This is a genomic window from Pantoea eucrina (genome assembly GCF_001691555.1).
GTDB classification, from domain to species: Bacteria; Pseudomonadota; Gammaproteobacteria; order Enterobacterales; family Enterobacteriaceae; genus Pantoea; species Pantoea borealis.
Genome location: NZ_MAYN01000001.1, coordinates 115,343 through 230,685, shown reverse-complemented (window position 1 = coordinate 230,685; position 115,343 = coordinate 115,343). Strand labels below are relative to the sequence as shown.

Annotated in this window: 92 protein-coding genes (1 of these 92 cut by a window edge); 54 read left to right on the top strand and 38 right to left on the bottom strand. The window is 56.4% G+C overall.

The window, feature by feature from the left end; genetic code table 11:
• Window positions 1-417: the 3' portion of an AraC family transcriptional regulator gene (locus tag BBA90_RS00935; RefSeq protein WP_065647460.1), read on the top strand. Its footprint begins 441 nt before the window's first position; 417 of the gene's 858 nt are visible here — the last part of the coding sequence; its start codon lies beyond the left edge, outside the window; its stop codon occupies window positions 415-417.
• 33 nt (window positions 418-450) lie between these two features.
• Window positions 451-858 (top strand): DUF2000 domain-containing protein, encoded by a 408-nt coding sequence (locus BBA90_RS00930; protein WP_065647459.1) that lies wholly within the window; start codon window positions 451-453, stop codon window positions 856-858.
• 20 nt (window positions 859-878) lie between these two features.
• On the opposite strand, the gene BBA90_RS00925 is transcribed toward BBA90_RS00930, so the two are convergent.
• Window positions 879-1,913, bottom strand: a complete 1,035-nt coding sequence (locus BBA90_RS00925; protein WP_065647458.1) for a LacI family DNA-binding transcriptional regulator — start codon at window positions 1,911-1,913, stop codon at window positions 879-881.
• Between the two features lie 211 nt (window positions 1,914-2,124).
• Between BBA90_RS00925 and BBA90_RS00920 the strand changes: the two genes are divergently transcribed.
• The 4 genes from BBA90_RS00920 (at window position 2,125) to BBA90_RS00905 (ending at window position 7,323) form a co-directional block, all read left to right on the top strand.
• Window positions 2,125-3,153: an ABC transporter substrate-binding protein gene (locus BBA90_RS00920; protein ID WP_065647457.1), complete on the top strand. Its 1,029-nt coding sequence runs from the start codon at window positions 2,125-2,127 to the stop codon at window positions 3,151-3,153.
• Between the two features lie 74 nt (window positions 3,154-3,227).
• Window positions 3,228-5,450, top strand: a complete 2,223-nt coding sequence (locus tag BBA90_RS00915; protein WP_065647456.1) for an ABC transporter permease — start codon at window positions 3,228-3,230, stop codon at window positions 5,448-5,450.
• On the top strand, window positions 5,447-6,508 hold the full coding sequence (locus tag BBA90_RS00910; protein WP_065647455.1) for an ABC transporter ATP-binding protein: 1,062 nt from the start codon (window positions 5,447-5,449) through the stop codon (window positions 6,506-6,508). Before BBA90_RS00915 ends, BBA90_RS00910 begins: the two co-directional genes overlap by 4 nt.
• Window positions 6,509-6,522: 14 nt before the next feature.
• The gene (locus BBA90_RS00905) at window positions 6,523-7,323 is read left to right on the top strand and encodes an inositol monophosphatase family protein (protein ID WP_065647454.1); all 801 of its coding nucleotides are present in this window, start codon (window positions 6,523-6,525) and stop codon (window positions 7,321-7,323) included.
• Window positions 7,324-7,337: 14 nt separating this feature from the next.
• On the opposite strand, the gene BBA90_RS00900 is transcribed toward BBA90_RS00905, so the two are convergent.
• Window positions 7,338-7,976: a LysE family translocator gene (locus BBA90_RS00900; RefSeq protein WP_065647453.1), complete on the bottom strand. Its 639-nt coding sequence runs from the start codon at window positions 7,974-7,976 to the stop codon at window positions 7,338-7,340.
• A gap of 263 nt (window positions 7,977-8,239) precedes the next feature.
• On the opposite strand from BBA90_RS00900, the gene BBA90_RS00895 reads away from it, so the two are divergent.
• Window positions 8,240-9,367 (top strand): lactonase family protein, encoded by a 1,128-nt coding sequence (locus tag BBA90_RS00895; protein ID WP_065647452.1) that lies wholly within the window; start codon window positions 8,240-8,242, stop codon window positions 9,365-9,367.
• Window positions 9,368-9,371: 4 nt separating this feature from the next.
• Here BBA90_RS00895 and BBA90_RS00890 read toward each other — a convergent pair whose 3' ends face one another.
• Window positions 9,372-10,274 (bottom strand): LysR family transcriptional regulator, encoded by a 903-nt coding sequence (locus BBA90_RS00890; protein ID WP_065647451.1) that lies wholly within the window; start codon window positions 10,272-10,274, stop codon window positions 9,372-9,374.
• Window positions 10,275-10,375: 101 nt separating this feature from the next.
• Here BBA90_RS00890 and BBA90_RS00885 point away from each other — a divergent pair, with 101 nt between their 5' ends.
• The 5 genes from BBA90_RS00885 (at window position 10,376) to BBA90_RS00870 (ending at window position 13,940) form a co-directional block, all read left to right on the top strand.
• Window positions 10,376-11,443: an SDR family oxidoreductase gene (locus tag BBA90_RS00885; protein ID WP_065647450.1), complete on the top strand. Its 1,068-nt coding sequence runs from the start codon at window positions 10,376-10,378 to the stop codon at window positions 11,441-11,443.
• A gap of 239 nt (window positions 11,444-11,682) precedes the next feature.
• Entirely contained in the window at window positions 11,683-11,838 is a 156-nt protein-coding gene (locus tag BBA90_RS19225) for a hypothetical protein (RefSeq protein WP_167350646.1), read from the top strand.
• Between the two features lie 317 nt (window positions 11,839-12,155).
• Window positions 12,156-12,707, top strand: coding sequence for a C40 family peptidase (locus tag BBA90_RS00880; protein WP_065647449.1), 552 nt, complete (start codon window positions 12,156-12,158; stop codon window positions 12,705-12,707).
• Between the two features lie 374 nt (window positions 12,708-13,081).
• On the top strand, window positions 13,082-13,297 hold the full coding sequence (locus tag BBA90_RS00875) for a YdgH/BhsA/McbA-like domain containing protein (RefSeq protein ID WP_065647448.1): 216 nt from the start codon (window positions 13,082-13,084) through the stop codon (window positions 13,295-13,297).
• Window positions 13,298-13,727: 430 nt separating this feature from the next.
• Window positions 13,728-13,940: a hypothetical protein gene (locus BBA90_RS00870; RefSeq protein WP_065647654.1), complete on the top strand. Its 213-nt coding sequence runs from the start codon at window positions 13,728-13,730 to the stop codon at window positions 13,938-13,940.
• A gap of 42 nt (window positions 13,941-13,982) precedes the next feature.
• Here BBA90_RS00870 and BBA90_RS00865 read toward each other — a convergent pair whose 3' ends face one another.
• The 3 genes from BBA90_RS00865 to BBA90_RS00855 form a co-directional block, all read right to left on the bottom strand.
• Window positions 13,983-14,261 carry a VF530 family DNA-binding protein gene (locus tag BBA90_RS00865; RefSeq protein WP_065647447.1) on the bottom strand — a complete coding sequence of 93 codons (279 nt, stop codon included), beginning with the start codon at window positions 14,259-14,261 and terminating at the stop codon, window positions 13,983-13,985.
• Window positions 14,262-14,350: 89 nt separating this feature from the next.
• Entirely contained in the window at window positions 14,351-14,878 is a 528-nt protein-coding gene (blc, locus tag BBA90_RS00860) for an outer membrane lipoprotein Blc (protein WP_065647446.1), read from the bottom strand.
• Window positions 14,879-14,992: 114 nt separating this feature from the next.
• Entirely contained in the window at window positions 14,993-15,682 is a 690-nt protein-coding gene (locus BBA90_RS00855; protein WP_065647445.1) for a hypothetical protein, read from the bottom strand.
• A 240-nt stretch (window positions 15,683-15,922) separates the two neighbouring features.
• Between BBA90_RS00855 and BBA90_RS00850 the strand changes: the two genes are divergently transcribed.
• Window positions 15,923-16,768: a substrate-binding domain-containing protein gene (locus BBA90_RS00850; RefSeq protein WP_065647444.1), complete on the top strand. Its 846-nt coding sequence runs from the start codon at window positions 15,923-15,925 to the stop codon at window positions 16,766-16,768.
• Window positions 16,769-16,814: 46 nt separating this feature from the next.
• Here BBA90_RS00850 and BBA90_RS00845 read toward each other — a convergent pair whose 3' ends face one another.
• Window positions 16,815-19,142, bottom strand: a complete 2,328-nt coding sequence (locus tag BBA90_RS00845; RefSeq protein WP_065647443.1) for an FdhF/YdeP family oxidoreductase — start codon at window positions 19,140-19,142, stop codon at window positions 16,815-16,817.
• 217 nt (window positions 19,143-19,359) lie between these two features.
• Between BBA90_RS00845 and BBA90_RS00840 the strand changes: the two genes are divergently transcribed.
• The gene (locus BBA90_RS00840; RefSeq protein WP_065647442.1) at window positions 19,360-20,556 is read left to right on the top strand and encodes an FAD-dependent oxidoreductase; all 1,197 of its coding nucleotides are present in this window, start codon (window positions 19,360-19,362) and stop codon (window positions 20,554-20,556) included.
• A gap of 186 nt (window positions 20,557-20,742) precedes the next feature.
• On the opposite strand, the gene BBA90_RS00835 is transcribed toward BBA90_RS00840, so the two are convergent.
• Together BBA90_RS00835 and BBA90_RS00830 are read right to left on the bottom strand one after the other, a co-directional pair.
• A complete protein-coding gene (locus BBA90_RS00835) occupies window positions 20,743-21,030 on the bottom strand; it encodes a DUF1330 domain-containing protein (protein WP_065647441.1) in 288 nt (95 codons plus the stop codon).
• A 2-nt stretch (window positions 21,031-21,032) separates the two neighbouring features.
• Window positions 21,033-21,710: a GntR family transcriptional regulator gene (locus BBA90_RS00830; protein ID WP_065647440.1), complete on the bottom strand. Its 678-nt coding sequence runs from the start codon at window positions 21,708-21,710 to the stop codon at window positions 21,033-21,035.
• A gap of 532 nt (window positions 21,711-22,242) precedes the next feature.
• On the opposite strand from BBA90_RS00830, the gene BBA90_RS00825 reads away from it, so the two are divergent.
• The 8 genes from BBA90_RS00825 to BBA90_RS00790 all read left to right on the top strand — a co-directional run bounded on the left by BBA90_RS00825 (window position 22,243) and on the right by BBA90_RS00790 (window position 30,442).
• On the top strand, window positions 22,243-22,845 hold the full coding sequence (locus BBA90_RS00825) for an amino acid synthesis family protein (protein ID WP_065647439.1): 603 nt from the start codon (window positions 22,243-22,245) through the stop codon (window positions 22,843-22,845).
• Window positions 22,817-23,644 (top strand): alpha/beta fold hydrolase, encoded by an 828-nt coding sequence (locus tag BBA90_RS18985; RefSeq protein ID WP_065647438.1) that lies wholly within the window; start codon window positions 22,817-22,819, stop codon window positions 23,642-23,644. The genes BBA90_RS00825 and BBA90_RS18985 overlap by 29 nt, the downstream gene beginning before the upstream one ends.
• A 3-nt stretch (window positions 23,645-23,647) precedes the next feature.
• Window positions 23,648-24,589 (top strand): flavin reductase family protein, encoded by a 942-nt coding sequence (locus BBA90_RS18980; RefSeq protein WP_065647437.1) that lies wholly within the window; start codon window positions 23,648-23,650, stop codon window positions 24,587-24,589.
• Window positions 24,586-25,623 carry an LLM class flavin-dependent oxidoreductase gene (locus BBA90_RS00810; RefSeq protein ID WP_065647436.1) on the top strand — a complete coding sequence of 346 codons (1,038 nt, stop codon included), beginning with the start codon at window positions 24,586-24,588 and terminating at the stop codon, window positions 25,621-25,623. The genes BBA90_RS18980 and BBA90_RS00810 overlap by 4 nt, the downstream gene beginning before the upstream one ends.
• Window positions 25,624-25,635: 12 nt before the next feature.
• On the top strand, window positions 25,636-27,102 hold the full coding sequence (locus BBA90_RS00805; protein WP_065647435.1) for an aldehyde dehydrogenase: 1,467 nt from the start codon (window positions 25,636-25,638) through the stop codon (window positions 27,100-27,102).
• Between the two features lie 183 nt (window positions 27,103-27,285).
• Window positions 27,286-28,683, top strand: a complete 1,398-nt coding sequence (locus tag BBA90_RS00800) for a purine-cytosine permease family protein (protein WP_065647434.1) — start codon at window positions 27,286-27,288, stop codon at window positions 28,681-28,683.
• Window positions 28,684-28,904: 221 nt separating this feature from the next.
• Window positions 28,905-29,543: a leucine efflux protein LeuE gene (gene leuE / locus BBA90_RS00795; protein WP_065647653.1), complete on the top strand. Its 639-nt coding sequence runs from the start codon at window positions 28,905-28,907 to the stop codon at window positions 29,541-29,543.
• Window positions 29,544-29,575: 32 nt separating this feature from the next.
• A complete protein-coding gene (locus tag BBA90_RS00790; protein WP_065647652.1) occupies window positions 29,576-30,442 on the top strand; it encodes a DMT family transporter in 867 nt (288 codons plus the stop codon).
• A 4-nt stretch (window positions 30,443-30,446) separates the two neighbouring features.
• Here the strand turns inward: BBA90_RS00790 and BBA90_RS00785 are convergent, their stop codons facing one another.
• Window positions 30,447-31,778 carry an aspartate aminotransferase family protein gene (locus tag BBA90_RS00785; protein WP_065647433.1) on the bottom strand — a complete coding sequence of 444 codons (1,332 nt, stop codon included), beginning with the start codon at window positions 31,776-31,778 and terminating at the stop codon, window positions 30,447-30,449.
• A gap of 98 nt (window positions 31,779-31,876) precedes the next feature.
• Between BBA90_RS00785 and BBA90_RS00780 the strand changes: the two genes are divergently transcribed.
• Window positions 31,877-32,803, top strand: coding sequence for a LysR family transcriptional regulator (locus tag BBA90_RS00780; RefSeq protein ID WP_065647432.1), 927 nt, complete (start codon window positions 31,877-31,879; stop codon window positions 32,801-32,803).
• Window positions 32,804-32,950: 147 nt separating this feature from the next.
• Here the strand turns inward: BBA90_RS00780 and betA are convergent, their stop codons facing one another.
• From betA to betI, 3 genes are read right to left on the bottom strand one after another with little or no spacing between them, the layout of a single operon-like run.
• A complete protein-coding gene (gene betA, locus BBA90_RS00775) occupies window positions 32,951-34,630 on the bottom strand; it encodes a choline dehydrogenase (RefSeq protein WP_065647431.1) in 1,680 nt (559 codons plus the stop codon).
• 24 nt (window positions 34,631-34,654) lie between these two features.
• Window positions 34,655-36,127 (bottom strand): betaine-aldehyde dehydrogenase, encoded by a 1,473-nt coding sequence (gene betB / locus BBA90_RS00770; RefSeq protein ID WP_065647430.1) that lies wholly within the window; start codon window positions 36,125-36,127, stop codon window positions 34,655-34,657.
• A gap of 13 nt (window positions 36,128-36,140) precedes the next feature.
• The gene (gene betI, locus BBA90_RS00765) at window positions 36,141-36,737 is read right to left on the bottom strand and encodes a transcriptional regulator BetI (protein WP_065647429.1); all 597 of its coding nucleotides are present in this window, start codon (window positions 36,735-36,737) and stop codon (window positions 36,141-36,143) included.
• A gap of 246 nt (window positions 36,738-36,983) precedes the next feature.
• Between betI and BBA90_RS00760 the strand changes: the two genes are divergently transcribed.
• Both BBA90_RS00760 and BBA90_RS00755 read left to right on the top strand, forming a co-directional pair.
• On the top strand, window positions 36,984-39,014 hold the full coding sequence (locus BBA90_RS00760; RefSeq protein WP_065647428.1) for a choline transporter: 2,031 nt from the start codon (window positions 36,984-36,986) through the stop codon (window positions 39,012-39,014).
• Window positions 39,015-39,119: 105 nt separating this feature from the next.
• The gene (locus tag BBA90_RS00755; RefSeq protein ID WP_065647427.1) at window positions 39,120-40,097 is read left to right on the top strand and encodes a UV damage endonuclease UvsE; all 978 of its coding nucleotides are present in this window, start codon (window positions 39,120-39,122) and stop codon (window positions 40,095-40,097) included.
• Here BBA90_RS00755 and BBA90_RS00750 read toward each other — a convergent pair.
• The 5 genes from BBA90_RS00750 to ascF all read right to left on the bottom strand — a co-directional run bounded on the left by BBA90_RS00750 (window position 40,084) and on the right by ascF (window position 45,311).
• A complete protein-coding gene (locus BBA90_RS00750; RefSeq protein WP_430914160.1) occupies window positions 40,084-40,554 on the bottom strand; it encodes an OmpA family protein in 471 nt (156 codons plus the stop codon). The two genes, BBA90_RS00755 and BBA90_RS00750, sit on opposite strands and share 14 nt — an antisense overlap.
• A complete protein-coding gene (locus tag BBA90_RS00745) occupies window positions 40,551-41,765 on the bottom strand; it encodes a diguanylate cyclase domain-containing protein (protein ID WP_065647426.1) in 1,215 nt (404 codons plus the stop codon). Before BBA90_RS00745 ends, BBA90_RS00750 begins: the two co-directional genes overlap by 4 nt.
• 1 nt (window position 41,766) lies before the next feature.
• Window positions 41,767-42,321: a YfiR family protein gene (locus BBA90_RS00740; RefSeq protein WP_065647425.1), complete on the bottom strand. Its 555-nt coding sequence runs from the start codon at window positions 42,319-42,321 to the stop codon at window positions 41,767-41,769.
• Between the two features lie 96 nt (window positions 42,322-42,417).
• Window positions 42,418-43,854, bottom strand: a complete 1,437-nt coding sequence (locus BBA90_RS00735) for a 6-phospho-beta-glucosidase (protein ID WP_065647650.1) — start codon at window positions 43,852-43,854, stop codon at window positions 42,418-42,420.
• A 14-nt stretch (window positions 43,855-43,868) separates the two neighbouring features.
• Window positions 43,869-45,311 carry a PTS cellobiose/arbutin/salicin transporter subunit IIBC gene (gene ascF, locus BBA90_RS00730; RefSeq protein ID WP_065647424.1) on the bottom strand — a complete coding sequence of 481 codons (1,443 nt, stop codon included), beginning with the start codon at window positions 45,309-45,311 and terminating at the stop codon, window positions 43,869-43,871.
• A 238-nt stretch (window positions 45,312-45,549) separates the two neighbouring features.
• On the opposite strand from ascF, the gene BBA90_RS00725 reads away from it, so the two are divergent.
• On the top strand, window positions 45,550-46,578 hold the full coding sequence (locus tag BBA90_RS00725; protein WP_065647423.1) for a LacI family DNA-binding transcriptional regulator: 1,029 nt from the start codon (window positions 45,550-45,552) through the stop codon (window positions 46,576-46,578).
• Here the strand turns inward: BBA90_RS00725 and BBA90_RS00720 are convergent.
• On the bottom strand, window positions 46,572-47,246 hold the full coding sequence (locus BBA90_RS00720) for a GntR family transcriptional regulator (protein ID WP_065647422.1): 675 nt from the start codon (window positions 47,244-47,246) through the stop codon (window positions 46,572-46,574). The two genes, BBA90_RS00725 and BBA90_RS00720, sit on opposite strands and share 7 nt — an antisense overlap.
• Before the next feature lie 113 nt (window positions 47,247-47,359).
• Here BBA90_RS00720 and BBA90_RS00715 point away from each other — a divergent pair, with 113 nt between their 5' ends.
• Genes BBA90_RS00715 through BBA90_RS00700 form a run of 4 tightly spaced genes read left to right on the top strand, consistent with a single transcriptional unit; the run spans window position 47,360 to window position 51,356 of the window.
• A complete protein-coding gene (locus BBA90_RS00715; protein ID WP_065647421.1) occupies window positions 47,360-48,040 on the top strand; it encodes a DUF2848 domain-containing protein in 681 nt (226 codons plus the stop codon).
• 14 nt (window positions 48,041-48,054) lie between these two features.
• Window positions 48,055-49,404 (top strand): amidase, encoded by a 1,350-nt coding sequence (locus BBA90_RS00710; RefSeq protein ID WP_065647649.1) that lies wholly within the window; start codon window positions 48,055-48,057, stop codon window positions 49,402-49,404.
• Window positions 49,397-50,032 (top strand): DUF4286 family protein, encoded by a 636-nt coding sequence (locus BBA90_RS00705; RefSeq protein WP_065647420.1) that lies wholly within the window; start codon window positions 49,397-49,399, stop codon window positions 50,030-50,032. The genes BBA90_RS00710 and BBA90_RS00705 overlap by 8 nt, the downstream gene beginning before the upstream one ends.
• Window positions 50,025-51,356, top strand: coding sequence for an MFS transporter (locus BBA90_RS00700; protein ID WP_065647419.1), 1,332 nt, complete (start codon window positions 50,025-50,027; stop codon window positions 51,354-51,356). Before BBA90_RS00705 ends, BBA90_RS00700 begins: the two co-directional genes overlap by 8 nt.
• Here BBA90_RS00700 and BBA90_RS00695 read toward each other — a convergent pair.
• Window positions 51,351-53,921, bottom strand: coding sequence for a bifunctional diguanylate cyclase/phosphodiesterase (locus tag BBA90_RS00695; protein ID WP_240484862.1), 2,571 nt, complete (start codon window positions 53,919-53,921; stop codon window positions 51,351-51,353). The genes BBA90_RS00700 and BBA90_RS00695 overlap by 6 nt on opposite strands.
• A gap of 443 nt (window positions 53,922-54,364) precedes the next feature.
• Between BBA90_RS00695 and BBA90_RS00690 the strand changes: the two genes are divergently transcribed.
• The gene (locus tag BBA90_RS00690) at window positions 54,365-55,435 is read left to right on the top strand and encodes an acyltransferase family protein (protein WP_065647417.1); all 1,071 of its coding nucleotides are present in this window, start codon (window positions 54,365-54,367) and stop codon (window positions 55,433-55,435) included.
• A gap of 33 nt (window positions 55,436-55,468) precedes the next feature.
• On the opposite strand, the gene BBA90_RS00685 is transcribed toward BBA90_RS00690, so the two are convergent.
• Window positions 55,469-56,755: a methyl-accepting chemotaxis protein gene (locus BBA90_RS00685; protein ID WP_065647416.1), complete on the bottom strand. Its 1,287-nt coding sequence runs from the start codon at window positions 56,753-56,755 to the stop codon at window positions 55,469-55,471.
• A gap of 453 nt (window positions 56,756-57,208) precedes the next feature.
• Between BBA90_RS00685 and BBA90_RS00680 the strand changes: the two genes are divergently transcribed.
• The 3 genes from BBA90_RS00680 (at window position 57,209) to yajD (ending at window position 59,366) form a co-directional block, all read left to right on the top strand.
• A complete protein-coding gene (locus tag BBA90_RS00680; protein ID WP_065647648.1) occupies window positions 57,209-58,312 on the top strand; it encodes an NAD(P)H-dependent flavin oxidoreductase in 1,104 nt (367 codons plus the stop codon).
• A 17-nt stretch (window positions 58,313-58,329) separates the two neighbouring features.
• Window positions 58,330-58,926, top strand: a complete 597-nt coding sequence (locus BBA90_RS00675; RefSeq protein WP_065647415.1) for a DUF1349 domain-containing protein — start codon at window positions 58,330-58,332, stop codon at window positions 58,924-58,926.
• Between the two features lie 92 nt (window positions 58,927-59,018).
• Window positions 59,019-59,366 carry an HNH nuclease YajD gene (yajD, locus tag BBA90_RS00670; RefSeq protein ID WP_065647414.1) on the top strand — a complete coding sequence of 116 codons (348 nt, stop codon included), beginning with the start codon at window positions 59,019-59,021 and terminating at the stop codon, window positions 59,364-59,366.
• Between the two features lie 265 nt (window positions 59,367-59,631).
• Here yajD and cspE read toward each other — a convergent pair whose 3' ends face one another.
• The gene (cspE, locus tag BBA90_RS00665) at window positions 59,632-59,844 is read right to left on the bottom strand and encodes a transcription antiterminator/RNA stability regulator CspE (protein WP_065647413.1); all 213 of its coding nucleotides are present in this window, start codon (window positions 59,842-59,844) and stop codon (window positions 59,632-59,634) included.
• Between the two features lie 617 nt (window positions 59,845-60,461).
• Here cspE and BBA90_RS00660 point away from each other — a divergent pair.
• The 5 genes from BBA90_RS00660 to BBA90_RS00640 all read left to right on the top strand — a co-directional run bounded on the left by BBA90_RS00660 (window position 60,462) and on the right by BBA90_RS00640 (window position 69,323).
• Complete coding sequence (locus BBA90_RS00660; RefSeq protein ID WP_065647412.1) at window positions 60,462-62,015, top strand: pyridoxal phosphate-dependent decarboxylase family protein; 1,554 nt, start codon at window positions 60,462-60,464, stop codon at window positions 62,013-62,015.
• Between the two features lie 10 nt (window positions 62,016-62,025).
• Window positions 62,026-63,318, top strand: a complete 1,293-nt coding sequence (locus BBA90_RS00655; protein WP_065647647.1) for a lysine N(6)-hydroxylase/L-ornithine N(5)-oxygenase family protein — start codon at window positions 62,026-62,028, stop codon at window positions 63,316-63,318.
• A gap of 1 nt (window position 63,319) precedes the next feature.
• Window positions 63,320-65,674: a GNAT family N-acetyltransferase gene (locus BBA90_RS00650; protein ID WP_065647411.1), complete on the top strand. Its 2,355-nt coding sequence runs from the start codon at window positions 63,320-63,322 to the stop codon at window positions 65,672-65,674.
• An 84-nt stretch (window positions 65,675-65,758) separates the two neighbouring features.
• Window positions 65,759-66,994: an MFS transporter gene (locus BBA90_RS00645; RefSeq protein ID WP_065647410.1), complete on the top strand. Its 1,236-nt coding sequence runs from the start codon at window positions 65,759-65,761 to the stop codon at window positions 66,992-66,994.
• Window positions 66,995-67,205: 211 nt separating this feature from the next.
• On the top strand, window positions 67,206-69,323 hold the full coding sequence (locus tag BBA90_RS00640; RefSeq protein WP_065647409.1) for a TonB-dependent siderophore receptor: 2,118 nt from the start codon (window positions 67,206-67,208) through the stop codon (window positions 69,321-69,323).
• A 97-nt stretch (window positions 69,324-69,420) separates the two neighbouring features.
• On the opposite strand, the gene BBA90_RS00635 is transcribed toward BBA90_RS00640, so the two are convergent.
• The 3 genes from BBA90_RS00635 to BBA90_RS00625 form a co-directional block, all read right to left on the bottom strand.
• A complete protein-coding gene (locus BBA90_RS00635; RefSeq protein ID WP_065647408.1) occupies window positions 69,421-71,346 on the bottom strand; it encodes a methyl-accepting chemotaxis protein in 1,926 nt (641 codons plus the stop codon).
• Window positions 71,347-71,663: 317 nt separating this feature from the next.
• Window positions 71,664-73,058: a YfcC family protein gene (locus BBA90_RS00630; RefSeq protein WP_065647407.1), complete on the bottom strand. Its 1,395-nt coding sequence runs from the start codon at window positions 73,056-73,058 to the stop codon at window positions 71,664-71,666.
• On the bottom strand, window positions 73,055-74,185 hold the full coding sequence (locus BBA90_RS00625; RefSeq protein ID WP_065647406.1) for a M20 family metallopeptidase: 1,131 nt from the start codon (window positions 74,183-74,185) through the stop codon (window positions 73,055-73,057). Before BBA90_RS00625 ends, BBA90_RS00630 begins: the two co-directional genes overlap by 4 nt.
• Before the next feature lie 118 nt (window positions 74,186-74,303).
• Between BBA90_RS00625 and BBA90_RS00620 the strand changes: the two genes are divergently transcribed.
• Entirely contained in the window at window positions 74,304-75,230 is a 927-nt protein-coding gene (locus BBA90_RS00620) for a LysR family transcriptional regulator (RefSeq protein WP_065647405.1), read from the top strand.
• A gap of 46 nt (window positions 75,231-75,276) precedes the next feature.
• On the opposite strand, the gene mqo is transcribed toward BBA90_RS00620, so the two are convergent.
• From mqo to BBA90_RS00585, 7 genes are all read right to left on the bottom strand, one after another.
• A complete protein-coding gene (gene mqo, locus BBA90_RS00615) occupies window positions 75,277-76,923 on the bottom strand; it encodes a malate dehydrogenase (quinone) (protein WP_065647404.1) in 1,647 nt (548 codons plus the stop codon).
• Between the two features lie 310 nt (window positions 76,924-77,233).
• Window positions 77,234-77,542: a DUF1471 domain-containing protein gene (locus tag BBA90_RS00610; RefSeq protein WP_065647403.1), complete on the bottom strand. Its 309-nt coding sequence runs from the start codon at window positions 77,540-77,542 to the stop codon at window positions 77,234-77,236.
• A 226-nt stretch (window positions 77,543-77,768) separates the two neighbouring features.
• Complete coding sequence (kup, locus tag BBA90_RS00605) at window positions 77,769-79,637, bottom strand: low affinity potassium transporter Kup (RefSeq protein WP_065647402.1); 1,869 nt, start codon at window positions 79,635-79,637, stop codon at window positions 77,769-77,771.
• 306 nt (window positions 79,638-79,943) lie between these two features.
• On the bottom strand, window positions 79,944-86,003 hold the full coding sequence (locus BBA90_RS00600) for an autotransporter outer membrane beta-barrel domain-containing protein (protein WP_065647401.1): 6,060 nt from the start codon (window positions 86,001-86,003) through the stop codon (window positions 79,944-79,946).
• Window positions 86,004-86,561: 558 nt separating this feature from the next.
• Complete coding sequence (locus tag BBA90_RS00595) at window positions 86,562-87,362, bottom strand: MetQ/NlpA family ABC transporter substrate-binding protein (protein WP_065647400.1); 801 nt, start codon at window positions 87,360-87,362, stop codon at window positions 86,562-86,564.
• Between the two features lie 107 nt (window positions 87,363-87,469).
• Window positions 87,470-88,255 (bottom strand): MBL fold metallo-hydrolase, encoded by a 786-nt coding sequence (locus tag BBA90_RS00590; RefSeq protein WP_065647399.1) that lies wholly within the window; start codon window positions 88,253-88,255, stop codon window positions 87,470-87,472.
• Window positions 88,256-88,289: 34 nt separating this feature from the next.
• The gene (locus BBA90_RS00585; protein ID WP_065647398.1) at window positions 88,290-88,622 is read right to left on the bottom strand and encodes a gamma-glutamylcyclotransferase family protein; all 333 of its coding nucleotides are present in this window, start codon (window positions 88,620-88,622) and stop codon (window positions 88,290-88,292) included.
• A 178-nt stretch (window positions 88,623-88,800) separates the two neighbouring features.
• Here BBA90_RS00585 and BBA90_RS00580 point away from each other — a divergent pair, with 178 nt between their 5' ends.
• The 9 genes from BBA90_RS00580 to BBA90_RS00540 all read left to right on the top strand — a co-directional run bounded on the left by BBA90_RS00580 (window position 88,801) and on the right by BBA90_RS00540 (window position 98,138).
• On the top strand, window positions 88,801-89,775 hold the full coding sequence (locus tag BBA90_RS00580; protein ID WP_065647397.1) for an XdhC family protein: 975 nt from the start codon (window positions 88,801-88,803) through the stop codon (window positions 89,773-89,775).
• A gap of 185 nt (window positions 89,776-89,960) precedes the next feature.
• On the top strand, window positions 89,961-90,449 hold the full coding sequence (locus BBA90_RS00575; protein WP_065647396.1) for a (2Fe-2S)-binding protein: 489 nt from the start codon (window positions 89,961-89,963) through the stop codon (window positions 90,447-90,449).
• Window positions 90,446-91,438: an FAD binding domain-containing protein gene (locus tag BBA90_RS00570; protein WP_065647395.1), complete on the top strand. Its 993-nt coding sequence runs from the start codon at window positions 90,446-90,448 to the stop codon at window positions 91,436-91,438. Before BBA90_RS00575 ends, BBA90_RS00570 begins: the two co-directional genes overlap by 4 nt.
• A gap of 13 nt (window positions 91,439-91,451) precedes the next feature.
• Window positions 91,452-93,713 (top strand): xanthine dehydrogenase family protein molybdopterin-binding subunit, encoded by a 2,262-nt coding sequence (locus tag BBA90_RS00565; RefSeq protein WP_065647394.1) that lies wholly within the window; start codon window positions 91,452-91,454, stop codon window positions 93,711-93,713.
• Between the two features lie 53 nt (window positions 93,714-93,766).
• Complete coding sequence (locus tag BBA90_RS00560; RefSeq protein WP_065647646.1) at window positions 93,767-94,189, top strand: thiol-disulfide oxidoreductase DCC family protein; 423 nt, start codon at window positions 93,767-93,769, stop codon at window positions 94,187-94,189.
• Window positions 94,190-94,611: 422 nt separating this feature from the next.
• Entirely contained in the window at window positions 94,612-95,325 is a 714-nt protein-coding gene (locus tag BBA90_RS00555; RefSeq protein ID WP_065647393.1) for a bacteriorhodopsin, read from the top strand.
• Window positions 95,322-96,134: a Brp/Blh family beta-carotene 15,15'-dioxygenase gene (locus BBA90_RS00550; RefSeq protein WP_065647392.1), complete on the top strand. Its 813-nt coding sequence runs from the start codon at window positions 95,322-95,324 to the stop codon at window positions 96,132-96,134. Before BBA90_RS00555 ends, BBA90_RS00550 begins: the two co-directional genes overlap by 4 nt.
• Window positions 96,135-96,505: 371 nt before the next feature.
• Window positions 96,506-97,699 (top strand): formaldehyde dehydrogenase, glutathione-independent, encoded by a 1,194-nt coding sequence (gene fdhA, locus BBA90_RS00545; RefSeq protein ID WP_065647391.1) that lies wholly within the window; start codon window positions 96,506-96,508, stop codon window positions 97,697-97,699.
• Window positions 97,700-97,832: 133 nt separating this feature from the next.
• Window positions 97,833-98,138: a HigA family addiction module antitoxin gene (locus BBA90_RS00540; RefSeq protein ID WP_065647390.1), complete on the top strand. Its 306-nt coding sequence runs from the start codon at window positions 97,833-97,835 to the stop codon at window positions 98,136-98,138.
• A gap of 480 nt (window positions 98,139-98,618) precedes the next feature.
• Here BBA90_RS00540 and BBA90_RS00535 read toward each other — a convergent pair whose 3' ends face one another.
• From BBA90_RS00535 to malT, 3 genes are all read right to left on the bottom strand, one after another.
• The gene (locus BBA90_RS00535; RefSeq protein ID WP_065647389.1) at window positions 98,619-99,350 is read right to left on the bottom strand and encodes a YoaK family protein; all 732 of its coding nucleotides are present in this window, start codon (window positions 99,348-99,350) and stop codon (window positions 98,619-98,621) included.
• 200 nt (window positions 99,351-99,550) lie between these two features.
• The gene (locus tag BBA90_RS00530; RefSeq protein ID WP_065647388.1) at window positions 99,551-100,078 is read right to left on the bottom strand and encodes a phenolic acid decarboxylase; all 528 of its coding nucleotides are present in this window, start codon (window positions 100,076-100,078) and stop codon (window positions 99,551-99,553) included.
• Between the two features lie 79 nt (window positions 100,079-100,157).
• Window positions 100,158-102,860, bottom strand: a complete 2,703-nt coding sequence (gene malT / locus BBA90_RS00525; RefSeq protein ID WP_065647387.1) for an HTH-type transcriptional regulator MalT — start codon at window positions 102,858-102,860, stop codon at window positions 100,158-100,160.
• Between the two features lie 275 nt (window positions 102,861-103,135).
• Between malT and malP the strand changes: the two genes are divergently transcribed.
• Window positions 103,136-105,538: a maltodextrin phosphorylase gene (gene malP, locus BBA90_RS00520; RefSeq protein ID WP_065647386.1), complete on the top strand. Its 2,403-nt coding sequence runs from the start codon at window positions 103,136-103,138 to the stop codon at window positions 105,536-105,538.
• 2 nt (window positions 105,539-105,540) lie between these two features.
• Window positions 105,541-107,601: a 4-alpha-glucanotransferase gene (gene malQ / locus BBA90_RS00515; protein WP_430914159.1), complete on the top strand. Its 2,061-nt coding sequence runs from the start codon at window positions 105,541-105,543 to the stop codon at window positions 107,599-107,601.
• A gap of 88 nt (window positions 107,602-107,689) precedes the next feature.
• On the opposite strand, the gene malM is transcribed toward malQ, so the two are convergent.
• The 3 genes from malM to malK form a co-directional block, all read right to left on the bottom strand.
• Window positions 107,690-108,601 (bottom strand): maltose operon protein MalM, encoded by a 912-nt coding sequence (malM, locus tag BBA90_RS00510; RefSeq protein WP_065647385.1) that lies wholly within the window; start codon window positions 108,599-108,601, stop codon window positions 107,690-107,692.
• 114 nt (window positions 108,602-108,715) lie between these two features.
• The gene (locus BBA90_RS00505; protein WP_065647384.1) at window positions 108,716-110,017 is read right to left on the bottom strand and encodes a maltoporin; all 1,302 of its coding nucleotides are present in this window, start codon (window positions 110,015-110,017) and stop codon (window positions 108,716-108,718) included.
• Between the two features lie 26 nt (window positions 110,018-110,043).
• A complete protein-coding gene (malK, locus tag BBA90_RS00500) occupies window positions 110,044-111,168 on the bottom strand; it encodes a maltose/maltodextrin ABC transporter ATP-binding protein MalK (RefSeq protein ID WP_065647383.1) in 1,125 nt (374 codons plus the stop codon).
• A 361-nt stretch (window positions 111,169-111,529) separates the two neighbouring features.
• Here malK and malE point away from each other — a divergent pair, with 361 nt between their 5' ends.
• From malE to malG, 3 genes are read left to right on the top strand one after another with little or no spacing between them, the layout of a single operon-like run.
• Window positions 111,530-112,720, top strand: a complete 1,191-nt coding sequence (gene malE / locus BBA90_RS00495) for a maltose/maltodextrin ABC transporter substrate-binding protein MalE (RefSeq protein ID WP_065647382.1) — start codon at window positions 111,530-111,532, stop codon at window positions 112,718-112,720.
• 58 nt (window positions 112,721-112,778) lie between these two features.
• Complete coding sequence (malF, locus tag BBA90_RS00490; protein WP_065647381.1) at window positions 112,779-114,311, top strand: maltose ABC transporter permease MalF; 1,533 nt, start codon at window positions 112,779-112,781, stop codon at window positions 114,309-114,311.
• Window positions 114,312-114,320: 9 nt separating this feature from the next.
• Window positions 114,321-115,211 (top strand): maltose ABC transporter permease MalG, encoded by an 891-nt coding sequence (malG, locus tag BBA90_RS00485; protein ID WP_065647380.1) that lies wholly within the window; start codon window positions 114,321-114,323, stop codon window positions 115,209-115,211.
• The last annotated feature ends 132 nt before the right edge of the window (window positions 115,212-115,343 follow it).

The window sequence follows — 115,343 nt, the reverse complement described above, 5'->3', positions numbered from 1 at the left end:
CTGGATCAGCTGATGAACCTTCTGTCCCGGCATCTTGAAGTGCGTCCGGACCGGCCTGAGACGGCGGCACAGCGTCAGATGCTGTTGCTGCGTGATTATCTGCATGATTTTATGGCACAGGATATCGGACTCGACGAACTCTCGCGTCTTGCCGGGCTCGATCGTTTTCGCCTGACGCGCCAGTTTCGGCAGGCATTTGGTCAGTCGCCGCACGCTTATCTGGTGCGCCTGCGGCTGCGTGCAGCGCGTGCGCTGCTGGCGCAGGGCATCGCGCCGGTGGAGGTTGCCGCCCGGACCGGGTTTGCCGATCAGAGCCATCTCGGCCGCTGGTTTCGGCGCGCCTGGCATATGACGCCGGCAACGTATCAGCGCGCGTGCACAAATCTTCTATACGGCGCCCCGCCACGTCAGGAATGATAGCCTTTTCCGTCTGAAAGAGAGCTGTGTTCTATGTCTGATACCAAAATTGCCCTGATCGTACGCGATGATTTAGCCACCTGGCAGCGTCTGAACGTGGTGGCGTTTATCGCGACCGGCCTGGCTGCAGGCGCGCCTGAGATGCTGGGAGAACCCTATATCGATGCGCAGGGGCGTCACTATGGCCGGATCGCCGGACAACCGATGCGCGTGTTTTCCGGCAATCTCTCTGGTCTGCAGCGTGCGCATCGCCAGGGGCTGGAGCGTGAACTGACGCTGATACCCTACGTGGAAGCGATGTTTTCTACCGGAAACGACGCGGCTAACCGCGAGGTGTTTCTGGCAGAAAATGCGGAAGAGATGAATCTGGTTGGCCTTGCGCTGTATGGTCCGAAAAAAGCGGTGGATAAAGCTATTAAAGGGCTGGTGCTGCATGAGTGATCGGCGCGCCTGACACGATATCATCCGCCGCGCACCGAGCCTCGCCAGATCACTTCTGCCTGATAAAGACGCGACGCAGGCGGCTGTTCATCAGCGCCGGATGCGTCGTTCTCGCCCGATTCCGTGGCGCTAAGCCAGGCCACGGCGTCACGGGCAAACTTTTCTACCGGCTGTGCAAAGGTCGTCAGGTTATAGGATGCCCAGCCCGCCTGCGCGATGTTGTCATAACCGAACAGGCAGAGATCGTCCGGCACCCGCAGCCGGAAACGGTGACGCGCTTCATCCATCACACCGCAGGCGATAAGATCGGTCACGCAGAATATTGCATCGGGCCGCTGCGCGCGCGTCAGCAGACGATGCGCCAGAATCTGTCCGCTTTCGTAAGAAGTAGTACCAAACCTCTCTACGGTAACGTGCAGGCCAGCGGCCTCCGCAACGGCCAGAAACGCCGCTTCACGTTTCTGCAGGCTGGGCGTGCCCGCCAGTGAGTTAGCGAATGCAAGGTGGCGGCAGCCCGCACGCTGAAAGGCCATAACGGCGGTTTCAGCAGCACTTTGCGCGTCCAGATGAATGCTGAGCGAGCCTGGCAGCGCTTCATCGCGGTTAATCAGAATGATGCGCTGTCCGTGCCGGTAGCACTGGGCAGTGATGGCACGATCCGGCATGCCTGAAAGGATAATGGATGCGTCGGCGCGAAAATTAATCGCCTGCAGCAGCGCTGCCGACACGCTGTTGTCGGAGCGATCGGTGTTGATCACCATCGCCACTTTGCCCGCCTCCTGCAGAAACTGCGTCAGCCATCTCACCAGCGTAGCGCGATAAGGCGTGGCGATCTCTGAGACGATCAGACAGACAATGCCGCTGCGGTTACGCACCAGACCGCGAGCCAGATGATTCACGTGATAGCCCAGTTCCTCCGCGGCTTTCATCACCCGGGCCCGCGTTGCTGCAGAGACGCTGGCACCCGGGGTAAAAGCACGCGATACCGCCGACCGTGAGACACCTGCCCGCGCTGCCACATCCTGCGCGCTGACAACCGCTTTATCGTTTTGCATTATCACTTCCTCAACTCCCGTCGCTTAATGGAGTCTGCCGCAAATTGCAAAGGTGTGCAAATTATCTCTGAACTCAAATGTTGCAATTTTGTGACACAGGCAGTCAATTGCAGCTTACAGCGTTTGACAGCTTATTTTCTGTCCGTTACTAATTTGCACACACGTGCAAATAATAATGAATCAGCACACCTCTTCCCGACAGGAGACAACTATGCGAATCATCCCCCTGGCCGTTGCGCTTTCACTCTCAGCGGCCGGCCTGCCGCTTACCGCCTCAGCAGCGGGCAACCTGAATATGATCTGTTCAGCAGACGTCGTGGTATGCGAGCAGATGACGCGTATTTTCAGCCAGAGTCATCCCGATATCAAAGTCAGCATGGTGCGGCTGTCAGCCGGAGAGGCTTATGCCCGGCTGCGCAGCGAAGCACGTAACCCGCGTACCGATATCTGGTGGGCCGGCACCGGCGATCCACATATGCAGGCGGCGGCAGAAGGGCTGACGCAGGTCTACAAATCAAAGCTGCTCGATCAGCAGCAGCCGTGGGCGCAGAAACAGGCGGAAAATGCCGGTTATCGCACCGTGGGGATTTATGCGGGCGCGCTGGGCTGGGGATACAACACGAAATTGCTGGCAGAGAAAAAACTGAAAGAACCCACCTGCTGGGCCGACCTGCTTGATCCGGCGTTTAAAGGCGAAATTCAGATCGCCAACCCGAATTCATCCGGCACGGCATACAACACGCTGGCCACGCTGGTGCAGATCATGGGTGAGGATAAGGCCTTTGATTATCTGAAAAAGCTCAATGCCAATATCTCACAATATACCAAGTCGGGTTCGGCACCGGTGAAAGCCGCAGCGCGAGGTGAAGCGACGGTCGGCATTGTGTTTATGCACGATGCAGTCGCCATGCAGGTTGATGGATTCCCGATAAAAACCGTCGCGCCGTGTGAAGGCACCGGCTACGAAATTGGCTCGATGTCAATTGTGAAAGGCGCCCGCAATCTGGCGAATGCCAAAGTCTGGTATGACTGGGCGCTCAGCGCGGAAGCGCAGTCGCATATGAAAGAGGCGAAATCATTCCAGCTGCCCTCTAACCGTAAAGCGGAAATCTCAGAATATGCGCCACGTTTTGAGAACATCAAACTGATCGATTATGACTTCAAAACCTATGGCGATACGGCCAAACGTAAAGCGCTGCTCGGTCGCTGGGATAAAGAGATCGGCTCTGGCGCGCAGTAAATCCACGTCTGCAGACAGACATCCCGGGCTGGTGCCGATTGCATCAGCCCGATCCCTCCCGTTCGAGGTGTTATATGAATTCACATAATCGTCGTCTGACAGGCGCACTGCTATTGGGTGCCGTAGCGCTGACGCTGCTGCCCTGGTACAGCCTGGAAGCGGGTTTTTTTGATACCGGCTGGATCCTGTCGCTCTGGCGCGATGAGGCCAGCGCCCCGGCGCTGTGGCAACTCGGGGCACATCCGTGGCTGGGGGGAGCGCTGGCACTCTGGCTGCTGTGCGGTTTGAGCGGCCTGCTGCCGGGCAGACAGCGCAGCGCGCTGCTGCTGCTTTTCAGCGCACTGGGCGTACTGTTTCTGGTGATTGAGGGCCATGCCATTGGCTACAGCGGCTGGAGCTGGCTGTGGCTGGAGAATCAGTTTGGTACGCTGGAACAGGGGCAGCCTGCAATGGGAGCAGGCGCAATTCTTCTGCTGACCACCTTTCTGCTGCTTTTCGCCTTTGCGCTGGCGGAGCGCGGCGTGCTGAGAGGGGATGCGTTTGTCGTGGCGGCGCTGGTGCTGATCACCGCGCTGGTCAGCGTATTTGTGCTTTATCCGGTGCTGAGTATGTTTGTGGTCTCCGTACAGGACGTTGACGGCAGCTTTCAACCCGATGGCCTGTTAGCTAACCTGCAGGATCCCTCGATCTGGAGCCTCTCCTGTCTGGCAGGCGGTAGCTGCGGGACAGCCTGGCGCACGCTCTGGCTGGCGCTGATGACGGCGACCGGCTCCACGCTGCTGGGCCTCGCTTTTGCGCTCGCCGCCACGCGTACCCCGCTGCCCTGTAAAAAAGCGCTGCGTATGCTGACCATTCTGCCGATCATCACGCCGCCGTTTGTGATCGGACTGGCGCTGATCCTGCTGTTTGGTCGTTCGGGTGTGGTAACGGAACATCTGGCCGCGCTGTTTGGCATAGAGCCCGGGCGCTGGCTCTACGGCCTGACCGGGATCTGGATCGCGCAGGTGCTCTCCTTTACGCCGATCGCCTTTCTGGTGCTGATTGGCGTGGCCGAAGGCGTGAGCCCTTCGCTGGAAGAGGCGTCGCAGACGCTGCGTGCCGATCGCTGGCGCACCTTCAGCCGCGTTTCACTGCCGCTGATGGCGCCAGGCCTGGCAAACGCCTTTCTGATCAGCTTTATCGAGAGCATGGCCGATTTCGGCAACCCGATGGTGCTGGGCGGCAGCCACGGCGTGCTCTCGACAGAAATTTTCTTTTCGGTTGTAGGGGCGCAGAACGATCCGAGCCGGGCGGCGGTGCTGGCGATGATCCTGCTCTGCTTCACGCTGGCTGCCTTTGTGCTGCAGCGTTTGTGGCTGGGCGGTAAAAACTTTGCCACCGTGACCGGCAAAGGGGATGGCGGTCAGCACAGCCAGCTGCCGCCGCTGCTGCGCGGCGGCGTCTATGGGCTGGTGATCCCGTGGGGCCTCTTTACCCTGGTGGTCTACGGCATGATTCTGGTCGGAGGCTTCGTGCAGTCGTGGGGCCTGAACAGTGCGCTGACGGTTGAGCACTATGTGCGTGCTTTCCGCGTCAGCATCAGCGATGGCCATCTGCTGTGGAGCGGGGTGGCGTGGAACTCCTTCTGGACCACGCTGGAAATTGCGCTGATCGCCGCGCCGCTCACCGCTATCGTCGGGCTGCTGACCGCCTGGCTGATTGTCCGCCAGAAGTTCGCCGGCCGGCAGACGTTTGAGTTTCTGCTCATGCTGAGCTTTGCCATTCCCGGTACGGTTATCGGCGTAAGCTATGTCATGGCTTATAACCTGCCGCCGCTGGAGATCACCGGTACGGCCATGATCCTGATCGCCTGTTTTGTCTTCCGTAATATGCCGGTGGGCGTGCGCGGCGGCATTGCCGCCATGAGCCAGCTCGACAAAAGCCTGGATGAAGCATCACTGACGCTGGGCGCCAGCAGCTTCCGCACGCTGCGCAAAGTGGTCCTGCCGCTGCTGAAACCGGCGATCAGCGCCGCGCTGGTCTACGCCTTCGTGCGCGCTATCACCTCCATCAGTGCAGTGATTTTCCTCGTCAGCGCGCAGTACAACATGGCGACGTCCTACATCGTGGGCCTGGTGGAAAACGGGGAGTATGGCGTGGCTATTGCGTACTCCACCGTACTGATCTTTGTCATGCTGCTGATTATCGGCCTGTTCCAGTGGCTGGTGGGTGAGCGCCGGCTGCGCCGTGCAGCGCGCCCGGTGGATGTCGCCGCGCCACCTATTACCCCATCCTTAACGCAGGAGAGTGCTGTATGAGTGCCATCAAAGCAGGTTCCGTTGTATTTGAACACGTCACTAAGCGCTTTGCCGGCTTTAACGCGCTGCCGGATCTCTCGCTCACCGTAGAGCCGGGTACACTGGTGACGCTGCTGGGCCCCTCCGGCTGTGGTAAAACCACCACGCTGCGCCTGCTCGCCGGGCTGGAGCATCCTACCTCCGGGCGGATCCTGATTGGCGGAAAAGATGTTACCCGTCTCCCCGCCAATGAACGTGACGTTGCAATGGTGTTTCAAAGTTACGCGCTGTTCCCCCATATGAGTGCGCTGGACAATATCATGTACGGGCTGCAGTCGTCCGGGATGGCGAAGCGTGAGGCGCAGGATCGCGCGCGTGAGGGTCTGAAGCTGGTGGGACTGGAGAGTCAGGGGCAGCGTCTGCCTTCAGAGCTGTCGGGCGGTCAGCAGCAGCGCATTGCGGTGGCGCGCGCACTGGTACTGGAGCCACAGGTACTGCTGCTGGATGAACCGCTTTCTAACCTGGATGAACGGCTGCGTCGCCGGGTGCGAACCGATATCCGCGATTTACAGCAACGGCTTGGCTTTACAGCGGTTTATGTCACGCACGATCAGGAAGAGGCGCTGGCGGTTTCCGATAAAATCATTGTCATGAAAGAGGGTGACATTGCCCAGCAGGGCGCCCCGGAAACGCTCTACCGCTGTCCGGCCTCAGAATTTATTGCCGATTTTATGGGGGAGGCCAATATCCTGCCGTGTGAAGTTGAGCAGGTAGCGGGCAGTGAGGCACTGATCCGGCTGGGAAACCAGCGCTATCGCGTGCCGGATAATGGCGTACGCGCCGGTACTGCCCGCCTCTCCGTTCGCCCGCAGTTTATTACGCTCAGCTCACACGGCACCGGCGCGCTGGCGGGTGAAGTCACGCACTGCACCTGGCTGGGGGACCATATTGAATATGAAGTGAGCACTGAGCTGGGCGCCTTGTTTATCGTCGATGCACAGATGGAGCAGCAGCTGCCGCTGACTGCACGGGTAGGCGTCGATTTCAAACCACAGGGGCTGGCTCTGATTGCCGGCTGATAAGAGGAAGCGTCATGAGTGAGACATCAAGCAGTGCGCTACAGGCGCGACGGGAGCTGGCTGAACAGGTTGCGCGGGCGGGGGGCGAAAGTGCGCTGGCATGGTTCCGGCAGCGTGAATCGCTAGTGGTGGAAACAAAATATGATCTGCAGGATGTGGTGTCCCGTGCCGATCGTGAAGTTGAGCAGCTGATAGCCGACCAGATCCGCCACCGGTTTCCGCAGGATGGTTTCCTGGGAGAAGAGTATGGCCTGCAGCCCGGCTCATCTGGTTATACCTGGGTGGTGGATCCTATCGATGGCACCAGCCCGTTTCTTAACGGGATGCCTAACTGGTGCGTATCAGTGGCCGTGCTGCATGAGGGAATACCGGTGGTTGGCGTTATTTATGCGCCGGTTTACGAGGAGTGTTATGCCGCCTCTCTCGGCGCAGGCGCAACCCTGAATGGCACGTTACTGCAGGTTGATCCCGCGCGCACCCTGCAAAACCATGTCACCGGTTTTGGTGCCAACAGCCACGTCAGTCCGGAAGAGGTTGGCAGGCTGCTTGCGTCGCTGCTGGCGGCGGGCGGCAACTTTATTCGTATTGGCTCAGGCGCTCTGATGCTGGCATGGGTCGCCGCAGGGCGGGTGGTAGGCTATTTTGAACCCTATATGCACGCCTGGGATTGTCTGGCGGGGTATTGCCTGGTGAAAGAGGCGGGGGGCTGGTATCACCCGTTCAATACCGAAGGCGACCGCCTGCTGAAAGGCGCGCAGGTGCTGGCAGTGGCGCCCGGTGCGGAAACCGAACTCAGGCAGATTGCCGGCGTGTAAAGGGGCAGGCCTGCTCACATCAGGATAAATTCCTGATAGCCTGACCAGATAACGTACACCGCGAAATAGCAGAAAATCAGCGCTGAGGCGAGATAAGAGAGCCTCAGCAGCTTCCCACCCAGCATTTTGCCGCCCAGCGCGCCTGTCAGGCAGATCACACCGCTCCAGAGTAAACCTGCAATAAAGAAGCCGCTCAGGAATTCCGTCGTGGCGCCTGCACTCTGGTTACCCATACGCGCAATCAGCGCGCCGCCAACGCTGGCAAACCAGAGAATGGCGGTTGGCGATGACATCGCCAGTACTACTCCGCGCCGGAATTCCCGTGACAGCGGCTGAGGGGGCGCGGCTTCAGCTGCCGGCATGGCAACAGACTTTATCAGCGCAGCATAAAGCATACGCCCGGCAAACCAGATTAATAACAGGCCACCGCCAATCCATAATGCCCAGCGCACAGGCGCAAATTGCAGCACCATAGCCATACCCGCCAGCGCCAGCAGGGCATAGATCAAATCGCCGATGCAGGTGCCGACACCCAGCCAGAAACCCTGCAGAAAACCGCGCTGCATCGCCAGGGTCAGCATGGCGATATTGGCAAGACCAATATCGAGGCATAAGGAGAGGCTAAGCAAAAATCCATTTGAAAACGGCAACATATATCCGTCCCAGGCAGAGAAAAAGCTATTAAATCATCTCTGGCAGGCAGTGTTAATCGCAGAATCAGATTGTTGACTAACTCCTATAGACGGCTTGCAGGATCGTTGCCAGATTGCCCGTTTCCTGACTACGCTGTATCACACCTCTGGACTGCAGGATAACCATAACGATGCTTATACCGTTGAAATCCGCTACGCCTGGTGCATTGACGCGCCTTTCAGTAGCACTGTCACTGGCTCTTTTTACTTTTGGGGGAAATGTAATGGCACAAAACAGCGAAAATCAAATTGCTCTGGTGGGCACCTGGACCAGCGTGCCTGATGCACCAGCCGCTGAAAAACCGGCACAGCCGAGCGAAGGCCTGTACCGGCTGAAGATGAACAGTGACGGAACGCTTACCCCGCTGGACGTGGTAAAGATGAAGAGTCCTTCATGGCTGGTGAAGTCTGCCGACGGGCGCTTCCTGTATACCACTAACGAAGAGAAGGCGGGCAGCGTAACCGCACTGTCGGTTGCGGCTGATGGCACCGTGAAAGTGATCAACACGATAACCAGCCACGGTGATGAGCCAACACACGCCACGCTCAGCCCCGATGGCCGCTATCTGCTGGTCGCCAACTATTCGGGTGATAAAGGCGGTGCGGGCATTGCCGTACTGCCGGTGAACCAGGATGGGTCGCTGGGTGCGCCGGTGCAGCACTTTCCGTTTGCTGAAGGCAGCGGCGTGGTGGATGAGCGTCAGGAGAGCGGACATGCTCACTCAGTGACTTTTGCGCCGGATGGAAAAACGCTTTATGCCGCTGATCTGGGAGGTGACACGCTTTATGCTTATCGCTACGACGCACATTCAGCCACACCGCTGCAGCCGGATCCGGCACGCGATATGACCTTTTCACCCGGTGCCGGGCCGCGCCATATGGTATTTTCAGCCGATGGTCACTACGCCTGGGTCATTGCAGAAATGGCGGCTGTGATCGAAACCTGGCGGTTTACGGGAGAGAAACCGGAACGCATCGCGAGTACGGACATAGCACCCGATAACGCTACGGCGGATCAGAGAAGCGGCGGCGCAATCATGCTTAGCCCGCAGGGCAAATTTCTGATTGTGTCCAACCGCGGTTCGCACAACCATCTGCTGGTATTCCGGATTGGTCGTGACGGCAAACCGGAAGCGCCTGTACGCTACCCGGCAGGCGGCATTGAACCCCGGGCGATATCTTTCGACGCCACCGGTCGTTATCTGTACGTGACCAATGTCTTCACTAACGCTATTTCGCTGTTTTCTTTCGATGAAGAGAGCGGCGAGCTGGAGGCGAAAGGCGAGGCGGTAAAAATTGCCACGCCCACTGATATCAAATTTGTGACCACTGCACATTCGGATGCACGCTGAGTGGCTAACGGATAGGTAACTGTTCAAGCGCCGTCAGCAGCGCATCAACTTTCGGTAACAGCTGCTTGCGGCGCGGCCAGATCAGTGAAAGCGCAAAGCCGTCTGGCTGCTGCTGCGGCAGAATGATTTCGAGCTCGCCACGCTGCAGTGGCCCGGCGATCAGCCAGGAGGGCATCTGCGCCACGCCGAGTCCGGCGCAGACGGCCTGCACCTGTGCGTCAACATCGCCCAGCGCCATGCGGTGCGGTACATTACGCCAGTAAGCGTGTCCTTCTGCCGTGGTCAGCAGCCAGGGTTTCGTCGTACCATCAACCCGTTCATACATCACCGCCGGATGCAGCAGCAGCTCGCTTTCCGTTGCGGGGTAGCCGTGGCGTGCCAGATAGCCAGGTGCCGCGCAAAATACCATCCGTTCGCGCCCGAGATGACGATAGCCCAGCGACGCAGGGAGATCCGGTGAACCGCCAATGCGTACGGCCAGATCGATCCCCTCCTCAAACAGATCGATAAAACGATCGGAAAACGTCAGGTTTAGCTCTACCTCCGCATGCTGCTGGCAAAAAGCGATCAGCAGCGGCATCACCGCCAGCCGCCCATAGGTGCTGGGCAGGGCCAGTCGCAGGCGTCCGGATGGGATTGTCCGCTGCGCGGCAAGAACCGATTCCGCTTCGGCCAGCTCCTCCATCACCCGCAGACAGGTCTGATAGTAGGCGCTGCCGGCATCGGTTAATTTCAGACTGCGCGTGGTGCGCTCCAGCAGCCGCGAACCGAGACGCGTTTCAAGCCGGGTCACACTTTTACTGATCGCTGAACCGGTCAGATGCAGCCGCTGCGCTGCCGCAGCAAAGCTGCCGCATTCCACGCTGGCAACAAAGGGAACGATATCTTTCAGGCGGTGATCGTGCATCTATTCATGAACTCAATTCAGAAATGAAGTGAATTTTTACCAGAGATAAGAACTGATTTCTCTATTAGGCTGAATATTAATAAACTAACGGGAGAATCATGATGAAAAAACACGCACTCATCGTAGGGATCAGCGGCGTTATCGGACGTGCACTGGCAGAACAGCTGCAGAAAGAGGGCTGGGACGTTACCGGGTTGTCACGCGGACGCGGTGCCGTACCGGACGGTTGTCGTAGCCTCACTGCCGATCTTACTGACAGCGATGCAGTACGCGATGCGCTGGCGCAGGAAAAACCCGATGCGCTGTTTTTCAGCGTCTGGGCACGTCAGGAAAATGAAAAAGAGAATATCCGCGTTAATGGCGGCATGGTACGCAACGTCATTGAGGCGCTGGGCGAACGGCTGCAGGGTGCCCACGTGGCGCTGGTCACCGGCCTTAAGCACTATCTGGGGCCTTTTGAAGCCTACGGTAAAGGTGCCGTGCCGGTTACGCCGTTTCGTGAAGAGCAGGGTCGTCAGCCGGTGGATAACTTCTACTATGCGCAGGAGGATGAGCTGTTTGCCGGTGCCGAAAAATATGACTATCGCTGGAGCGTGCACCGTCCGCACACCATCGTTGGCTTTGCACTCGGTAATGCGATGAATATGGGTCAGACGCTGGCCGTTTATGCCACCCTGTGTCGTGAAAAAGGCTGGCCGTTTGTCTTCCCCGGCTCGCCTGAGCAGTGGAATGGCCTGGTGGATGTGACGGATGCCGGTTTGCTGGCTGAACAGCTGGTCTGGGCGGCTACAGCAGAAGGCGCAGCGAATCAGGACTTCAATGCAGTTAACGGCGACGTTTTCCGCTGGAACTGGATGTGGCCGCAGCTGGCAGCTTATTTTGGTATTGAGCCTGCAGAATTACCGGCTCAGACGTCGCCGCTGGAAGAGAGAATGCAGGAGGCGGCTGAAATCTGGCAGGAGATCGCCGCGCGTTATCAGCTGCGGGAAGCGGATATCAGTAAGCTGGCGTCATGGTGGCATACCGATGCCGATCTTGGTCGTCCGATGGAAGTGTTTACAGACATGAGCAAAAGCCGCAAAGCCGGTTTTACCGGTTATCGTTCGTCCGTTGACTCTTTCATTCAGCTGTTTGATCGTCTTAAAGCGGAAAACATTATCCCGCAGTAAGCGCTCTGGTTCTGCCGCCGCCCCAGGCGAGCGGCAGACGTTACGTGTAAACGCTATTTTTTACCGCTCTGTTTTGAATCTGTAAAACTGATGTACCTGGTCTGTTTTCATCCTGTGAAGTTATGCGCAAAACGCACAAAAGCCTCAAATCAGCGGCAGATTTGTGCGGTCCGTTTATTTATTTTTAGTACCAGATCCTTACAATAACCCGCTGATACATTTCACCAGGTTATTGCGTTATGACAACACTTCTAAAAAACAACAACAGTGATACACAGCAACTTCTTGTCGCTATAGAACAGGCCGTCAGCGAACCCGTTCCGCTGGTGCGCTCCCTGTCCGAGAATTTCTGGCAGCAAATTGAGTCGCTGACTGCTATTGCTGCTGAAGAGTAATCCTCAGGTCCCGGCTGGCTATCAGAGTTAACCGGGACATCTTCTTTATCCCTTCTTATGACTGCCTGAAATTTTTCTTTTCCCTGCTCCTCTTTCCTGAAACAGCAGCTAAAATTAGCTCGTTCAGTACGCGCGACCCACGGCACCTGTCAAAATCGATTTTTATCCTGTTTTTCTGCGTATAAACATGATGTTACCTTTTTGTAAATTAAGGTAAATAACGGGGAGAGAGTGAGGATTTTCCCGCTGCGGGTTTAACTGTACTGCTTTTTTACGGTATAAATCTTTCATCAATAAGCCGGGCGAAATGACAACCCATGACTATCACCGCAAGCCGTACTCTTATCACTACTCTGCTGCTGTTTACACTGGCTGGATGTGCGAAAAAACATCATGAAGCGCCTCCGCCTGACAGTGCTGAAGTTGCGCTTTCTGGTGATAAACAGCCCGATCTGATCCCGGTTATTGCTGCACTGCACGATCAAATGCACTCCTGGCAGGGGACAAAATACCAGTGGGGAGGCACGCAGCTCTCCGGCGTTGACTGCTCAGGCTTTGTCTGGCGTACGCTGAAAGACCGCTTTAACATTCCGATGGAACGCGTGACAACACGAGAACTTATTGCGATGGGCAAGCCGGTGGATCAGGCCCATCTGCAGCCAGGCGATCTGGTGTTTTTCCGCATCAGGCATGAGCTGCACGTAGGCTTTTATGACACTGACCGGCAGTTCCTGCATGCGTCAGTCAGTCAGGGCGTGATGCGTTCGTCACTCAATAATCCTTACTGGAAATCTGTTTATCTGCAGGCGCGCCGGTTGCCGCGCGAACAAAGCTCACAGATCAGTTTCAACTATAAGAAAAAAGTCTGAAGGTAATCTGTCTTTGTGAAGCAGAGAGAACCAGCGCTGAAACGCCAGCCTCCTTAAAGAAAACCGCCTTCAGGCGGTTTTTTTATGCCTGAATTTTATTCAAAAAATATGAACAAAAACGGCAAAATGCTTAGCTTTTAAACTAGCGTCAATACGCTTATTCTCTCTTCATCGCAACAGAGTCCGCATCCGAAGCGTTAAGCCAGTTAGATTTCACACGTCAATCTCAGTGAAATAAACTGTGTGACAGGCTGCGAATTTTGATTAGCATGATCACAATAAACGCATTTATTATCAATATATGTATAGTTTCATTTGTTACTATATCTCTTATCGAAGGCGTGTGCCTTAAAACAGACATTAAGGAAAAAAGTATGAAAACCATGAAAGCTTTCTCAATTGCTGCCGTAACTGCCCTGACGCTGGTATCAGGTGCGAGCTTTGCACAGAGCATCTCTGTCACTTCCGGTACGCTGGACGGTGCAGAAGCTAAAATAGCAGCGCAGGCTCAGGAGCAGGGCGCACAGTATAAAATTACTGAAGCCAATACGAATAACCGTGTGCATATGACGGCTGAACTCTACAAATAATTCAGCGTGATGAGTGTTAAGGCCGCCTGCGGGCGGCTTTGCTGCTTTAATTGTTCAAAAAATGAACAGTTGCTGGCAGCGTACCTGCCATGCGGGCTGCAGAAGGTTATCCACAGGTTTGCGCCTGCTCTTTTCACGCGGAATGTGGATAAACCAGGCGACCCTGCACCGTCGCTTCTGCCAGACCCTGCATATAAATCACTGCACTTCTCTGCATTATCTACCTGGCTATTATCTTTTTTATTTGATGAAACTTTAAATAATATCGAATAAGAACAGCGACACGTCTTTTCGCTAATTTTAACCTTTAGTAACTTATTTCTGGTTACACATTAATAATACCCATCTCAGGCCTTTAATTCGATATTCCGGAATTTCATTACTATATTCAGCATGAATGCAATCTGCATTTATTTTCGGGGATACGAATATGCGTAAAATAGCATTTGCTTTATTCACTGCAGGGGTGTTGTTGTCAGCCACCACGCAGGTTCAGGCTAAAGGCTGTCTGAAAGGGGCTGCGGTAGGGGGTGTGGCAGGGCATCTTAAGCATCACGGCGTAGCCGGTGCGGCAGCAGGATGTGCAGTAGGTCACCACATGGCGAATAAAAAAGAGAAAGAAGCGGATAAACATACGCAGTAACAGATTCACGGCAGGGTGGTATTCAGCCCTGCCTGATAATGCTTAATGATCCTGTTTATTGCCCTGCGTCCACGGATTAAATCCGGCATCAGCGCAATCTTTCTCAGGCTGTTCCGACAACATATCCCGATAGAGTGCTTCAACTTCTGCACGTGCCCAGGGGGTACGCCGCAAAAATTTAAGGCTCGACTTGATACTGGGATCGCTTTTAAAGCAGTTGATATTGATCTGTTTAGCCAGTTCTGCCCAGCCGTAACGCTCCACCAGTGCAGTCACTATCATTTCCAGCGTTACGCCGTGCAGAGGATCATTTGAATGCATGTCAGGTTACGTCTCGCGGGCAAAAAGGGGCGCCAAGGTTACCGTAAACCTGCGGTAACCGCAAACCACCCCGCGGTGAAAAGGGGTTATCAGGATTGATCGACCCAGATGAGTTTATCGGTAGCAAACCCCAGCTCCCTGGCAAGCTTAACGTAATCACGCTTAACCTGTTCCGGGATCTGCGGCTGACGCGACAGGATCCACAAGTAGCCCCGATTCGGGCCGCTGACCAGCGCATACTGATAATCATCATCCAGCGCGATAACGTTGTAACCGCCATAGAAAGGCCCAAAGAACGAGACCTTCAGGGCCGCGACGTCAGAGCGTCCGGTGAAATAAGCTTTACCCTCGCTTTCACTCCAGCTTTTCTTCACCGGATCGTAGCCGCGATTGATCACAACCAGGCCGCCATCACTGCGCTTTTTATAGGTGGCGGTGACGTGATCTTTACCGCGTTCAAAACGGTGATCGAGACGGGCAATTTCATACCACTTACCCAGGTAGCGCTCTGCATCAAAACCGGAGACCGGCTTGACACCTTTTGGCGGGGTAGGCGATTTGCAGGCCACCAGCGTTAATGAAAGCGCGGTGACGGCAACCAGAGGCCAAATCTTCATTGTCACTCCTTACACAACATCATAAAAATCCCATGCTGAGTATAGTTAAGGATTGACGGGACGTCTGGCGTGCGCGGGCGGGTGCAGCTTACCCGCGCATCTGACCTGCCCGACTTATGACGTTTTCTCGTCGTCCGACGGAATTAAAGGTTCATCAATGGCGATCGACTTGCCTGACTTCAGCAGCTGAATATCGAGCATGACGTAAGTCATGGTGGTGATAAACAGAGAAATCACGCTGCCAATGACGCCACTGGTGGTAAAGGTAAAGAAGTTATACATCACCACCCAGGTCACACAGATAAACAGCGCCAGCGCCACGCTGATAGCGGATTGTGAATAATTTGTCGCGCGCGCGCCCATTTCGTTGATTTGCATACTGAGGTTACAGCCTGTGTATTTCTCAAGTATCCAGATGCCCTGGTCCCAGCTGCGCAGACGACGCGCGCTGCCGCGCGTCACAAACAGAAACAGCAGCGAGATAAACAGGCCCGAGAAAGCGATCAGCACCGGCACCGCCTGCAGGGCATAAGCGATACTTTTATGCAGCGAATCCTGCGCCAGACCGGTGAGATCAAGCGTTAACGATGCGCCGAGGACGCCATACAAAAACAGAAACAGCACCAGGTAGAGCGCGTTACGTTTCCAGTCGAGATCGGCTTCATGGTTTTTCTGCTGACGAGCAATAACCAGAGCCTGCTGCAGTCGCTGCGCGTCAGCGGAGCTGGCTGCGATGCTTTCAGGCTCGCTGCCCAGCAGCCGGTGGATAAAAGGCCGATCGGCCTGATCAATAGTCACGTGCATAAACATCCCGCAAACAGAATATAAGTGGCAACAGTGTACCATTTGCCGGCGCAAATTGATTTTAAGGACATCGTTCATCAGCGGCTCACGTTATCCTGTACGGTGGCTGAACCTTCGTCCGGCGCATGAGTATCCATCAGGGCGTACAGCCGGTCATTGGCGATAATGAATTATTCGGGTAACGTGGAATAGAGACTATCACCTTCATCACGCCAGTCAGGACTGGCAGGAGCCTCTTCGATGTCAGTTTCTTCTTCACTGGTTGCGCTGGTTTGCCGCACACCTGAAAATGCGGCAACCGCCTGTCAGCTCAGCGCATTCAGCGCTCAGCTCACCAAACGTGGCCTGGTCAGCATCCTGATTCATGTGCAATCACGCAGTGAACTGCAGCAGGCGCTGCAGAATGCCGCGGCGTTGCCGGTCACGCATCTGCTGTTCCTCTCTTCTGTCTGTGACGATGAACAGAGCCTGGCAGCAGAGATATTGCCTGCGGTTGCGCAGCTTCATGCGGATGCACAGACGCTGGCCAGCGATCGCTACAGCGCAGGCGAAGCGCTCGCGCTGCTACTGCTTTCTCAGGGGCATCAGCGGACGGGCTTTATGCATGCCGGTGAAACGCCGGAGATAGCTCGTCAGCTGGCAGGCGTCAATGCTGGCCTGCAGACGCAGGAAAAAGAGGTGCAGCTTTTGCTGACAGCCGGCCGTGAGCGGCGCGAAGAGGCGTATCAATCGATGATGGCGTATCTGAAGAAAACCCGTGCCGCCGAACGTATCAACGCGCTGGTGTGCAGCAGTGATGAGCTGGCGTTTGGCGCGCTGCAGGCTGTGCGTGATTTTGGTCAGGGCGCACACGTTGCGGTAACGGGATACGGTAACGTGGCTGAAGCGGCGATGTCCACCTGGCATCTTACCCGCTGGGCCCCGCGCAGCGATTTGCGGGTGACAGAAACGTTAAACCGGTTACTGGAGCAGGGCGCTGACAACAACAGCGGCTGGCAGCAGGGTGAACTGGAAGTGCGGCACTCCCATCAGGGGAAATATATTCCCGGCGAAATGTCGCAATGCGGCTGTGCTATACGCCACTGAGTTGCGGCCCCGGATAGCGTGGTAATGCGTATCCGGGGCCATAGCCTTAACGCAGCACGCCGCTGCTGTCAGCCTGTGTGGCAGCGGAAGGCTCAATCACCACCGGGATACTTTTATAGGCGGGAATACCGCTTTGCGTATCGTGGCTGTCGAGTGGCACCATAATATTCGCTTCCGGATAGTAAGCGGCTACCGATCCGGGGGCCATGTCATAAATCACGATTGTCAGGTTCTTCATACGGCGATGGGTGCGGTTACCCTGCGGATCGAGCGCGGTCATATCGACCGTATCCCCGGAGCGCAGCTGCCGGCTCTCCGCTTCATCAGCGGAAATAAACAGCACATCGCGCCGCCCGGTAATGCCCCGATACCGATCGTTTAGCCCGTATAGCGTGGTGTTGTATTGATCGTGACTGCGCAGCGTGGTCAGCACCAGATCGTGACACCTCAGCGAGCGCGGATCCTCATTGATCCCCTGCATCACTTTAAACTGCGCGCGCTTTGACGGCGTCAGCCAGACACGTTCAGACGCCGCATTATGCAGACGGAAACCGCCCGGCTGCATAACGCGCTGGTTAAAGTTCTCAAAAGCAGGAAACACGGCTTCAATGGCATCACGAATGTTGCTGTAGTCGCTGACCATTTTGTCCCAGTTTACGCGGGAGGCCGGCAGCGTCGCTTTGGCCAGTCCGGCAACCAGCGCCGGTTCCGATTTAAGATGCGGAGATGCAGGCTCCAGCGTGCCGCGCGAGGCGTGAACCATTGACATAGAATCTTCCACGGTCACGCTCTGATCGCCCGAAGCCTGGCGATCCCTTTCCGTACGTCCCAGCACCGGCAGCAGGTAGCTGTGCTTAGCCATCAGCAGGTGAGAGCGGTTGAGCTTCGTCGCCATATGAACCACCAGATCAAGCTTGCGCATCGCTTCAAAGGTGATTTGCGGATCGGAGATGGCTTCGGCGAGGTTACCGCCCAGGCACAGCAGCGCTTTTGAGCGCCCGTCGCGAATCGCCTGAATCGCCGCCACCGCGCCGTGCCCGTGCTGCTGCGGGGGCGTGAAGCCAAAGACCTTCTGCAGACTGTCCAGCAGGGTCTGTGAGGGGATCTCTGTGATGCCAACCGTGCGATCGCCCTGAACATTTGAGTGCCCGCGTAGCGGACAAATGCCCGCGCCGCGGCGGCCGATATTGCCGCGCAGCAGCAGCAGGTTCGCAATCTGCTGCACATTCTGCGTGCCGTACTGATGCTGGGTTATACCCATCCCGTAGCAGATAATGGTGTTTTCTGCGGCGGCGTAGAGGTGGGCAATGTTCTGGATCTCAGCGATATCCATACCAGAAACTTTCAGGATATGATCCCAGCTGGTGTCGTCCAGATCGGCTTTCAGCGCCGCAATACCTTCAGTATGTTCACTGATAAAGGTTTCATCCAGAACCGGCGGTTCACCGGCCGCCAGCGCCTTATCGTGCATAGCCAGCAGCGTTTTCATTACGCCTTTAAGCATGGCTGCATCACCGCCAACGCGCACCTTGTAGTAGGTTGAAGCCAGCTGCGTGGACCCCATTGAGAGCATTTCAATCGGACTTTGCGGTGAGGTAAAGCGTTCCAGCCCGCGCTCGCGCAATGGATTGATGGCAACAATCTTCGCGCCGCGTTTTGACACTTCCCGCAGTGTTCCCAGCATACGCGGATGGTTGGTGCCAGGGTTGTGTCCAATGCAGAGCACCAGATCGGCATGATCAAAATCCTCCAGCTCTACTGTACCTTTGCCAACGCCAATCGACTCTGGCAGGCCTACGCTGGTGGGTTCGTGGCACATATTCGAGCAGTCGGGAAAGTTGTTTGTGCCATATTCACGGGCAAACAGCTGCCAGAGAAAGGCCGCTTCATTTGAAGCGCGGCCGGAGGTGTAAAATTCAACGCTATCAGGATCGTCATAACCGCGCAGCAGCGCGCCAATCTCCTGCAGCGCCGTGTCCCATTCAATCGGCTGATAAGTGTCGCTGGCTGCATCATATTTCATGGGATGGGTCAGGCGTCCTTCACCTTCCAGTTCAAAAGCGCTGCGCTCCCAGAGTTCGCTGACGGTATGCGCGGCGAAAAAGGCAGGCGTAGTGCGTTTACTGGTCGCTTCCCAGGAAACCGCTTTGGCACCGTTCTCGCAAAATTCAAATGAGGAGGCGTGACGTGGATCGGGCCAGGCGCAGCCCGGACAATCAAACCCTTCAGGCTGGTTGACCTTGAATAAGGCGATAACATCCTGTTTTACCGCCATCTGATGCCGGATCGCATCTGCTACCGCTTTCAGTGCTCCCCAGCCGCCCGCTGAGCCTCCATAAGGTTTAATGCCGACATCCCGGTTCTGCTCTTTCATGGCTGCTTATCTCGTGTGAAAAATTATCTCTTAAGCCTGGAATAAGCTGCGGCGTCCGCAAGGAAACTATATGAAACACGCTATTTTAATGTTTACAGAATATTGCAGCGCTGCGATTGCTAAAAATGTGTTAAAGCACCTCTGATTATCGTCCTGCGGTAATAATATGCTATATAAATGATAATTATTCTCAGTGAATTGATGCGGAACTGACAGAATGCAAAACGATAAATCTCTCTATGCTGACTGCTGTATTGCAGGCGGTGGCCCGGCAGGATTGATGCTGGGATACCTGCTGGCGCGCGCCGGCGTAAACGTTATTGTTATTGAAAAACATGCGGATTTTCTGCGTGATTTTCGTGGCGACACGATCCATCCTTCCACGCTGGAGATCATGTACCAGCTTGGATTACTGGATGAGCTGTTAACGCTGCCGCATCAGCGCACTGAGAAACTGCAGGCGGAAGTTGGCGGCGAAGAGATCACTATGGCGGACTTTTCCCGCCTGCCGGTGCGCTGCCGTTTTATCGCCTTTATGCCGCAGTGGGATTTTCTCGATTTTCTGGCCCGTAAAGCCCGCGCCTTTGATAATTTTACCCTGCTGCACGATACCGGCTTTGCTGACTTCATCAGAGAGGGAGATCGGATTACTGGCCTGACGACGTTACAGGGTCACACTATTCATGCGCCGCTTGTGGTCGGGGCAGATGGCCGTCATTCGCAGGTTCGTGCTAAAGCGGGATTAACCAGCCAGAATTTTGGCGCGCCGCGTGATGTGCTGTGGTTTTCACTCGCTAAACAGCCCGACGATCCGGCGCTCGGAATGGGTCATAAAGGGCCGAAACAGAATTTTATCGTGATCGATCGCGGTGACTACTGGCAGTGTGGCTATACCATCGAAAAAGGCGAGTTTGAGCGACTGAAAGAGACCGATATCGCAGCGTTTATTACACAGCTTGCTGAGGTTGCGCCGTTCAGTGAAGCGCGTATGCAGGCGCTGACCGGCTGGGAGATGTTTCACCTGCTGTCGATTCGAATCGATCGTCTCGATAGCTGGTGCCGGCCAGGCGTCCTCTGTATCGGTGATGCAGCGCATGCAATGTCGCCTATCGGGGGCGTAGGGGTCAATCTGGCGATTCAGGATGCAGTGGCCACCGCTAATCTGCTGACGCCCGCGCTGCTGAAAGGTGAGGTAAACCTTAAAACGCTGCAGAAAGTCCAGCGGCGGCGTCAGTTTCCCACGGTCGCCACGCAGTTTCTGCAGATCAAGATGAGCAGTAAAAAACGCACGCGCAGCGCGCCATCCAAAGTGCCACAGTTCATCAGCCGCTACCCGTTTCTGCGGCATCTGTTCGGACGCCTTATCGGACTGGGATTTCGCCCGGAACGTCCGCGCCTGGCAGATAAAGGCTGAACGGCAGGCAAAAAAAAGCCCGCGAGGCGGGCAGGCGAACGATAACCGGTAAACTTTCTCGTCAGCAACGCATTGCTGTTTAGCGTCACTATAGTAGCAACGATTACGCAGGCGTACGAATTTTGTTCGATGAGTTAATTTTGCTGAACAGATAAATAATTTAAAGATAACGGTAGCGTTCCTGGTTTAGTCTGCGCTCTGAGTAATAACGATCATCGCTTCAGCAATGTCAGCCCGCGCTGCCCGCGCCTGCTGATATTCTGGCGAATGGTAACACTCAACGGCCGTCTGATAATCGGGAAACGCGATTAATACATGGCGGGCATAGGTTTTACCTTCCAGCGTCAGCGCGTGCTCACTGCGTGCAAGAAAGGTCGCCTGATATTTATCAAAAGCTGCCGGTGCGAGATCCCGGTAACGCTGATAGCGCTCAGCATCATGCACCGTAACGTGAGCTATCCAGTAAGCAGTCATCGCTACTCCTCCGTCGTCAGAATTGTTTTCGCCAGCTGCGCCGCTTCCGTCAGATGCTGAATCACCGCTTCTCTGGCCTGCTGCGGATTGCTGGCTTCAACCGCAGCGTAAATACGCGACATACGTTCAAATCCGGCAACCTGACGCTCAGGACTACGCAGCGTCAGGGCGCGCAGACGGCTGATGCGGCTGTTGAGCCGCTGCACGATTTCCCAGGCGATATGATGCTCTGCAATCGAAAACAGCGTTTCGTAAAACGCCTGCGACGCTTCAACCCGTTCTATATCGTCATGATGTTCAGAAGCGCTGGCAATCCGCATCAGCCGCGTGTGCAGCGCCTGCTTGTCTTCCGCTGTGGCTGTACGGGCGCAATCCTCTGCGGCTGCAGATTCAAGCAGCTGCCGTATGCTGTAGATCTGCTGCGCAACCTCCCAGGTGAGCCGCGCCACGATAGGCCCTTTTTTGGGCAGATTTTCAATCAGGCCTTCCGCTTCCAGATAACGGATCACTTCCCGCACCACGGTACGACTGACACCCAGCTCATCACACAGTGAGCGTTCAACCAGACGATCGCCCGCTTTAAAATAGCCCGAGATGATTGCCTGTCTTACTTTCACCAGCGCCAGTTCCCGGAGAGTCACCGGCGTGTTTTCAATCCTTAAGGAGTGAATCGCAATCATGATCTTCCCTATTGTCCTGCGTTAAGAATCGTTGCGCGCAGCCCTGCGCGCGCTCTTTTTTACTATTAGCACTGTTATGGCAATGAACGCAACGTTGCAGGTAGTGCGGGCAACAGGGCCTGAAGCAACAAAGTAATAAACGGTGCTGCGGTTTATCCTGATGCGGTCGCGCCAGTAATTTGTCATTGCTCACATTTTTATCACCGATCGCTGACGCCTTTCGGTTCTCATCACGCCTTTTCCTGAAACTCCCTACTTATCAGCAACATAAATTTATCCTGTCGTACAGGCCTGCATCAGTTATTTGAGGCCAGTCACACTCCGGCAGCAGTATTGGTATCCGACGCGATGCACCTGAACAGAGAGTCAAAAGATGGCCGGAACCGCAGCTGGCGCACGCTGAAGCGGAAAAAGCAGCTAACCAATGTATGACTGTATGATGGTATACCAACTTTTGACATCCCAAAAGCGCCGATGTTATACCCCTTTCACCAGTAGTAATTAACAAACCGTTAACTTGAAAGGGGATTACATGCATCCGGACATTCGTAAAACCATCGTCACAACTGAAACGCTGTATACCGACGGCGGCAAAGCGGCAGGCACGCCGCTGGTGATGATTGCCGCTGCAGCCGTGGTCAAAAATCCGTGGGCTGGCAGAGGTTTTGTTGAAGATCTGGCACCGGAAATCCGTGAGATGGCGCCGGTATTGGGCGAATTGCTGACCGGACTCATCGTTAAAGAGGCGGGAGGCGGCGATCGCGTGGTCGCCTATGGCAAATGTGCCGTTACCGGACTGAACGGCGAGCTGGAGCACGCCTCAGCGCTGATTCATACGCTGCATTTTGGTAATCACTACCGTTCTGCAGTGCAGGGCAAAACCTATCTGGCATTCAATAATACGCGCGGCCCGGCCAACACGCCGATTCTGGTTCCGATGATGGGAACAGAAGATGAGGGCTCGCGCGAACACTATCTGACCATGCAGTTCAATATTAACGATGCGCCATTCAGTGACGAGATCGTGATTGCGCTGGGCGCTGCGCTGGGCGGACGGCCGCATCACCGTATCGGTAACCGTTATCTTGATCTTAAAGAGCTTGGCCATGATCAGAAAAATCCAGCGGCTGTCTGAGGCGTTATCACAGGTCAGCTATCTCGAAGCGGGAACAGGCACCCCCCTGGTACTGATTCACGGCGTGGGCATGAATGCTGAAGCCTGGTTTCCCCAGATAGCGGTACTGAGCCGCCATTTCCGGGTGATCGCAGTGGATATGCCCGGACATGGCGAGAGCACGGGCTTCGGGCATCATGCGACGCTGACCGATTATGTCGACTGGCTGGCGGCCTTTCTCGCCACCCAGCCAGAACAACGCTTCGCTGTTGCCGGGCACTCAATGGGCGCTCTGATTACCGCCGGACTGGCGATTGATTATCCGCACTATGTCAGCCGGGCAATCGTGATGAGCGGCGTATTCAGGCGCTCAGCTGCTGCCCGGGCGGCGGTACTGCAGCGCGCTCACGAGCTGGCAAGCGGCAACGTACAGCTGGATGCGCCACTGGAGCGCTGGTTCAGCGCTACCCCTCAGGAGCAGCCGCTGCGACACAAAGTCGGTGAGTGGCTGCAGCAGGTCAGCCCGGCAGGCTATGCGCGTGCCTATCAGGCTTTCGCTGAGGGCGACTCGCTGTATGCCGATCGCTGGGCAGAGATGCGCTGTCCGGTGCTGGTAATGACGGGGGAACTCGACGCCAACTCCAGCCCGGACATGACCCGACAGATGGCCAGCGCCGCGCCTTACGGTGAGGCGGTGGTTATCGATAACGCCAGACACATGTTGAATCTGACCGATGCTGAACGGGTAACACGGGAGATGCTCTCTTTCCTCGAGCCGGTTGCAGCCCACGTCACGTCACAAGAGCCTATTCAGGAGTAACTTATGGACGCAGATAAACGCAGACAGTTGCGTGACGCCTTTGGTGCCTTTATGACGGGCGTAACCGTAGTCACGACCCACGATGCGAATGGTGAGCCAATTGGTTTTACCGCTAACTCTTTTTCCTCGGTATCACTGGACCCGGCGCTGCTGCTGGTGAGCATCGACAAACGGTCGGCTAACTTTGAGCACTTTACGCAGTGCCGCCATTTTGCCGTCAATATTCTGGCAGAACAGCAGAAAGAGACGTCGAACGTGTTTGCGCAGAAAATTGCCGATCGCTTTGCGCGCGTCAGCTGGCGACGCGGAGAGCAGGGTACACCCCTGATTGATGAGAGTTCGGCCTGGTTTGAGTGTTCGCTGCATCAGGTGATTGACGCGGGCGACCACGCGATCCTGATCGGTAATGTGCTGCAATTCGCTTCCAGCGGCACTGCGGGTCTGGGCTACTATCGTGGCGCCTATTTCACACCTTACCAGCAGGCGGAGTCGCTGATTAGCGGGCCGGATGTCGTGGTGAGTGCGCTTATCGAATCTGCCGGTCAGGTGCTGCTGGTCCGGCAGTCAGAAGGGTACAGTCTGCCGGCACAAACCATGCGCGGTCGCAGTGTTGATGAAACGCTGACGCAGGTGTTCAGTACGCTGCAGATTGCTGCCAGTCCGGGTTTTATCTATTCCATGTGGGAAGACAGGCAGAAAAAGCAGCAGCATATTGTCTTCTTATGTGCGCAGCCCACGGGCAGTACGCTGCCCGTTGTGGACCAGGGAGAGTGGCGGGATCTGCAGGATCTGGCCACCATGCCGGTCGCCGACAGTGCGCTGCAGGCGCTGCTGGGGCGCTATATGCGTGAATACGCGGCGGGTAATTATGGCCTTTATTACGGTGATGAAGCGCAAGGCTCTGTGCGCCAGTTCGTTACGCCAGCCCATCAGGAGGTGGTATGAAGCTTTCTCTGTTTCTGCATATGGAGCGCGTCTCAGCTGATGATGCACAGGATAAGCTCTACGAAGAGATGATGACGCTGTGTGAAATCGCCGACCGCGGTGGTCTGCACGCCATCTGGACCGGTGAACACCATGGTATGAATTTTACCATTGCCCCTAATCCTTTTATCAATCTGGTGGATATTGCGCACCGCACACAGCATGTGCGGCTCGGCACCGGCACCATTATTGCGCCGTTTACCCATCCGATTCGCCTTGCCGGTGAGGCGGCAATGACCGATATCATCACTAACGGACGGCTGGAGTTGGGTATTGCGCGCGGGGCCTACGCGTATGAGTATGAGCGTCTGCTGCCAGGGCTTGATGCCTGGGGGGCCGGTCAGCGCATGCGGGAACTGGTCCCGGCAGTAAAAGCGCTCTGGCGCGGTGATTATACTCATCAGGGCGAGTTCTGGCAGTTTCCTTCCACCACATCATCGCCGTTACCCAAACAGCAGCCGCATCCCCCCATCTGGGTTGCTGCCCGCGATCCCAACAGCCATGAGTTTGCCGTTAAACAGGGTTGTAACGTGCAGTGCACGCCGCTGCATCAGGGGGACGAGGAGATTGTCCGGCTGATCACCACGTTTAAAGAGGCGTGTCGGGAATACGCCCCGGAGCAACCGCTGAAAATCATGTTACTGCAGCACGGTTTCGTGGCGGCGGATGAGGCGGATGCACAGCAGGCAGCAGAGGAGCTGAACCGCTTTTACCACTATTTCGGCGCCTGGTTTAAAAACGAGCGACCAGTGACGCAGGGGCTTATTGCCCCACTGAGTGAGGAAGAGATGGCCGCTAACACGTATTACAGCGCAGAAAAAATGCGCCAGAACCTGGCTATCGGTACGGCGGACGAAGTGATCGCACGGCTGAAAAATTATGAAGCACTGGGCTATGACGAATATGCGCTGTGGCTCGACAGCGGGATGACCTTTGAACGCAAAAAGGCCTCACTGATGCGCTTTATTGAACAGGTCGTTCCGGAATTCCACTAAGCGGAGAGAGAGATGGACGCGTTTAAACTCTACATTGACGGGCAGTTTGTAACCGGCGCTGCCTCGTTCACATCCCTTAATCCGGCGACAGCAGAACCCTGGGCCACGATCGCCGGCGCAGAGCAGCAGGAGACTGACCACGCGGTGGAGGCGGCTGCCCGCGCGTTTACGTCAGAGGCGTGGCGCGGTCTTACCGCCAGCGCGCGCGGTAAACTGCTGCTGCGGCTGGCCGATCTGATTGAGCGGGATGCGGCGCGGCTGGCGCGTATTGAAACGCTGGATACCGGCAAAATTATTCGTGAAACGCAGGCGCAGATTGCCTACGTCGCAGAGTATTACCGCTATTACGCGGGGCTGGCTGACAAAATGGAGGGGGCTACGCTCAGTATCGACAAGCCCGATATGGAAACGTGGGTCAGACGCGAACCGGTGGGTGTGGTCGCGGCAATCATTCCCTGGAACAGTCAGCTATTTCTCTCTGCGGTTAAAATCGGCCCGGCGATTGCCGCTGGCTGTACGCTGGTGGTGAAGGCAGCAGAGGTGGCACCGGCTCCTCTTCTGGCGCTGGCAGAGCTGATTGATGAAGCGGGCTTTCCGCCCGGCGTGATTAACGTTATCACCGGATTTGCTGAGCAGTGCGGGGCACGGCTCACTGCGCATCCGCTTATCGATCATATCGCCTTCACCGGCGGAGCAGAAACGGCGCGCCATATTATTCGCGGCAGCGCGGAGAATCTCGCCAGCACCTCACTGGAGCTGGGGGGCAAGTCCCCGTTCATCGTTTTTGCCGATGCCGATCTGGAGAGTGCGGCTAACGCTCAGGTGGCGGCGATCTTCTCAGCGTCGGGTCAGAGCTGCGTCGCGGGCTCGCGTCTTCTGGTAGAGGCCAGTGTTAAAGAGGCGTTTATTGACAAGCTGGTGAGTAAAGTGCGCGACATTGTCATTGGCTGCCCGCAGCAGACTGATACTCAGTTTGGCCCGCTCTGCACACTGCGTCAGAAACAGAATATCGAGCAGGTTGTCAGCCGTTCGCTGGAGCAGGGCGCACAGCTGATTATCGGGCATGAGCCGGTCAGCCAGCCCGGTTTTTATTATCCGCCTACGATCCTTGATTGCAGCAGCGTGCCGGAAGCAGAGAGTGTCGTGCAGGAGCTGTTTGGTCCGGTGCTCTCAGTGCTGACCTTTAGCGGTGAGGCGGAGGCGCTGCGGCTGGCAAACGGCACTGAATATGGCCTTGCTGCAGGCGTCTTTACGCAAAATCTGACGCGGGCACACCGTATTACACGCCAGCTGCGCAGCGGCGTGGTCTGGCTGAACACCTATCGGGTTGTCTCACCGCTGGCCCCCTTCGGTGGCTACGGCAAGTCAGGTTTTGGGCGCGAAGGCGGCGTTGACGCAGCGCTGGAGTACACCACAACCAAAACCGTCTGGCTGCGTACCAGCGATGAACCCATCGACGATCCTTTTATCATGCGTTAATTCCCCTTCCGGCGCTGGCCATCCACACCATTGCCCGCCGGATCGTTAAGTATCAGGCGTCTTACCGCCAGCAGTTTCTCCTGAGAGAAGACGAGACGCACATCGTCGGGATGGCTATGGCATTTAAACGCCAGTGATGTATCTGCAACACATAATAATTCTGCATCTCAACCGGAGGGTAAGGTGGAAAAATCATCACGTCAGGGGCAGTTTATCGAGAACAAGTCGGTGGATTATGTGCCGGTGTCTGAGCGACACGGCAAGCCGCACAGCCTGTTCACGCTCTGGTTCTGCACCAATATTGCTCCGCTGGCGGTGGTCAGCGGGGCGATCGCAACCGAAACGTTTCATCTCAATGTGATTTCAGCGCTCTCTGCGATTGTCGCCGGTCATCTGTTTGGTGGCATTTTTCTTGCGCTGACCTCAGCGCAGGGACCTAAAACCGGCATTCCGCAGATGGTGCAGAGTCGCGCGCAGTTCGGGCGCTATGGCTCGCTGCTGGTGATCAGCTTCACCACCGTTATCTATCTTGGCTTTTTTATTTCCAACATTTCGCTTTCTGGCCGGGTAATTAACAATGTTATTCCGGTACTGCCGGTAGCCAGCGCAACGATTTTAGGTGCCGTGCTGGCAACAGCGATCGGCGTGATAGGCTACCGCTTTATCCACCGGATCAATAAAGTTGGCGCATGGATTATGGGAGCAGCCCTGCTGCTTGGACTGACGCTGATGTTATCGCAGCCGCTACCGGCAGATTTCTGGCAGCGCGGCTCGATGAGTGCAGCAGGGTGGTTCGGCACCTTTTGCATTGGGGCCGTGTGGCAAATCAGCTTTTCACCGTACACCTCAGATTATTCGCGCTATTTGCCCGCAGATGTGGGTATCGCCCGTCCTTTCTGGGCCACTTATCTCGGCGCCTGTGGCGGGACGATTCTGGCATTTGTCTTTGGCATGATGGCCGTGAGTATTGCTCCTGCGGATGACGCCATGGTGGCAGTACGTCACGCCACTGGCTGGCTGGGACCGCTGCTGATGATCCTGTTTCTGGTAAATATCATCTGCCATAACTCGATGAATCTGTATGGTGCGGTGCTGTCGCTGATAACGGCTGTGCAAACCTTTCGTCCGCACTGGACGCCGGGGGCGGCAGTACGGCTGGTGGTGTCGGCCCTGGTGCTGACAGGCAGCATTTTGATTGCCCTGGCGGCGTCGCAGAACTTTGTGGTTTTTTTCATCAACCTTATCCTGGCGCTGATTGCCGTACTGATCCCGTGGATTGTGATTAACCTGCTCGATTTCTACTACGTCAACAAACAGCACTACGATGTGGACGCTATATTTCAGGCCGACGGAGGACGCTACGGGCGGCTTAATCTGCAGGCACTGCTGGTCTATTTTGCCGGCATTCTGGTACAGATCCCCTTTATTGAAAATGCGTTTTTTTCCGGTCCGTATGCAAAACTGATCCCCGGTGTGGATATCTCATGGATTATCAGTCTGGTTGTCACCAGCATCGCGTATCCGCTGTTTCACCGAAAGTATCAGCCGCGGTTAACCGTACTGCCTGAAAGCAAAGTGTAAAAACCGGGGCAGGGACGCCCCGTCCGGTTTACCCTCCGTTTCCGCCATTAACGTCTGCTCTCTTCTTCAAACCGTGAAACAGCGCGCTGCAGGCGTGCGATTTGTATGGAATACCTGCTACCATAGCGCGCGGCAGCTGCGCGTTGTCGTCTGGTAAACCCTGTATAAATACTATGATTACGTCGTGTAAATAACGCGCGGCGAATGGAGCTATGGCACTGATGTTGCAAGATTTAGGCATTATCGATTTATGGACATTTCTGGCAGGTGCGCTGGTGATTATTCTGTTACCTGGCCCGAACAGTCTGTATGTTTTACGCACCGGCATGGGGCGCGGCATCAAAGCGGCTTCTAAAGCGATTGCGGGTGTCATGGCAGGCGATCTGATCCTGATCTTTCTCGCCTGGGCGGGGGTGGCCACGCTGATACGCACCAGCCCGCATATTTTTATGATGGTGCGTTATCTGGGGGCGATGTTTTTACTCTATCTGGGTATCAAAATTATTATGGGCGCGCTGCGCCAGCGCGCGGACACGCAGCCTGCTGAACCGGTCAAAGCGGAAAACTACTTTCTGCGTGCGGTACTGCTGGGGGTGACTAACCCTAAAGCTATCCTGTTTTACGTCTCTTTCTTTATTCAGTTTATCGACCCGAAAGTCACGCATACCGCACCGGCATTCGCCACGCTGGGTGCGCTGATCCAGCTGATCAGCTTCAGCTACTATTCCGTGCTGCTGGTGGCGGGCGCGGTAATGGTCCGCTTTTTGCGCAGCCGCACGCGGCTGGTTAAATTTGCCAACATGCTGACCGGTATGCTGTTCTTTGGTTTTGCCGTCCGGCTGGTAAGCGCCCAGAGCTGATAGTGACCACGCACGCTGCGGAGAGATAAATGATAACCAAACAACGTCAGGCTGATGCCCTGCTGGTGAGCACTACGCTCATTGCGGCGTTTGGCTGGATCTGCTCGCGTGAGGCGATAGCCGGTATTCCCGCACTGGCATTTGTCGCGCTGCGCTTTCTCTCTGCCAGCGCGATACTGCTGCTGCTCTGCCGCGCCGCCGAACTGCGCCATACGCTGCGGAATATCAGGCCGGTTCTGATGAGTGGTCTGCTGCAGTCTGCTTATATGCTGCTGTGGATCTATGCCGTTGCCACCACGCGTTCGCTGGGTGAGGGGGCATTTATCATGAGCCTCTCCATGCTGTTTGTGCCGCTTTTCGCCTGGCTCATACTGCGCAGTCGCCCGGCACGCGCGTTCTGGCTCTCTCTGCCGGTGGGCATAGCAGGACTGGCTCTGCTGACGCTCAGGCAGGATCTGCATTTTGAACTGAGTCAGCTGCTGTTTCTGGGCGCCGCGCTGATTCAGGCGGTCTACTTCTGTTTCACTACCCGCTTTGCCGCTACGGTTCCCGTCTGTCCGCTGGCTACGGTACAGCTCGCCTGCACGGGCGCAGTGGCAGGCGTACTGTCGCTGTTTACTGAAAGCTGGCCGCAGGAGGTTACGCTGGCATCGTGGAGCTGGCTGGCGGCCAGCGCGCTGCTGGCAACCAGCCTGCGCTTCTGGCTGCAGCTGAAAGGGCAGAGCATGACCAGCGCCGCGAATGCCGCACTGATTATGATTTTAGAGCCGCTGCTGACGGTACTGGCGGCGGCGCTCTGGTATGGCGAGGCGATGTCAGCACGGCAGATGCTCGGCTGCCTGCTGATATTACTGTCGCTGCTCTATTACCGGCTGCGGCAGGCGAAAGCGCTGACGTAACCGCTTAAGCCACACGATGCAGTGCATCACTTACCGCATTAAACAGCCTGTCGAGTTCGTCAGGCTGAGCAGCAAACATCGGACCAAACTGCAGCGTATCGCCGCCAAAGCGGACATAGAATCCCGCCTTCCATAACAGCATACCCGCCTCAAAAGGCCGCAGTGTGGCATCGCCCTCGCGGGGTGCCAGCTGAATCGCGCCGACCAGCCCGCAGTTGCGAATGTCTGCCACGTGCGGACAGCCGCGCAGCGCGTGCAGCTGCTGTTCAAATACCGGAGCCAGCTCAGCCGACTGCGCGATCAGCGACTCCTTTTCCAGCAGGTCCAGCGTCGCGATGGCCGCTGCGCAGGCGACCGGATGCGCCGAGTAGGTATAGCCGTGGGCAAACTCCACCGCATGCTCTGGCAGCGGCTGTGACATATAGGTGTGGTAGATTTCGCTGCTGGCCGCCACGCCTCCCAGCGGAATGGCCCCGTTGGTGATCTGCTTGGCAAAGTTGAGCAGATCCGGCGTCACACCAAAATACTCTGCGCCGGTCCAGCGTCCCATGCGGCCAAAGCCGGTGATCACTTCATCAAAAATCAGCAGGATATTGTGCTGCGTACAGATCTCACGCAGGCGCTGCAGATAGCCCCGCGGCGGAATAATGGCGCCGGCGGAGCCGGAAAGCGGCTCAACAATCAGCGCGGCGATGTTTGACGCATCGTGCAGCTCAATCAGCTTCAGCATCTCATTCGCCAGCGCCTCGCCGCCGGTTTCAGCCTGGCCCGGTGTAAAGGCGAGATCGTTTTGCAGCGTATGCGGCAGGTGATCCACATCCATAAACTGCCCAAACATTTTGCGGTTACCGCCAATGCCGCCGAGGCTGGTACCGGCAATATTCACCCCGTGATAACCGCGGGCGCGGCCAATCAGTTTCGTTTTGGCCGGCTGACCTTTGGCCCGCCAGTAGCCGCGCGCCATTTTAACCGCGGTGTCTGCGGCTTCAGATCCGGAACCGGTAAAAAAGATATGATTGAGATCGCCCGGCATGTGCTGCGCAAGACGTTCTGCCAGCTGAAATGAGAGCGGATGGCCATACTGAAAACCGGGGGAGTAATCCAGTACCCCGAGCTGCCGGCTGACCGCCTGCTGGATCTCACTGCGCGTATGGCCTGCGCCGCAGGTCCACAGTCCTGACAAACTGTCATAAATGCGCCGCCCTTTATCATCGGTCAGCCAGCGTCCTTCCGCGGCCACGATAAAGCGCGGGTCGCGCTGGAAATTACGGTTGGCGCTGGAGGGCATCCAGTGCGACTGCAGGTTCAGGGATGCGGTATCAATACGTTCAGACATAGCAGTTTCTCCAGAGTGTATAGCCAGAGTTTGCAATCAGGCATCGGTTAAGTTAAATGCTAATTAACTTAAGTTTAGTCAGCGGAAAACTCACCTGAATGAAACCTAAAACGCTGGCGCAGGTTACTGATTTCGATCTGCGCCTGCTGCGGCTGTTTAAAACCGTCAGCGAATGCGGCAGCTTTACGGCCGCCGAAAGCAGGCTGGGCATTACCCGCTCGGCAATCAGCCTGCATATGAGCGATCTGGAAAAGCGTCTCGGGATGCGGCTCTGTCAGCGCGGAAGGGCGGGATTTGCCCTGACGGATGAGGGCCGTGAGATCCTGCGTCTCAGCGCCAGCCTGATGGTGGCCGTCGAGGACTTCCGCCAGCAGATCAACCAGATGCATAAACAGCTGCGCGGCGAGCTGAACATCGGCATTATCAATAATCTGGTGACGCAGCCGCGAATGCAGATTACTCAGGCGCTGGAAGCATTACGCGAACAGGGGGCCGACGTCCGCATTAATATCAGTATGCTCACGGCCGCTGATATTGAACAGGGCCTGCTCGACGGTCGCCTGCACGTGGGCGCGCTACCCTATACCGCGCCGGTGTCGGGCCTGGCTTATACCCCGCTTTATGAAGAGATCTCCTGCCTTTACTGCAGCAGCACGCATCCGCTTTTCAGCCAGGCGCATGAAACGGATCTGTCGGTGCTGGCTCGCCATGAGGCGATAGCACCGGGTTACCGTCTGAGTGCGGAAGCCGCTGCGCTGCATCAGTCACTTAACTGCACGGCCACGGCCTCTGACCGGGAAGGGATTGCTTTTCTGATCCTGACCGGACGCTATATCGGCTTTCTGCCCGATCACTATGCAGCACGCTGGTGTGAGCTGGAGCAGATGCGTGCGATTGCGCCTGCCCGGCTGTGCTTCAGCAGCGAAATCGCGATTGTGACCCGACAGGGGCAGCGTAATAACGCCATCCTGCAGCGTTTTCTGACGGCAACGGGCGCAGAGAGTGAGGCTGATGCGCCTCTGTAATTACAACATACTGTTAGTTGATCAACTACCTTGTTAAGCCATAGTGCAGGCCGTTTAATCAGGCAGTCATATCAGGCTTGTTTTACAACGGTGTGAGGAGCACATGAGGCAGGGCAGCTTTACGCTGCCCTGCAGAAAGACAGGAGATTATGCCCGCACAGGCTCACCGCGCACCGGGCGCTCGCCGGCAACATAGTAGTCGGCGGTGCTGCGTGGCAGCGGATCGCGACCGCGAATGTTATCTGCAATCTTCTCGCCAATCATAATGGTTGTCGCATTCAGGTTCCCGGTGATGATCAGCGGCATGATAGAAGCATCGACCACGCGCAGACCCTGCAGGCCATGCACGCGGCCTTCACCATCGACCACGGCCATCTCATCGCTGCCCATTTTACAGGTGCCGCAAGGGTGGTAAGCCGTTTCACCGTGGTTACGCACAAACTCATCCAGCTGCTCATCGGTCTGGCAGTCGATACCCGGACTGATTTCGCGACCGCGATAGTTATCCAGCGCCGGCTGGTTGATGATTTGACGCGTAATGCGGATCGCATCGCGAAACTCCTGCCAGTCCTGTTCATGTGACATGTAATTGAACAGAATGGCCGGATGACGGCGTGGATCGCGTGATTTAATCCGCACGTGACCCCGGCTTGGCGAGCGCATAGAGCCAACATGGCACTGGAATCCGTGCGCTTCAACCGCGTTAGAGCCGTTGTAGTTAATGGCAACCGGCAGGAAGTGATACTGGATGTTAGGCCAGTCAAACTCTTCCCGGCTGCGAATAAAGCCGCCGCCTTCAAACTGGTTGCTGGCTCCCACGCCGGTACCGTTAAACAGCCATTCGGCGCCAATTTTCGGCTGGTTCCACCACTTCAGCGCCGGGTAGAGCGAAACCGGCTCTTTGCACTCATACTGCAGATACATTTCCAGGTGATCCTGCAGATTCTCACCCACGCCAGGCAGGTCGTGCACGACCGGAATATCAAACTGCTGCAGCAGCTCTGCCGGACCCACACCTGAACGCTGGAGGATCTGCGGCGAGGCGATGGCGCCAGCGCACAGCAGTACCTCACGCCGTGCATAGACCGTTTTCGGCGCATTGCTGCCGCCTTCAAGGTACTCGACGCCGGTCGCGCGCGTGCCGTCAAACAGAATGCGATCGGTGGTCGCATGGGTAATGATCTTCAGGTTCGGACGCTTTTTCGCAGTATCAAGATAGCCGCGCGCCGTGCTGGAACGACGGCCCTTTGGCGTAACAAAGCGGTCCATCGGGCCAAAGCCTTCCTGCTGATAACCGTTCAGATCGTCGGTACGCGGATAACCCGCCTGTACGCCTGCTTCAATCATCGCCGCAAACAGGACGTTGTTGTCCGGCTTACAGGTGGTGATGCTGACCGGACCTTCGCCGCCGTGATAATCATTTGCGCCAATATCGCGCGTTTCTGACTTGCGATAGTAGGGCAGGCAGTCAAGATAGCTCCACTGCTCCAGACCGGGCGCTTTGGCCCAGTTGTCGAGATCCATCGCGTTGCCGCGGATATAGCACATGCCGTTGATCAGCGAAGAGCCGCCCAGTCCTTTACCGCGCCCGCACTCCATGCGGCGGTTATTCATATAGGGTTCCGGCTCGGTCTCATACGCCCAGTTGTAGCGCTTGCCCTGCAGCGGGTAAGCCAGGGCCGCGGGCATCTGGGTACGGAAGTCAAAGCGGTAATCGGGACCGCCCGCTTCCAGCAGCAGTACATTGACATTGCTGTCTTCGGTCAGACGGGTAGCCAGTACGTTTCCTGCGGATCCGGCTCCGATAATGACGTAATCAAATTCCATTAGTCGCTCCTCAGGTAAGCCTAATTAAAATACTGACTGAAAACGGGTCATTTCGATCTGCACCGATTTAACCTGCGTATAATTCTGCAGCGTCATCACGCCGTTCTCACGCCCGATCCCGGAGTGCTTGTAGCCGCCAACCGGCATTTCAGCTGCGGATTCGCCCCAGGTATTAATCCAGCAAATACCGGCTTCAATCTGGTGAATAACGCGGTGTGCACGATTAAGGTCCTGCGTGACCACGCCCGCAGCCAGACCATATTCGGTGGCATTCGCACGGCGCACGACCTCTTCTTCGCTCTCATAGGTAAGAATGGACATGACCGGACCGAAAATTTCTTCCTGCACGATAGTCATCTCGTCGCGGCAGTCGGTAAAGACGGTTGGCTCAACCCAGGCACCTTTGTCAAAATCAGCGCCGCTCATGCGCTTACCGCCGCACAGCAGCGTGGCTCCTTCGCTGATGCCCGATTCGATATAGCGCATCACGTTGTCACGATGGGCAAAGCTCACCAGCGGGCCAAAGTTCGTGGCCGGATCGGTGAGATCGCCTGCTTTGATACGCGCAACCCGCTCGCTGATTTTGGCCTCAAATTCCGCTTTTACTGCAGCAGGAATAAAGACGCGGGTGCCGTTGGTGCAGACCTGACCGGAGCTGTAAAAATTCGCCATCATGGCGATGTCAGCGGCGAGATCGAGATCGGCATCCTCAAAAATGATCAGCGGAGATTTTCCGCCCAGCTCCATCGTGACATCTTTCAGCGTCGAGCCAGCGGCGTTTGCCATCACTTTCTTACCGCTGGCTACGCCGCCGGTGAAAGAGACTTTATCGATACCAGGATGGTCGGTCAGCAGCTGGCCGGTCACCGCGCCACGCCCGTTCAGGACGTTGAAAACACCATCCGGCACGCCGGCAGCAGTGTAAATCTCAGCCAGCTTCAGCGCTGTTAGCGGGGTAACTTCGCTGGGTTTAAAAATCATGGCGTTGCCTGCTGCCAGCGCCGGCGCCGATTTCCACAGCGCGATCTGGATGGGGTAGTTCCATGCGCCGATCCCGGCCACCACGCCCAGCGGTTCGCGGCGGGTATAGACAAAAGAGGTGTCGCGCAGCGGGATCTGCTGACCCTCCAGTGAAGGGATCAGACCGGCATAGTACTCCAGCACATCTGCACCGGTGACAATATCCACCGCCTGGGTTTCGCTGAAAGGTTTACCGGTGTCCAGCGTTTCCAGCTCCGCCAGTTCATCGTTACGTTCGCGCAGGATCTCCACCGCACGCCGTAAAATGCGTGAACGCTCCATCGCCGTCATCGCAGCCCAGATTTTCTGGCCTTTTTTTGCCGCTTCGACGGCGCGATCAACATCCGCGCGCTCAGCTTCATGGATATCTGCCAGCACGCCCCCATTCGCAGGGTTGATACTCTGGAAGGTATTGCCCGCTGCTGAAGGGACAAATTTGCCATCAATGTAAAGGTGCTGTTCGGTGAATCGGGACATGGGTTCTCCTTCCTCAGTGATTCGGTGAGCCAGCCAGTTGCTGACGAATGAATTGGGTGGTAAGCGTTCTGGCAATGGCTAAATCAAAAGGCTTGCCGCTTAATGCGGCACGCAGCCACAAGCCATCAATCATAGAAGCCAGACCGTAAGCTGCCAGGCGGGCCTGCTCACGTGGCATTTCGCGGCGAAATTCGGCGGCCAGGCTGGAGAACAGACGACGACTGCTGACCCGCTCTAACCGGCCCAGCTGCGGCTGATGCATGCTGCTTGCCCAGAAGTCGAGCCACGCTTTCATGGCAGCGCTATGGAGCTGGGTATCATCAAAGTTACCTTCCACAATGGCCAGCAGGCGTGCTTCAGTGCTGGCGCCTGCCAGCGGCTTAAGCCGCATGGCAACCGCTTCGCGCAGCTGACGCGTGACGTCGCGCATAGTGGCTTCCAGCAGGCCATTTTTGTCTTTGAAATAATGACTGATGATGCCGGTGGAGACGCCAGCCCGTCGGGCGATCTGCGCAATGGTGGCGTAGTTTATGCCTACGTCATTAATGGTATCCAGCGTCGCATCAATCAGCTGCCGGCGACGTATCGGCTGCATTCCTACCTTTGGCATCACTACCGCTCCACCTCAAATTGAGACCCTATTAAAACTTTTTTTGATTGCACGTTCAATATAAAAAAGAAAGTTGTTAGGATGGTGTGCTTCGTTTGTTACAAAGCCAGACGGTACGCTACGCTGATAGCGATTTATCACCGTTCTCAACTAATGGAGGAAAAGCAGGGAGTACAACTACAAGGTCAGCCACACTGATCATATAAAATTTTTGAGTAATTACAGGAAATTAACCAGAGGTTATCGATGATTAATCCACCTGCCAGTGAAAAAGACAGAATTAATCCCGTGGTGTTCTTCACCTCAGCCGGACTGATTCTGACATTTTCACTTGTCACCATTCTCTACAGCGACCTTGCGGCCGCCTGGATCCAGACAGCGGTAAACTGGGTCTCAACCACGTTTGGCTGGTATTACATGCTGGCTGCCACGCTCTATATCGTCTTTGTGGTCTATATGGCCTGCTCGCGCTATGGCGCAATTAAGCTCGGGCCGGAGCAGTCTAAACCGGAGTTCAGCCTGCTGAGCTGGTCGGCGATGCTGTTTGCCGCCGGTATTGGCATCGACTTAATGTTTTTCTCTGTTGCGGAGCCGGTATCACAATATATGCAGCCGCCGGAGGGCGCCGGACAAACCATGGAGGCTGCGCGTCAGGCGATGGTCTGGACGCTGTTTCACTACGGGCTGACCGGCTGGTCAATGTACGCATTGATGGGGATTGCGCTCGGCTACTTCAGCTACCGCTATAACCTGCCGCTCACGATTCGCTCTGCGCTCTATCCGATTTTTGGTAAACGCATCAATGGGCCGATTGGGCATACCGTGGATATCGCCGCGGTCATTGGCACCATATTTGGTATCGCCACAACGCTGGGTATCGGCGTGGTGCAGCTGAATTACGGCCTTAAGGTGCTGTTTGACGTTCCTGAAGGACTGACCGCGCAGATGGCGCTGATTGTCCTGTCAGTGATTATTGCGACTATCTCCGTGACATCGGGCGTTGATAAGGGCATCCGGATTCTGTCTGAGCTGAACGTGGCGCTGGCGCTCGGCCTGATCCTGTTTGTGCTGTTTATGGGCAAAACAGACTTCCTGCTGAACGCGCTGGTGCTGAACGTTGGCGACTATATCAACCGCTTTATGGGGATGACGCTGAATACCTTTGCGTTCGATCGTCCGACCCAGTGGATGAACAGCTGGACGCTGTTTTTCTGGGCATGGTGGGTCGCCTGGTCGCCGTTTGTTGGCCTGTTCCTGGCGCGTATCTCACGCGGCCGCACCATTCGCCAGTTTGTGCTCGGCACGCTGATCATTCCCTTTACGTTTACGCTGCTGTGGCTCTCTGTATTCGGTAACGCCTCGCTGTATGAGATTATTCACGGCGATGCCGGCTTTGCGCAGGAAGTGATGGCGCATGCCGAACGCGGTTTCTACAGTCTGCTGGCGCAATATCCGGCGTTTAAACTCAGCGCGTCCGTTGCCACCATTACCGGGATGCTGTTCTACGTTACCTCAGCAGATTCCGGTTCACTGGTACTGGGCAACTTCACTTCAAAGCTCAAGGATATCAACAGCGATGCGCCTAACTGGCTGCGCATCTTCTGGTCAATTGCGATTGGGGTGCTGACCATGGGCATGCTGATGACCAACGGGATTTCTGCACTCCAGAACACCACGGTCATCATGGGGCTGCCGTTTAGCTTTGTGATCTTCTTTGTGATGGCCGGCCTGTGGAAATCGCTGAAGGTGGAAGATCATCGCCGGGCCAGTGCCGTGCGTGAAACCGCGCCCTATATTCCCTCAAGCAGCGATCGCCTGAGCTGGAAGAAGCGGCTGTCACGCCTGATGAACTATCCGGGTACGCGCTATACGCAGCGGATGATGGAAACGGTTATCTATCCGGCGATGGAAGATGTGGCGAAAGAGCTGGAGCTGCGCGGGGCGCACGTAATGCTGGAGAAAATGCCGGCTGAAGAGGGGCAGGCGCTGGGGCACCTTGAACTGCGCGTTGATCTGGGTGAAGAGCAGAGCTTTATGTATCAGGTCTGGCCACAGCAATATTCAATTCCCGGCTTTACCTACCGCGCCCGCAGCGGTAAATCGCACTACTACCGGCTGGAGACCTTTTTACTGGAAGGAAGCCAGGGCAACGATTTGATGGACTACAACAAGGAGCAGGTGATTATCGATATTCTCGATCACTATGAGCGTCACCTGAACTTTATCCATCTGCATCGTGAAGCACCGGGCAGTAATCTGACCTTCCCTGAGATGTAACGCCACGGGCAGCAGCGACAACGCGGCTGCCCGTTTTCTTTCCCGTCTGCCTCGCGCATTCCTGTCAGAGAGCTAGACTCACTAGCTGCTGTTAAGGGGAATTTTATGAAACTGGGTTTTGCGTGTAAGTATTTCGATCATGAGGCGAAGCAGCCTTTTCCATTCAAAAGCACCACCCGCACCCGCTTTCTGGGCATGGAGGGTGAGGCCGCCGCCACGCTGCTGATTGGGCTGGCCCGCACCAATCTCACCAACCTTTACGCGATGATCGGGCAGCTGGCTACGCTACCCGATGCGCTGCGCATGATGCGTATCGGCAGCGATGTGCTGCCGCTCTATACCGTACCGCAGGCGACGCCGATTTATCGCGAGGCGATGTCGGAACTGGCACCGCTGTTTGCCCGCTGCGGCGAACTGGCGCGGGCCAGCAATGTCCGTCTCTCGTTTCACCCCGGGCAATATACGGTGCTGGCGTCGGATAATGAGGGCGTAGTGGAACGCGCAATTGAGGATGTCGAATATCACGCCATGTGCGCCGTCCTGATGGGTTATGGCCAGCATTTTCAGGATTTCAAAATCAATATCCATATGAACGGTAAAAATGGCTTTGCCGGTTTTCGCGACGCGTTTATGCGGCTCAGCCCTGAGGCGCGTAATATGCTGACGGTGGAGAATGATGAGGTTTCCTGCGCGCTGGATGATGTGCTGCAGGCGCGAGAGCTTTGTGCGGTAGTACTGGATATTCACCACCACTGGGTAAAAGAGAATGCCTTTATCAAGCCTGATGATAGCCGGATCGCACACATCATCGACTCCTGGCGCGGCGTCCGCCCGGTGCTGCACTACTCAATTGCGCAGGAAGGGTTGATCCCCGATCACGGTTTCCCCGATCAGAACGCGCTGGCGGCTTCTAAAATGAAGCTGCGCGCGCATTCTGATTACTTCTTCAATCAGACGCTAAATGACTGGGCGCTCTCGTTTGACCAGTTCGATATCATGTGCGAAGTCAAAATGAAAAACCTTGCCCGCGACCGGCTCTATTTCTATGCGCTGGAGCGCGGCGGCCACGCTACGGCGCCGTGATCACAATAGCGACGCGGCGGTTCTGCGCCCGTCCCTGCGAGGTACTGTTGCTGGCAACCGGTACCCGCATGCCCAGCCCGCGCGTCACAATATTCGCGCGCGGGACGCCGCTGCTGGCGGCCCACTGCTGTGCGACAGCATCAGCCCGCCTGAGTGAAAGCTGCTGATTATAACCCGCTTCACCGTAGTTATCGGTATGACCATCAATGCGCAGATGCGTAATACCGGTAGCTGCCAGCGTGCCGGCCGTGGAGGCGATGCGCTGTTTACTGGCTGCGGTAAGTTCTGACTCATTAATGCCAAACAGAATACGGTTGGGTAACCCCAGCCCCCAGCCTTCGCTGTTCTGACTGAACCCCTCCTGCTGCAGCGCCGCAACCTGGGCACGGGTAAACCCGCCGGACTGGCAGCCCGCGCAGGTGAGTATCAGCGCCATCAGGCAATCATAGATTTTCACAGCCGATCCTTATTCAATTTTTTGTTTTTATACATATGCAAATCTGCCCGCTCCAGCAGTGAGGCCACGCTGTCGCCAGACTGCGCCCAGGCATAGCCGATGGTGACCGAGGTGGTAATAGTGCGGTCTTCGCTGAGCGCGATAGGCTGGCGCACCGCGTGCTGTATGGCATCCCGAAGTTCCTGCAGCCGGGCAGGGGTGGTGCGGCTGGTCAGGACCATTGCGAACTCATCGCCCCCCATGCGTGCGACCAGATCGCCCTCTGAGATCAGGCCAGCCAGGCGTTCAGCGGTGGCTTTCAGCACTTCATCCCCGGCAGCGTGTCCCCAGCTGTCGTTAATGCATTTAAAGCGGTCACCATCCAGAAACAGCAAGGCAAAGCGCGGCGGCGTTAACGGACGATCGAGCAATTGCGCCAGCCGCGCCACAAAAGCAGAACGGTTCGCCAGACCCGTAAGCGGATCCGTCAGCGCTTTTTCTGCCAGCGAACGGTTATCACGCAGCAGCGATGCTTTCAGCGTCTGCATCTCACTCAGCAGCGCGTTCAGATCGCTGGAGAGCAGCTGAAACTCATTGATCGGCTCAGGCGGCACGCGCTGGGTAAAATCACCGGTGCGGATCACATAGTGAATGGCGCGCGTGATAGTGCGCATGGAGAGCAGAATGCCGCGATGGAGAAACTCGCTCAGCATAAAAGAGATCACCAGCACGCATAGCATGCCGCAGGTCAGGATCAGGATGGAGTAGTGGATAAACTCGCTGGCGCCATTCACCGTTCCGGCCAGCGTCAGGCTGCCGGCCCGGGTACCCGCGTGCTGTATATCCACGGTGACCGGACTGGCGTAGATCCACTGCCGCAGCTGTTTTTCATAGAAGCCGCTGTGCTCGCGGCGGTTGACCCAGTCAACCAGTACAGTATGGCTGGCGGTGACCAGCTGCGCTGACGCAAACATGCCTTCATCACCCAGCATGGCAATCTTACTGTGCGCATCATAGCTATCTTCAAACACCGTTGCCGCGGTAAGACTGGTGCTCAGCGTGGTTGCCGTCAGTGCCAGATTGCGGTTTTCGTAACGTTTAATAAAGTAGAGAGAGGTCGAGGTCATCAGCAGCCAGCACAGCAGCAGGATCACCGCTGCATTTATGGTGCTGATGCGGCGCAGGCGACCGCGCAGTGATGAACCCTGACGTTTTCTCAGTAAAAATTTCATCTTATTGGTTCTCTTTACGCGACAGCATCAGCACATCGGGACTGACTTTGACGCCGCTGCGTGCCAGTGAATCGAGATTCACCGAAAAACGGGTACGTTCCTCACCAAAAATCATACAGAAAGTGGCGCCGGTTGCGCAGTCAGGGTTATTTTCCGCCATGCTAAGCACTGCTTTATCAGACATTGCTGCCAGAGCCGCGTGCTGCTGAGCCGGGGTTTCCGTGCCGAAATAAACTGCATCACAATGCAGCGCGGAGAGTCTGCCGGTGCTGTCAGCGCGCACGACGCTGAACGGCGTGGCAGGCGGTGCGTCGGCTGATGAAAGCGTAAGATGGCGGGCGGAGGCCAGGATACAGAGCTGCGGAACCTGCACCGGAGGCGGCCAGCGGGTAAAACTGAGGATGCCGCTGACAATGCGGTTAGCGCGATTGTCAGCAGCATGATCGGCGGCGTATGCCATCTGCCCGCTAAGCAGCACCAGCAGCGCAGGCAGTGCGCAGCAGAGCCAAAGGCAGGATCCTTTTGAATAGGGAGCAGGAAATCCTTTTATCTGCATGGCACTGTTCCGGGTCGGTAAAGCCGGGATAGTACCATTCTTCCGCACCAATACGCATCTGCGGCCCGTTGCAGTCGCTACAGAAGCGGCAAAATTTTACTCAAAACCAAGGTCGCGTCCGTTACTGGCGATGACTTTTTTATACCACCAGAATGATTTTTTACGCGTGCGCTGCAGGGTGCCGTTGCCCATGTCGTCCCGGTCAACGTAGACCAGGCCGTAACGTTTACTCATTTCACCCGTGGAAGCGGCGACCAGATCGATACAGCCCCAGGTGGTATAGCCCATAACCGGTATACCGTCGGCGATCGCCTCTGCCATAGCTTCAATATGCTGCTGCAGATAGCTGATGCGGTAGTCATCATGGATCTCACCGGCGGCGGTAAGCTCATCGCGTGCGCCGAGGCCATTCTCCACCAGAAACAGCGGCTTCTGATAACGGTCATACATCATATTCATGGTGATGCGCAGCCCCAGCGGATCAATTCCCCAGCCCCAGGCGCTGCGCGCGACGTGCGGGTTGGTCAGCGATTTGACAACGTTGGCGGCGCTGCTGTTCTGCTCATTCATCTCTGCCGAGGCGCAGCGGGAGGCGTAATAGCTGAAGGAGATAAAATCCACCGTGTGACGCAGAATGGCTGCATCTTCATCCGTTATTTCAAGGGTAACCCCTTTTTCGCGGAACAGCCGTGCGCTGTAGGCCGGATAGGCTCCGCGCGCCTGAACATCAATAAAGAACAGGTTTTCACGATCTTTCTGCAGGGCGGCCCAGACATCCTCTGGCTTGCACGACCATGGATAGAAGTTACCGCCCGCCAGCATGCAGCCCACCTGGTTCTGCGGATTAACCTCATGGGCAATCTTTGTGACCAGCGCGCTGGCCACCAGTTCATGGTGCGCCGCCTGATATTTCACCTGCTCATGATTTTCACCAGGCTCAAACACCAGACCTGCGCCTGAAAAGGGACTGTGCAGCAGGATATTAATTTCATTGAACGTCAGCCAGTATTTTACCAGACCATCAAACGCGTCAAAGCAGGCACGCGCGTACCGGGCAAAGAAATCGATCATTTTGCGATTGCGCCATGAGCCATATTCAATGACCAGATGCATCGGCACATCAAAATGACAGAGCGTAACCAGTGGCTCAATGCCGTATTTGCGGCATTCGGTAAAGACCTGACGATAAAAAGCGATGCCGTCTGCATTCGGCGTCAGTTCGTCACCGTTGGGAAACAGCCGGCTCCAGGCGATGGACGTGCGAAAGACGGTAAAGCCCATTTCTGCCATCAGCGCGATATCTTCTTTATAGCGATGATAGAAATCGATAGCGTCGTGGCTGGGATAGAATTCATCTTCGCGCAGCGTAAATCGCTTTTCCAGCCCCAGCTTGACCGCCATACGGTTAGCGCCATGCGGGATCATATCCACCGTGGTCAGCCCTTTACCACCGGCCAGATAACTTCCTTCAGACTGGTTGGCGGCTAACGCACCGCCCCACAAAAAACCGGCCGGAAATGGCGTGTCAGACATAAAAACCTCAATCATTAACGGGTAGGGATGGCAACGTTTCCGGTTGCCGGCTGCGGCTTCTCTGCTGGTACGGCAACAGGAATATCCTCAAAGCCGAGCAGCAGCGTCAGCACAAATGAAACCACTACAGACAGCACCATGACGCCGCCAACCCAGACAATGCTCATGGGATTAGCAGGATCAAAAAACTGAACGCTGGTAAACAGGCCCGGTGAAGCCATAGAGTGGCTGGCGAGTCCGCCGATGCCGGCCACTGCACCGCAGATAAAGCCGCTGATCAGGCTGGCGATCAGCGGGCGGCGCAGCCGTACGGCCACACCGTACAGCGCTGGCTCGGAAATACCGGCCACAATTGCAGAAGCGGCGGCGGCAAAAGCAGTCTGTCGCAGCTCCGGATTTTTGGTTTTAAACGCGACCGCCAGCGACGCACCGCCGAGCGAGAGGTTGGCACCGATCTCTGACGGCATCACCATGCCCTCTTTGCCGGTTTCAGCGATGGTCTGAATAATGGTGGGAGTAAAGACGCGGTGCATACCGGTCATTACCAGCAGCGGCCATAGCGCACCCATAATGGCGACCGAAAGCCAGCCCAGATAGCCATGAATGGTATAGACCAGAGCAGAGATACCGCTGCCAATCCAGATCCCCAGCGGTCCGACAAGCAGAATCGCTACCGGTGCGGCCAGCAGCACAATCAGCATCGGCTTGAGAAAGTTTTTGGTGACGGCAGGGGTAATGCGATCAACCCCGCGTTCGATCCAGGAGAGGAGCCAGGTCATCACCAGTGCGGGGATCACCGTATAAGTATATTTTACCGCGGTTACCGGAATAAACGCGAACTCCACTGCCTGACCCTGCGCGGCTTTCGCCATCAGATCGATGAAGTTGGGGTGCACCAGCACACCGGCAATAGCGATCGCCAGCGACATATTGGTTCTGAATTTAAGAGCGGCTGATGCAGCGACCATCACCGGCAGGAAAAAGAAAGCGCCGTCGCCAATGACGTTGAGAATAATCAGCGTGGAGCTGCCTTTTTCCAGCACGCCGCCCATCTCCAGCATCATCGCCAGCAGCTTAACCATCGAGCCACCGATGATAGCCGGGATCAGCGGTGACATGGTGCCCACCAGCGCATCAAGAATACCGGCCCCGATACGGCGCAGCGTGATTTTACGGGCCGGCGCGGCTGCCGTGGCAGAAGCATCTGGCGTGCCGAGCTGCTGCACAGCCTGATAAGCGAGGTTCACGTCATTGCCAATGATCACCTGACACTGGGTATCGGTGTAGACCACGCCCATGACGCCCGGGATCGCTTTTAGCTCTGCGTCATTGATTTTCTCACGTGCGCTCACAACAAAACGCAGTCGCGTCATACAGTGGGTCACTGCCGTAATGTTCTCCAGACCGCCAAGCGCAGCGACAATAGAACGGGCGGCATCAGCGTACTTATTCGCCATGATGTCTGTCTCAGTTTTCAGGGTAAGAGTGTCCGGCAGCAGGCTGCCTGTTTTTTATTCATGAGAAACCGGTTTCACAAAATCATGAGGCGTGTAATGTGTTCGGGCAAGGTATTTAAAATTAAATGTTCTCAATTGTGACGCAGATCAGATGACTTCGGGCGGGGCAAAACATAATTTCTATGCGTTTCCTGATACTTAGGTAAACTCAGAGCAGGAGACCCTAAACAGGCAGATTATGACCACCATTACTGAAGTAGCAAAACGCGCGGGTGTATCAAAAGCGACAGTGTCACGCGTCTTGTCAGGCAACGGCTACGTCAGCCAGGATACGCGGGAAAAAGTGTATGCGGCCATTGCCGAAACCGGCTTCCGGCCTAATCTGCTGGCGCGCAATCTGGCGACGCGCTCCAGCCAGACAATTGGTCTGGTCATTACCAATACCCTCTACAGCGGCAGCTATTTTACCGAGATGATGCAGCATTCAGCACGCATGCTCGAGCAGCAGGGACGCCAGCTGTTGCTGGTTGACGGCAAACACAGTGCGGCAGAAGAGCGGGCCGCCATTGAATTTCTGCTCGATCTGCGCTGCGATGGCGTCATTATTTATCCGCGCTTTCTTTCCATTGAAGAGATGGACAGCATCATCGCTCAGCACCGCCATCCGATTCTGGTGATCAACCGTCGCCTGCGTCAGCACACCAGCTACTGCATCTTTGCCGATCAGCACGCCACCAGCGCGGCAGCGGTTGAGCAACTTATCCTGCTGGGGCATCGCGAGATCGCGTTTATTACCGGATCGCTGGATTCGCCAACCGGACGCGAGCGCCTGGCGGGCTATCAGGCGGCGCTGGCGAAGCATGGCATTGCGTTTGATCCCGCACGGGTGGTGGAAGGGCGCTGGCAGGCGGAACAGGGCGTCAGGGCTATTGAGCAGCTGGTAGCGCAACAGATCCGCTTCAGCGCAGTGGTGGCAGGCAATGATGAAATGGCAATCGGCGCGCTCAGGGCGCTGGCCGCTCAGGGAATTGCCGTGCCGCAGCAAGTGGCGGTGGTGGGGTTTGATGATATTCCACTCGCGCCGTATACCATTCCGTCGTTGTCGAGCGTAAAAATGCCGGTGACAGAGATGATCCATGAAACCATTGCCCGTCTGGTTGCCATGCTTGACGGCGGCGATCTGAGGCCCGGTGCGCCGTACACCGGCACGCTTATCCGGCGCGAATCCCTGGCTGCAGGCCCCTGGTTTTCCCGCGATGATCAGTGATTAAGCAGCGCCTGCCGGAAGGAGAGAATATGCACCCGCGTAGCCGCTTCCGCCTGTTGCACATCACCCTGTTCCAGCGCAGCAATAATCGCTTCATGCTCGGCGATCACCTCTTCCATGTGCCGGACGCTGGAGAGCGTGGTGGCCCAGAAGCGCTGTGCCTGGGCATGAATAATGCTCAGAATATCGGTGAGACGCCGGTTTCCGGCGATCTCCGCCAGCGCCTGATGAAATTCCCGATCCAGCAGCATCATCGTCTCTCTTTCATGCGCCGCACCGGCATGTGCGATTTGCTGATTAAGCTGTCGCAGGGTGGCAATCTGCGCGTCACTGATACGTGCCACAGCCAGCCTGACGCATAACGCTTCATTTACCAGCCTGACTTCAATCAGTTCAAGTGCATCATCAATAGAGAGCGGCGAAACCATGACGCCTTTACGGGGAATGATCTGCAGCAAACCCTCTGTAGCCAGCCGGTGCACCGCCTGGTTGACCGGCGTGCGCCCCATCTGCAGATCTTCCATCACCTGGGCCGTATTCAGATAGTCGCCGGGTTTATAACGCAGCGTGATCAGGCGATGTTTAAATGCCAGATAGGCTCGCTCATTCAGTGAAAGCGTTTTTCCCTCCGCCTGCGGGTTCACATTTTCAGCCATTACGTCACTCATTACGCACATCCTTTTTTGGGTACTGAGACATATTACACAAAAACCTGGCATGAAATTGGCTACTTTGAAATCACAGTGAAATTTCACAGGCATTTCAAGCCGGGAGAAAAACCATGCAGCTACGTTTCACCACGCAGGATAACCCGCCTCTGGCGCTGGACGTTACCATCAACCGACTGGTTATCGCGGGCTGGGCCGGCCGCGATCGTGAGGCCGTATTGCACCATATCCGTGAACTGGAGGCGCTGGGTGTGCCCGCTCCTGGTGCAGTGCCGCTGTTCTATCGCGCTACGCCGACGCTGCTGAGCCAGCAGGCGAACGTGGATGTGGTGGGAGAGCAGACGTCAGGGGAAGCTGAGCCGTTTGTCTTTTTTCACAAGGGGGAGTGCTGGGTTTCGCTTATCTCTGACCACACCGATCGCCATCTGGAAACCTTCAGCGTGGCGCTTTCAAAACAGGTATGCGTTAAACCGGTTGCGCAGCAGGCATGGCGCATGGCAGAGGTTGCCGCACACTGGGACCAGCTGGAGCTGCGTGCCTGGATAAAGGAAAACGGCGACTGGGTTACTTACCAGTGCGGCACGCTTGATGCACTGCTCTCTCCGCAGGAGCTGATGACGCGATTCTCCGGTAAGGCGAGTGAAGAAGAGGGATTTGCGCTCTCCTGTGGCACGCTGTCGGCAATCGGGGGGATCCGTCCCGCTGCAGCGTTTCGCATGGCGCTGCATGACCCGGTGCTGAATCGCACGCTGGAACACAGCTATTCGCTGTCCACTCTGCCGGTTATTGCCTGATGGAGACGCGCCTTATGACAACCTTATGGCAGGCAAGCCAGCAGCTGCAGGCCGGCGAAACCACATCGGTGGCGCTGACAGCACAGGCGCTGGCGGCAATTCAGGCGGAACAGGGCGAGGGTACGCGCGCGTTTACACAGGTGTGGGCAGAACAGGCGCAGCAGCAGGCGATCGCTGCCGATGCGCGCCGGGCGCGCGGTGCAGCACGCTCACCGCTCGATGGTGTGCCGGTCAGTATTAAAGATCTGTTTGACGTCGCAGGTATGCCCACGCTGGCCGGATCACGGCTGCCCGGTTTTTCTCCGGCGGCGGCAGACGCCACTGTTGTGCAGCGTCTGCTGCAGGCGGGCGCCGTGATCGTAGGGAAAACCACTATGACGGAATTTGCGTTTTCCGGTCTGGGTATTAATCCGCATTACGGCACGCCTGCCAACCCGTGGCGGCGGCAGGAAAAACGCATTCCGGGTGGCTCATCGTCCGGTGCGGCAGTGGCCGTTACTGATGGTATGTCAGCCGGCTCCGCAGGCACGGATACCGGCGGCTCGGTACGTATTCCGGCCGCACTCTGTGGTCTGACCGGCTTTAAGCCCAGCGCCAGCCGTATCGATCAGCAGGGCACGCTGCCGCTGGCACCGTCGCTCGACAGTATCGGCACGATTGCTCATGACGTCCGGAGCTGCTGGCTGCTGGATAGCGTTATTGCCGACGCGCCGCTGACGCCTGAGCCGCGCAGTCTGGCTGACGCCCGGTTCCTGATCCCCCAAACCCGCGTGCTCGACGGCCTGGATGAGAGCGTCAGCGTAGCCTGGCAGCGCGCGCTCAAAATACTGCGCGAAGCGGGTGCGACGCTGACAGAGCAGCCGATGCCTCTGCTGGACGAGCTGGATACCCTCAACGCGCGCGGCGGTATCACCGCGTATGAAGCCTGGCAATGGCACCAGGCGTGGGTGGAGAGCTATCCGGCAGCGTACGATCCGCAGGTGCTGCTACGGATCCGGCGCGGCAGCGCGCTGACACAGCAGGACGCCGCGCAGCTCTATCAGCAGCGCCGGGCGTGGCAGCAGCAGGTCAGCGCGGCCCTGTTGCCTTTTGACGCGCTGCTGATGCCCACCGTGCCGCTGATCGCCCCCACCATTACCGAACTGGAGGATGAAGAGCGCTACCGCGAAGTCAACCTGCTGATGCTGCGCAATACCAGCGTGATCAACATGCTGGATGGCTGCGCCATTTCACTGCCCTGTCATACGCCCGGCGATGCGCCTGTCGGCCTGACGATCGCCTCAGTTCATAACCAGGATGCAGCGCTGCTTAGCTGGGCCGCTGCTGCCGAATCTGCCCTGCAACGGAGTTTATCCCATGAGTAATCCCCACGGTATGCTGTTTGTCGCCACCAATGTAGCACCCGAAGATGAGGCTGATTTTAACCAATGGTATGACCATGAACACGTTGAAGAGCGCGTCGCCATCGAAGGCTTTCTCAGCGGCACGCGCTATCGTGCCGTAGCCGCTGCGCGCCGCTATCTGGGCCTTTATGAAACCGCCTCCCTGGAGACTTTTACCAGCGCCGCTTATCACGCCGCCTTTACGCGCCAGACGGAATGGTCAGTCGCGAATCTTAACCGGATGATTGATCCGATGCGGCGGGTTTGCGCCGTGACGCACCGGCATGGCCGGGGTCAGGGCGCGCACCTTGCCATGTTGACCCTGCCCGCAGGTCCTGACGGCGCGGCGCTGCAGGCGTGGCAGCAGCATCTGCAGCAGGTACCGGGCTATATCTCCTCCTGCCTGCTGACGCCGGATGTGTCGCTCAGCACGCCGTTGCCGCGCGAAACCCATGCCCATCGTCCGATGCAGTCCATGCTGCTGCTGCACTGTGCTGATGAAACCGCCTGCATCGCGCTGGCCGATCGGGCCGCCCAGGCATTTCATGCTGATGCCGAGCGCTACGCGCTGAGCTGGCAGCTTACCCGACAGGAGATCTCCTATGAGTAATAACGACTCCACTCTGCCACAGGTATCACAGCCTGACGTCACGCACTCTGCCGCTACGGGCGCAAGTAAAACCCGCCGGCTGGCTGCTGCCAGTTCCATCGGTACGGCGCTGGAATGGTACGACTTTACCGTTTACAACATCATGGCGGCGCTGGTGTTTAACCATGTCTTTTTCCCCAGCTTCGATCCGCTGGTCGGCACCATTCTGGCGTTCTCAACGTATGCCGTTGGCTATGTGTCCCGTCCGGTAGGCGGCTTTATCTTTGGGCATCTTGGCGACGTGGCCGGGCGCAAAGCGGTGCTGGTTACGACGCTGGTGATTATGGGCGTCACGACGGCTCTGATGGGGATGCTGCCCGGCTACGCCAGCTGGGGGATCTGGAGTCCGGTGCTGCTGGTCGCGCTGCGGTTTATTCAGGGCATTGCGCTGGGCGGCGAATGGGCTGGCGCAGTACTGCTCTCGATGGAACACGGTGAAGCCACCAAGCGCGGGCGTAACGCCTCATTTGCGCAGGTAGGGCCGTCGTGCGGCACGCTGATTGGCACCGGGTTTATTACGCTTGTGACCCTGTCACTGAGCGGCGAGGCTTTTCAGGAATGGGGCTGGCGCATACCGTTTTTGCTGAGCCTGCTGCTGGTTATGTTTGGGCTGTGGCTGCGCCGGGGTGTTGATGAGACACCGACTTTCAGGGCAATGAAACAGGCTGATAAAACCACTCAGGCCCCGCTTAAAGAGGTGTTTACCCATCATCGACGTGCGCTGCTGATTGCCGGTGGTTCACGTATCGGCTCTGATGTGCTCTATGCGCTGGTGGTGGTCTTTACGCTGACCTACGTGACCACGGTGCTGCAGCTGCCGCGTCCGTTAGCGCTGCTGGCCACCATGCTTGGTGCCATCGGCAATGCGATTACGGTACCGATGTTCGGCGCCTTATCCGATCGTCTGGGCCGCCGTCCGGTCTATATTGGCGGTGCAATGCTGGGCGTGATCTGGAGCTTTGTCTTTTTTGTCCTGCTCGACAGCTCTCAGCCGGTGCTGATTGTACTGGCGGTGATAGTCGGGCTACTGATCCATGCGATTATGTACGGTCCGCAGGCAGCTTTTGTGACCGAGCAGTTTCCCGGTCATGTGCGCTATGCCGGCTCCTCACTCGCCTACACGCTGGCCGGTATCATCGGCGGCGGCTTTGCGCCGCTGATTATCACTTCGCTATACCGTGAGTCGGGTAGCACTCTGTGGGTATCTCTTTATGTGTCCCTGGCGCTGCTGATCACGCTGCTTGCCCTGTGGAAAGCGAAAGAGACTGCGCACAAGCCACTATGAATGTCGCTGGCGAGGGACCGCCGCATTTTTCCGCATCGGATTATCGTCCGGCACCGTCATCACAATTTGTGCCAGCGGACCCGGACGTCCAATGTAGTAACCCTGTACCGCGTCGCAGGCAAGCGCCTGCAGCTGCGCCATATGTCCGGGGGTTTCCACCCCTTCAGCCGTAACTGACAGCGAATAGGCTCTGCCCAGCCCAATCATATTCTCCACGACCTGACGCGCCTGTGGTGATTCACCCAGGGGGAAAATAAACGATTTGTCGATCTTAAGGCCATCAAACGGAAACGCGCGCAGATAACAGAGCGAAGCGTAACCGGTGCCAAAATCGTCAATCAGAAATTTTACGCCGAGGGCTTTAACTGCCTGCATGGTCGCCAGCGTTTTTTCAGGATCGCTCAGCAGTGCGTTCTCTGTGACTTCTATCTCCAGCCGGTGATTGGGCAGGCCGCTGAGCTGAAGCACCTGCGCAATACGTGACGGCAGCGCATCATTCTGGAGTTCCGTCGCTGAGATATTGACTGATACGGATAGCGCTGGCTCAAACTGAACAATATCGCTGCAGGCGCGCAGCAGCACCCAATCGCTTAGCGCGCTGATCAGGCCGGTCTCTTCCGCCAGCGGGATGAACTGATCGGGCATCAGCAGACCCAGTCGCGGATGCTGCCAGCGTACCAGCGCTTCTACTGCTGTGACCTCTCCGGCTGCCAGCGCATAGCGTGCCTGGTAAACCAGAGCCAGCTGTTCACTGTTTATCGCATCGCGCAGTTCATGCTCCAGCTCGCGGCGCTGCACAATTTTTTCTTCCATATCGCGATCAAAAAAGACCCACTGATTGCGTCCGCTATTTTTCGCCTTATACAAAGCAATATCGGCATAACGCAGCAGATCGCTGGCGTTATCGGCATCCTGTGGCGCCAGTGCAATGCCCAGACTGGCCCCGATGTGCAGCGTGTTGTCACAGACCTCAAACGCGTCATTGATACGCGCTATCAGCTGCTGACACAGCGCGACAATACGATCGCGGCTGTTCATTTCAGGCAGGATTGCCACAAACTCATCGCCCCCCAGGCGCGCTACCAGTCCGTGACTGCCGAGACAGGCGCGAATACGGCCCGATACTTCATGCAGAACCTTGTCGCCTGCAGTGTGACCATAGATATCATTGACCGGTTTAAACTTATCCAGATCGATCATGATAATCGCCAGGCGATGTTGCGGATCGGATGGCAGACTGAGTTTTCCCGTCAGGAATTCTTGCATCTGCACCCGATTAGCCAGCCCGGTCAGCTCATCAAAATGGGAGAGGTAGTGCGCCCGCGCCTGCGCCTCATACTCCAGCGTGATGTCCGTAGCGCTGCCGCGAAAACCGCTGACGCCCTGAGTCAGCATCACCTCTTTCAGCGTCAGGTTGCAGTAGCGCATGTGTCCCTGCGCAGAGCGATAGCGGCAACCGGTCAGGGTTAGCTGGCCGCCGGACTGCTGAAACAGCATCAGGCGGCTGCGATATTTCTCGTAATCAAGCAGAAAATCCGCCAGCGTCCGCTGTATCCACTCCTGGCTGCTGAAGCCGGTTACTACCGGAAAACGTCCTGAAATCCAGACCAGACGCAGCTGGCTGTCCATTTCCCAGATCCAGTCCGTAGTGGTTTCTGCGATGTCGCGAAAGCGCCGTTCGCTGGCGCTCAGGGCGAGCTGGCTCTGTCCCAGTAACCAGGTGCTTTCATCATTAAGCTGCGCTTTTCGCAGCGCGCTGCGCATCAGCATCAGTGCGGTAAACAGCGAGAGCAGCATAATCAGCACCAGCAGAGGCAGTAATCCTGTCAGCAGCGCACCGCCGGGATTCGCGCTGCGCCAGATCAGCGCAACCTGCTTATCACCCACAGCGATCAGCAGGTGCGGAGAGGCAGGCCGGGCAGCAGGTGATGCGTCCAGATGAAGATTGTGAATGCCATACTCCTGACCCAGCTTAAGCAACTTCTGTGGCGTCAGGCGATCTGTGAAAACCATTAGCGAGGGCGGGCCAGGCAGCGTCGTTACGCTGCGGTCGCCACCTGGCGTAATCCATGCCGCGCTATACAGCGTAAGCTGCGCGTCCGCCAGTACGTAGTCACTGATCGCATTGCCCGCGCTCGCCTGCAGCTGTGCTTTAATGCGGCGCAGCGGATCGGTGCCCAGCCAGAGGGCAAGTGAGCGCGCTTCCGGCCGGCCACGGATCACACTGTAGCGCGTTTCATCCTGCGGCGAGATCACAAATACTCCCTCATAGGCGAAGGTATCAAACAGCGACGCGCCAAGATTCTGATTATCCCATGCCCAGCGGCGGTTCAGCGTGCGGTGCAGGTTCTGGTATGCCTCACCCCATCCGGCATTATCAGAGAGGTGAAACTGCATCACCGCTTGTCTCGTCTGAAGCGCCTTATCCAGCAGCAAAGATTGCTGGCGATCCGATTGCTGATTTAAATCGCTGGCGATAAACATCAGGCTGATAAACGCACCGGTAAAGGCCAGCAGGATCAGTAATACCATCATCATCATTGGCTGACGGATCAGTCCACGCATTTGCCCACGTGAGGGGGAGTCGACAAAAGAGGTCTTCGCTATCATAGGCTTAATACGCTGAGTAAAATGACATTACAAAAGTATGTTCAGGTTATCGGCATAGGTCAGTAAAACCTGATGCATAAGCGCGATTTTACGCCGCGACAACCCTGCCTGAGAGCCAGTGCGAAAAAATATGCAGCCTGTAAAACTGAATCTGACGGGGCATAGTTAATAACCGGCCCTGAATAAACGTGCGCTCCGGTTCTTCAGCACAAGTATAGTCAGCTCCGCAGGCATGATGGGGGCGCAAAATGACTGAAATGTGTGGCCATAAATTTTTATAACGCTTTTCTTTTTAATTAAGATAATTTTAATCTTAATAGGAATAAGCCTGATTGATTGTAAATCTGTGTCAGTGATAATTTGACTTATGTCTACCTCTTACTTTTACTGAGAACATCATGCAGGCTCGTATTACTCACCTCGACGGGATGCGCGGTTTAGCTATTCTGATGGTTATCGCCTATCACGCCTGGGCGCGCTGGCCAGAACTGCTGCCTTATGTCGCCGCTACTCAGCATCTGCCGCTATTTTCTTTTGGCTGGGCTGGTGTGCAGCTCTTTTTTATGATCTCGGGCTTTGTTATTTTTATGACGCTTGATAAATCAGAGAGCTATATTAGCTTTCTGCAAAAGCGCTGGCTGCGGCTATTTCCGGCGATGTTAATTGCCAGCCTGCTGCTCTATATAGCCGGAGGATTTTTTCCGGAATGGTCGCTTATGACTCCCTATGCGAAAAACCTGCTGCCGGGGCTACTGTTTATTAATCCTGAGACGCTGACGCAGTTAACCGGCATTTCGTTTCACTCTATGGCGGGCTCATTCTGGTCGCTCTACGTTGAAGCGCTGTTTTATCTGATTATCGGCGCTGTCTATTTCACTGCGGGACGTAAATTTTGTCTGCCGGCGCTGATTCTGCCGATGCTGTTACTCTCTGCTGCTTCAGTGGTTAAGTCACTCGGTTATCCGCTGCTGGTGGACATTATCTCCAAACTGGGATTTATTCATTACGCCTGGTTTATGGTGGGTTGCCTGGTCTATGAACGCTTGCACGGACGCGACAGACGCTACCACTATCTGCTGGTTGCGCTCGCGCTGCTGATTAATTTTAGCTACTACGTTAAGAACAGCGGGGCAGTTGCGCTGATACCGCTGGTAGCGGTGCTGCTGTTTTTTATTGCCAGCTTCAGAATGACGCGGATCCAGCATTTCCTGTCACTGCGACTGTTTACCGCTACAGGTTTCATCAGTTATGCCCTCTATCTGATCCATGAAAATTTGATGATAGCGATGCTGATTAAGGTGAATCACATTATTAAAAGTGACACTGTCATGATGATATTGCCGCCGGTTATGGTTATTGTGCTGTCGGGTGTAGCTTACCTGATCACCCGGTACGCAGAGCCGGCGCTGCGCCGCGCGCTGCAGAAAAAACGGCTGCCGGCCACACCGGCCACGGGCAGCGACGTTTGACAGTGAGCGGGAAGCGACAGCCTCCCGCCCGTTTCAGACATCAAGGCGGTGAATAACGTTAACAAATTCGTGAACGCCGCTGTTAATCTCGCGCAGACTGCGTGACAGCATGCCAATTTTCTCCTGTTCCGCCATCACAAATTCCCGCACTTCGTCCAGCTGCTGATACATCTCTTTTATCAGCAAGCTGTTCTGTTGCACAACGTCGGTGATTTGCCGGGTAGCGCTGGCAGTGGAAGCGGCCAGCCGCCGCACTTCAGCAGCAACGACGCTGAAGCCGCGGCCTGCTTCACCTGCACGCGCTGACTCAATAGCGGCATTCAGCGCCAGAATATTCGTTTGCGATGCGATAAGATTAATGCTGTTAACCACCTCGCCAATGTTCCTGGCAGACGCATTAAGCTGCATGCCAATTTCGGTTGCTGCATTAACCCGCTGAGCCACCAGACCTGAATTGCGCACCGTTTCATCCAGCACGTCGTTGGCATTGTCGGTGATCTGTGAAGTTTCGCCTGATGTGGTCAGAGCGATATCCGCCACCCGCTTAGCCGCTTCCACGCGCGCAGTGATGTCAGAAGCGATTTTGATCACTTTGTAGACCCGGCCATCCGCATCCACAACCGGGTTATAACTCGCCTCCAGCCAGATGCGCTCACCGCTGGCGGTTTTACGCTCAAAACGGCCGACAAAATGTTGCCCGCGGGCAATTTTTTGCCAGAAATCGGGATGAAGATGATAAAAATCGTCATAGCAGAAGAGGCGGTGATGCTGGCCGATAATCTCTTCGCTGCCATACCCCATATGCTGCAGAAAATTGGCGTTGGCGCTGAGAATTTCACCTTCAGGCGTAAACTCAATCACCGCCATGGAGCGATCAAGTGCAGTGATGATCGCCTCTTTGTGTTCCAGTTCCTGATGGCGCGCGGTGATATCACTGGCGACTTTGATCACTTTATACACCCGGCCTTTATCATCGCTGACCGGAAAGTAGGTGGCGCTCAGATAAAAGCGCTGCTGCTGACGATTGAAGCGCTCAAAAATGCCGGTGATCGACTCTCCCTGCGCCAGCGTCTGCCAGAAACGGCGATAGCTTGCTGTCTGGCTGTAAAACGGCGAACAGAAGAGACGATGATGCTGGCCCTGGATCTCCTGCAGCTGATAACCCGTCAGTGTCAGAAATAACGCGTTAGCATCAACAATTTCACCGTCCGGCGTAAATTCAATCCAGGCAACATGCTGTCTGATAGCATTGATATCACGATGAACGCCAGCGCTGTGACTGAACGGCAGCGTCAGGCGTGAAGTGTTCACCCCAAACATAGATGACCTCTGTCAGATAGTGTGCAGTTAAGTAGCGCGACTGCTTCAAAAAGTGTCGCGTAATTTCATCCAGCAAAGAGCGTGTGTCGCGCTGTATGTTTTCCCCTCACTTTCCATGTTGTCCTGAGCACTGGCAGCCGTTAAGCGAAAACGGGCATCAGTCAGGGGGCATTTTTAATCAGTTCAGGTTCCTGGTGCTGGCAATTAAGGTGATGCTGAATCTATGTTATCGACGGCAAAAAACAAAAAATGAGTAAAAATTCTAATTAAAATGCATTGAGGTAATTTTACCGTCAGACGCCTGAGGAGAGTGAGGGTGCCGCTCTGTCAGGTGCTCCAGCGCTGCCGCAAAAAACGCCAGGCTTCTTGTTAAAAGGGTAATTTAAATATAGGTTACCTGTGCTGTACAAAATGGATAAGCCAGACTGGCTGCCACCAACGGAGAACTTTGTGATGACGACACCCCTGTGTAAAAAACTCCCTCTGCGCTATCCGATTATTCAGGCTCCTATGGCAGGCGTTTCGACACCGGAACTGGCGGCAGCAGTCAGCAATGCCGGTGCGCTTGGTTCGCTGGGTCTGGGCGCCTCCTCTCCGGAAGAGGCCGCGCGTCTGATACGTCAGACCCAGGCGCTTACCCGCCAGCCTTTTAACGTCAATCTGTTCTGCCATTCGCCCGCTATACGCCATGAAGCGGTCGAACAGGCATGGATAGCACGTTTCGCCGATCGTTTTGCTGCCCTGGGCGCGCAGGCGCCTGTACACCTGGAGGAGATCTATCCCACTTTCTGCGGCCACGAAGCGATGCTGCAGGTGATTGAAGAAACGCGTCCGGCCGTAGTGAGTTTTCACTTTGGTTTACCACCCGCGGATACCCTGCGCCGGCTGAAAGCATGCCGGATTGTTACGCTGGCAACGGCTACCAGCGTGGCGGAAGCGGAAGAGATAGCGCAGCAGGGGATCGATATGATTGTGGCGCAGGGTTATGAAGCCGGGGGTCATCGCGGCAGTTTTGCCGCAGAGGGAGACGATCATCAGCTCTCTACGCTGACGCTGATACAGGCAATAGGCGCGCGGGTTGCGTTGCCGGTGATTGCAGCAGGCGGGATCATGAACGGTGCGGCAATCAGCGCGATGCTGGCCCTGGGGGCCAGCGGCGTGCAATCCGGCACCGCTTTTCTTCTCTGCCCTGAATCCGCTACCACGCCAGCCTGGCGTCAGGCGCTCCGGGATGCGGCTGTGACGGGCACCACCATGACTGCGGCGATTTCCGGTCGTGAGGCGCGCTGTCTGCGCAACACATTCTGCAAGATCGCACACGCTATTCCCCGGACAGAGATCCCTGCTTATCCGCTGGCCTATTCACTGGGTAAAGCGCTGGCTAAGGCTGCGCTTGCGCAGGGTGAGACCGGATTTGGTGCCTACTGGGCGGGGGAAGGAGCGCCTCTGGCACGTGAACTACCGGCGGCAGATGTGATCCGGGAGCTGGTCACAGAGTGGCATGCGGCGTCTGGCCAGGGCAGCCTGACTGATGCTATACAACCATTCTCTTTATAACGTGGCAGGTATCGATAATGAACGCGATGACGTTACAGGAAGCGGCAAACGGACGCTGGCTTAATCCACCGCAGGCGTGTTTATTCAGTCAAAACAGATTACAGCTGACGACTGCCGCCCGCACCGATTTCTGGCAGCGCACCTGGTATGGTTTTGAGCGCCATAGCGGTCACGCCTTTGGGTTTGACGTCACAGAGGATTTCACGCTGCAGGTGAGGGTGGAGGCAGATTTCACAACGCTTTACGATCAGGCAGGCATCTTTATAGGCGAAAATGAGCAGCAGTGGGTGAAAGCGGGCATTGAGTTTAATGACGAGCGTCCCGCTATCGGCTGTGTCGTAACACGGCAATTTTCCGACTGGTCAACCGGTCTCTTTCCGGGCGATGCCCGTAATTTCTGGCTGCGCGTCACGCTGCGCAATGAGGCGCTGCGCATTCAATACTCAGCAGATGGCAATGTCTGGCCGCTGCTGCGTCTATGCCACTGGCCTGCGGCACCCTCGCGTTTTGCAGGGATCATGGCCTGTACCCCGGAGCGGGGAGGGCTTGAGGTGACGTTCAGTGATTTCTGGCTGGGGCCGCCCGTTGATAAAGCGCTGCATGATTTAAGCTGACCCAACCGGATAACCTGCTGCTTGCTATCAAATGACAATCGGGCTAGCCTGCTGATCGTTGAAATAATCACGTTACGTACAGGCACACGCTAATGGCAGTTATTCCGAAAAATTACTCACGGCTGGAGAGCGGCTACCGTGAAAAAGCGCTTAAAATCTATCCGTGGGTATGCGGGCGCTGCGCCCGGGAGTTCGTCTACTCAAATTTGCGCGAGTTGACGGTTCACCATATCGATCACGATCACACCAATAATCCGGAAGATGGCAGTAACTGGGAGCTGCTTTGCCTTTACTGTCACGACCATGAACACTCAAAATATACCGAAGCCGATCAGTACGGTACGCGGGTAGTGGCCGGAGAAGATGCGCAGGATGAGGTAGGTGCAGCGACCTATAATCCGTTCGCCGATCTGAAATCGCTTATCAGTAAGAAAAAGTAGCAGCGGGCTGCCATATACAGTTACAGGTAAGTAAAACGAGGCGGCAGGTAAGCTGTGTTATACTGGATCCGCGTACTTTTCTAAGTCGCGAATTTCACTGGCGCTTATGCCAACCCGATACGCCCAGCCGGGTGTCGGGCTCTTTTTTCACCCGGTTACGGGTACAAAAAAACCCGCACGCGGCGGGTTTTTTTATCAGCAGCATTTAACTGCTCAGACTACTGTCTTCATCGCTATCGTAAGCGCTGCCGATCGTCAGCGCAACTTACAGTGCGGTAACGTTAGCAGCAGCTGGACCTTTAGCACCATTCTCGATGGTGAAAGAGACCTTCTGGCCTTCGTCCAGGGTTTTGAAGTTATCGCTCTGGATTGCAGAGAAGTGTACGAATACATCTTTGCTGCCATCTTCAGGAGTGATAAAGCCGAAACCTTTATCTGCGTTGAACCATTTTACTAAACCAGTCATTTTGTTAGACATAGATACTTCCTTAATTGATGAGCCATAAACTATGGCGATGGTGGCCTGTATCAGAGCGTTACTTATTGGGCACTTAGGAGGAGGCTCATGAAGAAGGGGTATCTGTGGATAACACTTGAACTGAGGACTGCTTTACTAAAACTGCTTCATAAGGTCTGTATTCCAAACCGATGACGCTATTAAGCCACACCTGATCCGGTTTAGCAACACTTATATTACATTGCCTTTAATACCTCGTTTAACACCTCGTTCAGCACTGCCCGCACTGGTTTTCACTGTCCGGACATAGCCGGAAGGGGTTAAAACCCACGCTTCATTCGCTCTTCTCTTAACGTGCCATCTTGATTTGTGATGAAGATCACAAATGCAATCTTCAGCAACGCTGATGTAAAACTAACTGAAAATAGACTATTGAATGATAATAATTATTATTTATAATCTCATTCAAATTTTAAGGCAGAGGAATAGAAGTCTGTCGTTACAGGTCGATGCAAGACATATGCGACTGATTTTAATGCTTTATATTTTTTATATTTTCGCTGGAGCAGCAGAGCCTATGACACCTGTTGACTGACTGATCAGCAGGCACTCAAGAATTTTAGTAACGGGAAAGGATTATGTTTACACATTCATCTGCGCAATCATTACCAAACATTACCTCTGAGCCGCAGTCTGGCGCGCCGGAGAGCTGGCTTTTTAACGATCGTCAGCTTGATGCATGGGCCGGACAGACGCAGGAGGTGCTTAAGCTCCTGACTCATACGGTGCAGGGCGTTGAAAAGCCGTTCAGCGGTATTCTGCCACACGAGCTGGCAAACGAGTTCCGCAGTGTGGATCTTGATTCGCCGCTGGGCAATAACGAAGCTGCACTGGCCGAGCTGGCTCAGCTTTATCTGCGCGATGCAGTCTGGTTTCATCATCCTAAATATGTTGCGCACCTGAATTGCCCGGTTGTCCTGCCGTCACTGATGGCAGAGCAGGTAATGGCCGCAGTGAACAGCTCGGTTGATACCTGGGATCAGAGCGCTGGCGGCACGCTGATTGAGCAAAAAGTTATCGACTGGACGCTGGGACGTATTGGCCTGCCCGCTACCGCTGACGGTATTTTTACCAGTGGCGGGACACAGTCTAATTTGATGGCGATGCTGCTGGCCCGCGACAGCTGGTGCGAAACGCATCATCCGGGGCATCTGATTAAATATCGTGGCCTGCCTGAGACCGCCGGAAAGTGGCGCGTATTTACCTCTAAATTAAGCCATTTCAGTATTCAGAAATCGATGGCGATCCTCGGTCTGGGCTACGATGCCGTTGTGCCGGTTGACCATGACGCAGATTATCGTATGGATGCCGATCTGCTGGAACAGGAAATTCAGCGCTGCCGTGAAGAGGGGCTGATCCCGATTGCAGTGGTGGCGACCAGCGGTACGACCGATTTTGGCAGCATCGATCCGCTAAAAGATATCGCCGCGCTGTGTCAGCGCAATGGACTGTGGATGCACGTTGATGCCGCTTATGGCTGCGGTCTGCTGGTTTCAGAACAGCATCGCCAGCGTCTGCGCGGTATTGAACAGGCAGATTCAGTCACCGTTGACTACCACAAATCGTTCTTCCAGACGGTGAGCTGTGGGGCATTCTTTGTGCGTAATAAAGATCATCTGAAGCATGTTACGCACCATGCTGACTATCTCAATCCGCTGAGCGCGCAGCAGGAAGGGACGCCAAACCTGGTCAATAAAAGTATTCAGACCACGCGTCGCTTTGATGCGCTGAAGATGTGGCTGACGCTGCGCGTCATGGGCCCGGCCGCGCTGGGTGAAGCCTTTGATACGCTGATTGACCTTGCACAGCGCGCGCATCAGCTGCTGCGCGAACATCCGGCAATAGAAGTGCTGCACGCGCCTGAACTCACCACGCAAATATTTCGCTTTGTGCCGCGCCAGTCGCTCAGCGGCCCGCAGCTCGACGATATCAACGCCGCGATCCGCAAAGCGCTGTTCCGTTCCGGCAACGCCATTGTGGCAGGCACCAAAGTCGATGGCCGTCAGTATCTGAAGTTCACCTTATTAAATCCTGCGACCACCGCTGCAGATCTGGAAGAGGTTATTAACCTGATTGCGCATTACGGGCGCGAGCAGCTGCGCACGACCGCGCTCCATGCGGTTAATCAGTGAGAGCTTTGTTATGAATAACACCGTTTACGATTTTATAGGCATCGGAATTGGCCCGTTCAACCTCGGTCTGGCTTGTCTCAGCGAACCGGTAGAGGGACTCAACGGCGTATTTCTCGATCAGAATGCGGGCTTTGACTGGCATACCGGCATGATGCTGGAGAGCGCCCACCTGCAGACGCCGTTTATGGCCGATCTGGTGACGCTGGCGGATCCTACCAGCCCTTATAGTTTGCTGAACTATATGAAAGAGAGAGGAAAGCTCTACTCATTTTACATCCGGGAAGACTTTTTCCTGATGCGTAAAGAGTATAACCAGTATTGCCAGTGGGCCTGTGAACGTCTCAGTAACCTGCGCTGGAATCGTCACGTTGAGTATGTGAGTTACGATGCTGAGCAGGCGGTTTACCGCGTACAGGCGGTGAATCGTCAGAGCGGCGCAACCGAAGAGTGGCTGACGCGTCATCTGATCCTCGGCACCGGCCCGGTGGCCTGGCTGCCGGAGTGCACTCAGCCGCATCGTCAGCGTATTACGCACTCCAGCGACTACCTGAAAAATAAAGCAGAGCTGCAGCAGAAACGCTCCATCACCGTGCTGGGCAGCGGTCAAAGCGCGGCTGAAATTTACTATGACCTGCTCAGCGATATCGATCGGTTTAATTATCAGCTGAACTGGATCACCCGGGCGCCGCGCTTCTATCCGCTGGAGTACACCAAGCTGACGCTGGAGATGACGTCGCCGGAGTGGGTCGACTATTTCCATGCGCTGCCGCCGGCAAAGCGCGACCGGCTCAATGCAAATCATAAAAATCTCTATAAAGGCATCAACAGCAGCCTGATTAACGATATCTATGATCTGATGTACGTCAAACAGCTCGATGGCCCGCTTAACGTCAATCTCTTTACTCACTCAGCGCTGACCGATCTGCGCTGGCTGCCGGCAGGAGAGTTTGAACTTTCGCTCTGGCAGCAGGAGCAGGAGTGCGCCTTCACCCGCCGTACTGAAGGGCTGGTGATGGCGACCGGCTATCACTACCGGCCGCCGATGTTTATTGAAGGCATCAGTCAGCGGCTACGCTGGGACGAGCAGGGTCGTTACGATGTGCAGCGTAATTACAGCATCGATCATCACAACCAGATTTTTGTACAAAACGCAGAGCTGCATACGCACGGGTTTGTGACACCGGACCTCGGCATGGCCTGCTACCGCAACTCGGTTATTTTGCGCGAAATTACCGGACGCGAAGTCTATCCGGTAGAGCAGCAGATCGCGTTTCAGACTTTCCCGGCACAGACGGAGCGCTGACATGAGCACAGAAATAATTTACAGCGTTCAGCGACCGGCGGGTACCTTCAGCCTGCGCCCGATGCAGGCCGCCGATGCCGCCCTGATCCACAGCTGGGTAACGCGCGATTACGCCCGCTTCTGGGGCATGCAGAATGACACGCCGGAACAGGTTGCTGATTTTTATAACGGGTTGATCGCAACTCACCCGCATGCCGCCCTGATTGGCTGCTGCGAAGGAACGCCGGTGTTTCTGATGGAGTGTTATCGCGCCAGCGAGGATGAAATCGGACGGTTTTATCCGGCCGCGCCCGATGATTACGGGATGCATATTCTGATTGCGCCCGCCAGCACGCCGATCCGGCAGTTCAGCTGGCAGGTCTTCACCGTCGCGATGGATTACCTGTTTAGTCTGCCGCAGGTCGGACGCGTGGTGGTGGAGCCTGACGTACGCAATGAGAAAATTCACCGGCTGAACAAACGGGCCGGCTTTCACTATCAGCACACACTCGATCTCGGACATAAAACCGCCTGGCTGGCCTTTTGCCAGCGCGAAGATTATCAACAGGCTCTTGAGCAGGATATTTTGACCATGAACACACCCTCTGCGCTGCTGACAGGATCCCACCTTACCGGTGATAACTGGGCACAGGCAAACCGGATGCTGATCCGCAAAGCGATCAGCGAGTTTGCCCACGAAAAGCTGGTTACGCCCGCTGAAAACGGCGACGGCTGCTATACGCTGGCCGTACCGGGCGGCGAAGCAACTTATCAGTTCCGCGCAGAACGTCTGGCGCTGGACCACTGGAATATTGACGCCACATCGCTGCAGAAGCAGGAAAATGGTCGTCCGCTGACGCTGGATGCGCTGCAGTTTATCGTGGAATTTAATCAGCAAATAGGCATTCCGCAGGCGCTGCTGGCGACCTATATGGAAGAGATCAGCAGCACGCTCAGCAGCAGCGTCTATAAGCTGCAGAAGCAGAACCCGGATGTGCAGGCCCTGGTGCACGCTGATTTTCAGACCACAGAAGCGGCAATGACCGAGGGGCATCCCTGTTTTGTCGCCAATAATGGCCGTATCGGTTTCGACGCCCGCGATTATCTCGCTTTTGCGCCAGAGGCTGCCGCCCCGGTACAGCTTATCTGGGTGGCGGTGCACCAGCGCAACGCCCATTTTTCCAGTCTGAGCACGCTGAGTTACGAGCAGCTGATGCGTGATGAGCTGGGTGCAGAGACCCTGACCCGGTTTACAGAGCAGCTCAGCGCGCGCGGGCTGAATGCGGATGAGTATATCCTGATGCCGGTGCATCCGTGGCAGTGGCAAAACAAACTGCTGACGGTGTTCGCGGCCGATATTGCTCATCAGGATATTGTCTGGCTCGGCGAGGGCGACGATCGCTATCAGGCGCAGCAATCGATCCGCACCTTCTTTAACCGCAGTCAGCCCGCAAAGCGCTACGTTAAAACCGCGCTGTCGGTACTTAACATGGGCTTTATGCGCGGCCTGTCGCCCTATTATATGGCTACCACGCCCGCCATTAATGAATGGCTGGAACAGCTGGTCAGCGGCGACGCGTGGCTGCAGCGCTGCGATTTCCGCATTCTGCGGGAGGTTGCGGCAGTGGGCTACCATAATCGCTACTACGAGCAGGCCATCAGCGGTGATTCTGCTTATAAGAAGATGTTTGCTGCCCTGTGGCGTGATAATCCGGCGGCCAGCCTGCAGCCGGGGCAGCGCCTGATGACCATGGCCGCTTTTCTGCACGTCGATCACCACCAGCAGGCGCTGCTGCCGGCGCTGATTGCAGACTCCGGTCTGCCGGCAAAAGAGTGGGTGGCACGGTACCTGGACTGCTATCTCAGTCCGCTGCTGCACTGCTTCTACCAGTACGATTTAGCCTTTATGCCACACGGCGAAAACCTGATCATGCTGCTGGAAAACAATGTGCCGGTCAGCGCCTATATGAAAGACATTGGCGAAGAGATCGCCGTCATGAACCCGGACGCGCAGCTGCCGGAAAAGGTCACCCGGCTGGCGGTGGATGTGCCGGACGATCTCAAGTTGCTGTCGATTTTTACTGACGTATTTGACTGCATTTTCCGTTTTATCAGCGCCATTCTGCACGATTCCGGCACGCTGTCGCAGGATCAGTTCTGGCAGGCGGTGGCGCAGTGCGTGAAAGAGTATCAGCAGGCGCATCCGCAGCTGGCGGCTAAATTTGCACGTTTTGATATGTTTACCCCGGCATTTACCCGCTCCTGCCTTAACCGGCTGCAGCTGGCGAATAATCAGCAGATGATCAACCTCACCGACCCGGCTGAGAATCTGAAGTTTGCCGGTACGCTGGATAATCCGATTGCCCGCTGGCGCTGACAGAGCGCTCACTGACTGACATAAGTGACGCGGTCGCGCCGGCGACCGCGTTTTTTAGTATTTTGAAACGGATAAGGATCGGTAATGGCCCTGTATGAACCGGTGTCGCAGCTTACGCGCCGCCGCATAATTTTTCCGCTCTCACTGGTACTGTTTGAATTCGCTACCTATATCGCGCATGACATGATCCAGCCCGGTATGCTGCTGGTCACAGAAGAGTTTGGAGCCGGGCCTGAATGGGTCTCCGCCTCACTGACCGCCTACCTTATCGGCGGCATGATGCTGCAGTGGCTGCTGGGGCCGCTTTCCGATCGCATCGGACGACGTCCGGTACTGCTCAGCGGCGTAGCCTTTTTTATGCTGACCTGCATTGCCACCCACTGGGTTCAAAGCATTGAGCAGTTTGTGCTGCTGCGTTTTCTGCAGGGGGTCAGTCTCTGTTTCATCGGCTCGGTAGGCTATGCCGCTATTCAGGAAGCGTTCAGTGAAGCGCTGAGCATAAAGATCATGGCGCTGATGGCAAACGTCGCTCTGCTGGCCCCCCTGGCGGGACCGCTGGCCGGCGCTGCTTTTCTGACCGTCAGCGACTGGCGTACCCTGTTCTGGCTGTTCGGCGGGGTGACGGCGCTGGCCCTGCTGGGTTTGTGGCGCACCATGCCGGAAACCGCAGGCGATCGTACCCGCTCGGTTTCACTCAGCGCGCTGGGCAGAGGCTACTATCAGCTGCTGCGCGATCGCCAGGTTATGCGCGGTTCACTGGCAATCGGCCTGGTGACTATTCCCTGTCTTGCCTGGGTAGCGCTGTCGCCGGTTATTCTGATGCATGATGCCGGTCTCAGCCGTATGGATTATGCGCTGCTGCAGCTGCCGGTGTTTCTGGCGATGATCGCGGGGAATGTTACGCTGGGTCGCCTCAGCAGCCGGCTGCCGATCCAGCGACCGCTGCAGCTGGGAGCCTGGCCGGTGGTCGCCGGTCTGGCGCTGGCGGCCGTAGCGACCATGGCCGATCGGCACAGCTATTTATGGCTGACCGCTGGCCTGAGCCTGTATGGCTTTGGCACCGGACTGGTTAACGCCGGACTTTATCGTATGACGCTGTTTTCCAGTCAGGCGGGTAAGGGCAGCGTGGCAGCGATGGTGGGCATGGTGACCATTCTGATTTTCGCACTCGGCATTGAAGCCGCAAAATACGCCTATTTCAGTTTTTACAGTACCGGTTTTAGCCTGATTAATCTGATCTGCGGATTGCTCTGGCTGGGGCTGATCCGCGCATTCCTGCGTGAAAACCGGCGGCGGCAGCTGACTCTGCAGCAGGCCTGAGCCTCACCTCTGACGCGAGCTGCGGCTCGCTTTTCAGCCATTCCTCACTTTTCAGCTGGTTTCAGGCAGAAATTTTACCGCATACACATCTTGAAATGTTCCCGCCAAAAAGATAATAATTCTCATTAATATTAGCATTACCATTGCCTCTGGCGTCCATCGGCTCTCCGGCTGTACCGGAGAGAACTGCGTGTTTTTAAGGGAATTAACCATGCGAGTGCCTTTTACTCTGAAGCGTTCTGTACTGCTTTGCTCCGTCGCGTTAACTGCATCACCGCTGCTTTATGCGGCTGAAACCCTGGTTGTCACCGCTCAGCCGGCTGAAACGGCCACCACTCCCACCTCAGGCTATACGGCAAAAACCAGCCAGGGTGCGACTAAAACCGATCGCCCGCTGGTTACCACCGGGCAGGCAGTATCAGTGGTTACGCGTCAGCAGATGGAAGATCAGGGCGCGATGAACGTTAATCAGGCGCTGAATTACACCGCGGGTGCCTTTACAAACTTCGCCGGTGCGGCGTCGCGTTACGACACCGTTTCGCTGCGCGGCTTCCACGGTGGCGATGTTGATAATGTTTTTCTGGATGGCCTGCGGCTGATGAGCGATCCTGGCAGCTATAACGTGCTGCAGGTTGATCCCTGGTTCCTTGAGCGCATTGATGTGATTAAAGGCCCTTCTTCTGCCCTGTATGGTCAGACGGTGCCGGGCGGGCTGGTGATGGAGACGTCAAAACGTCCGCAGTTCCGGCAGGAAGGGCATTTCCGTCTCTCGGCGGGTAACAACAATACCAGCTCAGCCGCGTTTGACTACACCGATGCGCTGAACGATCAGCTGGCGTTCCGCCTTACCGGTATTACCCGCAACAGCGATACGCAGTACGATCACACGCGGGAAGAGAAATATGCGATTTCACCCTCGCTGCTCTGGCAGCCGTCGGAAGATACTTCGCTGCTGCTGCGCGCGTATCTGCAGAAAGATCCCTCAGGCGGCTACCACAGTGCGGTGCCGGGTGAGGGCAGCATCACCGAACATAACGGTTATAAGCTAAGCAACGGTTTCTACGACGGGCAGAGTTCACTCGACCAGTTCAAGCGCCGCGAGCAGATCTACAGCGCCGAATTTGCGCACCGCTTTAATGACACCTGGGCGTTCCGCTCTAATGCCAGCTACTCTCACTCAAACGTCGATCTCGATCAGGTGTATCAAATCGGCTGGACAGGGAATAATTCGGATCTGCTGAACCGCTACTACTCCGGTTCGCGTTCATCGCTGAAAGCGTACGCCATTGATAATCAGCTGGAGGCGGATTTCGCCACCGGCGCGGTAGAGCATAAAGTGGTGCTGGGCGCGGAGTATCACCAGTATAAAAACGATCTGCATGATGCAAGCGGTAACGCCAGCCAGCTGAATGCGCGGACCGGCACCTCCGTGGGCGCCAACGACGTGTACACCTTCGAGCGCTCGCAGCGCTACTACTATCAGACCGGCGTTTATCTGCAGGATGAGATGCTCTGGGATAAGTGGCATCTTGATCTGTCGGGTCGCTACGATCGCATTGTGTCGCAGACCGAGAACTACGATCAGGCAACCAAAAACCGGCGTCAGGATGACCACGTGGGCGGGCGTGCAGCACTGCTTTATGCCTTCGATAACGGCATCTCACCTTATGTGAGTTACAGCCAGGCTATTACGCCGCAGTCGCTCTCGGGCCAGAACGGCAACCTGCTGAAACCCACTACCGCTGAGCAGTATGAAGCGGGCGTGAAATACCAGCCGCCGGGTACATCCGATCTCTACACCGCTGCGGTATACGATCTTACGCAGAAAGATGTCGGCAACCGTATCGTGCAGGGATCTTACTTTGTTCCTGCCGGTAAGGTGCATTCGCAGGGGCTGGAGCTGGAAGCGCACACTCAGCTGACGCCGCGCCTCAGCACCATCGCCAACTACACGCTCAGCCACGTGCGGTATAAAGATTCAGTGGATGGTAATGATGGCCATACGCCGTATGTTACCCCCAACGCTATGGCTTCGCTCTGGAGTAAATATCAGTTTGACTACGGCCTGAGCGTGGGTGCCGGCGTGCGCTATATCGGCAAGCAGTGGGCTGACAATGAAAACACCCGCCGGCTGCCTTCGGTTACCCTGTTTGACGCCTCGGTACGCGCCGATCTCGGTGCCTGGAACAGTCAGCTGAAAGGCGCTTATGTCCAGGTCAATGCCAATAACCTTACCGATCGCGAATATGTCTCCGCGTGTTACGGTACAGGCTACTGCTACTGGGGCGCCGAGCGCTCAATTGTGGCGACCGTGGGTTACGATTTCTGATCTGATCACATTCTGCCGGCGTTCCGGCTGACGCAGGCCAAAAATAAAGCCCGTAAGCTTTTCATCCGCTTACGGGCTTTTGTCTGCGCAGAGCCGATTAAAAGCTTTCCCAGCTGGCGTCGGCGGTGGCGACAGGTTTGGGTTTAACCATTGATGGTGCGAGGGCAGGCTTCGGTGCAACCCGCGCCGCATTTTCCTGTTCTGCTGACAAACGGAAGATAGCCACGGTTTTCTCCAGTTCAATCGCCTGAGATTCCAGCGAACTCGCAGCGGCCGAGGACTCTTCAACCAGAGCAGCATTCTGCTGAGTGGTGGTATCCATCTCCGACATCGCCTGCGCAATCTGCGAAATGCCCCGGTTTTGTTCGTCAGACGCGGCCGCAATCTCCCCCATAATGTCGCGGACCTGCGTCACCGACTGCACAATATCGTTCATTGTGGTGCCGGCGCGATCCACCAGCGCGGAGCCGTCGTTAACGCGATCCAGTGATTCACGGATCAGCGTCTCAATCTCTTTTGCCGCCACGGAGCTGCGCTGCGCCAGATTCCTGACCTCGCCCGCCACCACCGCAAAGCCGCGTCCCTGTTCTCCGGCCCGCGCCGCCTCAACCGCCGCGTTCAGCGCCAGGATATTGGTCTGGAACGAGATGCTGTTAATGACATTGATGATTTCACCGATTTTACCGGAGCTCTGGCTGATGCCGCTCATGGTGGTGATCACGTCACGGATAATCTCGCCGCCGCGGCCCGCATTGCCGGAAGCGTCGGTCGCCAGCTGGCTGGCGTGATGGGCGTTTTCAGCATTCTGCTTCACGGTTGAGGTCAGCTGTTCCATACTCGCGGCGGTCTGCACCACGGCGGCACTCTGCTGTTCGGTACGGGACGAGAGATCGGTATTTCCGGCAGCAATCTCTGCGGAGGCGCGCGCCACGCTGCTGACGCCACTGCGCACGTTAGCAATAATGGTCTGCAGGCTATGGTTCATGGTGTCGACCGCCTGCATCAGCTGGCCCAGTTCGTCACCCCGGGTGGTATTCAGGGAGATGGTCAGATCGCCGGCGGCAATACGCTGTGCCGCGCTGAGCGTTTCACGCAGCGGGTGGGTAATGTTGCGCGTAATGCGCCAGGCAATCAGCAGGCTCAGCACCACACAGATCATGGCGGCAATAGCGATACGCCACTCGGCGCCTTTAATAAACGAGGCAGAAAGCTGCGACTGATAACTGAACATCTCAGCCACGCCTGCGTTCAGTCGTTCCGCCGCTGCTGTCAGGCTCGTGGATTCGCTTTTTTCGGTGCTGAAGGCGTTCATATACGGTATCAGGGCGGGGCGCTGCTGATTAATGGTGGCCAGCACAGCCTGGGTTGCGGTCGTGATATCTCCCTGATTAAAACTCCCGAGCAGCTCGGTAAGGGTGGTGATGGTAATAAATTTATCCGTGATGGCATCTCTGCTGGTTTCACCCGGATTTTTCAGGAAGTTCTCTTCAATATTCGCGGTATCGTAGAGCGTGGCGGTGAGCTGCATAACCGGCGGCGCGGTCTCTGGCGTCAGGCCGCGGTTCAGCGATTCCAGCTGATGCGCCAGCTTAATCAGCGTGGCGGGCGTAATTGCACTGAAGGTGCCGGTGGTCTCTTTGGCGGCAGCGACAAATTTTTCGCGCTGGTCCCGATAGCTGCGCATTAGTTCGCCCAGCTGATTCACTTTCTGCAGACCCTCTGCGTCCCAGCTGAACGTACCCAGACGCTGGTAAAGTGAAGCGAGTTCTTTCAGCGCTTCAACGTTCCGCACGGCAAACTGCTCATCTTTTGTGTACTGATACAGGGTGCGATTCAGCCGCGCTTTGCTGAGCGTATTCACCATCTCAACCGTGACTGTACGCCGGGCTGAGTTATCTTTAATACTGCGAAAACAATCAAATGCTATAACAGTTATTGCCAGTGAGGCGGCAATCACAATAATAAAACCGGCTCCCAGTTTCTTTCCGATTTTAATATTTGAGAGGGAGTGAGCAAGGCCCATAACATTCACCTTTAGTGAGATATTGAAATGCTGGCCAGAGCCGTGCGGACTTCATGCTCTGCCGTCAATTTACTATCGTCACGGCTAACGGAAGCTTGATAGCTATTTTTAGCGTTGCTGTAATTATTTAGTTAGCGGAGTAGTATTTTATGAAGTGATTATAATTTTTTTACATTCAACGTTTTATAAGAATAAAAATATTGATCCAGAACAATACGAACCCGTTAAAAATAGTACTGCAGTCGATAAACAGATCATCTCCGGGAAAGAAAGAGGCAGCCCCTGAATAAAGCGGGCGCTGCCTGAGCAGGGCACGGTCAGAAGGGACCCCAGTCGATAGCCACACCAATCAGCAGCATCACTACACAGATCACAAACCAGATGGCGATGACCGGGGCAACAAAGCGCAGCCACTGACCGAAAGAGACGCCAGCTGTAGCCAGAACCGCCATCAGCACGCCGGAGGTCGGGCTCATACAGTTAACGATCCCTTCACCCAGCAGCACCGACTGCACCATTACCTGACGCGTCAGGCCAAGGTTATCGCCCAGCGGTGAGAAAATCGGGATCAAAAGCGCAGACTCCCCTGAACCGGATGAGATACCAAAGTGGATCAGCGCTGCGCTGATAAACATGCCAATGGTGGCCAGCCAGGCGGGCACCGGCTCCAGCAGGCCGGAAAGAAACCCGACAATGGGGTCGAGTACATTACCCTGCTGCAGCACCAGCGAAATAGCGGCTGCCATACCCACGATAAACGCCCCTTTAACCAGCGTGGCGCAGCCTGCCAGAAAGGTGTTGGCAATGTCCGATCCGGACAGGCGGCCCAGCAGCCCGATCACTATGGTCAGCAGAATAAACATCGCTGACATCTCACGGGTGCCCCAGTGATAGCGCACCGTACCGGCAATAAAGAGCAGCAGCGCCAGCGCTGTTGTCGCCAGAATCAGCTTATGGCGCCCGGTCACCGGTGCACTACTCTCTGCTTCGGCACGCATCGCTGGCCGGTACTCACCGTTTTTACGCGCCCGGCGCACCGCGTGGATCAGGTAAAGCGCGGCGCTGACCACAAACAGCAGGCAGGTCAGGGCGCGCAGCAGCATGCCGGAGAACAGCGGCAGCTGCGCCAGATGCTGTGTCAGCCCGGTAGTGGCCGGATTTAAAATGGCAACATTGTAGCCGGCGGCGCAGGTCAGGTAGACCAGTGAGGCCCCAAGCATAGGGGAGAGTCCGAGTGAACGCCCCACCAGCAGTCCGATTGGCACAAAGGCGACCACCGCATTAACAACCACGCCGGTGGTGCCCAGCAGGGAGAAAATCGCGGCGAAAATAATGATGATGCGCGTATCGCTCAGCGTGCTGCTGCGCGACAGCGCCTGCAGAGCGGTGGCTATCGCACCGGTTTTCTCAATCACCGCCAGTACGCCGCCGGTAAACAGGATCAGAAAGATAATCGGTGCCTGTTTGACCATGCCTGCGGCAATCGCCATAAAGATCTCCAGCGGCAGCACGCCACTCTGCGGCACCGCATGCAGACTCTCTTTTACGGCAAACTTAATGCCGTCACGCGTTTCATAATCGTAGACGCCTGCCGGGATAAGCCAGGTCGACACAGCGGCCAGCACCAGGATAATAAACAGCAGCAGGTAGGGGCTGAGGCCCTCCCGCTGGCGCACAGCGGTGTCCGGTTTTTCCAGCGGTATCTGTGTCATGGCGTCTCTCCGCTCAGCAGGCCAGCCAGCAGCGCGGTACGCTGCACCACCTCCGCGACAATAATATGCTCATGACGTGCATGGATCCCGGCACCGGTTGCCCCCAGCCCATCCAGCGTGGGCAGCCCGAGCGCCGCGGTAAAGTTGCCGTCGCTGCCGCCGCCAACGGAGGCCCCCTCCAGCGTCAGTCCCAGCTGATGACCAATGTGCACCGCGCGGGTAAACAAGGCGCGTGATGCCGCGCTCTGGCGCATAGGCGGACGGCTTTGTTCACCGCTGATGTGCAGGGTCACACGCGGATCGTGCGACTGCAGCTGCATGATCGCCGCATGCAGGCGCGCCGCTTCCTCTTCTGAGGTGACGCGCGTATCCACTTCAAGACGGGCGCGATCCGCCACAACGTTCGCCCGGCTGCCGCCGCTGGCAACGCCGACGTTGACCGTAGTGCCACGGTCAGGCGCGTTGAGCGCGTGCAGCGCCAGGATCTGCTGCGCCATCTCCTGAACCGCACTGGCGCCTTCTTCCGGATTGTTGCCGGCGTGCGCGGCCAGGCCGGTCAGCGTAAGGTCATAGCGGCCGGTGCCTTTGCGGGCGACCTTCAGCGCGCCGCTGCCCGCCACTGCGGGCTCCACAACAAAGACCTGTGTGGAGCCCTGCGCATGCGTTTCAATCCACTGCTGTGAGCTGGGGCTGCCCAGCTCTTCATCACTGTTGCAGAGAAACACCACCTGCTGCCAGCCGGGCAGGTTAAGCTGCTGCAGCGCGCGTACTGCCCAGATCGCCTGTACCAGTCCCGCTTTCATATCAAGAATGCCGGGACCGTATAAGCGTCCCGCTTCTTCACGCAGCGTAAGTTCACCTCTATCCCAGACGGTATCGAAATGACCAATAATGGTGCTCTGCGGCGTTTGTCCGCCCAGCGAAAATTTCAGGTGATTGCCGTAGTGCTGCTGCGGTGTTATTTCAGCCCGTACGTTAAGACGCTGCTGAAACAGCTGCTGCAGCACCTCACCGCAGGCGTCGACGGCAGGCTTATCGTCAGAGGGAGATTCAGCCGCTACCAGTTTTTTAATATCCGCCAGAATGTCTGCGGCGTGCTGTTCCAGATAAAGGGCGATCGCTTTCATTTTATATTTTTCCTGTCTGTCGGGTTTGCACTGGCAGTATGCGCAGAAAAAACACGGTAGAAAAATAAGCCGCGCTGGTTATTATTGTTGCTCTCAGGTCAACAGATAAGCGCAAAGTATGACGTTATCCAGCTATCCGGAAAAATCGATAAGTTACTTATATGAGGTCGGGATGCATGGCGGTATTCGCCGCGCTGCAGACGCACTGGGGGTAAACGCTTCTGCGATTAGCCGCCAGCTGGCGCAGCTTGAGCGCGCACTGCAGCTGCCGCTGCTGGAACGACGTGGCAGAAATGTCGTTCTGACCGACGCCGGTAAACTGCTGGCAGAGGATTATGCGCTGACCAGCCAGCGCCGCCGGCAGCTGGAGCGGCAGCTGCAGGATATGCGTCATATGCGCGGTGGCAGCGTCACGCTGCGCGTGGGCCAGGGAATGGCGGATGAAGTGATCCGCCATGTTATAGCCGAGTTTTCGCAGGCTTATCCGGCGGTGTTCGTCAATATTCAGTCGGGAGATATGCAAACCACGCTGACGCTGCTGGCCAAAGGGGAGGTGGATATGGCGGTCAGTTTTGGCCCCTCAGGTCCGCCCGGACTGCGCTGTAACAGCTTCAGGCGCGGCCCTATCTGTGCGGTAGTCCCGCCCTCGCATCCCCTGGCCACGCTGGAAAAGGTGACATTGTCACAGCTGGCCGCGCATCGTCTTATTGGTATGGATGAACAGTTTGGATTGCAGCGCTACCTCAATGCCATGTTCAGGAGTGAAGGACTGATTTTTACGCCTGCCTGCAGCTGTAACCTGTTTACCAGCGCAATTTCACTGGCGCTGGCCGGGCAGGGCGTGGCGTTTATGACGCCGCAGACGCTGAAAAGTATTCTCGATCACGATCGGCTGGTTGCAGTGCCGCTTGATCATCGCATCGCGCGCGACAGCCAGTGTCAGCTGCTGCACAGCGCCGATCACCGCATGACGCCTGCTGCACACTATCTCTGGCGGCTGCTGAACAGCTATTTTGCGCGCTCTGCTGACGGGTTACCGGCATAAAAAAAGCCGGACAGTGTCCGGCTTGCAGGTTCAGGGCTGGCCGCGATTACAGCGCCATATCCTGTTTAGCAGATTCTTCACGCGGCTTCGCCTGCATCGGCGCGGCCTGCGGCTCGCTCATAGTAATGACCGGTGGTTTGGTCAGCTGCAGTACAGAAGCGGTGTTATCCCATATCTGCTGCGTCAGCGCGGTATTACCATTCAGCTTCTGGCCAAAGCTCGGAACGATAGAACGGATTTTTTCCTGCCACTCCGGTGAAGCAAACTGCTGCGGGAACAGCGATTTCATCACGTTCAGGGTGATAGGCGCAGCGGTTGACGCACCTGGTGACGCACCCAGCAGGGCCGCAACGGTTTTCTGCTGATCGGTAACAATTTCCGTACCGAGTTTCAGCACGCCGCCTTTATCCGCATCTTTCTTGATGATCTGTACGCGCTGACCCGCCTGAATCAGTTTCCAGTCCTCTTTGCGCGCGTTTGGATAGTACTCTTTCAGCGCGGCAAAGCGATCATCATCCGTCAGCATGACCTGACCAATCAGATATTTCACCAGGTCAAAGTTATCGATACCCACGTGCGTCATCGGCATAACGTTGCTGGTGGTGGTTGCGCTCAGCAGATCAAACAGCGAGCCATTTTTCAGGTACTTGGTTGAGAAGGTCGCGAACGGCCCGAACAGCACCACTTTTTTACCGTCGAGGTTACGCGCATCGATATGCGGAACCGACATCGGCGGTGCGCCCACGGAAGCCTGACCATACACTTTCTGCAGGTGACGGCTGGTGATCGCCGGGTTTTCGGTCATCAGGAATGAGCCGCCTACCGGGAAGCCGCCGTAGTTGTCCGCTTCCGGAATGCCGGTTTTCTGCAGCAGCTTGATGGCCGCGCCGCCGGCACCGATAAAGACATATTTCGCATCAACGCTGCGATCTTTACCGCTCTTCACATCTTTAATCGTGACGTGCCAGGAGTTATCACCGTTACGTTTGAAGTCGGTGACTTCAGACGAGGTCTCCAGCGTGAAGTTCTGATCTTTTTTCAGGCTGCCGATCAGCTGACGGGTAATTTCACCGTAGTTGACGTCAGTACCGACCGGCGTCCAGGTCGCAGCAACTTTCTGCGCCGGATCGCGGCCTTCCATCACCAGCGGTGCCCACTGCTCAATCTGCTTGTGATCGGTTGAGAATTTCATGCCCTGGAACAGGGTAGTTTTCTGCAGCGCCGCATAGCGTTTAGTCAGATACTCAACGTTTTTATCACCCCAGACGAAGCTCATATGTGGCGTAGAGTTGATGAAGGAACGCGGGTCGTGCAGCACACCGCGCTCAACCTGGCTGGTCAGGAACTGGCGGGTGATCATGAATGACTCATTGATTTCCAGCGCTTTGCTAACGTCGATTGAACCGTCTGCACGCTCTGGCGTGTAGTTCAGCTCCATGTTAGCAGAGTGACCGGTACCGGCATTGTTCCAGCCATTGGACGATTCCATCGCCACGCCGTCAAGACGCTCAACCATCAGCTGTTTCCAGCCCGGTTGCAGCTCCTGCAGCCAGGTGCCCAGAGAGGCACTCATGATCCCGCCGCCAATCAGCAGCACGTCGGTTTTTTCTGGTGCATTTTCAGCGTGAACCGCTGAAGAAACAAGCAGTGCGGTCAGCGAAAGCGCGGACACAATTTTTTTGGTCTGATTCATGCCAGTCCTGTTCTATATTCAGTGCAGATGAACGTTAAAAATTCGGATGGCAAATTAAAATATTGTTACGGAAAGATTAACCTGTTTTTAGTTATTTAAGTATTTACACCGGTTAATTAAGTTACATAACAATATTCAGGCTAAATAAGCAGCAAATAAGGCGGGAAGAGTAGGGTAAATATCAGCAGGATAACCGCTTCTGTTGCGCGGTTATTCTTTATAACCACAGGCTGAACGTAAAGCAAATAAAACTGCGGGTAATTTGCGTCAGGCGCCCGCCAGTTATTCAGCAGGCGCAGAGACGTCAGCGTTAGCCATTCAGCGCAATGTCATCACCGATATGATAGAGCGTTGCTTTCGCTGCCAGTACCGGATGCCCGTCATGTGCCGGTTCATGCGATTCCACATCGCTGATGTGATATCCCGCTGCGCCTGCTGCCAGCGTCTTTTTGACCACCGCATCGGTTAACTCATCCATTGAGGTTGCCCAGCTTACGCTGGTCACGCTGGTAGGGCGCAGTGAAGCGATCTGCTGGGGTGTCAGATCGGCACGAACCAGTACCGGCTGGACATCCTGCGGAGTGAAGATTGAGATAACATCATTGATTAACGCTTTCATAAGCCTGCTCCTGAGATAATTGCACGATGGGGGTCCGTTATGCATTTTTCTGCCCGGTTTAAAAAAGCGCGGGCGACAAGGTGACTAAACACCCTGCCGCGCCGTCTGGTTTAGCTTTAATTGCTAATATCTTGTTAAGAAAAGTTCTGCCACAACTTTGTCACTTCAGCAGTAACCTGGTTGCATCTGCTTACAGGTTTACGCCGTATGCTAATGCGTTCACGGGTTAAAACTCGCGCTGACCACCCAGCTCAATGACGCGGTTTGGCGGGATATGAAACTGTTCATGCGCCCGCAGCGCGTTACGCTGGCAAAAGTGAAAGATACCGCCGCGCAGGCGCGCCAGACCATGACGCTGCTTCATCACCAGCGTATCGTGGGAGGTGAAAAACGACGCTTCATTAACCGAGCAGCCAAAACCCTCCAGTCCGCACAGATGCAGGATCTCTGTCATCGACGGCGTTTCACGCCAGCCATAGGCCGCAGTCACCTGCCAGAAGGAAGCAGAGAGCGGCGTCAGCGTAATACGCTGCTGATTATGCACGCGCGGCGTATCGATAGTGCGGATATGCAGCAGCACAACGCGCCGGTGCAGCACGCGGTTATGCTTAAGGTTATGCAGCAGCGCCTGCGGGATCTCAAACTCTTTACGCGCCAGAAACACGGCGGTACCCTCCACGCGGCTGGGCGGGCTTTTTTCCAGCGAGCTGACCAGCGCCAGCAGGCTGGCCTGACTGCTGTCGAGCCGCCGGATCAGCCGGTTGCGTTCGCTGCTCCAGGTCAGCATCAGCGCCATCATGGTCAGCGCCAGCAGCGCCGGGATCCAGCCGCCGGAGAGCAGCTTCATCAGGTTGGCGATAAACAGCGGCACATCGATACTCAGCATGATGAGTAAGAACAGCCCGGCCAGCGGCAGCGGCCAGTGCCAGTTGCGCCGCGCCACTACACCTGCCAGTCCGGCGGTGATCACCATCGTTCCGGTTACGACAATGCCGTAAGCAGAGGAGAGCGCCGACGACTCACGGAAGGTTATTACTATCAGCATCACTGCGGTAAACAGCAGCCAGTTCACTACCGGAATATAGATCTGACCTGACTCGGTATGCGACGTGAAGATAATGCGCATCGGCGGCAGAAAACCCTGCCGTATCGCCTGATGCGTCAGCGTATAGACACCCGAGATAACTGCCTGCGCGGCGATAACCGTTGCCAGCGTAGAGAGCACGATCAGCGGGATTTGCCCCCACGCCGGTGCCAGCAGATAAAAGGGATTACTGAGCGCGGTGCTATCCGCAATGACCAGTGCGCCCTGACCAAAATAGTTGAGTACCAGCGCAGGCATGGCGACAACCAGCCAGGCGAGGCGGATAGGGGTTTTACCCAGATGCCCCATGTCAGCATAGAGCGCCTCGGCACCGGTGACGGCCAGCACTACCATGCCAAGCGCCGCCAGCGCCAGCGCAGGGTGGCTGAGCAGAAAACCGAGCGCATAGTGCGGGCTCAGCGCCTGGAGCACCTGCGGATGAAGCAAAATGCCGCGCACCCCAAGCAGCGCAATGGCGGCAAACCAGATAAACATCACCGGCCCGAATATGCGGCTGACCTTGTCGGTGCCCTGACGCTGAATGACAAACAGCAGCGTCAGAATAACCAGCGCCAGCGGTACAATAAACGGTTTCAGCGCCGGTGAGATGACCTCTATGCCCTCAATGGCGGAAAGCACCGAAATCGCCGGGGTGATCACGCCGTCGCCATAAAAGAACGCGCCGCCAATCAGGCCCGCCAGCATGACAACGTGTCCCGCTTTGCTGCTGACGCCGCGTCGGGCCAGCGCCATCAGCGTCAGGATGCCCCCCTCTCCGTCATCATCCGCGCGCATAACGAAACAGACATACTTCAGCGTAACGATCAACGTCAGCGCCCAGAAGATCAGCGATAAAAAGCCCATGACGGCAGCCGGTGAGACACTGCCGTCGGGCAGAATCGACAGACACTCTTTCAGGGTATAAAGCGGGCTGGTGCCGATATCACCAAAGACGATACCGGCAGCGGCCAGCATGCCAGCAGGCAGCGAGGCTTTGTGCGGGTGTTTCATGGGGTTCCTGCTCAGGTTAACAGAAGGGCGCTATATCTCTTCAGCGCCGGAGTAATACCGGCGAAGATAGCGGTTTTCTGCACAGGCAGGGAGAGGGTGGCGACTATTCACACACCATTTTTACGCCGTGAGCGCAAATTTTTACGCGATTTTTATACCGCTGCGCGTTTATCAGCCAGAAAAACAGGCTTCAGACTGCGTCAGCCTGAAGCGCTGGCGGAGCACGTCACCTCTTTTATCACTACAGGTGCCGGAGCGTGCTTACACGGGACGGACTGTCCGGCTCGTCCCGTGTATCGGGCTGGTTCAGAACTCCCAGCGCACGCCAGCGTTGTAGCGCCATCCTTTGGCGCCGTTACCCTCGATCGCTTTACGGTAATCGGCTTCAGCATAGAGCGAAACGTCGTTGTGCAGCGTTACCGTGCCGCCTGCACCCGCTTCCCACATCTGGCCAACATGCCCGCTGGTAAACGTGGCCCCCAGCGCCGGATTATCTGCAGCAGCGACCGAGGTAGTGGCTGCGCCGCCCCAGCCTCTGTAATAATTTGCGCGCAGATAAGGCGTATACTGGCGATGATAGTCATCACTCCAGGTGCGATTGAGACGCGCACCCAGCCGGCCAATCGTCTGGTCATAATCACCGTAGCGAACCTTGCTGCCATCCTTATCGGTGAAGTCATTCATGTTAAGCTGCATATACAGCAGCTGCGCCTGCGGTTCCAGCTGATAGCCGTCACCCAGCGTAAACGGATAGCCGCTCTCCAGTGAGGCAGTCCAGCCGCGTCCTTTCAGCTTCGCCACCTGTTTTTGCCGCGCGATATCGGTTTCACCGCGGTGCCAGTCAAATGACAGCACGCCATCCAGATAGAAGCCGTTATCACGCTGCCAGGTGCTGTAGAGCGCCAGGCTATCACTGTCAAAAGTGGTGCTGCTATAGCCATCTGCCGCTTTGGGGCGCAGACGCGTATTGCCACGCGTATATGCCACGCCGCCGCGCAGGGAGTCGCTTGCGCCATCAAGCCGCAGCACATTGCCACCCAGCTGCACCGCACTGTAATTGAGATCAAAATCATAACCATAATCACGGAAGCTGCGATCGCTCTGGTATTTCAGGTTTGAGCCGATATAGCGCAGAAACATCTCGCCGCCATTGCCGTCAGCGCGCTGCTGTCCGTGGCGCAGCTCACCCAGACGTTTATGCAGGTCATCGATAATGCCGGTGGTGTAATAGGCGAGGCCGGTGGGCGCCGATACATAAGCAGGCACCTGTGGTACCACGGCCGGACGTGCGTTATAAGCTTGCTCGCTGCCAAAAGCATCGGTAATCAGCGCAGGCTGGCAGCTGCTGCTGTTCTCGCACACAAGATAGTTTGCCAGTCGATAATCCCAGTAGTTATTTCCGCTGCCGCTGACCAGGCGTTGCGCCGGATCGCTGCTGCCCGGCGCGAAAGTATACAACCGATACTGCCACGGCCCGGCCCCGAGATAGCCATCCGCCAGTGCAAAACTGCCGGCAGCCGCGTTACCCCCTATCTGCGCCAGCGAAATACCTTCATTGCCCTCAACGCTACCGTTGCGATTAAGATCGGTCAGCGTACCGCTGCTGGCAGCATCCGGCTGTACATTCAGCAGCGTGGTGCCGCTGGCATTGCCGGTTACGCTGATGCGATCGGTAAACTGGTTACTCAGCGTACCACCCCGGTTCAGTCGGGTGATCAGGTTCGCCTGACCTCCCGCAGACGCCAGCGATCCGTTGATCGCCAGCGTATTACCCGGTGAACCAGCGCCGTTAGTGAGATCCAGCGTGCCGCTGTTATTAACCACCAGCGACCCTGCCGTACCGCCTGCCAGCAGCGGGTGTACATTGTTACCCGCATATAAGATGGACGCCTTATCAATATTAATTGTGCTGCGCGCCAGCTGCAGATTATCGGTCAGCGTCCAGCGCGTATCTGCAAAGTTGATCGTGCTCCAGCCCGTGCCAAGGTTTACCCCTTTGCGGCGATCGTCGGCGCTAAAGCTGCCGCCACGCCCGTCAATCTGGCTGAATGTCAGGCTGTTACCGCTTCCGCTGCCGCTGGTGAGATGATAAGTGGTGCTGAGACTGACGCCGCTGATGTCCGCCAGGTTGTTGTTACCATTACCCATCGTCAGACTGCCGTTAAGCCTGCCGCCGCTCCAGCGAAACGTGTCGGACCCGCCGCCGGGATTGATATCGCCGCGCACGTCGCCTTCTGTCAGCAAGATGACGTCGTCGGCATTACTGCCGGCAACTGCCTGAGTTTGTGGCGTGGCGGTAATAATGGTGCCGACGTTTTCAAACACCGTTTTCCCCCCGCGGAGATCCACTACCGGCGCGCGCAGGCTGGCAGAGCGGAGCGTCCCGGTATTCACAATGGTACCGGCCGTACCGGAGATCAGCGCCGATCCGCCAGCGGGATCATCAATGTTTACGCTGGCAGCGGTGAAAATATCACCCGTGGTATTGGCACGAATACCGCTACCGCCTGCGCCGCTGACGTTAAACACGTAGCCTGGACCCAGCGTCAGATCGCCGCGCGTAGTGCTGCCGTCGGCGTTAGCAATGTTAAGGCCGTTGCCGCTACCCCTGACGTTTGCCGTCACGGTGGAAGCGGGATCGAATGCCACACCGGTGCGAATGCCGCTGCCGTTGCCGACGTTAAGCGTCAGGTTGCTGAGGCTGACATTGCTGAGTTCTGCACGGTTCTCAATGCCGTTGCCGCTGCCGGAAACGCTGATGCTGGCATCTGCGGCACTGAGTGCCGCGGCGCCCTGGTCAAGTAAAATCCCGTGTGCGGTTCCGCGCGCGGTAATCGCTGTAGTGCGACCGTTCAGCGCCAGCCGGGCGCCCTCGCTGATACGTACGCCAGCCACGCCGTTTTCAACATTGATGACGCCGCCCTGCGCCAGCGTGCTGCCGCGGCCGGAAACATCCAGACCGGTGCCGCTGGTCACTGTTACCACACCGTTATTGGTTAACGTACTGCCGGCACGGGAGCGGATGCCGATGCTGTTATTTCCGGTCAGACTAAGCGCACCGTTGTTGATCAGGGTCGCGCCGTTGGTAATGTCGACGCCGGTAGCGCCGCTGCCGGCCCCACGGATGCTGGCGTTGCTGGTTACCCGGGTCGCGGCAGCGCTGCCATCCAGCGCATTACTGAGGTCGCTGCGCAGCGTGTTCACCAGGATGCCGACGGCATTATTACCGCTCAGATTAAGCGTGCTGCTGCTGTCCAGCGTGGCTGCAGCACCCCCTTCAACGCGAACCGCCGTGCTGCCCGTGCCGCTGGCGGTAAAACTGGCGTTAGTGCTGTTCAGGCTGCTGCCATTACCGGAAACAATGACGCCGGTGGCGTTTGCCGCACTGGCGGTGAGCGCACTGGCGGCGCTGAAACCGAGCGCAGCACCGTCGTCAATGCGGTAGCCGGTGGAGCCCGCAGTCGTGATGTTCAGCGTACGACTTGCCGAACTGATACGGGAGCCGCTGCCCGCTGCGCGGTAAGCGATCTGATTGCTGTTATTGAAAACCGGCGTTGATCCCGCAGCGATATTAACCTGCGCACCGCTGAGCGCTTCGGCACCCATTGCACCAATACCATTAAGAGTAAGCGTGCCGGCGTCAAGATTTGCGACAGCCTGTGCGCCACCGGCCGTTACGCCGCGCGTACGGTTACGGATGCTGCCGCCATTTACCTCAATGTTACCGCTGTTGCTGACGGTGGTGGCAAAGGGGCTGCCCACGCTGTTGACCACAATGCCGCTGCCGCCTTCGCTGATACTGATATTGCCACTGTTGCTGCCGCTGGCACCGCTCTCCACGCGTATCCCGGTGGTGCTGGCGCCGCTGAACGTGATATTGCCACTGTTGGTGAGCCGGGCGCGATTACGCGCCAGATAGCCTGTAATAGTGTCCTGCGCTGAATCCAGCTCTGCCGCTGAAATCAGCCGGGTGCCGGCAACCGGAGCGCGGCTGCTGGCACCGGTCAGCGTATGTTTTTGTCCGTCGGCAATCGCCCCGATAGCATTGCTGCCGGTGAGATTGATGGTGGTGGCGGCATCGATATTGCCCAGTGCACCGCCTTCGATGTTTACGCCAGCCGCACCGCTACCGCTGACGTTCAGCGTGGCATTGCGGGTGTTAACCGTGGTGCCATCAGCACCGGTGCCGTTGATCGCCACGCTTCCCGCGCCGGAAGCAGTGAGCGTGGTATCTGAACCATCAAAACCGGCGCCCTGTTCGATACGAAACAGGGTGGAATTACGGGTGGTGACGTCAAAAGCATTATTATCCGCTACGTTGATCAGCGCATTCGGACCATAGGCAAAGAAGCCGATTTGCTGGCTGCCGGTGCTGAATACCGGGATCGCATCCTGCGTAACATTAATGGTGGCATTACCGCGTGCGTGTACGCCTATCGCCCCGTTGCCTGTCAGATTGATGCGACCATCCACGCTGGCCAGTGCTGTGCCGCTACCCTGTCCCTCTGCCCATACGCCAAAATTGCGTGTGCCGCTGGCGGGATCGGCTCCGCCCGCCACATTGATTGTGCCGGCAGAGCTTGCCGCCGCCGTACTGCCATTGCCAGCCAGTACTTTAAGGCCGGTGCCGTTAACCCCGTTGAGATTGATGGTGCCACGATTCTCCAGCGTGCCGCTGCTGTTGCTGACCAGCATGCCGGTGTTTTCGCGCGGCACGCGCGCCGCGCTGCCGTTAATATCAATGGTGCCGCTGTTGATGAGCGTGGCGTTGTTCGCGCCGCTGACTGACATGCCGGCCGCATTCTGCACGCGGGAACCGAGCACGATGCGGCCTTCACTGATCGCGCTGCCGTTCGCCAGCAGGGCAATACCGCTGGTCAGACCGCTCTGATTCATCGCGGTTTCCGCTACGTTATCGCTCAGGCTGTTTTGCGGGCCGCGTCCGATGTAAAGGGTGCCCGCACTGGTGTTGGTAAAGCGGCTGCTGTCGGCTGTGAGCAGAACGCCAGAGGTGGTGCCGCGTGCGGCGGAACCATTAACGCCAACGTTAATATTCCCGCTGTTACTCGCCTGCGCGCTGGCATCCAGCCGGATACCTGCCACGCCACTGGTCAGATTGCTGCCGGTGGTGCCGAGGTTCAGCACGCCATTATTGATAAAGTTGCCGTTGTTTTGCACCGTGACCGCCGTCGCATTGCTGCTGGCCGCGCCCACGCCGGTGCCGTCGATCCGGTTAAGAAAGCCGCCGTTGATGACTCCGCTGCTGCTGTTAGTCGCGCTGGCATCGTCCAGCGCGAGCGCCGTACCCCGGCTGGCCAGTTTGCCATCCACGGTGGCGCTGGCACCGGACGCAACCCGCACGGCACCGCCGTTCGCGCCGGTCGCCTCCAGCGTTTTGTCTGCGGCAATCGTAATCTGTGAGCCAATACCCTCAGCGTTGATCACGACACGGTTACCCAGGGGTTGCGTGACCTCATCCGGCGGCGTGGCGCTGACGCTGTAAACTATTTCCTCATCGGTGAGGGTAACGGCTTTGTTAAATTCGCTAAGGTAACGGGCGGTGGCGAGGTTGCCACTCTGCAGCTGACTCACCAGCCAGGTGTTGTAGCGCTGCAGCTGGCTGGCATTGGTTACGCTAAAAGAGGTGGTTTTGCCATCCAGCGTTTGTACGCTGAAGCTGCCAGTGTAAGTGGCGAGGTTTTGCACGCTCAGACTGTCAGTTGCGCCACCACCGCCGACCTCTGCCGCTGAACCGGTGAATGCGACACGGTTGTTGCTGTTCCAGTTAATGACCCCGCCATTACTCGCCTGAAACAGCGTGGTGCTTTTTGCCGCCATGGTCCAGGCATTGGTACTGGCACTGCTGCTGGCAGTGAGTTGCCCGATGCTGACATCCAGCACGCTGCCGCTGCCGGTCACATCCGCTACGCGCGCGTTGATATATTGATTGTTATTCACGTTTTGCAGATCCGGCACCACGGTACTGCTGCTAACGGGCGTCTGTGCTACAAGGCTGGCTGAATCAAACACCTGAAAGGTCGTATTGCCGCCGGTGGTGAGATCCGGCACGGTAATGGCAACGTTTTGCGGGCCGGTATCCAGTCTCGCCCGATCGATAAACGCTGCACCGGAGACAATGTTTACCTGCCCGAGCGTGGTATTTGTTGCGCCATCAGTGCCTGCTTCAAACGCCTGATTACCGGTCAGGGTCTGACTGCCGCTGTTAACAATCAGCGCGCCGGTTTGTTGATCGTTGTTGCGGGGATTGTAAGGAGTGAGCGTAACGGCCTGGCTGGCAAGTGGAACAGAGAGCGCGGTCTGTACAGCCACGATCCCCAACGCAATGGGATTCAGGGTGAATCGCATACATCCTCCGGTAAAAGTGTACCCGGCGACACAACGCGATCACCGTGTTAAGTGGATGAGAACTCACAGTCTGGGATTTTTTTAAATATAAAATAAGGGTGCGTGGTTGTGACAAGAGAAGTCAGGAATGGCCACACTTAAGTCAAACTTAGCGGGTTTTACAGCAATTGTGAATCGGATAACGAAAGTTACAATCGTAGATATTTAGCCAAATAAAAAAACAGAGAGGTTGATGATTAAGCGCGATAACCCTGCTGTTTATGTTGTTAACCGGCCAGCACGCTGTTTCAGCTGCAGTTTAATTTCTGCACTCAATTAAAGCCTGGAACGGTTGTAAGTCATTGGTATCATTTTATGCGGCAGAGATGATTGCGGATAAATGTGAAATGATGCACAACGCCGGTAATACATTTTTATGCTTAAATCCGGAAAATCTGCAGCGGTAACCCGAACAGGTTGCCGCTGCAGACATAACGGATGGACCGGGTAATTGCGCATGCCTCTGCACCTCCGGCACACCCGGTCACTGTCCGGAGAGGTCCGGAGCGTGCAGGACGCTTACCAGCCTTTGATAATATCGCCTTTGTAGATCTCGTTGGCTTTGTCCAGCACCGGCTGCGAGCGGAATGCCTCTTTCAGCTTTTGCACGTTCGCACTCTCTTTATTATCTTCACGCGCCACGATGGCATTCACGTAGGGTGATGCTTTACCTTCCATAAACATGCCGTCGCGTGAGGCGGAGAGGTTCACCAGCGCCGCAAAGTTGTTATTGATGATGGAAAGATAAACCTGCGGATCGTCCAGCGTGCGTGCCAGCTGCGGCGTATCCACCTCAACAAACTTCAGCTTTTTAGGATTGGCGGTGATATCCAGCGTGGTGGGCAGCAGACCCGCTTCAGGTTTCACTTTAATCAGGCCCTGCGCCTGCAGCAGCAGCAGGCTGCGACCCAGCGTGGTGGCTTCATTTGACAGGGTGATCGTCGCGCCATCCGGCAGTTCATTCAAGCTTTTGATTTTGCGGGAATAGCCGGCAATCGGAAACACAAAGGTATTGGTGATGACGGCAAATTTATACCCGCGCTCTTTTGACTGCATCTCAAGGTATGGCAGGCTCTGGAAGGCATTTGCATCCACATCTTTATTGTAAAGAGCTTCGTTGGGCTGCACGTAATCGTTAAACGCAATCACCTCAACGTCCAGCTTATATTTGTCATGCGCGACCTGCTTCACTGTCTGCCAGAGCTGTTCGTCCGGCCCACTGTTAATCGCAACTTTGATTTTTTCGTCGTTATTGTTATCGCAGGCGCTCAGCAGCGTCACAGAAGCGGCCAGCAGCGCGGTCAGTAAACGTTTTTTCATGTTTGCAGCATCCTTATTCTTGTCAGCCCCGGACTATAATATACGTCCAGACGTCTGTACATCCATATTGGGCAGGGCGCTTATGCTTTTACAGCATAACTTATGCTCTACTTCAGGCAGCTGAGATAGCGCTGCGCAGAGCGCGTCACAATCGCATCGGCATCCTGCAGAATTTCGCGTCCGTCAAAAGCGCCGTAGAGCTGCGTGAAACTGCGATCCCGTAACGGCTGCATCATGTTGCGCACCGCCTGTGCGGAGAGCGGCAGCATGTTGGGATAGCTCCACATAAACGAGACGGCATCCGCGCCTGGCGTTACCTGCAAAATATCGCCACTCAGCATTACCCCCGAATCACGCTGCCAGTGCAGCACCGTGCCACCGGCAAAATGGCCGCCAAGACGCAGCAGCGTGATGCCTGGCAGCAGGGCATGCTCCTCCTCCTGCCATAAACGGATCCACGGACTGTCGCGCATAATCCACGCTTTGTCGCTGGCATGCAGCCAGATCGGTGCGCTGAATGCGGCGGCCCAGTCCTGCATAGTGGTGTAGTAGTGGGGATGAGAGATGGCTATCGCCTGCAATCCTCCCAGCGCGCGGATCAGCGTTTCCGTGGCTTCATCCAGATGGGCGATGCAGTCCCAGAGAATATTGCCGTGCGGAGTGCAAAGCAGAAAGGCGCGCTGATTGATGCCAAATGCCGGCAGACTCTGCAGTGAAAGCAGGCCGGGCAGATGCTGCTGCCACCGGTTGGTGTGCGCGGCGCGCAAATCAGTCTGCGTTATCCACCGCTGTCCGCCTGGCGGAATAAACTGGCGTTCATCTTCGCAGATGGGGCAGTGCCGGGGGGCCGGCGCGGCATAAGAGGTGCCGCAGGCAGTACAGAGCGTAATCATGGTTTCTCCTCATCAGCTGACGGGATAAGGATAGCTACTCTGTTGCAGGCTGCAGCTGATAAACCCAGGCGGTGATCTGCTCACCCCGATCGGTGGTCACAGCGACCGGCACGCGATCATAGCCCTCTTCAAATGCATCGAGCATTGACCAGTGCACGTCGAGATGGGGCGAGAAAAACAGATAGCCCGGCACGCGCGCGCCATCCTGGCACAGCACCACGCCAGGAAAGTCAGCGGCGGCGCCCCAGCCGCGCGCATAATAGGTGCCATTAACGCTGCCGGCCAGCCACTCGCCACCTATCTGCTCCAGAATATGAGCATTATCGTGCCCGGGCTGCAGCGTGCCGTAGACAAACAGAGGTTTCATATCACTCCTGTGAGGGTTGCGTTTACGATCCCGCTATTGTGACGCAGCGAACCGGGACGGTAAATGTTACGGGCGGGAAAATTCCGGGCCGATTAGACGAAACGCCAAATGTGACATTTACTCATAGGGAGATTCAGATCCCTGCCAGTAAAAAAGGGACATTACAACGGAGCAATTCATGTATCACCTTGATGTGCAGGTTCTCGAAACCGCGCAGCACTGGGCAGAAGCACATCCGGTATGGCTTTGTACCGTACTGAGCACTTTTGGTTCTTCACCGCGGCCGCCGGGCGCCATGATGGCGATCCGCGCCGACGGGCATTTTTGCGGTTCGCTCTCCGGCGGCTGTGTGGAGGAGGATTTCCGCCAGCGAATTGCGGAAAACGCCTTCAGAGAGGCGAGTGCCGTGGTGCGCTACGGTGACGGCGGGCTGACGCCCGATCGGGCACTGCCGTGCGGCGGCGTGCTGGATATTCTGGTAGAAAAGCTGCCGCAGGGCGCGGCATCCATTCACTATCTGCGTCAGATGCACGATGCGCTGGTACGGGCCGAAGCCATCAGTAAAACGCTGCAGCTGCCGCACGCCTGCGCCGGCGTGGAGACGCTGCCCTATACGCAGCAGACTGCCGCGCAGATCGCAGGCGACCGGGTTACGCTGACGCTCTCTGCGCCGCCGCGTCTGATTATCGCCGGTCTCTCCAGCGTAGGCGTTTACTGCGCCAACTTTGCGCAGGCGCTGGGGTTTGAGACGCTGGTCTGCGAGCATCGCGATGAGGTGCTGGAAAATATGGGCGCGGACTTACAGACAGGCGTGCGGATCATACGCTGTTTTCCGGCCCGCTATCTGGAACGGGAAGGGTGCCACAATGCAACGGCAATCCTGTCCCTGACCCACGATCCGCGCATTGATGACCTGACGATGATGGAGGCCGTGCTGCTGCCGGCATTTTATCTCGGCGCGATGGGATCGAAGCGCAACAGCAGCCGGCGGCTATCGCGTCTGGCGGAGATTGCCGGGCTGACGTCTGAGCAGCTGGCACGCATTCACGCGCCGGTCGGGCTGGATATTGGCAGCAAAACACCGGCTGAAATCGCGCTATCAATTATGGCGGACATTGTGCGCCACAAAAACGGTCTCGCAGCGCGCCGTTAATCCCGTTCCGGAAGCCATGGCCCGTTGCGCTATGGCTTTTTTACGGTAATCCCCCACAAAGTTTGTTCTTTTTTTTGACAACGCCTTCCGAAATGCCCTCAGCGTCTAGACTTAGCGGGTGCGCACTCTACTACGACATCTTAAACGCGCATCCCGATCGATTCTTTCACTATTGGAAATGAGCTATGTCAGAAAACATACAACTGCATCTCGAGGTCAATGGGCAGCCCATTGACCTCAGCGTAGACCCGCGCGTGACGCTGCTGGACGCGCTGCGTGAACACCTGACGCTGACCGGTACAAAAAAGGGCTGTGACCAGGGCCAGTGTGGCGCCTGCACCGTTCATATTAATGGCAAGCGGGTTCTGAGCTGCCTGACGCTGGCCGTTCAGGCTAACGGACAGCAGGTCACTACTATTGAGGGGCTGGCGCGTCCTGATGGCACGCTTCATCCGGTTCAGGCGCGTTTTCTGGAACATGATGCTTTCCAGTGCGGCTACTGCACGCCGGGACAGATCATGTCTGCCGCCGCCTGCATTGCGGAGGGGCATGCCGGTTCTGCCGATGAGATCCGTGAATATATGAGCGGTAATCTTTGTCGCTGCGGAGCTTACCCTAATATCGTCGACGCCATTCAGCAGGCCGCCGCCGATCTCAGTTCGGAGGCGCGATGAATCCGTTTGACTACCTTGCGGCGAGCAGCCCGGAACAGGCGCTGCAGCAGAAGAAGGATGCCAGCAGCCGGTTTCTGGCGGGTGGCACCACGCAGATAGATTTAATGAAATGCGACGTTGAGCAGCCGGCTGCGCTGGTGGATATCAGCGGCCTGCAGGAGATGCGTGAAATTGCGTTCAGCCATGACAGCCTGCGTATCGGCGCGCTGACGCGCATGAGCGAACTGGAGCATCATGCAGAGTGTCAGCGTGATGCGCCGGCGATTTATCACAGTCTGTGGCAGGCGGCGTCGCCGCAGCTGCGGAACATGGCTACGATTGGCGGCAATCTGCTGCAGCGTACCCGCTGCGTTTATTTCCGCGATCCGCATACGTTCAGCGCCTGTAACAAGCGCAATCCGGGATCGGGCTGTGCCGCGCTCGAGGGCATCAACGGCAACCACGCTATTCTGGGTACCAGTGACAGCTGTATTGCGGTTTATCCGGGCGACCTGGCTGTTGCACTGACCGCTTTTGATGCCGTGGTCATCGTGCGCAATGCTGCGCAGCGCGAGCGTCGCATTCCGATTGACCAGTTCTATCTCCTGCCCGGCGATACGCCCCATCTGGAGCACGATCTCGCCAGCGATGAAATGATCATCGCGGTGGAACTGCCGCTTACCGCCGCGCTGAAACATTCGCATTACCTGAAGGTGCGCGATCGCAGCTCGTATGAATTTGCGGCTGCCAGCGCCGCCGTCGGCATTGAGCTGGAGGGTGACCGGATCCGCGACGTGCGCATTGCCGTGGGCGGCGTGGCGACGAAGCCCTGGCGGGCACAGCAGGTGGAAGGGGCGCTGCGCGGACAGCCGTTTGATGAACAAACGCTGCGGCGTGCCGCAGAGCGTATTGTGCAGGATGCGAAAACCCTGCCGCAGAATCAGCATAAAAAAGTGCTGACACCGCGCGTGATTGCACGTGCACTACTTCAGGCTGGCGGCAAGGCGTAACCGGGGACATTTTATGGATAAGCAGGAACAGAACTATCAGGCACTCGGTGCCGGACGCGATCGGGGCGATGGCGTGGTGAAAGTCACCGGCGCCGCCCGCTATGCAGCGGAATATCAGCCTGAGAATATGCTGTATGGCGTGGTGGTGCAGTCCACTATTGCCAGCGGCCGGATGACAGATATTGACACCGCAGAAGCGGAACGGCAGCCTGGCGTTGTCGCGATTTATACCCATCTGAATCCGCTGAAGATCAACAAGCCTACCGCCATTGCTGACGGCGGCGCGGCGCAGTCCACCTATACACCGCTGCAGGATGACAAAATCATTCATAACGGCCAGAACATCGGGCTGGTGGTGGCAGAAACGTTTGAACAGGCGACCTGGGCTGCCAGCCTGGTAAAAGTGCGCTATGAGGAAGAGAAGCCGTTGGTCTGGATGGATGATCCGGCAGCGGAGCGCCAGGAGAGCGCCACTGTTGAAATGGGCAATGCGCAGCAGGCGATGGCGCAGGCAGAAGTGAAAATTAAAAGCTGCTACGCCACACCGCGTGAATACAACATGCCGATGGAACCGCATGCCTGCATCGCATCATGGCAGGATAATGCGCTCACGGTATGGGAGCCAAGCCAGTGGGTCATGGGAGCACAGACTGAAATAGCCGAGTGGCTGGGTATCGAACAGCAGCAGGTTAGGGTAATTTCACCCTATGTTGGCGGCGGCTTTGGATCTAAACCCGTGCCCTACACCCATGTAGCGCTGGCCTGCGTTGCCTCGCGCGCGCTGACGCGTCCGGTGAAAGTGGCGCTGTCGCGTCCGCAGACCTTTACCGGACTTGGCGGTCGTCCGGCTACGCAGCAGACTATAGAGATGGGCGCTGCACAGGACGGGAAACTACTGGCCATCCTGCATGAAGGTTTAAGCGATACCTCACTCATAGACACGTTCGCCGAAGGCACCAACAAAGTCACCGGGCGTATCTATGATGTGCCGAATGTCTATTCGCGTCATTACGTTGCCGCTATCAATACCGTCACGCCGGGCTGGATGCGTGCACCCGGTGAGAACCCGAGCGCGTTCGGGCTGGAGGTGGCGATGGATGAGATGGCTTACGCGCTGGGTATCGATCCGCTGGAGCTGCGCCTGCGCAACTATGCAGAACAGGATCCGCAGGAAAATCTGCCGTGGAGTACGCGTCGTCTGAAAGAGGCTTACAGCGCAGCGGCTGAAGCGTTCGGCTGGAAAGATCGCACTATGGCACCGCGCTCAATGCGCGAAGGCCGCGAGCTGATTGGCTGGGGCATGGCAACGGCAACCTATCCGGTAAACAAAGCCCCGGCTGAGGCGCGCCTGATCCTCAACAGTCAGGGTGAGCTGGTGGTGCAGAGTGCAGGTGCTGATATCGGCACCGGAACCTACACCATTCTGGCGCAGACTGCGGCAGAAGTGCTCTGTCTTGACTCTACCCGCATTAAAGTTGAACTGGGTGATACCCGGCTGCCGCGTGCCGGCGTGGCGGGCGGTTCGCAGCTGGCCGGCAACCTGACCGGTGCCGTGCATAAGACGGCGGTGGCGCTGCGTGACCGGCTCTACGCGCTGGCAGGCGCTTCTTCAGATGCGCCGTTCCCGCAGACCGACGCTGAACAGCTGACGCTCTGCGCGGGAGGCGTGTGCCTGAAAGGTCAGCCGGAGCGTGCGGTGTCGCTGGGCGATCTGGTGCGGCTGAGCGGTGAAGAGACGCTGGCGGTAACGGACGGCACCTTTAAGCCGGGTGAAAGCGCAGAAGAGCGGGATAAAGCGGTGCACTCGATGTCGCGGATGACCACACCGGAAGAGTTTTCTTCACACAGCTGGGGTGCGCAGTTTGTTGAAGTGCGCGTGGATGAAGATTTCGGTACGGTGCGCGTCAGGCGTATGGTGTCCGCCTTTGACAGCGGACGGCTTTATAATCCGAAACTGGCGCGCAGCCAGTGGATTGGCGGAATGGTGATGGGGCTCGGTCAGGCGCTGCTGGAGGGCGGGGCGGTTGATCCGCGTAACGCCCGCATCGTGAACAATAATCTCGCCGATTATCTGATTGCGGTTAACGCTGACGTACCGGAAATTATCACTATCGACGTGGGTGAGCCGGATCATCACGCCACGCTGATGGGCGGAAAAGCCGTGGGCGAGCTGGGTATTGTGGGTATGGCTGCGGCTATCAGTAATGCTGTTTATCACGCAACCGGCAAGCGCATTCGCGATCTGCCGCTTTCCCTGGAGAAGTTGCTCGATTAATGCAGGCTGGCGGCGTCAGGAAGACGCCGCCGCTTCACTCTCTGAGCGTGATCATGACAATCCCTTATCTCAGGCCTGGTGAACAGGCAGTACTTTACGACGGCATGTGTAAACTCTGTAACGGCTGGGTGGCATTCCTGCTGCGGCATCAACTGGACCGGCGGGTACGCTTTGCCACCGTGCAAAGTGAGGAGGGTAAAACCTTACTGCGCCATGTCAGGATGCCGGTTGACGATATCCGGACGATCGTACTGATCGGTGAAAGCGGACACTGGCTGCGTGCTCAGGCAATCTGTCGCGTGATGAAAAGCCTTCACAGTCGCTGGCGTATCTTTGCACTGCTGCGTTATTTTCCTGACCCGGTAAGTAACGCGATATATAATCTTATTGCCCGAAACCGCTATCGTCTCTTTGGCCGTTACGACGACGTTAAGCACCTCTCTCCCGACTTCCCCGAAAGGTTTATTGCGCGCTAAAGCAGCGTTATTGCTTTGATAGCAGAAAATGAAAATCAGAGATGCAGGTAAATAAATTTCCTGCATCAATCCCTTTTGTGCACTACATCAGGCTGGTGCAGTCTCCGCTATTTATCTTATTGATTTTAAGGTTAATTAATTAACTTTCTGTTTCATTAAACCGGGAATGGCTATTTTACATACTCTTCTTTACATAAAAAATTACATTTTATGCCTGATTAAAAACAAATAATGTCCCGCTGAGGACGATACTTTTTGCCAGTTCTTTCTCCTGAAGACCATTATGGTTTTGAATAATGGCACAATACAAATAGCGCCATATACTTTAAGCGTATTCTCTCCCGGAATATAACATTACCTTTTAATTTTCTATGGCAGCGCAGCGGGCGTGATAATGACGCCGCTGTACAGGAGCAATCAACATGGATCAGACTGCATTTCTCATTGGATTTTCAGTGATGGCGCTTGCATCACTGGCGATTTATGCCACCGGCAGTAAAACATTTCCCTCCCGTCACCACACCCTGATGCATGCATCAGTGCCTTTTATTGCCGCTACGGCGTATCTGGCAATGGCGTTTGGCTATGGCAACCTCACCCTGGACAGCGGCACGACGGTCTATATGGCGCGTTATGCTGACTGGTCTGTGACCACGCCGATTCTGCTGGCGGGGCTGGTTATGCTGGCCTTTCATGAGCATGGCAAGCCAGGCGAGATGGGCGGCTTTCTGACCGCTATTATCGTGCTGGATGTGATGATGATTGTGACCGGTCTTGTCTCCTCGCTGGCGGAAACCGCAGCAGGAAAATGGGTCTGGTATCTCTGGTCCTGCGCTGCATTCCTCGGCGTGATCTATCTGCTGTGGGGACCGCTGCGTACGATGGCGGCGGAGCGGGGCAGCGCACTGGCAGGCGCCTACAACAAAAACGTGGCGCTGCTGACGGTGGTCTGGTTTATCTATCCGGTGGTATTTCTGATCGGGCCGGAAGGGCTGAAGATCATTTCTGATCCTGCTTCAATCTGGGCATTTCTGATCCTCGATATTATCGCCAAAGTTTTCTACGCCTTCTACGCGGCGGCGAATCTGGAAAAAGCGTTGCGCTATGCAAAACGCGATGGTGCCGTGCGGGTATGATCCTGCGGCAGCATACCGGCTGGCTGACACTCTGGGGGGCAGCTCTGGCTGCCTCTTTCAGCCCGCTGCCGGTTCAGCTGCTGTTTGCCGTCGTGGCCATTGGCATTATCGGCATGGCGCACGGTGCAAGCGATCTTGAGGTTGTCAGGCGCGAACAGCAGTGCGCTTTTCTGGCAGGTTACGGCGTAGTGATTGTGCTGTGCCTGTTCTGGTGGCACTGGCATCCGGCAATCGCGCTGCCGGGCTTTCTGCTGGCCTCTGCCATCCATTTTGCGCTGGAAGATGCGCCGCACGGCTCTCTGGCTGAACGGCTGGCGCGCGGCATCAGTCTGATTGCAACGCCTGCCGCGCTGCATCTGACAGCGTACAGAACGATTTTACATCAGGCCGGGCTGGCATCTGCCATGCCGGATAGCGTGACTGCGGGTCTGGCTATAGCGGGCGGCTTTACCGCCGCAGCGCTGTTGCTGACAGGCATAGTACGGCGCGACAGGCGTCTGCTGGCCGGAACGCTGGCATTGCTGCTTCTGCCGCCTTTTGTTGGCTTTTCCGTGGGCTTTTTGATCCTGCATGCGCTACCGCAGACCCGCGAACGGCGCGATTTGCTGGGGTTAAGACATTACGCTGACTACCTGCGCGCCGTCTGGCCGGTGCTGACGGCGGCTATTTTGCTGGCGGTACTGATCATGTTTATGATGCATCCCGCCGATACCGCCGGCGTGCGTTCACTGTTTGCCGCGCTGGCCGCGCTCGCTATCCCGCATTTACTGATCACGCCGTGGTTTGAGAAACCGCCGCGCAGTAAATAATGCGTGCCATTCATTACGCTATCCTGTATTCAAATATAAGAAAGAAAGTGGCAGGAGAGATAACGATAATTCCCTGCCAGAATAACTGTTTCAGTTAATAGCGTATCACCGTGCGACATTGTATTGCCATTTTGCGACATAACGCGTGTATATTAAATTTAATATCCGTATCTTTATGTAATTATTGATTTTTTATGTATGACTGCTTGTTGCATTCATGAAGCCAGTCACAACTCTGGCACACATAATCCATTCCCTGTTTAATTACGCAGTATTGCGTATTAGATTTAACGCGTCATCACTCTTTATTATCTTACGGTTTCGTAAGTGTCCGGCAGTTAATACGTATATCAACATATAATGGAGATTTTATGGGCGCAAATTCCAACCGCGGTGTGGTGTATCAGGGACCAGGTAAAGTCGAGGTACAGGATATTGCCGATCCGGTCTTTGCTAATCCGGCCGGAAAAAAGATTGGCCATGCCGTGATCCTGAAAGTGCTCTCCACCAATATCTGCGGCTCAGATCAGCATATGGTGCGCGGACGCACTACCGCGCCTGCGGGTATGGTGCTCGGCCATGAAATTACCGGTGAAATTATCGAAAAAGGCGCTGACGTTGAGATGCTTAACGTCGGTGACATTGTCTCAGTGCCGTTTAACGTTGCCTGCGGACGCTGCCGGTGCTGTCGTGAACTCGATACCGGTGTCTGCCTGACAGTGAATCCGGCACGGGCGGGCGGCGCGTTCGGCTATGTTGATATGGGCGGCTGGGTAGGCGGTCAGGCGAAATATGTCATGGTGCCGTATGCGGACTTCAATCTGCTGAAATTCCCCGATCGCGATCAGGCGCTGGCGAAAATTCTGGATCTGACCATGCTGTCAGACATTTTACCGACCGGCTTTCACGGTGCGATCAACGCGGGTGTGGGCGTCGGCTCAACCACCTATGTCGCAGGCGCCGGTCCGGTCGGCCTGGCCGCAGCGGCATCAGCACAGATCCTCGGTGCGGCGGTAGTGATGGTAGGCGACTTCAACAAAGAGCGTCTGGAACACGCCAGGAAAATGGGCTTTGTGCCGATCGACCTGAGCCAGCATGACCGGCTGGGAGAGATGGTTGCCCAGATCACCGGCACGCCGGAAGTGGATTCGGCTATTGACGCCGTTGGGTTTGAAGCGCGCGGCCATTCCGGTAAAGAGCAGCCGGCGGTGGTGCTGAATCAGATGATGGAGATCACCCGCGTTGCCGGTAATATCGGTATTCCGGGCCTGTATGTGACGGAAGATCCGGGTGCGCACGATAAATCAGCACAGGAAGGCTCGCTGAGCCTGAAGTTCGGCCTCGGCTGGTCTAAAGCGCAGTCGTTCCATACCGGCCAGACGCCGGTGGTGCGTTACAACCGGCAGCTGATGAACGCCATCCTGCACGATCGTCTGCCGATTGCGAAAATCGTTAATGCCAAAGTGATCCCGCTTGAAGAAGCGGCGCAGGGATACGCTCAGTTTGACGCAGGCGTAGCCGCGAAGTATGTGCTGGATCCGCATGGCATGCTGACGGCAAAATAGTCTGGTGCAGATAAACTTATCCGGCAAGGTGTAAGGCACGCGCAAATATGCGCTGTGCCTTACACGCGTTTAAGTGCGCATAATCATGATTATGTTAAATAAGGCGCCTTCTGAATTATGAGGATTATCATTAATGACTATGCACAATCCCCCCCACGCGAGTGAAATCATTGCCGATATTATGGAAGATCTTGAGATCGGTATCAGAGAGCTGGCGCGTGCTTTAGCGGTAGCTCCCTCCACCGCTTCAAGAATAGTATCGGGAGCAACAGCGGTAACGCCAGAGATGGCGATCAAATTATCGGCCGTAATTGGCAGTACGCCTGCGATGTGGCTGCGCATTCAGGCCGCTTATGATTTAGAGCGGGCAGCCAAAACTGTTGACCTCTCGGTTCTGAATACCAGCTTCAGGCCTGACCCGCTGCAGGGTGTCAACTGAAGCCTGTGGGCAACGTGAGCAGCTGGTGTTAATTGCTCATTACACTCCGTTATCACGCGCGCCGTTTCACTGAAGGCAAGAGCTTAAGCAGAACGATATATGTGGAACACGATATCTTTCTTCAGTTGCAACCTGCCTGCGGATGAACGCTGCAGGGAAAATCATTCGCGCGCGGCGTGTGTGTCCCGATACCTTACCGATCACGTTTGAATACTCTTCCGCGTAGTGTTTAGCGAGAACAGCGCCTGTTATTGCACAATCATCTTATGCCACTATAACTTCATATAATGGGACTTATATGAAGCTATAAAAACCTGGTGCCGGAATGATTGCAGACAGCGTGAATGGTGATGTCTAAAAAACCGGCAACGCTACGTGAATTCTGCGTGTGCTGGCAGTACTGTGTCCCTGCAGAATTCACCCAGCGTTGCCGGTTTTATCAGCAAACAGCAGCGCCGGAGCGCTGCATAATCTGCTCTGTTACCAAAAGCGCACGCCGGTAAGGTGCAGCGTGCGGGCGATACCGCCTGCTGCAATCAGTGACAGCGCGATGCCCAGCATCGCCATCGCGTCAAAGCCAAAGCGCCGGAACAGCAGATAGCCCGCCACGCACCCGGTCAGAAAAGAGAAAATCGTGACAAGGTGGGTATAAAGAAGTTTGCGATGCAGATGACGCTCGCCCGCTTCACTGCTGCTGAACGTTGCCCGCAGAAAAGAGCCCAGCGCAATACCGGCATCGGTCAGCGTACCGGTTACATGCGTTGAGCGTACACGACCGGAAGAGAGCTGGGTTGACGTGGAATTATGGATCCCCATCAGCAGGCCAAGCGTCACCAGAATTTCACCGTTGTTCCGTTCTGAGTACCACAGGATCTCCACGACTGATGTCAGCAGCAGAAGCAGACCTTCAGTGAACAGTACCTGACAAAAAATGGTCCTGATATTGCGCCTGAGCCCCCAGGCAACCGTCAGGCGGGCGATCATTGAGCCGGTGACAAATGCCAGGATTAACCCGGCCAGAAACAGCAGATCCTGCAGATCGGAACCTGAAACTTCAGCAGAGATTTGGGAGGTATTACCGGTCATATGGGAAGGGAAAAAGCCAAAAGCACCGAATGCCATGGCGTTAAGTATACCTGCAGTAGTCGCCAGCGTAAGCGCCAGCAGGCGATCTTCGCTGTGCGAACGTATCTTCTTTTTTCTCAGCAGCATCCTTCTCTTTCCTCGCAGCGTAAATGCAACACAATGTTAGCGTAGCGCACTATTCAGAATAGCGAAGTCTGGCCAGGATGCCTGTAACCAACTGCTTTTAATAGTTAATAATGTCAGAAAATGAAAATTTATATAGAAAACCGACATTGTCCGCCGTATGTGACGTTGTCACTTAAGAGCGGTAATGTCGGTGCCTGGCGTTATTTGTTATCAAAGTAATCTGCCGGCATTTGCCCGGGTGCCATGTTAATGACGGCATCATTATCCGGCCCCTCATTTTTCATGTAAGTGACCTGCGCAAATTCCGGGATAATGATATAAGGATAAGCGGGACCTTCATCGCGAAAACGCTGCATATCTTCAATAAATTCATTCTGATAACAGATGGTTTTTTCCGGGTGCTGCCCTTCTCCGGCGATCCACTGCGGGAAAAAAATCGTACCGTGAATAAGTTGACGATCAAGGTCAAAGAGCAGGCTTACGCAGGTGCCGGTGGGTTCATGCCAGTCAACTTTATAAATGCCGGGTGCAAATTGCACCGCATGCATTTTTTGATGAGTAACCCAGCGTCCCCCTACCAGTCCCTGATGAATGCGATAGTCGCAGGTTGTTGCGTTGCGGGCATACCACTCATATTTCCAGCCGTTGTCATAGGTATAAACAAAATGGGTTCCGATAAACGCGGAGAGATCGCCAGCCTGCTCTGTAGCGGATGCAACTGAACTCATGCTTCACCTCAGTATTGGTAAAAAAGCGTACTGATAAGGTATAGCGTGTAATGTGAGATTGCGTAATGCTTAATCGTTTTTACACATATCCCATCAGCCTGAGCATCGATCGCGCCTCGTGCATCGCTTCATTGCGATGCGTAACACCCAGTTTCTGATAGAGGTTACGGATATGGGTTTTAATGGTGGTGGCTGCTACATCAAGTTCGCCGGCAATCTGCTCATTACTGTAGCCGGAATAGATCAGGCCCAGCACCTGCCATTCACGCTGCGTCAGTGGACTGGTGCGTACCAGCTCCGGGACATCAGGATGATTGAGTAAACGGCTGACAAAGCCTTCATCAAAATGGGCAAACTTATGACGGTGATATTTGTTAATTTCGTGCAGAATACGGCGGGCGCGATGTTCATCTATCTCTTCCAGCACCGAAAGCTGTAACAGCTGCCGCAGCTGCTGCGCCATTATTTCGCCCTCAATAACAAACTGGCTGATAAAGCCTGTACTGCGCGCCAGCTTCAGGGCGGCAATCAGCACCCGCTGGGCATCAGGTTTGCGGTGAGTCTGCCAGTAAAGCTGATTAAGCAGCAGCAGGTTACTGTTAAAATCGCTGGTGAGCTGAAGCGCCTGCGCATTCTCATTGAGTTCATCCAGAATAACTTCCGCCTGAATCAGATCACCCGCCAGCAGCTGCGCCCGTGCCACATTGCGCCACTGCTCCTGCAGAAAGTGATTGTTGGCGCTGGCTGGCCGCGAGGTGATGCGCAGCCACTGGCTGGCGCTGGCAGTATCACTGGTCAGCTGCCAGTAAAGGATACGCGCTTTGTCCGCGTTGGCGCTCCAGTCGATATGCAATATACCGTTATTGAGCAGGTTCTCCAGCCGGGTGATGTGTGTCCGGGCATTATCCAGATTGCCCCGCGCCAGTGAGCACTGGATCAGTAGCCCCAGACACTGGATCTGCTGCTGCGGCGGAAAGCCGCGCAGTACCTGCATTCCCTCACGCGCCGCCTGTTCAGCGTCATCAAGACGGCCCCAGGCCCAGAATAACTGCGCCCGGATACGCAACAGAAATTCATGCAGCGGGAACTGGGCGAGATGCTGTTCCTGGACCAGACGAAACGCTTTCTCCTGTATTTCCCAGGCCGATTGCAAAAATCCCTGAGCAAATAAAATTTCACTCTGCTGGATCAGGCTCCATAACACGTAGTGCCAGGTCTCTTCATGCCGCGCCATCTGCTCTGTCTGACGCATCAGCGCCAGCGAATCAGCCAGCTCACCTTTGCAATGCATGACCTCACCGTGGACAGAGGTCGCGACAATGCGGCTATAGCTTTTCGAGGCCGGCAGCAGCTGCAGAGCGAGGCGGGCCAGCTGCGCGGCCTCCTCCGCATTGCCATCGTTAATCGCTACCTGAGCACGTATCGCATGCAGCTCGCCCTGCAGGGACGCATCCATCTCGCTGCAGCGCTGCTGTTCAAACTGCGCCAGCAAACTGTTGACTTCAGAAAAGCGATGCTGGCTCTGCATCAGCCACGCCTGTAGCAGCACCAGCTCTGGATTTTCCAGCAGTAGCGGCCACGGCAGCACCCGCAGTGAAGACTCCAGCAGCGCCAGTTCACTTTGATTGAACAGCGTCCAGGCGTGCTCCAGCAGTACGTCGCGCAGCATCTCAGTATCACCCGACGCCAGGGCATGGTGGATAGCCTCACCCGGAAAGCCCTGTATCATCCAGCCGCGCGCCGCAGCACGGTGCAGGGCCGGCAGCTCGGCGCTGAGTTCCCACTGACAGCGCTGGCGCAGAAAACTGCCGAACAGCGGATGGTAGCTGAACCACTCACCCGCATTATCCATGCGTTGCAAAAACAGCCCCTGCCGCTCAATCTCCTCCAGCCGCATGCGGCCATTATCTTCACCCGTGACACAGGTCACCAGGGCATCATTCATCGATCGCAGAAGCGCACTCTTCAGCAGGAACTGGCGGGTATCAGCATCGACAGTATCCAGAACCTCTTCTACCAGATAATCGGTAAGATGGCTGGCGTTAATACCTGATAAACGGCGTGCAGAGTCCTGAGCAGAGCCTGCCCCCTGCCGGGCTGAAATAGCAATAAGCTGCAGTGCGGTTGCCCAGCCTGCCACATCGTCGCACAGCTGGCCGCTCTCTTCACTGGCCAGAGGAGCCTGCAGGCGGGTATCAAAAAATTGTTTCGCCTCATCATGCGTAAAGGCCAGCTGCTGACTGCTCAGCTCCAGCAGCTGTTCACGTACGCGCAGGTTGGCGATGCCCAGCTGTGGCAGACCGCGTGACAGCACAACCAGCGTCAGATTTTCTGGCTGATGCTTCAGAAAAAAGCGCATCGCCTCATGAATAACCGGATTCGTAATATGATGATAATCGTCAATCACCAGCCAGCCCGGGCGCTGATAGTCGGCCAGCTCAATAAACAGCTGTGAGAACAGCGCGTTCAGATTCACGTAGTGTCGCTTCTGCGCCAGTGATTCACTGCGACTGCAGCTGCCCTGAGTGGCCTGCTGCAGCGCTGCAATCAGGTAGTCAGCAAACCGTTCTGGCTGGTTATCCCCCTCATCCAGCGAATACCAGCCGAGATCGCGCTTTTCTGCCGCCCACTGCGAAATCAGCGTGGTTTTACCGTACCCTGCCGGACTGGTAATTAACACCAACCGGTAAACGGCAGCGGCGTTCAGTTTCTGCAGCAGACGGCTACGGATCACCATAGTGTCATGGCGCACAGGACGACTCAGTTTTGACGGGATCAACATCGACGCACGCTCCTCCGTTAACGTCTGCGCAGTATTATTTTACGCTTCGTAATTATTCGACATACACGTTATCCATACGCGCATCTAATGCAAGCGAACTCAGCAGCGCGGCTTAACAAAAGCGAGGAGTATCACACTCCTGTCACGCTTTCGGAGTTTCCTTACCCTCTCCTCCCTCCCACTCCTCCTGCCGGAATCGTGCCGGGGAGGAGGAGAGGCGCAACCGGCGCAGGCAAACTACATACTGACCTCTTCCCTTGACGGATGCTTAAGCCATGACCCAGTTACCTTTTGATTCCGACCGTTTTTCTGCTGCACTCACGCGACAGTGGCAGCGCTTTGGCCTGCAGAACGCGCAGGCCATGAGCCGGCAACAGTGGTGGCACGCGCTGAGCGGTGCGCTGGCCGAACTGCTGGCCGAATTGCCGGCACAGCCGGCGACGGGACCGCAGCGCCACATTAACTATATTTCGATGGAGTTTCTCACCGGCCGGCTGACCGGAAATAACCTGCTTAATCTCGGCTGGTATCCGGCGCTGAATGACCTGCTGCAGCAGCAGGGGCAGTCGCTGAGCGATGTGCTGGAACAGGAGACCGATCCGGCACTGGGAAACGGAGGGCTGGGGCGTCTGGCTGCCTGTTTCCTGGATGCGATGGCAACCACCGGCCAGCCCGCTATCGGTTACGGCCTTAACTATCAATACGGGCTGTTTCGTCAGCATTTTACCGACGGCGCGCAGCAGGAACAGCCGGATGACTGGGGGCGAAATCGTTACCCCTGGTTCCGTCATAATGCAGCGCTGACGGTAACGGTGAGTCTGGGCGGTAAGGTGGAAACCGGGCAGGAAAAAAACCGCTGGATCCCGGCGTTTCAGCTGCAGGGCGAAGCCTGGGATTTGCCGGTTGTGGGTTATCAGAACGGTGTCGTGCAGCCGCTGCGCCTGTGGCAGGCGAGCCATGCGCAGCCGTTTGATCTGCAGCGTTTCAATAACGGCGATTTTTTACGGGCAGAGAAGCAGGGCATCGATGCAGAGAAACTGACTAAAGTGCTCTACCCCAACGATAACCATCAGGCGGGTAAAAAACTGCGCCTGATGCAGCAATATTTCCAGTGCGCCTGTTCGCTGGCGGATATCCTGCGCCGCCATCAGCAGGCGGGTCACCCTATTGAAACGCTGGCCGGGCACGAAGTCATTCAGCTCAATGATACCCACCCCACGCTGGCGATTCCGGAACTGATGCGCCTGCTGCTGGATGAATACGACTTTAGCTGGGATCGCGCCTGGCAGCTGACGCAGCGCACCTTCGCCTATACCAACCACACGCTGATGCCGGAGGCGCTGGAGTGCTGGGACCTGACGCTGTTCCGTACCCTGCTGCCGCGCCACATGATGATCATCAATACGATCAATGCGGCGCTGAAGCAGCAGGTTGAGGCGCAGTGGCCCGGCAATGCCGCCCTCTGGGCCAGACTGGCGGTGGTGCATAATCATCAGGTGCGTATGGCCAATCTCTGTGTGGTGACCTGCTTTGCCGTTAACGGCGTGGCTGCCCTGCACTCGAAACTGGTAACAGAAGATCTCTTCCCGGAATACCACGCACTCTGGCCGGCAAAATTCCACAATGTGACCAACGGCGTCACGCCGCGGCGCTGGATCAATCAGTGCAATCCGGCACTGGCTGCGCTTATCAACCGCAGGCTGGATACACCCTGGCTGACCGACCTTGACGCCCTGCGCGCGCTGGAGCCACTGGCAGAAGACGCGGCATTTCGTGCGGAATATCGCGCCATCAAACAGCAGAACAAGCGCGATCTGGCGCAGTGGGTACTGCATAAAACCGGCATTGTGATCAATCCGGACGCGCTGTTTGATGTACAGATAAAACGACTGCATGAGTACAAGCGTCAGCATCTGATGCTGCTGCATATCATTGCGCTGTGGCAAACGCTGGTGAGCGATCCGCAGGCCAATGTCACGCCACGCGTGATGCTGTTTGGTGCAAAAGCCGCCCCTGGTTATGCGCTGGCAAAAAATATTATCTATGCCATCAATAAAGTCGCCATGACGGTAAATGCCGATCCGCGTGTTGGCGACCGGCTCAAAGTGGTATTCATCCCGGACTATAACGTCTCTGTAGCAGAGAGGCTGATCCCGGCGGCCGATCTCTCTGAGCAGATCTCTACGGCCGGTAAAGAAGCGTCAGGCACCGGCAATATGAAGCTGGCGCTGAACGGTGCCCTGACCATTGGTACGCTGGATGGCGCTAATGTGGAGATTGCCCGCGAGGTGGGTGAGGAAAATATCTTTATATTTGGCCATACCGTGGAACAGGTCAGCGCGCTGAAAAAAGCGGGCTACGCCCCGGCGGTGTGGCGCAGGAAAGATAAACAGCTGCATCAGGTGCTGACCGCGCTGGAAGATGGCACCTTTAGCAACGGCGATCGCACTGCGTTTGACGCGCTGGTAAAAAGTCTCGGGGCGGAGGGTGGCGATCCCTATCTGGTACTGGCCGATTTCCGTCACTATCTTAATGCACAGCAGGATGCAGAAAAACGCTGGGCTGACAGCGAAGCCTGGACCCGCGCGGCGATCCTGAACACCGCACGCTGCGGTATGTTCAGCGCCGATCGCGCTATCCGTGATTATCAGCAACGTATCTGGCAGGCGGCGCGCTAAACATGACAATGACAACCCTTAACCCGGATACGCTGATTGCGCCGGAATATATTGACGCTCACGGCAAACCGCGGCGTATTCCCGCAGCTACCGCACAATGGCTGCACTCAGTTATACAGCCGCCAGTCGCCACGCCGTCAGCGCTGCCCCCGGTCGCGATTTTTCGTCACGGAGAAGCCGCCGTATTACAGCCGGTGCTGAGCACAGCGGCAACATGGGAGCTGACCAGTGAAGCGGGTGAGCGCTGGTCAGGTGAGTGTCAGCCTGATGAAACGCTGACGTTGCCGGCGCTGCCGGAAGGCTATCACCAGCTGACCCTGACGCAGCCGGTGCTGCTGTCGCGCTGCAGCCTGATTATTGCGCCGTCGCGCTGCTACGAGCCTCCTGCACTGCTGGCCGGCGACAAACTCTGGGGCTGCTGTGTGCAGCTCTATACGGTGCGATCGCAGCATAACTGGGGCATCGGCGATTTTGGCGATCTGCGCCGGATGGCAGCAGAAATCGCACAGCGCGGCGGTGCGTTTATCGGACTCAATCCGCTGCACGCTCTCTTTCCGGCCAATCCTGACGGTGCCAGCCCTTACAGCCCCTCTTCACGCCGCTGGCTGAACGTGCTCTATATCGATATCAATAGCGTGGAGGATTTCAGGCTCAGTGATGCGGCGCAGGCGTGGTGGCAGCAGCCTGATACGCAGCAGCGGCTTGCGGCCGCGCGTGACAGCGAGTGGGTGGATTATCCGGCTGTTACCGCGTTAAAGCTGGAGGGTTTACGTCTCGCCTGGCGGCAGTTCAGGCGACGTGCGCCGGATGAGCCGGTCATGCAGGAATTTGATGCGTTTGTGAAAGCGGGCGGGCAGAGCCTGCTGAGTCAGGCGCTGTTCGATGCCTTGCAGGCGCATCAGCGCGCTAAAAACCCCGCCCTCTTCGGCTGGAAAAGCTGGCCGGAAGCGTATCAGCACCCTGACAGCGCTGCCGTGCTGGCATTTCGCATTGAACACAGCGACGAGGTGCGTTTTTACCTCTGGCTGCAGTGGCTGGCTGCCTCTCAGTTCGCGGCGTGCTGGGCCGTATGCTGCGCGCAACAGATGCCGGTCGGCCTTTACCGCGATCTGGCGGTAGGAGTGGCTCAGGATGGTGCGGAGACCTGGCGCGAACGCGATCTCTATTGTCTTCAGGCCAGCGTCGGCGCGCCACCCGATATTCTGGGTCCGCTGGGGCAAAACTGGGGGCTGCCGCCGATGGATCCGCAGATCCTGACGATGCGCGCGTTTACGCCGTGGATCGAGCTGCTGCGGGCCAACATGCGCGACTGTGGGGCGCTGCGTATCGATCACGTGATGGCGCTGCTGCGCCTCTGGTGGATCCCGCAGTATGAGAGTGCCGCTGAGGGCGCCTACGTGCATTATCCGGTGGATGCACTGCTGGCCATTCTCGCGCTGGAGAGCCAGCGCCATCGCTGTATGGTGATTGGTGAGGATCTGGGCACCGTGCCGGAAGCGATTGTCGCTAAGCTGCGCGACAGCGGCGTCTACTCCTATAAAGTGCTCTACTTTGAGCAGACCGGAAAGCGCGCATTTCGGACACCTGAAGCCTGGCCACGGCAGGCAATGGCGGTGGTCACCACCCATGATATGCCCACGCTGCGCGGCTGGTGGCAGAGTGATGACTTAACCCTCGGCAGTAAGCTGGGACTCTATCCGGATAAAGCGATTCTGGCGGGTCTGTACCGCGAGCGCGCAGCGGCGAAAAAGGCGCTGCTGCATACGCTGCAGCAGCAGGGCGCGCTGGCGCACCGCTATCCGCGACAGCGCGGGCGGGCGCCCATGCGCCGCGCGATAAACCGGGCAGTTCACCGCCTGGTGGCCGCCAGCAACAGCGCGCTGCTTGGTCTGCAGCCGGAGGAGTGGCTCGATATGGAGCAGCCGGTCAACGTGCCCGGTACGGTTGATAGTTACCCGAACTGGCGCCGCAAGCTCAGACTGTCACTGGAGGCGATGTTTGCGGATGAGGGGATTACACATCTGCTGCAGGAGGTCAGCCGCATACGTCAGCAGCGCCCTTAATCAGACGCCCCGGACCGGGGCGTTTTCTGCAATAAAAAAGGTGCGCCGTAGCGCACCAGGTGCTGCAACTCAGCACTGCGGGGTGGTTTCACCCCTTGCCTTTTACACTGCTGATAAACGTTTGCCGCGCGGAGGTTGATCCCAGACGCTCGGCCTCATTCAGAAGTTTCAGCGCTTTATCAATGTTGCCCTGGCTGACCGCCTGACGGATATTCTGATTGAAGTAACTTTCGGTGTCGTTTTCCAGCGGCGCCGGTTTCACGACAGAGGCAGGACGCACGGCAGCAGGCGCTGGCGGCTGGGTATTACCAACCATAACCGGCGCTGGCGCTGATGAACCAAACAGCGGCCCCACCAGAATTGAGGATGCGGAACTGGTGGAGACGTTCAGCTTCAGCCTGCCGGTCTGGCTGTGTGTGGCAACCGGATCGGGAATATCAGGGACCGCATGGCCGGTGCCTTTCGCGTAGGCTTTGGCCGGGTCGACCAGCGTGGTGGTCTGTGTCAGATCGTTGTCGGTGGTAAAGACCAGCAGATGAATTTTCTGCTGTCCCGGTACCGGAGTCAGCTTCATCACGCCTTCAAGACGATCGGCGCTCATGACGCCCGGCTGCTGATAAGCAAAGAACTGCGACGGGAACCAGGCCGCCGGACGCAGGTTTTCATCAAGTACCAGAACATTAGGCGCGAACACGCGGTTGTCAGCGACCTCGCTGCTCAGCGTGACGGTCAGTTCACCCTGGTTAGCGGGCAGGCTATACGCTGCTACCGGACCACGGATACCCGGCAGAGCCTTTCCGCTGTCGCTTTCGCTCAGCAGAGTTGTCACCGCACGCGATGTATCAGCAGGTTGCCAGTTCAGGCGCTGCAGGCTATCGGGCGAAACGGCGGGTGCGGTAGAGAGATCCTGCGGCACCAGATTAATAGCAGCAACAGCGGGCAGCGTGGCGCTGGTCAGCAGCGCAGCGCTCAGGCAGAGCGCGGTAAGCGTTTTTTTCATCGTTTTATCTCTGATAGCGGGAGGCAGCGCCGGCACCAGGCAATGGCCGGCGCTGTCTAATCGGTGAGCCGCACCGGTTCGTGCGGCTATTCTGTTACAGGGGAACGCTGTGGCTTACCACCAGATTTCCATCTGTGCGCCAAAGCTCCACTCGTCATTGTCGCCCCGGCTATTGGTGAACAGGCCATTACCGGTGCTGTCAGCGGCGGCCAGCGTGGTCAGGTTACCCTCCGCATTTTTGCTGTAGCCCCACTTCTCATCCCATTTGGCATAGGTGGCAAACAGACGCAGTGCCGGACGGGACCAGATGCTGTCGCCCGCCTGCCACTGCTGGGCCAGGGTAATTTTGTACTGACCGTTGCGATCGCCAACCTGCTGCGACTTCACGTTGTCGTAGCCCAGCTCCAGCAGGGTGCTCATGATAGGCGTCCATTTGTACATCGGGCGCACGCCCACGGTATACCATTCGTTGCCGCGATTATTATTGAGGTCGGTGTTCTGATACATCGCGACGTACATCAGGTCCCAGCGCTCGGCCAGCGAGATGGCACCGTGATCCAGCACGCGATACATTTTGCCGTCGTTATTGATATTGGTGCCCTGCGGCAGCCCTTTACCCTGTGAGGTCAGCGCGTCCGTTGCGTACTGCAGCACAAACTTGTTGTAGCCTTTCAGCATGCTCTGCGTATGTTCGGCGGTGAAGAGCCAGCCATCTTTGGAGGCGCCATCCTCCAGGCGATAACCATCGCGTGCGTTAGCACGACCATAGTCAACGCCAAGTTCCAGCACGCCATCCGGGTTAGTCTCCAGGCCCGCCAGGCGCACATCAAAGACGTCGTTCGCGGTGCTGGTGGCGTAGTCACGGATGCGATCGCTGGAGAAGGTGTAGGAGCCGCCCGCTTCCGAGGAGCGCGTGGCGGCGAAAGAGAGTTTGCCGAAGCCGAGATCAACATCTTCAAGGCCCGCGCCCGGACCGGAGATATCCCAGTAGTAGAAGTCGATCATGTGCACGTCATGGCGCTGATAAAAGCGCTTACCGGCCCAGATGGTGGAACCCGGCAATGCATCGATCAGGTTTTTACCTTTAACGTTGGCTTCGCGAAATGCAGGTGAAGTGGCTTCCCAGTCATTCTGTTGCGAGACGGAATAGGCAACGTTGGTGTCAAAATAGAAACTCTTATCGCCCTCCTTCCAGACTTCCTGCCCAAGCTTAAGCTCGGCGTAGGTTTCACACTCGTTACCCAGACGGTACTTACTTTGTGCGCCGGTTGCCTGGAAGCACTGCTGTTCACCGCCGCTGCCGGTCCAGCCAATGCCGGAACGGGCGTACCCGGTGAAGTCCACCGCCATAGAGGAGGCGGACAGGGTGCCCGCAGCGATAGCGATCGCCACGGGGAGTTTGCGCAGAGTTATCATTTATTTATCTCCTGAGGTCATTGCTTTTATTGTTTTGCAGGGTATACACCAGGCTCCTGATGCAGCCTGCGACAGGCGCTTCCATCTTCACGAAACAGATGGCAGCGTTCCGGCGGCAGGCCGATGCCCATCAGGGCGCCCTCTTCTGCCAGCACCACGTCCTCCTGGCGATAGACCAGGTTTTGACGGATGGCGGGGATTTGAATGTGGATTTGCGTTTCATTGCCGAGCTGTTCAACCACCTGCACTTCACCCTCCAGCGTGACATCGGCGATGTCGCTGGAGAGCAGATGTTCAGGCCGGATACCCAGTGACATGTTGCTGCCAATCTGGACCCCGGTGCTTTCAACCGGCAGCCAGACCAGCTGATTATTGGGCAGCCGCACCTGAACCTGATCGATCGCAGTGGCGGTGACTTTTACCGGAAGAAAATTCATGCGCGGGGAACCGATAAATCCGGCGACAAAGCGATTGGCGGGGTAATGATAAAGTTCCAGCGGTTTGCCAACCTGTGCAATGCGCCCTGCTTCGAGCACCACAATTTTGTCAGCGAGCGTCATCGCCTCTACCTGATCGTGGGTAACGTAGATCATGGTGCGCTTCAGCCGCTTATGCAGCCGCGAAATCTCGATGCGCATCTGGACGCGCAGCGCGGCATCGAGGTTGGATAACGGCTCGTCCAGCAGGAAAACGCGTGGCTCTGCCACCAGTGTCCGGCCAATCGCCACGCGCTGACGCTGGCCACCGGAAAGCGCTTTAGGACGTCTGTCCAGCAGATGCGCCAGCTGCAGCACTTCGGCTACCTGATTTACACGCTGCTGGATCTCAGCACGCCTGACGCCGGCCAGCTTCAGGCCAAAGGACATGTTTTCAGCAACGTCCAGATGCGGATAGAGGGCATATGACTGAAACACCATGCCGATACCGCGTTCGGCTGGCGGCACCTCATTCATGCGCTTGCCGCCAATCAGCAGATCGCCTTTGGTAATGGTTTCAAGCCCGGCGATCATCCGCAGCAGGGTCGATTTACCACAGCCGGATGGCCCGACAAACACCACAAATTCACCTTCGGCAATCTCAAGATTGATATCTTTTGAGACTTCGGTTTCACCCCATGTTTTGGAGACATGACGTAACGCAACGCTCGCCATAATACTTTTCCTCTCAACGTACCCTGCTGGCTGCTATGGCCACTGGCCGATTCTGTGGCTCATCATGAAAGCCGCAAGCGTCGCTGACATCCTCCACCACAACGGGAATGTAAGGGGGATGAGTCAGGAGGAGGAGAACGAATAAATGCTGACGCTCAGCTGCGCACTAAAGAAATTTTTGTGAAGTCTGACGCAGAAAAGTGCGTGGGAAAGTGTGCGCCAGCCCATAAAAACCGCGGTTTTTGCGGGCACGATCACGCACTTATGCCCGCAGGCGTAGAGAGCAGGAGGATGAAACACGACGGCAGAACCTGACAATAAACGGGACGCTACTTTCCGCTTTCGTTTACAGGATGGACTTATGACAATGAAAACCGTCTCGCGCTTATTCGCTCTCTCCGCGCTCTCCGCTGTGCTGTTCTCTGCTTCGGCAATGGCAAAAATCGAAGAGGGAAAACTGGTTATCTGGATCAACGGTGACAAGGGCTACAACGGACTGGCCGAGGTTGGCAAAAAATTTGAGCAGGAGACCGGCATCAAAGTCACCGTGGAACATCCGGACAAGATGGAGGAGAAGTATCCGCAGGTGGCCGCCACCGGGGATGGCCCCGATATCATTTTCTGGGCCCACGACCGTTTTGGCGGCTACGCACAGTCCGGCCTGCTGGCAGAGATTTCACCCGATAAAAATGTGCAGGATAAACTGTTTCCCTTTACCTGGGATGCGGTGCGCTACAACGGCAAGCTGATTGGTTACCCGGTATCCGTAGAATCGCTTTCGCTCATCTATAACAAAGATCTGGTCGCTGAGCCGCCAAAAAGCTGGGAAGCCATCGCCGATCTGGATAAGCAGCTGCGGGCCAAAGGCAAGAGCGCCATTATGTTTAACCTGCAGGAGCCCTACTTTACCTGGCCACTGCTGGCGGCAGGCGGTGCCTACGCCTTCAAACCTACCCAGAGTGGATTTGATATCAAAGATACTGGCGTGGATAACGCAGGGGCGAAAGCGGGCATGCAGTTCCTTGTGGATCAGGTCAAAGCCAACGTGCTGAATGCGGATACTGACTATTCGATAGCAGAGGCGGCGTTTAATAAAGGGCAGACGGCAATGACCGTTAATGGCCCGTGGGCGTGGAGCAACATCGACAAGAGCGGTATCAACTACGGGGTGACCAAGCTGCCCACGCTTAATGGCAAACCGTCTAAAACCTTTGTCGGTGTACTGAGCGCCGGTATTAATGCCGCCAGCCCTAACAAAGAGCTGGCAAAAGAGTTTCTGGAAAACTACCTGCTGACGGATAACGGACTCGAAGCGGTTAATAAAGATAAGCCGCTGGGTGCCGTGGCGCTGAAATCGTATCAGGCCATTCTGGAGAAAGATCCGCGTATCGCCGCCACCATGAGCAATGCGCAGAATGGCGATATCATGCCAAACATTCCGCAGATGTCCGCTTTCTGGTATGCCATGCGCACCGCCACACTCAATGCGCTGAAAGGACGTCAGAGCGTCGACGCCGCGCTGAAAGATGCGCAGGCCCGTCTGAACAAGTGAACCTTCTCTGAAGCCGGCGCTGGCCGGCTTTTTATCAGCTGTTGAGGAATTCCGAATCATGTCAGGAAAAACGGAACGGTACAGCCGGATGCTGAAAGGCGCACTGGTTGGCGGCTGCTGTCTGTTAGTCGGCTATCTGCTGGTGCTGATGTATGCGCAGGGTGAATATCTGTTTGCGCTCATGACACTGATCGTCAGTGCGACCGGTATCTGGATTTATGCTAATCGCCGCGCTTACGCGTGGCGCTATGTCTATCCGGGGCTGGCCGGCATGGCTATTTTTGTGCTGTTTCCACTGGCCTGTACTATCGCTATCGCGTTTACCAATTACAGCAGTACCAATCAGCTTTCGCAGGAACGCGCGCAGCAGGTGCTGCTTGGCAGGCAGTATCAGGATGGCGCAGGACTGAATTTTGCACTCTATCCGGCCGATCGGCGCTGGCAGCTAGTGCTCAGCGACAGCAGCAGCGGTGAGCGCTACGTTTCCACGCCGTTTGATTTGGGTGCCGCGCAGACCCTGACGCTGCAGCAGGCGTCGCTGCCCGCCACGCAGCGCGCCACGCTGAAAGTGATCACTACGCACCGCCAGGCGCTGAGCCAGATCCGTGCCCGGTTGCCGGATGGGCGTGAACTGGTGATGAGCTCGTTACGCCAGTTCTCGGGTACCCGCCCGCTGTATGTTGCAGAGCGCCAGGGTGTGCTGAAAAATCAGCAAACCGGCGTACGCTATCAGGCTAATCCCGATACGGGTTTTTACCAGCAGATAGCTGCCGACGGCAGCTGGAACAGTGAACAACTTAGCCCGGGCTTTACGGTCAACGCAGGCTGGAAGAATTTTGCGCGCGTTTTTACCGATGAAGGGATCCAGAAACCGTTTCTCGCCATTTTCGGCTGGACGCTGATCTTCTCTCTGGTCACGGTGATCCTGACCGTTGCAGTGGGCATGGTGCTGGCCTGCCTGGTGCAGTGGGAGGCGCTGCGTGGTAAGGCTATCTACCGCGTGATGCTGATCTTGCCTTACGCCGTACCGGCTTTTATCTCCATCCTTATTTTTAAGGGCCTGTTTAACCAGAGTTTTGGCGAAGTTAACGTCATGCTTAATGCGCTGTTTGGCGTCCAGCCTGCCTGGTTCAGCGATCCAGCGCTGGCGCGTACCATGCTGGTGATTGTGAACACCTGGCTTGGCTATCCCTATATGATGATTTTGTGTATGGGGCTGCTGAAAGCCATTCCGGACGATCTCTATGAAGCATCGGCGATGGATGGCGCAGGTCCGCTGCAGAATTTTTTCCGCATTACGCTGCCGCTGCTGCTTAAGCCGCTTATGCCGCTGATGATCGCCAGCTTTGCCTTCAATTTTAATAACTTTGTTCTGGTGCAGCTGCTGACTAACGGCGGGCCGGATCGCATCGGTACTACTACGCCTGCTGGCTATACCGATCTGCTGGTTAACTATACCTGGCGTATTGCGTTTGAGGGCGGCGGCGGACAGGATTTTGGCCTGGCTGCGGCTATTGCGACGCTGATTTTTATGCTGGTCGGGGCGCTCGCCGTCATTAACCTGAAAGCTGTGCGCATGAAGTTTGACTGAGGAAAAATTATGGCAATGGTTCAACCCAAATCGCAAAAGCTTCGTTTGCTGCTGACGCATCTGCTGCTGCTGGTTTTTATTGCCGGCATCCTGTTTCCGCTGCTGATGGTGGTCGCTATTTCACTGCGTTCCGGCAATTTTGCAACCGGATCGCTGATCCCGGATCAGATCTCCTGGGAGCACTGGAAACTGGCACTGGGCTTCAGCGTTACCCATGCAGATGGCAGCGTTACGCCGCCGCCCTTCCCGGTACTGCTTTGGCTGTGGAATTCAGTGAAAATCGCGGCGATTAGCGCGCTGGGTATCGTCACGTTATCCACCACCTGCGCCTACGCTTTTGCCCGCATGCGTTTTGCCGGCCGCGCAACCTTGCTGAAAGGGATGCTGATCTTTCAGATGTTCCCGGCGGTGCTGTCGCTGGTGGCGCTGTATGCGCTGTTTGACCGGCTGGGACAGTATATCCCCTTCCTCGGCCTCAATACGCACGGCGGCGTAATCTTTGCCTATCTGGGGGGCATTGCGCTGCATGTCTGGACCATTAAGGGCTATTTTGAAACGATTGACGGCTCGCTGGAAGAAGCGGCTGCGCTGGATGGTGCCACACCGTGGCAGGCGTTTCGTCTGGTGCTGCTGCCGCTGTCAGTGCCGATTCTGGCCGTGGTGTTTATTCTGGCCTTTATCGCCGCAGTGACCGAAGTGCCGGTTGCCTCGTTACTGTTACGGGACGTTAACAGCTATACGCTGGCTGTTGGCATGCAGCAATATTTAAACCCACAGAATTACCTCTGGGGCGACTTTGCCGCCGCCGCGGTGTTGTCTGCCATTCCTATCACGCTGGTGTTCCTGCTGGCACAGCGCTGGCTGGTCAGCGGCCTGACAGCAGGCGGCGTCAAAGGCTAACCTCTTCATCATTGTGTGACCTCGCTGCCCCGGTGTTTAACCACCACTGGGGCGTTTGACGGCCTCAGGGCCGTCTTTTTTTTGGTGAGAAAGGCAAAACAACAGATTTTATCCCAATATATTTCCTTGTAT

Bases quoted from the DNA above. Each gene is read 5' to 3' on its own strand.
- BBA90_RS00930 (WP_065647459.1), top strand. From the start codon at position 451: ATGTCTGATACCAAAATTGCCCTGATCGTACGCGATGATTTAGCCACC.
- BBA90_RS00925 (WP_065647458.1), bottom strand. From the start codon at position 1,913: ATGCAAAACGATAAAGCGGTTGTCAGCGCGCAGGATGTGGCAGCGCGG.
- BBA90_RS00920 (WP_065647457.1), top strand. From the start codon at position 2,125: ATGCGAATCATCCCCCTGGCCGTTGCGCTTTCACTCTCAGCGGCCGGC.
- BBA90_RS00915 (WP_065647456.1), top strand. From the start codon at position 3,228: ATGAATTCACATAATCGTCGTCTGACAGGCGCACTGCTATTGGGTGCC.
- BBA90_RS00910 (WP_065647455.1), top strand. From the start codon at position 5,447: ATGAGTGCCATCAAAGCAGGTTCCGTTGTATTTGAACACGTCACTAAG.
- BBA90_RS00905 (WP_065647454.1), top strand. From the start codon at position 6,523: ATGAGTGAGACATCAAGCAGTGCGCTACAGGCGCGACGGGAGCTGGCT.
- BBA90_RS00900 (WP_065647453.1), bottom strand. From the start codon at position 7,976: ATGTTGCCGTTTTCAAATGGATTTTTGCTTAGCCTCTCCTTATGCCTC.
- BBA90_RS00895 (WP_065647452.1), top strand. From the start codon at position 8,240: ATGGCACAAAACAGCGAAAATCAAATTGCTCTGGTGGGCACCTGGACC.
- BBA90_RS00890 (WP_065647451.1), bottom strand. From the start codon at position 10,274: ATGCACGATCACCGCCTGAAAGATATCGTTCCCTTTGTTGCCAGCGTG.
- BBA90_RS00885 (WP_065647450.1), top strand. From the start codon at position 10,376: ATGAAAAAACACGCACTCATCGTAGGGATCAGCGGCGTTATCGGACGT.
- BBA90_RS19225 (WP_167350646.1), top strand. From the start codon at position 11,683: ATGACAACACTTCTAAAAAACAACAACAGTGATACACAGCAACTTCTT.
- BBA90_RS00880 (WP_065647449.1), top strand. From the start codon at position 12,156: ATGACTATCACCGCAAGCCGTACTCTTATCACTACTCTGCTGCTGTTT.
- BBA90_RS00875 (WP_065647448.1), top strand. From the start codon at position 13,082: ATGAAAACCATGAAAGCTTTCTCAATTGCTGCCGTAACTGCCCTGACG.
- BBA90_RS00870 (WP_065647654.1), top strand. From the start codon at position 13,728: ATGCGTAAAATAGCATTTGCTTTATTCACTGCAGGGGTGTTGTTGTCA.
- BBA90_RS00865 (WP_065647447.1), bottom strand. From the start codon at position 14,261: ATGCATTCAAATGATCCTCTGCACGGCGTAACGCTGGAAATGATAGTG.
- blc (WP_065647446.1), bottom strand. From the start codon at position 14,878: ATGAAGATTTGGCCTCTGGTTGCCGTCACCGCGCTTTCATTAACGCTG.
- BBA90_RS00855 (WP_065647445.1), bottom strand. From the start codon at position 15,682: ATGCACGTGACTATTGATCAGGCCGATCGGCCTTTTATCCACCGGCTG.
- BBA90_RS00850 (WP_065647444.1), top strand. From the start codon at position 15,923: ATGTCAGTTTCTTCTTCACTGGTTGCGCTGGTTTGCCGCACACCTGAA.
- BBA90_RS00845 (WP_065647443.1), bottom strand. From the start codon at position 19,142: ATGAAAGAGCAGAACCGGGATGTCGGCATTAAACCTTATGGAGGCTCA.
- BBA90_RS00840 (WP_065647442.1), top strand. From the start codon at position 19,360: ATGCAAAACGATAAATCTCTCTATGCTGACTGCTGTATTGCAGGCGGT.
- BBA90_RS00835 (WP_065647441.1), bottom strand. From the start codon at position 21,030: ATGACTGCTTACTGGATAGCTCACGTTACGGTGCATGATGCTGAGCGC.
- BBA90_RS00830 (WP_065647440.1), bottom strand. From the start codon at position 21,710: ATGATTGCGATTCACTCCTTAAGGATTGAAAACACGCCGGTGACTCTC.
- BBA90_RS00825 (WP_065647439.1), top strand. From the start codon at position 22,243: ATGCATCCGGACATTCGTAAAACCATCGTCACAACTGAAACGCTGTAT.
- BBA90_RS18985 (WP_065647438.1), top strand. From the start codon at position 22,817: ATGATCAGAAAAATCCAGCGGCTGTCTGAGGCGTTATCACAGGTCAGC.
- BBA90_RS18980 (WP_065647437.1), top strand. From the start codon at position 23,648: ATGGACGCAGATAAACGCAGACAGTTGCGTGACGCCTTTGGTGCCTTT.
- BBA90_RS00810 (WP_065647436.1), top strand. From the start codon at position 24,586: ATGAAGCTTTCTCTGTTTCTGCATATGGAGCGCGTCTCAGCTGATGAT.
- BBA90_RS00805 (WP_065647435.1), top strand. From the start codon at position 25,636: ATGGACGCGTTTAAACTCTACATTGACGGGCAGTTTGTAACCGGCGCT.
- leuE (WP_065647653.1), top strand. From the start codon at position 28,905: ATGTTGCAAGATTTAGGCATTATCGATTTATGGACATTTCTGGCAGGT.
- BBA90_RS00785 (WP_065647433.1), bottom strand. From the start codon at position 31,778: ATGTCTGAACGTATTGATACCGCATCCCTGAACCTGCAGTCGCACTGG.
- BBA90_RS00780 (WP_065647432.1), top strand. From the start codon at position 31,877: ATGAAACCTAAAACGCTGGCGCAGGTTACTGATTTCGATCTGCGCCTG.
- betA (WP_065647431.1), bottom strand. From the start codon at position 34,630: ATGGAATTTGATTACGTCATTATCGGAGCCGGATCCGCAGGAAACGTA.
- betB (WP_065647430.1), bottom strand. From the start codon at position 36,127: ATGTCCCGATTCACCGAACAGCACCTTTACATTGATGGCAAATTTGTC.
- betI (WP_065647429.1), bottom strand. From the start codon at position 36,737: ATGCCAAAGGTAGGAATGCAGCCGATACGTCGCCGGCAGCTGATTGAT.
- BBA90_RS00760 (WP_065647428.1), top strand. From the start codon at position 36,984: ATGATTAATCCACCTGCCAGTGAAAAAGACAGAATTAATCCCGTGGTG.
- BBA90_RS00755 (WP_065647427.1), top strand. From the start codon at position 39,120: ATGAAACTGGGTTTTGCGTGTAAGTATTTCGATCATGAGGCGAAGCAG.
- BBA90_RS00745 (WP_065647426.1), bottom strand. From the start codon at position 41,765: ATGAAATTTTTACTGAGAAAACGTCAGGGTTCATCACTGCGCGGTCGC.
- BBA90_RS00740 (WP_065647425.1), bottom strand. From the start codon at position 42,321: ATGCAGATAAAAGGATTTCCTGCTCCCTATTCAAAAGGATCCTGCCTT.
- BBA90_RS00735 (WP_065647650.1), bottom strand. From the start codon at position 43,854: ATGTCTGACACGCCATTTCCGGCCGGTTTTTTGTGGGGCGGTGCGTTA.
- ascF (WP_065647424.1), bottom strand. From the start codon at position 45,311: ATGGCGAATAAGTACGCTGATGCCGCCCGTTCTATTGTCGCTGCGCTT.
- BBA90_RS00725 (WP_065647423.1), top strand. From the start codon at position 45,550: ATGACCACCATTACTGAAGTAGCAAAACGCGCGGGTGTATCAAAAGCG.
- BBA90_RS00720 (WP_065647422.1), bottom strand. From the start codon at position 47,246: ATGAGTGACGTAATGGCTGAAAATGTGAACCCGCAGGCGGAGGGAAAA.
- BBA90_RS00715 (WP_065647421.1), top strand. From the start codon at position 47,360: ATGCAGCTACGTTTCACCACGCAGGATAACCCGCCTCTGGCGCTGGAC.
- BBA90_RS00710 (WP_065647649.1), top strand. From the start codon at position 48,055: ATGACAACCTTATGGCAGGCAAGCCAGCAGCTGCAGGCCGGCGAAACC.
- BBA90_RS00705 (WP_065647420.1), top strand. From the start codon at position 49,397: ATGAGTAATCCCCACGGTATGCTGTTTGTCGCCACCAATGTAGCACCC.
- BBA90_RS00700 (WP_065647419.1), top strand. From the start codon at position 50,025: ATGAGTAATAACGACTCCACTCTGCCACAGGTATCACAGCCTGACGTC.
- BBA90_RS00695 (WP_240484862.1), bottom strand. From the start codon at position 53,921: ATGCGTGGACTGATCCGTCAGCCAATGATGATGATGGTATTACTGATC.
- BBA90_RS00690 (WP_065647417.1), top strand. From the start codon at position 54,365: ATGCAGGCTCGTATTACTCACCTCGACGGGATGCGCGGTTTAGCTATT.
- BBA90_RS00685 (WP_065647416.1), bottom strand. From the start codon at position 56,755: ATGTTTGGGGTGAACACTTCACGCCTGACGCTGCCGTTCAGTCACAGC.
- BBA90_RS00680 (WP_065647648.1), top strand. From the start codon at position 57,209: ATGACGACACCCCTGTGTAAAAAACTCCCTCTGCGCTATCCGATTATT.
- BBA90_RS00675 (WP_065647415.1), top strand. From the start codon at position 58,330: ATGAACGCGATGACGTTACAGGAAGCGGCAAACGGACGCTGGCTTAAT.
- yajD (WP_065647414.1), top strand. From the start codon at position 59,019: ATGGCAGTTATTCCGAAAAATTACTCACGGCTGGAGAGCGGCTACCGT.
- cspE (WP_065647413.1), bottom strand. From the start codon at position 59,844: ATGTCTAACAAAATGACTGGTTTAGTAAAATGGTTCAACGCAGATAAA.
- BBA90_RS00660 (WP_065647412.1), top strand. From the start codon at position 60,462: ATGTTTACACATTCATCTGCGCAATCATTACCAAACATTACCTCTGAG.
- BBA90_RS00655 (WP_065647647.1), top strand. From the start codon at position 62,026: ATGAATAACACCGTTTACGATTTTATAGGCATCGGAATTGGCCCGTTC.
- BBA90_RS00650 (WP_065647411.1), top strand. From the start codon at position 63,320: ATGAGCACAGAAATAATTTACAGCGTTCAGCGACCGGCGGGTACCTTC.
- BBA90_RS00645 (WP_065647410.1), top strand. From the start codon at position 65,759: ATGGCCCTGTATGAACCGGTGTCGCAGCTTACGCGCCGCCGCATAATT.
- BBA90_RS00640 (WP_065647409.1), top strand. From the start codon at position 67,206: ATGCGAGTGCCTTTTACTCTGAAGCGTTCTGTACTGCTTTGCTCCGTC.
- BBA90_RS00635 (WP_065647408.1), bottom strand. From the start codon at position 71,346: ATGGGCCTTGCTCACTCCCTCTCAAATATTAAAATCGGAAAGAAACTG.
- BBA90_RS00630 (WP_065647407.1), bottom strand. From the start codon at position 73,058: ATGACACAGATACCGCTGGAAAAACCGGACACCGCTGTGCGCCAGCGG.
- BBA90_RS00625 (WP_065647406.1), bottom strand. From the start codon at position 74,185: ATGAAAGCGATCGCCCTTTATCTGGAACAGCACGCCGCAGACATTCTG.
- BBA90_RS00620 (WP_065647405.1), top strand. From the start codon at position 74,304: ATGACGTTATCCAGCTATCCGGAAAAATCGATAAGTTACTTATATGAG.
- mqo (WP_065647404.1), bottom strand. From the start codon at position 76,923: ATGAATCAGACCAAAAAAATTGTGTCCGCGCTTTCGCTGACCGCACTG.
- BBA90_RS00610 (WP_065647403.1), bottom strand. From the start codon at position 77,542: ATGAAAGCGTTAATCAATGATGTTATCTCAATCTTCACTCCGCAGGAT.
- kup (WP_065647402.1), bottom strand. From the start codon at position 79,637: ATGAAACACCCGCACAAAGCCTCGCTGCCTGCTGGCATGCTGGCCGCT.
- BBA90_RS00600 (WP_065647401.1), bottom strand. From the start codon at position 86,003: ATGCGATTCACCCTGAATCCCATTGCGTTGGGGATCGTGGCTGTACAG.
- BBA90_RS00595 (WP_065647400.1), bottom strand. From the start codon at position 87,362: ATGAAAAAACGTTTACTGACCGCGCTGCTGGCCGCTTCTGTGACGCTG.
- BBA90_RS00590 (WP_065647399.1), bottom strand. From the start codon at position 88,255: ATGATTACGCTCTGTACTGCCTGCGGCACCTCTTATGCCGCGCCGGCC.
- BBA90_RS00585 (WP_065647398.1), bottom strand. From the start codon at position 88,622: ATGAAACCTCTGTTTGTCTACGGCACGCTGCAGCCCGGGCACGATAAT.
- BBA90_RS00580 (WP_065647397.1), top strand. From the start codon at position 88,801: ATGTATCACCTTGATGTGCAGGTTCTCGAAACCGCGCAGCACTGGGCA.
- BBA90_RS00575 (WP_065647396.1), top strand. From the start codon at position 89,961: ATGTCAGAAAACATACAACTGCATCTCGAGGTCAATGGGCAGCCCATT.
- BBA90_RS00570 (WP_065647395.1), top strand. From the start codon at position 90,446: ATGAATCCGTTTGACTACCTTGCGGCGAGCAGCCCGGAACAGGCGCTG.
- BBA90_RS00565 (WP_065647394.1), top strand. From the start codon at position 91,452: ATGGATAAGCAGGAACAGAACTATCAGGCACTCGGTGCCGGACGCGAT.
- BBA90_RS00560 (WP_065647646.1), top strand. From the start codon at position 93,767: ATGACAATCCCTTATCTCAGGCCTGGTGAACAGGCAGTACTTTACGAC.
- BBA90_RS00555 (WP_065647393.1), top strand. From the start codon at position 94,612: ATGGATCAGACTGCATTTCTCATTGGATTTTCAGTGATGGCGCTTGCA.
- BBA90_RS00550 (WP_065647392.1), top strand. From the start codon at position 95,322: ATGATCCTGCGGCAGCATACCGGCTGGCTGACACTCTGGGGGGCAGCT.
- fdhA (WP_065647391.1), top strand. From the start codon at position 96,506: ATGGGCGCAAATTCCAACCGCGGTGTGGTGTATCAGGGACCAGGTAAA.
- BBA90_RS00540 (WP_065647390.1), top strand. From the start codon at position 97,833: ATGACTATGCACAATCCCCCCCACGCGAGTGAAATCATTGCCGATATT.
- BBA90_RS00535 (WP_065647389.1), bottom strand. From the start codon at position 99,350: ATGCTGCTGAGAAAAAAGAAGATACGTTCGCACAGCGAAGATCGCCTG.
- BBA90_RS00530 (WP_065647388.1), bottom strand. From the start codon at position 100,078: ATGAGTTCAGTTGCATCCGCTACAGAGCAGGCTGGCGATCTCTCCGCG.
- malT (WP_065647387.1), bottom strand. From the start codon at position 102,860: ATGTTGATCCCGTCAAAACTGAGTCGTCCTGTGCGCCATGACACTATG.
- malP (WP_065647386.1), top strand. From the start codon at position 103,136: ATGACCCAGTTACCTTTTGATTCCGACCGTTTTTCTGCTGCACTCACG.
- malQ (WP_430914159.1), top strand. From the start codon at position 105,541: ATGACAATGACAACCCTTAACCCGGATACGCTGATTGCGCCGGAATAT.
- malM (WP_065647385.1), bottom strand. From the start codon at position 108,601: ATGAAAAAAACGCTTACCGCGCTCTGCCTGAGCGCTGCGCTGCTGACC.
- BBA90_RS00505 (WP_065647384.1), bottom strand. From the start codon at position 110,017: ATGATAACTCTGCGCAAACTCCCCGTGGCGATCGCTATCGCTGCGGGC.
- malK (WP_065647383.1), bottom strand. From the start codon at position 111,168: ATGGCGAGCGTTGCGTTACGTCATGTCTCCAAAACATGGGGTGAAACC.
- malE (WP_065647382.1), top strand. From the start codon at position 111,530: ATGACAATGAAAACCGTCTCGCGCTTATTCGCTCTCTCCGCGCTCTCC.
- malF (WP_065647381.1), top strand. From the start codon at position 112,779: ATGTCAGGAAAAACGGAACGGTACAGCCGGATGCTGAAAGGCGCACTG.
- malG (WP_065647380.1), top strand. From the start codon at position 114,321: ATGGCAATGGTTCAACCCAAATCGCAAAAGCTTCGTTTGCTGCTGACG.